The sequence below is a fragment of the Hoeflea sp. YIM 152468 genome (genome assembly GCF_029210485.1).
Taxonomy (GTDB): domain Bacteria; phylum Pseudomonadota; class Alphaproteobacteria; order Rhizobiales; family Rhizobiaceae; genus Hoeflea.
Window position 1 is genome coordinate 113,689 of record NZ_JARGET010000011.1, and the last position, 115,343, is coordinate 229,031.

The window sequence follows — 115,343 nt, forward strand, 5'->3', positions numbered from 1 at the left end:
GCGTCCATACCAGAGCCGCACAAGCGGTTGATGGTGGTGCCGGGGACCGTGACCGGCAATCCGGCCAGCAGCGCCGACATTCTGCCGACGTTGCGGTTGTCTTCGCCGGCCTGGTTGGCGCAGCCATAATAGAGCTCGTCAACGCTCTCCCAATCGACACCGGGATTGCGCTCGGTAAGCGCCCGGATCGGAATTGCCCCAAGGTCATCGGCACGGACAGTGGAGAGAGCACCGCCAAATCGACCAATCGGGGTACGGACGTAATCACAGATAAAAGCTTCGGCCATCAGGCGGCTTCTCCAGTTTTCCCGCCGGAATGGGCGGCTTTTGTACGGGCATTGAGATCGCGCAGCGTTGTCAGTTCGACACCGGATGGTCGCGATGTTTGGGCAAGGTCTTCAGCGAAACGGACGGTCCAGCCGCAATTGTCCTGAACCATTTCACGGGTCACACCGGGATGCAGAGACACCACCGTGAATTCCCGCGTTACCGGATCGGGCTTCCAGACTGCAAGGTCTGTGACCATCAGGGTCGGTCCCTTGGTGGAGATCCCGAGCCGCTGGCGATGGTCGCCGCCTTCGCCATGACCAAAGCTGGTGAAGAAATCGATCTTGTCGACCATCGCGCGCTTGGACTGCTTCAGGGTGATGAAAATCTCGCCGCAGGATGAGGCGATCTCCGGCGCACCGCCGCCGCCGGGCAGGCGGGTCTTGGGCGTGTCATAATCGCCGATGACGGTGGTGTTGATGTTGCCGAACCGGTCGATCTGGGCCGCGCCCAGAAAGCCGACGGTCACCCGGCCGCCCTGCAGCCAGTAGCGGAACATCTCCGGCACCGATACCGTGGTCACCGCAGTGTCGCACAGTTCGCCGTCGCCGATCGACAGCGGCAGAACCTGCGGTGCGGTGCCGATGGTCCCGCTCTCATAAATCAGGGTGACATCCGGCGCATGGGTCAGGCGGGCGACATTGCAGGCTGCCGAAGGCGCGCCAATGCCGACGAAGCAGACATCCGAATTCTTCAGCGCACGGGAGGCTGCAATGGTCATCATTTCGTCGGAGGTGAAATCAGGTTCGCTCATGCTGCGCTCCTCAAATGTTTGATCCTGTCGGCGAAATCCTCGGGCGTTGCGTCGAGAACATTGTCCTTCATCCAGGCAAGGAAGCGGTCGCGGTCAGCGGCAATCTTGTCCCAGGCGATATAGCTGGCATTGTCGCGCGGATAGTAGCCATGCGCATAGGAAGGGTGCGCGCCGCCCGGCACCAGTGAGATTGCGGTGACGGTCCAGCCCGGCAGGACACAGGCGTTGGGGTGGGTGTCGAGATCGTCCACGATCTCTTCGACGGTGACCACCGAGCGCTTAGCCGCCAGCACCGCCTCCTTCTGCACGCCGACGATGCCCTCGATCAGCACATTGCCCTTACGGTCGGCTTTCTGGGCGTGAATGAAGGTGACATCCGGCCGGATCGCCGGGACGGCGGCCAGTTCCTCGCCGGTAAACGGGCAGGTGACCGACTTGATGTTTGGGTTGACCCTGGCCAGCTCTGCGCCCTTGTAGCCGCGGAAGGTGGCGAAGGGGAGGCCGGCGGCACCGGCCTCATAGGCGTTTGCCATGGCGGCGTGGGAATGCTCCTCGATCTCGATCCGGTTGGGCCAGCCGTTTTCGACGGAATCACGCAGCCGCCGGAGCAGACCGACGCCCGGATTGCCGGCATAGGAGAAAATGAGCTTGCGCACAGCGCCCATGCCGATCAACTGGTCATAGACGACATCCGGGGTCATTCGCACAAGGGTCAGATCCTTGATGCCCTGACGGATTGCCTCATGGGCACTGGCATGCGGGATCAGATGGGTGAATCCCTCAAAGGCAACGGTGTCGCCCGCTTTGAGGTTCTGCGCCACCGCTTCGGGCAGCGTCATAAAATGAGCCATGGCTTGCTTCGCTCTCAGATATCGAAAAACACGGTTTCCTGCGGTCCTTGCAGATGGATGTCGTGGATGTAGCTGTTGCCGTCGCGCCTGGCGATCAGCGTGGTGACACGGTCACGGTGTTCAATGCGTCCCAGCACCGGGTCAGCGGCATTGGCTTCTGCCTCGTCGTCGAAATAAATCCGGGTGTTGAGCCCCAGATTGATGCCGCGGGCGGCGATCCAGACATTGATATGGGGGGCCTGCATCCGGCCATCGGGAAAGGCAACCCGGCCTGGCTTGACGGTTTCGAAACGGAAGATTCCGGTTTCGGCATGGGCGGGGGCCCGTCCCCAGCCTGAAAAATCCGATTCAGCAGTTTGATGGTAGATCCCGTCCGCGTCGGCCTGCCAGATTTCCACGAGCGCATCGGTGAGCAGATACCCGCCGCCATCGAAGACCCGGCCTTCAAGGGTAATACGTTCGCCCTTGGTCTGGTCGGTGACCATGGTTGCACCAAGGTCGGTATCGTAGACGCCTGTTATGCCGCAGAAGTTCGGTGTCAGGCCGATATGGACGTAGGGACCAGCGGTCTGCGATGCCGATTCCTTGACGGGATAAAGCGGCCTTTCGATCGGTGTCGCCATGTCAATTTCCCTCCATTCGGTTTTCGAACAGCGTCGAACGGCTACCGCGCAGAACGATATCGAAGCGGTAGGTCAGCGCATCCATCGGCGCGCTCGCCTCCATGTCGAGCCGGGCCGTCAACTGACCGACCGCGCGGTCGTCGTTGATGGTGCGCACAATCGGGCAGCGCGAAATCAGCGGGTCGCCCTCGAAGTACATCTGGGTGATCAGTCGCTGGGCAAAACCATGGCCGAATACCGAAAAATGGATATGGGCCGGGCGCCATTCATTCGGACCATTTGGCCAGGGGTAGGGGCCTGGGCGAACGGTGCGGAAGGCATAGGCGCCGTCATCGCCCGATAGGGTGCGGCCGCAGCCGCCGAAATTTGGATCCAGCGGCGCCAGATAACCGTCCTTCTTGTGCCGATACCGTCCGCCGGCATTGGCCTGCCAGAATTCGATCAGCACACCTGGGACCGGCTGGCCGCGTTCGTCGAGAACCCGACCCTGAACCATGATGCGCTCACCGATGGCACTCATGCCCGGCTGGGCGAAATTGAGGATCAGGTCATTGTCGAGCGGACCGATGATCTCGTGGCCGAATGCCGGGCCGGAGGTCTCCGACACCGAGTTGCCGAAGGCTACCAGCGCGCGTGACGGAGATCTCAGGATCGAGGTCTTGTAGTCAGGCGTATAGGCTTTGGGATGCCACGACCGGTCTCTGGGGAAAAAATTGGCGATGGGGGGCCGGTTGGACTTCATGATGTGATCTCTCCCCGCTCGGCCTTCATCTCGGCGAAGGTCTGTTTGGCGATGCGAAAGGCGGTGTTGGCGGCAGGCACACCGGCGTAGATCGCCACATGCAGGAGGGCCTCGCAAATGTCGTCCTCACTGGCGCCGGTGTTGGCCGTGGCGCGGACATGCATGGCCACTTCCTCGTCGTGTCCGAGTGCCGCGAGCAGCGCTATGGTGACGATGGAGCGGTCTCGCAGGCTCCAGTTCGGCCGTGCCCACAGGCCTTCCCAGGCGCTTGCGGTGATCATGTCCTGAAACGGAGCGTCAAAGGGCGACTTGGCGGCGATCGACCTGTCGACATGAGCATCACCCAGCACCGCTCGCCGTGTCTGTTCGCCGATGGATTTGGTCATTGCCATTCAGTCCCTGCTTTCTGTCTCATTGCGGAACTCACTTTACATATTGGAATGGAAATGAATAATGATTTTTTCTGGCATTACCAATACCGGAATGGGTATGGATATCTCACGGCGAATAAAAATCCGACATCTTGAAGCCTTTGTTGAAGTGGCGCGTCAGAAAAGTGTGGGCCGTGCAGCGATTACCTTGTCGCTGACCCAGCCGGCGGTGACGCGGACGATTCGCGAACTTGAGCAGATCGTAGGCGCGGCGCTGATCGAACGCGACGGCCGGGGCATCAGGCTATCACATCAGGGCGAGGTTTTCCTGTCGCATGCGGGGTCCGGCCTTGCGGCGGTGCGTGGCGGCATAGCGGCCCTGACCAACGTCACCACGATGACAGGACCCCCGGTGCGCGTTGGCGCCCTGCCTACGGTGTCGGTCACTGTCATGCCGAGCGCGGTGGTCGAGTTTCTTGATTCACGGCTGAAAAGCCCGCTGCGGGTTACCACCGGTGAAAACCGCGTGCTGCTTGATCAGCTGCGCAAGGGAGATCTGGACCTGGTCATGGGGCGGATGCCCGCGCCGGAGAACATGACAAGTCTCAGATTCGAACCGCTTTACCGCGACCGGGTGGTGTTCATCGTCTCCAGGTCCCACCCGCTTTCAGGCCAGCGGCAAGTGGCTGCCGACATTCTGGCGCACCATCCGGTGCTGGTGCCTCCGGAGGGATCGATCATCCACCCCTATGTCGAGCGGGTGATGCTGGAGCAGGGTATGGCGCGTCCCGTGCGGGCGGTCGAGACGGTGTCGGACAGTTTCGGCCGGGCGTTCCTGCGGGCTGCCGACGCGATCTGGATCATTTCCCGCGGCGTGGTGGCGGCGGAGCTCGAGTCCGGCGAATTCGTCGAACTCCCGATCGATACCGGATCGACCATGGGCGCGGTTGGTCTGATTACCCGGGATGTGGACCGCCCGCATGACGCAGCCCAGTTTTTTGCCGATATTCTCCGGCGGCGGACCGCCAGTGCCTAGAAAGGCAGGGCGGATGGTTAGGGTGCAGTCCCATCGGGGATCGTCGGGTCACTGCACAATGCGCATTGTGATTTTCGTTTCTTTCGTTTTAGACTGGGTGTGAACCCAACGCAGCCTGGATGACACCTGACCATGTACCTAGCACCTCGACATTCCGAGATTATCGAATTGGCCAAAACCGACGGCCGCGTTCTGGTCGAGGATCTGGCGTCGCGCTTTGAGGTGACGCCGCAGACCATTCGCAAGGATCTCAACGAGTTGTGCGAGCGGCAACTGCTGATGCGCATCCATGGCGGCGCGATCATTCCGTCTGGAACTCAGAATATGGAATATGCGCAACGCGGAAAGATTGCGGCCGAGGAGAAGCAGACCATCGGCACGGCAGCCGCGGCGCTGATCCCCGACAACGCTTCGCTGTTCATCAACATAGGCACGACAACCGAGGCTGTCAGTCAGGCCCTGCTGCGACATGGCCGCTTGATGATCATCACCAACAACATCAACGTCGCCAACCGGATGCGGACCTATCCGCAATTCGAAGTGGTGATCGCCGGTGGTGTGGTGCGCTCATCAGATGGCGGCATAGTTGGCGAAGCCGCAGTGGACTTTATCCGGCAGTTCAAAGTCGATTATGCGGTGATCGGAACGTCTGCGATCGACCATGACGGCGCCTTGCTGGATTACGATTTCCGGGAAGTCAAAGTGGCCCAAGCGATCATCGCCAATGCCCGGCATGTCATTCTGGTCGCCGATTCGACCAAATTCGAACGCACAGCGCCGGTCCGTATCGGCCATCTCGGTCAGGTCGACACCTTCGTGACGGAATATTGCCCGGATGAACGCATTCGTGAAATCTGCCTCGAGTCTGATGTCGAACTGATCGAGACTATGCGGATTCCCTAGGGGGCGTCAGCCGAGTTTGCGCGCTTTTGCGACGGCGGCGTCGAGCCCTTCGGCGATGGCATCTGCGATGGACGAATTCTTCATCACCAGAAGCCCTGCCGCGGTCGTGCCTGCATAATCAATCATCTCCTGAACCTGGTCTGATGGCGTGGCATTGCTGTGCGCCATCACCGCGCCAGCGGACAGGAAGAGCTGGCGCACAGCGCGGTCGGCCATGGTTGGTGAAATCCCTGCCTTGACAGCGTAATCAATCATGCACTCGGCATAGAATGCGACGAATCCGGGAACCGGTCCCGTCAGGGCGGTGAAGTGATCCAGGTGCGTCTCGTCTTCGATCTCGTCAGTCGAACCACAAGCCTGGAAAATCTCGGTCACGCGTGCACGGTCTGCGGAATCGATCTTGGGCGAGGCAATCCATGGACTGTAGGCCAGGCCGATTGCCGCAGCGGGACTGCTCATCGCCCGGACGACGCGATCAGAGCCGGTCAATTCCTCAACTATGTTGAGGGGAATCCCCGCCATCACCGAGACCACCAGGCGGCCCGGAACATGAATGGAGATTTCCGGGGCCAATGCGGGCGGAACACACAGAATGATCACCTCGCAGGCAGCGCCCAATTCGGTGTTGTCACGAGTTACCTTCATTTCGGGGTATTGCTCGAATCCGGCCCTGCTGCCGCTTCGGCTTGAAATCCAGAAATCGGAGGCCGGAACAATCTTGCGATCCAGCAAGGTGCGGGACATGGCGCCACCCAGCATTCCCGAGCCACCGATTATTCCAATTGAGCGCGCACTGGCCACCATTCAACTCCTCGAGATAGTAAGCACATGACTTGATGTCCGATCCCCCCGCTGTTTTCGCAGGTTCGAAATTGCCTTTGTCGTGTTGCCTGGGTCGCAGAGCTTCAAGGTGTGGCGGCCGTCAAGTTCAAGTGCATGAATAAAAACCAATAACTGGATCAAATACCGGCGGCCTGCGCGATTCCTATACAGGTGTCAGCCTGATTGTGGCCGAACTTATTGCAAAGAGTATATCTGTTGCTGCAATGCAACCGACCCAAGCTGGTTTATACTCGAAAGCATGAATTGCGGTCGTGGTACTTTTTTGGCCCAGGTGTTGCCTCTATATAGCCCGGGACGGAAATCCCAGCTAGACATCCGATCGTGCTCGTGCGGTCACTGGCGTGCACGGGTTTCGAGGTTGCCCGTTTGGGTCGGGATTCAGGTAAAAACATTATTGAGAGCAGATTGATTATGGCCATGCCAAGGTTTCATACCGTTGCCGCGTTTGTAGTGCTGGCTGTCTCCGCCGCCTGGGTGCTGACGGGTGAGTTCTCGTCAATTGGCAGTGCGGCTCCCGATGAAGCGGACCAGGCCCCGAAGACAGAGCAGGCGACGACGGAAGAGCCGCAGAAGATCTTGCGTACCGTTGCGGTGATCGAGCCGCCCTTCATCCAGCACAACCGCATCATCCGCGTATCAGGCGTCACCGCGCCGGACAAACGCACCACGCTTGCCACGAGAAGTGCGGGAATACTGGGTGAGCTGAAAGTCGAAAAAGGCGACCAGGTGCAGACCGGAGATGTGGTTCTGGTGCTTGATGGCGCCGAAAAACAATCGATGGTGGAGACCGCCGAAGCCTTGCTGGTTCAGCGCAGGAAGGAAGCCGAAAACGTCGAAAGGCTGGCCAAGACCGGCATTGTGCCGACAACTCAGATCGACACCGCCCGCTCGGCTCTGGCATCGGCCCGCTCGCAGCTGGAAGCCGCACAGGCCGATATCGACAGGCTGACGGTGGTCGCACCCTTTTCCGGAACTATCGACCAGGTGATGGTCGAAGAGGGCAGCTGGCTGCCCTCAGGCGAACCGGCTGCCGTGCTCCTGCAGCTTGATCCGGTTGTGGCGCTGGGCGAAGTCAGCGAGCGCGAAATCTCCCATGTCACCGTCGGGCGCGAAGCCGACGTCCGGTTGATCAGCGGGGAAATTGTCTCCGGCAGAGTTCGCCACGTCAGCCTGGAAGCCACGCCAGGGACCCGGACCTTCCCGATCGAGGTGGCGATCACCAATCCCGACAACAAGGTGCCGGCGGGCATGACGGCCGAAATCATGATCAAGGCGGAAGCCGTGATGGCCGTCAAGCTGCCGCGCTCGGTGGTGACGCTCGACAGCGCCGGCAATCTCGGGCTGCGTATCCTCAACGCCGACAATACGGTCGGATTCGTGCCGATTGACCTGATCGATGATTCGCCTGAAGGACTGGTGTTGAGCGGCGTTCCCCTGGACGCCAAGATCATCGTCGCCGGCCAGGATCTGGTCAGTGAAGGTGAAACCGTCAATGCAGTTCCGGCCAATGCGGATCTGGTGGCCGGAGCCAGCGCTGAAAGCCTGGAGCCGCTGCGATGAATTTTGTCGATGTCGCCATCCGCAATGCGCGGCTGACACTGGCGGTGCTGCTGTTCCTGGTCGTCGCCGGATCAATGGCCTATGTGTCGATCCCCAAGGAGGCCGAGCCGGACATCCAGATCCCGATTATTTATGTCAGTCTGGGCTACGCCGGAATTTCGCCTGAGGATTCGGAACGGTTGCTGTTGCGGCCTCTGGAGACACGGCTGAAGAACATCACCGGCGTCAAGGAAATGCGCTCCACCGCCTATCAGGGTGGCGGCAATGTGGTGATCGAATTTAACGCCGGGGCGGATCTGGCCAAGGCGCTCGAAGATGTGCGCAACAAGGTGTCCGACGCCAAACCGGATCTGCCGCAGGGTGCCGACGAACCGACGGTGAACGAGGTCAACATCTCGGAGTTCCCGGTGCTGGTGGTGACGCTGGCGGGCGATGTGCCCGAACGCGCCCTGACACGGGCAGCGCGCGAGTTGCGCGACCGGATCGAGGACGTCGGCGGTGTGCTTGATGCCTCGTTGCAGGGCGCGCGCGAGGATCTGGTCGAAGTGATCATCGACCCGGTAAAGCTGTCATCCTATGGCATGCAGCTCGATCAGTTGATTGCGGGGGTCAATGCCTCCAACTCGGTTGTGGCGGCCGGTGCGCTCGAGGGGGAGGAGGGCCGCTATGCGGTCAAGGTGCCGTTGCTGATCGAGACAGTGGAAGATGTTGCCAACCTGCCGATCATTGCCGGATCAAACGCGGTGGTGCGGGCGCGAGACCTGGCGACCATCCGCTCGACTTTCAAGGATGCCGAAACCGTGACCCGGCTCAATGGCAAGCCGGCCATCGCCATCGAAGTGTCCAAGCGCACAGGTGCAAACCTTGTCGAGACCGTCGATGCGGTCAAGGCCGTGGCGGTCGAGTTTGAATCGCTGTTGCCGGAAGGCGCGGCCATTGGTTTCAGCCAGGACAAATCGACCTCGATCCGGCAATTGCTCAGCGATTTGCAGAATTCGGTGCTGACCGCGGTGATCCTGGTGTTCATTGTGATCCTCTATGCGCTTTCGGGCCGGGCCTCCTTGCTGATCGGGTTTGCCATTCCGGCCTCCTTCCTGATGGGCATACTGGCGCTGTCGCTGGCCGGTCTGACCGTCAACATCGTGGTGCTGTTCAGCTTGATCCTCGCTGTCGGCATGCTGGTCGATGACGCCATCATTGTCACCGAGTTTGCCGAACGCCGGATGGCGGAGGGCATGGACCGGCGGGATGCGTTTTCGTTGGCGGCCAAACGCATGGCGGGGCCGGTGACGGCTGCGACATTGACCCGCGTGGCGGCGTTTTCGCCGCTGTTGTTCTGGCCCGGCGTGGTTGGCGAGTTCATGAAATACATGCCGATCACGCTGATCGCGACGCTGTCGGCGTCGTTGCTGTACGCGCTGGTGTTTACGCCGACCCTTGGCGCGATGTTCGCCAAGCCGACGGTCGAGGATGGCCCCAAGCGCGACGGGCTCTACATGAAGTTTGTCGCGCGGGCTGTCCGGCATCCGTTCATCGTTGTGGCGTTCACCCTGGCTGCGCTGATTGTGGTGCCGGTGGTCTATGGCAAATACGGCAAGGGGGTCGAGTTCTTTCCCAATGTCGAACCTGACTACGGACTTTTGTACGTGCATGCCCGCGGCAACCTTTCGCTGGATGAAAAGGATGCGGCTGTCCGCATGGTCGAAAAGCGGATTCTCGGCTGGCCCGGCCTGACAAGTGTTTACACCCGTGTCGGAAAGGTCGGAGGCGGCGGCAACAATGTCGCTGAAGATGTGGTCGGGGTGATCCAGTACGAATTCGTCGATTGGCGCGAACGCAAGCCGGCGGGTGCAATTCTGGATGATTTTCGCCGCGAACTCACCGGTTTCCCCGGGGTTGATATCGAGGTGCTGGTGCCGCAAGGCGGTCCGCCGACCGGCAAGGCAATCCAGATTCAGCTGTCGGCGGCGGATCCATCCGGTCTGGCCGCGGTGGCGCGCAAGGTGGCGGCGCAACTTGAGGCGACGCCGGGTGTCATCGACGTGTCAGATGGCCTTCCGCCGCCCGGCGTGGACTGGGAGATCAAGGTCGACCGGGCGGTTGCAGCCCGCTATGGCATAGGTCCTTCGGCGGTAGGAACCGTGGTGCAACTGGTGACGACCGGTCTCAAGCTGACCGATTACCGTCCAGCAGGGGCTGATGACGCGGTTGATATCAGGCTGAGACTGCCCCAAGACCGGCGGACGCTGTCGACCCTTGATGACCTCAGAATAGAGACCAGCCAGGGGTCGGTCCCGATTTCCAATTTTGTCACCCGCGAACCGGCGGCCAGCGTCGGAACGCTCACCCGGATTGACGGCGTGCGCACGATCACGGTTCAGGCAGGGCTGAATGAAGGGATTCAGGCAGATCCGGTGCGTCAGGGGATTGTCTCCGAGCTCGAGAAAGCCAATCTGGAAGATCTCGGCATCCGCTGGAAGCTCGCCGGCGAAGACGAGGAGCAGAAGGCCGCAGGCGAGTTCCTGAGCAAGGCGTTTGGCGCGGCGATCTTTTTGATTTTCGTCGTGCTTCTGGCCCAGTTCAACAAATTCCTGTCGGTGGCACTGGTGCTGTCTGCGGTGGTGATGTCGACTATTGGCGTGTTCCTCGGCCTGCTGATTATGGGTCAGCCGCTGGGCGTCGTGATGACCGGCATCGGCATCATCGCGCTGGCAGGCGTGGTGGTGAACAACAACATCGTGCTGATCGATACTTACGATCATTTGCGCCGTGAAGGCATGGACAAGCTCGAGGCCATTCTTGAAACCTGCCGCGAGCGCGCGCGCCCGGTGGTGCTGACGGCCGTAACCGCGATTCTGGGTGTGCTGCCGATTGCCTTCGGGTTCAACCTCGAGATCATGGCGCATGAGACCACCTATGGGGCTCCGTCGACGCAGTGGTGGATCTCGTTGTCGAGCGCCATCGTCTTCGGGCTGGCGTTTTCAACAATTCTCACGCTTGTGGTCACGCCGTCGCTGTTGATGATCGTCACGCGGTCGCACGACAGCAAGGTTGTGGCCTGGTGGCAGCGGATGAAGGCGCGGGTCGGACTTGGCCGCAAAGCGGCAGCGCCAGATGCGCGGGCTGAACCGGCGGAGTAAGGAAGGCCTCAGCATTCCGGCAGGCTTGAGAGGGCGTTCAGCGGGCGGCACCACTGCCAAACCGGGTTGGCGCAACGATGAACTGACCGGTTGATGTCGGCGCCTTGACACAGGTCGAGGCATAAAGCCCTCCGGCGACCTGCTGCTGGCAAGACCGACAGGGCTCAGACAGGGATCACCGGCAGCGATTCCGGGGCCTGACGGGTCAGCAAGGCCGAACCGTCGGCGGTCACAACCAGATTGTCTTCGTGGACCATCATCCGTCCATCCGTCAGCTCGACCGATGGCTCAAGTGTCAACACCATGCCCGGCTGCAGCACCGTTTCATCCCGCAGCGTGATCGACGGCCACTCGGTCAGTTGCATGCCGAGGCCATGCCCCATCCGGCCAACGCCGCTGCCGCCGGGGAAATCCTTGTCAAGAACACTTTGCATCGCACGATAAAGGTCGGCGCAAGTGGCGCCCGGGCGCGCGGATTGCAGGCCGGCGCCGGTGGCTTCGAGCAACGCTGCATAGGCCTTTTCAGCCTCTGCCGGGGCATGGCCGAAGGCGAAGTTGCGGTCAAAATCGCAGAAATAGCCGTCGAAGATGGCGCCCGTGTCGAGCATCAGGATGTCGCCGGCGCCGGCGCGGCGCGGCGAGGGCGGCGAGATGATATCGGTGTATCCGCCCGGCCCGGCGCCACCGACGAGGTAATCAACATCGTCAATGCCCCGCTCCAGGCAGACGATCTTGAAGCGCCGGAAAATCTCGATCTCACTCATGCCCGCGCTCAGCATGGCCGGCAACGCGTCGAACACATCGGAAACGATTGCGCAGGCATGGGCGATTTTCTTCACTTCGGCCGCCGACTTTACCATCCGCAGAGTCCTGATGACAGCGGTGGCATCGGTGAACTCAACGTTCGGCAAAGCCGCGCGCAGGCGGCGAAAATCGCCCAAAGGCATGCGCAAATGAGTCTCCGGTCCTTCCGGAATGCCAATGCGGGCATTGTCGCCGAGTACCTCCCGCATTGTGGCGGCCAGCAGGGAAACGCCTTCATCTTCCGGCTGCGGTGAGTCCCAACTGCGCACGTCATCAAGCCAGGTGTTGAGGAGACATTCGCGGCCGATTGCGGGTACGACCGCGACCGGCTTGCCGGTGGACGGGACCAGCAGGAACCAGGGACGCGTCGGGCTCAACCAGAAACGGGTCAGGAATCCGGTGAAATATCGGATTTCTGGCTCGGTGGTCAGAAACAGCCCATCCAGCCCTGCATCCGCGATCGCCGCTTGCGCCCGGGCGAGGCGGGCCTGGAATTCGGGTACCGCGAAGCCGCGCGCCGGACTGTTTTCGCCTGCAGGCAGTTGATCCAGTATTTTGCTCATGCGACTCGCCTTCAAACAGGGCATCGGGCTCCCGCCAAGCGCCCGCAAGGCACTTGGCTCAAACTCGCTGCGAGGTGGCATGGCGGATGCCCTTCAACCGGAGTACTTTTTCCTTCAGCCGCCCAAGATCAGAGTGTTGCCCGTTTCTGACTGACTTTCACAAGCTTTTCAAATTCTGATATGGCCAGAATGACGGGCTGAGGTAACCTATGACCATGAGATTTATCAATTCGAGATTGAACCCGAGCGGCGTCGAACGCCTTTTCCGAATCGAACCGGATCGCCCCCTGGCGATGCTGCGGCTGTGCCCGGCCTATGCGGCAACGCCATTGCAGCTGATGCCGGAATTTGCCGCCGGACTCGGCATTGGTGCGCTCATGGTCAAGGATGAGACCCAACGCATGAGGCTCGGCAGCTTCAAGGCGCTGGGCGGTGTGTTCGCGGTGGCTCAGATGATAGAGGACGCATCCGGTGCCTCGGACCTGAACAGCGAACACGCCCGGCAGACCGCCGCAAACATGACCTTCATCACCGCCAGCGCCGGCAATCACGGCCTGTCGGTGGCAGCGGGTGCGCATATTTTCGGTGCCCGCGGAATCATCGTCCTGAGCAGCGCTGTTCCTGAAGGGTTCGCCGAGCGGATTCGCAACACCGGAGCCGAAGTGGTTCGGGTCGACGGTTCCTATGAGGACAGCGTCCGGTATGCGGTTGATGCCGCCGACCGGAACGGGTGGCTGCTTCTCGCCGATGGGTCCTGGGAGGGGTACACCGAAAGACCCGCTCTGGTGATGGAAGGCTACAGCGTGATTGCCGACGAATGCCGGGCCAAATTTGTGAAGACCCGGGATTGGCCGACGCATGTCTTCGTGCAGGCCGGCGTCGGCGGACTGGCCGCCGCGATGGCCGCGCATATTCGCCAGCACTGGCCGGCTCAGCCGCAGATCATCGTGGTGGAGCCGGACGCAGCGCCATGTCTGTTGCAAAGTGCAAAGGCCGGAATACTCCTGCGCGCCGAAGGTCCGCAATCAAACATGGGGCGGCTTGACTGCAAGGACGCGTCGCTGATCGCCTTCGAGGCGCTGCGCCACGACGCGGATCTTTTCATGACCGTGAGTGACACTGACGCAAAGGCCGCGACACGGCAATTTGCGAGCCATGGCATTCAGACCACGCCCAGCGGTGCGGCGCCGCTGGCCGCCCTTCAGGAGCTGGATCCCGGACCGGAAGCACGCTGCCTGTTGATCGCGACCGAGGGGCCGGAGACAGCCTGATCTGATATGGCCATCGTGATGCCGGCGCTTGCGCACTGTCCTCGGCGAAGCTTGCCATGACAGGGCATCCCCGAGATCGTGCGCAGGATTAAGCCAGTCAGCCAGCTTCCCGCCAGATGGATTGCCACATTCGCACGATGACGGGCGGCGACGCCGGCATGGTCGAGTTCGATTGCGGGCATGGCGCGAACTTCGATCGCCATTCCTGAGCAACTGCCCTTGCCGGACTGCTTCGACACAATCGGGAGCCCCGATGTTTCGAAACATTGCGTCAGCTGCCATGAATAAGACAGGAATCGCGCTTGCATTGAAATCGCGATTGGCGTTTGATCTCCGGCAAGCTGGGGGGCGGTAACTAGGCTTTCCGGTGAACAAACAGATATCGCGTACAACCACAGGGGATACGCCATGAAAAAGCTGAACTCACTATTGGCAACGACCGCGCTCGCAGCAATGCTCGCATCGACTGCGCAGGCCAAGACGCTGGTCTATTGCTCGGAAGGGTCGCCGGAAGGTTTCGACCCCGCTCTTTACACATCGGGAACGACCTTCGACGCCTCGTCGAAGAACGTCTACAACCGCTTGGTTGAATTCAACATCGGCACCACTGAAACCAAGCCCGGTCTTGCCGAAAGCTATGAAGTGTCCGAGGACGGTCTGGAATACACCTTCAAGCTGCGCCCGGGTGTAAAGTTCCACACCACAGACTTTTTCACTCCGTCGCGTGACCTCAACGCCGACGATGTGATCTTCTCGTTCGAACGTCAGCTCAACGAAGACAACTCCTTCAACAAATATGTCGAAGGTGCGAGCTGGGAGTATTTCAACGGCATGTCGATGCCTGATCTTCTCAAGGGAATCGAGAAGGTTGACGACATGACGGTCAAGTTCGTGCTCAACCGTCCCGAAGCGCCGTTCATCGCCAACATGGCTATGGATTTCGCCTCGATCGTGTCGAAGGAATATGCCGACAAGCTGGAAGCTGACGGCAAGGCTTCCGATCTCAACCAAAAGCCGGTCGGTACCGGTCCGTTCCAGTTCGTCGCCTATCAGCCCGACGCCGTGATCCGCTTCAAGGCGCATCCCGACTACTGGGCTGGCAAGGAAAAGATCGACGATCTGGTGTTTGCCATCACCACCGACGCATCGGTGCGCCAGCAGAAGCTGATGGCCGGTGAATGCCACGTGGCGCCCTATCCGAATCCGGCCGATCTGGACGCACTCCGGGCAAATGACGACCTGCAGCTGATGGAGCAGGAAGGCCTGAATGTCGGCTATCTGGCCTACAATGCGCTGGTCGCTCCGTTCGACAACGCCAAGGTGCGCAAGGCGCTCAACATGGCGATCAACAAGCAGGCCATTCTGGATGCCGTGTTCCAGGGGTCAGGCCAGGCTGCCAAGAACCCGATCCCGCCAACCATGTGGTCTTATAACAAGGCCGTTGAAGACGATGCCTATGATCCCGAAGCTGCCAAGGCGATGCTTGCGGAAGAAGGTGTGACGGACCTTTCGATGAAGGTCTGGGCGATGCCTGTGCAGCGTCCCTACAACCCGAATGCCCGCCGTATGGCCGAGGTTATTCAGGAAGACTTCTCCAAGGTCGGCGTCAATGTCGAAATCGTTTCCTACGAGTGGGGCGAGTATCTCGACAAATCCAAGGCCAAGGACCGCGATGGTGCGGTGCTGCTCGGCTGGACCGGCGACAATGGCGATCCGGACAACTTCCTCGCCGTGCTGCTGGGCTGTGACGGTGTTGGCGGCTCCAACCGTGCACAATGGTGCAACGACGAGTTCGAAGCCCTGATCCAGAAGGCCAAGGTCGTGTCTGACAAGGCCGAGCGGACCGCGCTGTATGAAGAGGCCCAGGTCGTCTTCAAGCGCGAAGCACCGTGGGCAACCATTGCCCATTCGGTGGTCTTCATGCCGATGAGCAAGAAGGTCAGCGGCTACGTGATGGATCCTCTCGGTGGCCATTGGTTCACCGGTGTTGATATCGCCGAATAACCCGAACAGGAAAGGCGGGGGCGTTTTTCGGGCGCCCCCGCCGCCATTGATCACATGCTGCGATTTTTTCTTACCCGTGTAGGCCTTTTGATTCCGACCTTTATCGGCGTGTCGATCGTGGCTTTCGCTTTCATTCGCCTGCTGCCTGGCGATCCGATCATGCTGCTAGCCGGCGAGCGCGGGGTTGATCCCGCACGCTATGCCGAACTGCAGGCCTCGCTCGGGTTCGACAAGCCACTCCCGATCCAATACATCAATTACCTGAAAGATATCCTCACCGGCGACTTCGGGACGTCCATCGTCACCAAGCGCCCGGTGCTCGACGAGTTCATGACGCTGTTTCCGGCGACCATCGAACTGGCGCTGTGCGCCATCATCCTGGCAACGCTGGTGGGTATTCCGGCCGGTGTGCTGGCTGCGGTCAAACGCGGCACCTGGCTCGATCAGAGCGTCATGGGCACGGCGCTGGTCGGCTATTCGATGCCGATCTTCTGGTGGGGACTTCTGCTGATCATCCTGTTTTCGGGCATCTTGCAGTGGACCCCGGTCTCGGGGCGGATCTCGCTGATCTATTTCTTTCCGCCCGTGACCGGATTCATGCTGATCGACAGTCTGCTGTCGGGCCAATCCGGCGCCTTCAGATCGGCGCTGAGCCATCTCATCCTGCCGACCATCGTGCTGGCGACGATCCCGCTTGCGGTGATCGCCCGGCAGACGCGTTCGGCCATGCTCGAGGTTCTGGGCGAGGATTACGTTCGCACCGCGCGCGCCAAGGGCCTGCCGCCGCGGCGGGTGATCGGGCTGCATGCGCTGCGCAATGCGCTGATACCGGTGATCACCACCATCGGGCTGCAGGTCGGCGTGTTGCTGGCCGGCGCGATCCTGACCGAGACAATTTTCTCCTGGCCGGGCATCGGCAAGTGGATGGTCGATTCCGTTTTCAAGCGCGATTATTCGGTGGTGCAAGGTGGATTGCTGTTGATCGCCGGGGTCATCATGATCGTCAATCTCGTGGTTGATCTGCTGTATGGCCTGATCAATCCGCGTATCAGGCATTGAGGTTGCGCCATGACTGACACAACCACGACACCCCAAGCACACACGCCGCTGCGCCGAGGCCGGTTTGCCGAGTTCTGGTACTATTTCAGCCAGAACCGCGGCGCCGTGATCGGGCTGGTGGTTTTTTCCTCCATTGTGTTCATTGCCGTGTTCGCGCCGCTGATCGCGCCGCATTCGCCCAGCGTGCAGAACCGTGACGCGTTTCTGGTGCCGCCGTTCTGGCAGGAGGGTGGCAGCACGACCTACCTTCTGGGCACCGACGCCGTGGGCCGCGACATGCTGTCCCGGCTGATGTACGGATCCCAGTTTTCGCTGTTCATCGGCCTGTTCGTGGTGGTTCTATCGGTCTCCAGCGGAGTTCTGATCGGACTGCTCGCCGGCTACTTCCGGGGCTGGGTCGATACTGTGATCATGCGGATCATGGACGTCATCCTGGCATTCCCGTCGCTGCTGCTGGCTCTGGTTCTGGTCGCCATCCTCGGGCCTGGTCTGCTCAATGCGATGATTGCCATCGCGCTGATTTTGCAACCGCATTTCGTGCGGCTGACCCGGGCTTCGGTGTTGACCGAGCGTGATCGGGAATATGTTATTGCCTCGCGGGTGGCCGGCGCGCGGCCGGTACGGCTGATGTTCCTGACCATTCTTCCCAATTGTCTGGCGCCGCTGATCGTGCAGGCGACGCTGTCGTTTTCGACAGCCATCCTTGATGCCGCAGCCCTGGGCTTTCTGGGCATGGGCGCACAGCCTCCGACGCCTGAATGGGGCTCAATGCTGGCCGAAGCGCGTGAATTCATTCTGCGGGCCTGGTGGGTGGTTACCTTGCCCGGTCTGGCCATTCTGATCACTGTGCTGGCGATCAACCTGATGGGCGACGGTCTGCGCGACGCGCTCGATCCGAAACTGAAGAAAAGCTGATGTCCCTGCTCGAAATCAAGAACCTGACTGTCAGCTTCGACACCGTATCCGGTCCCTTCCGGGCCGTCGACGGGGTGGACCTGAATGTCGATGGTCGTGAAATCCTCTCCATTGTCGGCGAGTCCGGCTCCGGCAAATCGGTGGCCATGCTGGCGTTGATGGGCCTGTTGCCGGAGACAGCGTCGGTGACGGCCGATGTCATGCGCTTCGATGGCAAGGACCTGCTGACCATGTCGGACAAGGACAAGCGAAGCATCATTGGTCAGGACATCGCAATGATCTTCCAGGAGCCGATGTCGAGCCTCAATCCGTGTTTCACCGTGGGGTTCCAGATCGGCGAGATGCTCAAGCGCCACACACGGCTTGGCCGTTCCGAGCGCAAGGCTCGCGCCATCGAATTGATGCGCGCAGTCGGGATCCCCTCGCCAGAGCAGCGCTTGTCGGCCTATCCGCATCAATTGTCCGGCGGCATGAGCCAGCGGGTGATGATCGCCATGTCGGCGTCCTGCCGGCCGAAGCTGCTGATTGCCGATGAGCCGACAACGGCGCTGGATGTGACCATCCAGGCGCAGATTCTCGATCTGCTGCGCGATCTGTGCGACGAGTTCGACATGGCGCTGGTGCTGATCACCCACGATATGGGCGTGGTGGCGCAAATGGCGCACCGGGTCCAGGTGCAATATGCCGGCCAGAAGGTCGAGGAACAGTCAGTGGAAGATCTGTTTTCCGATCCGCATCACCCCTATACCGCAGCCCTGCTGTCGGCCTTGCCGGAGCGGGCCACCGGACGCGGCCATCTTCCCTCGATCCCCGGCGTGGTGCCGGGTCAGTTCGACCGGCCGCCAGGTTGCCTGTTCGAGCCGCGCTGCGCCTACGCCACTGCAAGCTGCCGCATCAACGCCACCCCTCAAGGCCCGGAGATGGGCTATGCCCTGTGCAATCATCCGCTCATCAACGGTGCGCCCGCCGATGGCACCAAGGCGCGGGAGATAACGGCATGAGCACGGTTCTTCAGGCCACCGATCTGACCCGGACCTACGAGGTCAAGCGCGGGTTGTTCGGCGCCCCGGCGCTGGTGCGCGCGCTCAATGGCGTCAGCTTCGATCTGACGCCAGGCAAGACGCTCGCTGTGGTGGGTGAATCGGGATGCGGCAAGTCGACACTGGCGCGTCTTGTCACCATGATCGAAGAGCCGAGTTCCGGCATTCTGACCATTGACGGCAAGCCCGCAGTCCACACCGACACGGATCTTCGCCGCACCGTCCAGATCGTGTTCCAGAACCCCTATGGCTCACTCAATCCGCGCCAGAAGGTGGGCGCGATCCTTGAGGAGCCGCTCAAGGTCAACACCCGCGACACGGCGGAAACGCGGCGCCAGAAGGCCCGCGCCATGATGGAGCGTGTCGGGCTTCGGCCGGAGCATTACGACCGTTATCCGCACATGTTCTCGGGCGGTCAGCGGCAGCGCATCGCCATCGCACGCGCGCTGATGCTCAATCCGAAGATCCTGGTGCTTGACGAACCGGTCTCGGCGCTTGACCTGTCGATCCAGGCACAGGTACTCAACCTGCTGATTGACCTGCAGGCGGAGTTCGGCCTTGCCTATCTGTTCATCAGCCACGACCTTTCCGTGGTCAAGCACATCGCCGACGAGGTGATGGTGATGTATCTCGGACGACCGGTGGAATCAGGGCCGGCGGAAACAGTGTTCGCGGCACCGAAACATCCCTACACCCAGGCACTGTTGTCGGCCACGCCCGTTGCCGACCCGACCAGGAAACGCGAGCGGGTGCAACTCGAAGGCGAACTGCCTTCGCCGCTCAACATTCCCAGCGGCTGCGCCTTCCATCCCCGCTGCCCGATCGCCATACCGCAATGCGCCGAAGCCATTCCGCCCGAGCGGCTCGTCGCCGGTCGCCAGGTGGCCTGTATCCTGGCTGAATAGGGCCGCTCCGTTCGAGCCGGGTCAGACTCCAATGACGTCGCCGGTCGCGGTGCAGCCGCAGACCGCCCAGACAATTTTGCGGGCTTGCGCCATCTGCCCGCCCGCGAACCTCTGCCTTAAAGCCTTCGTCCAATGGATGGAGACCGACACCGGCGTTTTCCGGCCCCGGGCAGCTTGACCGGCGCAACCGGTGCACAGTCACCGAATCATCCGGCAGGAGAAGCCTGGTGGTGAGGTGGACTGAGCTTTGCCGCAAAGCGCAGATCCGGTTTCTTCCAAGACGATCATGCTGGAGCCGATCGGGAATTTATTCCTGATGAGATCCGCGAGAATGGCGCGCGTTCTCCGCACAGGGACGTGTCTTCGCATGCGGCCGCGATTGCGCTGCGCCTCAATCAGGGAAGTCCGAAAAACACCGCGCCACCGCAGTAAAACCGGCTTGCAACAGTGGTCTTGCGCCATCGGACCGCCACAGTGGCGACCCTCGGCGCAGTCAATCCAATGACACTACAGAGCCGGACGTTACACGTCGCGCCACCAGGCAAAGATGACTGATTGCATGGATATACAATAGTCTAATGGTATCCGAGCCCCGGTCATGATCATCTTAAGATTGCTATTAACATAGCTATGGCGGCGAAGCTGGGAGGCTTTGTCGAAACCACACCAGGGAGGGTTTTATGTCAAAATTCAATTTGAATCGCCGCACGCTGATCAAGTCGGGCGCCGCGTTCGGCGCCGGACTCGCGATGCCGACAATCTTTACCAGTTCTGCCTTTGCCTACACCAACGAGCCCAAGGGCGGCACCGTCACGCTCGGCTTCAACGTGCCGCAGACCGGTCCATATGCCGACGAAGGCATGGACGAACTGCGCGCTCAGGAACTCGCTGTCCAGCACCTTAACGGTGAAGGTGATGGCGGCATGATGAACACCTTCTCGTCGAAGGCGCTCAAGGGCAACGGCATTCTGGGCAAGAAGGTGCAGTTCGTCACCGGCGACACCCAGACCAAGTCGGACGCGGCCCGCGCATCGGCCAAGTCGATGATCGAAAAGGACGGCGCTGTGATGATCAATGGCGGTTCGTCCTCGGGCGTCGCCGTGGCTGTGCAGGGTCTCTGCCAGGAGGCGGGCGTCATTTTCATGGCTGGCCTCACCCATTCCAACGACACCACCGGCAAGGACAAGAAGGCCAACGGCTTCCGCCACTTCTTCAACGCCTACATGTCTGCCGCGGCCCTGGCCCCGGTTCTCAAGGCCGCCTATGGCGACGATCGACGCGCCTATCACCTGACTGCGGATTACACTTGGGGCTGGACACAACAGGAATCGATTGCTGCTGCGACCGAGGCTGTGGGCTGGGAAACGGTCAACAACGTGCTGACACCGCTGGCTTCGACTGACTTCTCGTCCTATATCGCACCGGTTCTCAACTCCGGCGCGGATGTGCTGGTGCTGAACCACTACGGCGGCAACATGGTCAACTCGCTGACCAATGCCGTGCAGTTCGGCCTGCGCGACAAGATGGTCAACGGCAAGCAGTTCGAGATTGTCGTTCCGCTCTATTCCGAGCTGATGGCCGCCGGTGCCGGCGAAAACGTGCGCGGCGTGATCGGGTCGATGAACTGGAACTGGCAGTTGCAGGACGAGGGTTCCAAGGCCTTCGTCAAGTCGTTCGGCGAAAAATACGGTCGTCCGCCATCAAACTCGGCGCACACCTGCTACGTCCAGACCCTGCTCTATGCCGATGCCTGTGAACGGGCTGGTACATTCAACCCTTGCGGCGTCGTCGAGGCGCTCGAGGGCTTCGAGTTCGACGGTATGGGCAACGGTCCGACACTCTATCGCGCCGACGATCACCAGTGCTTCAAGGACGTGCTGGTCATGAAGGGCAAGGAAAACCCAACAAACGAGTACGACACACTGGAAATCGTCGAGGTGACTCCGCGGGCCCAGGTCGAATACGCACCCGACCATCCGATGTTCGCCGGTGGCGATCTGGGTCAGTGCAACTCGGGCGCTTGAACCTCCACAGGTCTGCCGCGTCGCCTCACGGGCGGCGCGGCTTGCTACTCGAATTAGAGACTTGAACCGCTGCACCCCTGCGCGCGGTTTTGTCGATGCGGGCTTCAAGATATGGACGCAATCATTCTCCAAATACTGAACGGTCTGGACAAAGGCAGCGCCTATGCCCTGATCGCACTCGGATTGACACTCATTTTCGGCACGCTCGGTGTCGTGAACTTCGCCCATGGCGCCTTGTTCATGCTCGGCTCGTTCTGTGCCGTGACCATGCAGCGTATTCTTACGCTGTCCTATACGATCGAGGACCCGACCCAGAAGGATTTCCTTGGCAATCCGCTGAAGGTCGATACCCCCTATCTCGTCAGCTGGTTCGGCGAGTCAACAGGTCAGGCGCTGATCGAATGGTCTGTGCCGCTGGCCATCCTGTTTGCGATTCCGGTCATGCTGCTGGTCGGCTATGTGATGGAGCGCGGACTGATCAAGCATTTCTACAAGCGTCCGCATGCCGATCAGATCCTGGTTACCTTCGGCCTTGCCATCGTCATTCAGGAAATCATCAAATATTTCTACGGCGCCAACCCGATTCCGACCCCGGCGCCCGACATGTTCAAGGGATCGCTCGATTTCGGCGTGCTGATCGGATACGCCCAAAATACAATCATCTATCCCTACTGGCGGCTGGTGTACTTCCTGTTTTCAGCGGTCATCATCAGCGCCGTCTTCGCCTTTCTGCGCTTCACCACGTTCGGCATGGTGGTTCGTGCCGGCATGGCCGATCGCGAGACGGTTGGGCTTCTCGGCATCAACATCGACAAGCGCTTCACCATCATGTTCGGCATCGCTGCCGCGGTCGCAGGCCTTGCAGGGGTGATGTATGCGCCCATCAATTCGCCCAACTATCACATGGGCATGGATTTCCTTGTGCTTTCCTTTGTTGTGGTCGTGGTTGGCGGCATGGGCTCATTGCCCGGCGCCGTTCTGGCCGGCTTCCTGCTCGGCATCCTCGAGAGCTTTGCCTCGATGAACGAAGTCAAGTCACTGATCCCGGGGATCGACCAAATCATCATTTATCTCGTTGCAATCATCATCCTTTTGACCCGCCCGCGCGGTCTTATGGGTCGTAGAGGCGTGATGGAGGAATAATCCATGCTGGGACTGAGTAAGAAAGACACGAGCTTTCTCATCGCCGTCATTTTTCTGACGTTGGCGACACCGATTTTGCTGCAACCGTTTCCCGAGGGGTCGGCGCTGGCCCAGTTCAACGCCGGCTATCCGGATCTGATGCAGCGTTTTGCCATCTACGGGATTTTCGCGATTGGCTTCAACATTCTCTTCGGCCTGACCGGCTACCTCTCGTTCGGTCATGCCGCCTTTCTGGGGGTCGGGTCCTACTCCGTCGTCTGGATGTACAAGCTGCTGAGCTACAATGTGGTGCCGGGCCTCATTCTTGCCATCATCATGTCGGGCTTGTTCGCCTTGTTGATCGGCTACATATCACTGCGCCGGTCGGGCATTTATTTCTCGATCCTGACGCTGGCCTTCGCCCAGATGTCCTTCAATCTCGCCTATTCGGTGCTGACGCCTTTGACCAACGGCGAGACCGGCCTCCAGGTCTACACTGACGATCCCCAGGTTCTGATGGATGCGGCCAGCCCCTCGTCGCCGCATTTCTTCGGCATTGTCATGAATGAAAGCAGCAAGATCGACGTCGGCGGCTGGCTGTTTACCTTCAACAACGGCTACTACTTCTGCGCCATCATTGCGATTGTGGTTTTCTATCTCTCGATGCGGATTTTCCGCTCGCCCTTCGGCATCATGCTGCGCGCGATCAAGACCAACCAGACCCGGATGAACTACACCGGTCTCAATCCGCGTCCCTACACGCTGGCAGCCTTCGTCATCTCCGGCATGTATGCCGGTCTTGCCGGCGGCTTGCTGGCCTCAATGGACCCGCTGGCCGGCGCCGAGCGCATGCAATGGACCGCGTCGGGCGAAGTCGTGCTGATGACCATTCTCGGCGGCGCCGGAACCTTGATGGGGCCGATTCTGGGTGCGGGTTTCATCAAATATTTCGAAAATATCTTCTCGAAGATCAATGACACCGTCCTGCACGGATGGTTTTCAGCCCTTCCCGACGGGCTTGAGGATGCGATCGTGTTCCTGTTCCATCCCTTCATCGGCAAGGGCTGGCACCTGACGCTTGGTCTTCTTTTCATGCTGGTGGTCATCTTCCTGCCCGGCGGCTTGATCGAAGGCGGAACCCGGATCTGGAATTCTGTCACCGGCAGGAACCGGAAAAAGAAGCAGGATCAGGGTGATCATCACCCGAAGCCTGCGGCCCACGTAAACTGAACTGCGGAGATACCGGATATGGGAATTCTTGAAGTCTCTAACGTCAACAAACGCTTCGGCGGGCTGCAGGCGCTCGGAGATGTCAATCTGGATATTGCCAGTGGCACGGTTCACGCCATCATCGGTCCGAACGGGGCCGGCAAGTCGACGCTGCTCAATGTGCTGGTCGGCAAGCTGATCCCGGACACTGGAACAGTCCTGTTCAACGGCATTTCGGTGCTTGGCCGCAATCCCTACCAGATCAACCAGATGGGCATTTCCCGCGTCTTCCAGACGCCGGAAATTTTCAGCGACCTTTCCGTGTTCGAGAACATGCTGATCCCGTGCTTTGCCAAGCGGGACGGGGCTTTCCGGCTGCATGCGCTTGAATCGATCGTCGCCGAAAAGCAGCTTATCGAGAAGGCCGAGCACATGCTGTCGGAGGTCAACATGGCCGACAAGCGGCACATGACCGCCAGTTCCCTGTCACGTGGCGACAAACGGCGCCTGGAGATGGCCATGTGCCTGGTGCAGGAGCCGAAACTGCTGCTGCTTGATGAGCCGACGGCGGGGATGGCACGCGCCGACACCAACAACACCATTGACCTGCTCAACCAGATTCATGAAAGCCGGGAGATCACCATGGTGATCATCGAGCACGACATGCATGTGGTTTTCTCGCTGGCCAAACGCATCACGGTGCTGGCGCAAGGCTCGCCACTCGTCGAGGACACCCCTGCCAACATCAAGGGTCATCCGAAAGTCAAAGAAGCCTATCTGGGAGAGGCCGCGGCATGAATCAGCTCGAACTCGACAGGGGCAGCGCCGCCACCGGCCGCCCGGATTTTTCGAAAAACGCCAACCATGCGGAGACTGCACCGGCATTTCTGTCCGTTCACGACATTCATGCCTATTACGGCGAAAGCTATATCGTCCAGGGTGTCAGCTTCAATGTGCATGAGGGCGAAATTCTGGCGCTGCTCGGCCGCAACGGCGCAGGCAAGACCTCGACGCTGCGCGCCATCGCGCAAATCGGCTCACCGGCCATGACCAGCGGCGAGGTCTGGCTCGATCATCAGCCGCTGCACCGGATGAGCTCGCACGACGCGTCCCGCGCCGGGCTGTCTCTGGTGCCGGAAGACCGGCGGATCATTGCCGGACTGACGGTTGAGGAAAACATCCAGCTGGCCCAGATCGCACCACCGATCGGCTGGTCGCTGGAACGGATCTACGAGTTGTTTCCGCGTCTGGGCGAGCGCCGCAAGCAGGAGGGCATCACCCTGTCGGGCGGTGAGCAGCAGATGCTGGCGATCGGCCGGGCGCTGGCGCGTGACATCAAGGTTCTGCTTCTCGATGAACCCTATGAAGGCCTGGCGCCGATCATTGTCGATGAAATCGAAAAGACACTCAACATCATCAAGCAACAGGGCATCACCACGATCCTTGTCGAACAGAATGCTGTGCGCGCCTTGAAACTGGCTGACCGCGCGGTGATTCTCGAATCCGGCGAAGTGGTGTTCGACGGCACTGCCAGGGAAGTGCTTGAGAACGAGCAGCTGCGCCACGATTACCTGGCGATCTGATCCGCAATCGGCGCCAATCGCGGTTCGCTCGCATTTTGTCTCACGCTGGATATCTCGCCGCCCGCCTCATCGCGCGTTGCCGGGCACAAAAGGCAGATGTCCGACAGTGAACTGACGGTGCTGCGTCTGTGTGCCATGCGCCTCCGTGTACGGCAGCGCGGTGCACGGTGGCGGGTGCGCTACGGACTTGCGCCAAGCAGGCAGAGAACTTCCGAGCAGTTCTCGATCCGGCCTTCGCAGCAATCGGCGAGAAGGAAGCGGACCAAATCGCTGATCGCGTTCAGGTTTGCCGCATAATGGATCTCGCGTTGGTGCCGTGTGGCGGTCAGAATCCGGGCGCGTCTGAGGATGGCCAGGTGGCCGGACAGGGTTGAGGGCACGATATTCAGCCGCCGCGAGATTTCCAGAGCCGGGAGACCGTCCGGCCCGTTTCGGATCAAAAGGCGAAATACCGCGATCCGCGACGGTTGGGCGAGCGCTGCAAGGGCCTCGATGGCGGTTTCCTGATCCATACATCGTCGATGCCCGAATTATCGAAGCTTGACAAGCCCCGAGCCGTGATTTACCCCGAACTCAATTCGGCATTTACCGAATTGAGTTGTTTGATGCCGAGTCCAAAGCCATGCGCGAGGGGTGCGGGAGACAGCCGGACAACCGGCGCCGTGGCCAGGCCGCATCAGATTGAAATTCGCCGTTTACGGTACCACCGGGAAAGCGAGCAGCGTCCTATGTCGGCCACGCAGATCACTGCAGAAATCGACCTTGAGCCGCGGGGCAGGCACGCCCTTTATCTGTGCCTGGCGGATTTGGTGCCCTGTTTGTCCGATGGCTCGTTTCCGCTGCGGAATGCGATGATCCAACGGCAAAGACCCGGTGGTGGTGATACTGGCAAGCGAATGAGCTGCGACACGATCCCGACCTCCGGCCGCGTGAGTTTTCCGATCAGCCATGCGCTGCGGACGGGTGGGCCGGTTGCTCCCGATGCCGGGATCCGCACCGCGCGGCGGCTCGCCAATTGCCGTGTCAAACAGGTGACCGGCCTGACTGCTGATCCCGCCGGCAAGGTGCCGAACGGGGACCCGCGCATTGGTCATCGCTGGCACCATCGGCCCGGCAGACTTTGCCAACCGCCTCAACGCATCCGACACACCGCATAAAAGGAACAGTCCAACATGACTGACACAACCACGACAGACAGCGGCGCCATCGATGCGTTCGAGCGGTTTTTAACCCTTTGGGTCGGTCTTGCCATGATCGTCGGGATCGGCATCGGAACTGTTGCGCCGGGGCTGATGGCCGCCATCGCAAGCGCCGAAATTTCCTCGATCAACCTTGTCGTCGCCGTGCTGATCTGGGCCATGGTCTATCCGATGATGGTCAGCGTCGATTTCGGTGCGGTCAAGGGCGTGGCGCGGCAACCCAAGGGGCTGATTGTGACGCTGGTGGTCAATTGGCTGATCAAGCCGTTCACCATGGCGTTCCTTGCGGTGCTGTTTTTTGAGCATGTCTTCGCGCCCTTCATCGCTCCCGAGGATGCCGCCCAATACATCGCCGGGTTGATTCTGCTGGGGGCCGCGCCCTGCACCGCGATGGTGTTCGTCTGGTCGCAGCTGACGCGTGGCGATGCGACCTACACGCTGGTGCAGGTTTCGGTCAACGACTTGATCATGGTTGTGGCCTTCGCGCCGATCGTGGCGCTTCTTCTGGGCGTCACCGACATTGTTGTGCCCTGGGAAACGCTGCTGCTTGCCACCGGGCTCTATGTCGTTCTCCCGCTCTTGGCCGGGCTGGCCACCCGTCGCGTTCTTCGCCGTCCGGACCGGATCGAGGCGTTTACCGCACGGATCAAGCCATGGTCGGTCGGCGGGCTGGTGGTGACGGTTGCGATCCTGTTCGGCCTGCAGGGCGAGGTCATCCTGCAGCGCCCGTTCCTCATCGCGCTGATCGCGGTGCCCATCCTGATCCAGTCCTACGGCATCTTCGCTCTGGCCTACGGTGCCGCCTGGATCATGCGCGTGCCGCACCGGATCGCCGCTCCCTGCGCGATGATCGGCACATCGAATTTCTTTGAACTGGCGGTCGCCGTGGCGATCAGCCTGTTCGGGCTGAACTCCGGTGCCGCGCTGGCGACGGTGGTCGGGGTTCTGGTGGAGGTGCCGGTGATGCTCTCGCTTGTGGCCTTTGCAAACCGCACCCGCGGCCGGTTCACGGAGACCTCGGCATGACCGCCGTCGACGATGGTGGCAGGGCCGATCGGCCAGGGGTGCGGGAGCTGAGGAGGCAGCCGGCGATGCCGGGGCAGGGCAGGGCAAAGCCGATGCATGCAGATGTGCCCCGACCCGGCGTGATCTGCGATGCCGCCAGCGTGCCGGCGTGGCGGGCGACCTCCGTAGCGCCCGCTTCTTTCCCGCTCACCGCTGCGCGGCCTCTGGCATCCGTGTCCGGTGCAGATGCCGCAGCTGCCGTCCCCTGTCTGCCGCCTGCCACATGTTTCAACATCGCCGCCCGCGGCTCGGCCAACGCCCAACATCGAAAGGACGCAACGACATGAGTACAGTCATTCACCATAACCCGGACTGCGGCACCTCGCGCAACGTGCTGGAGATCCTGCGCGCTGCCGGCGCCGAGCCGGTCATCATCGACTATCTCGAGACCGGCTGGACCCGGCCGCAACTGTTGGCCCTGTTTGCGGCTGCCGACCTGACCCCGCGCAGCGCCTTGAGAACGACGAAATCCCCGGCGGCGGAATTGGGTCTGCTGGATCCGGATGTCGACGACGCTGCGTTGCTCGAAGCGATGCTTGTCCATCCCGTGCTGGTCAACCGCCCGATTGTCTGCACGCCCAGGGGGGTGCGCCTGTGCCGCCCGTCCGAGGTCGTGCTCGAACTGCTGGACCGGCTGCCGCCCGGGCCGCTTTACAAGGAAGACGGCACCATGATCGTGAACGAGAAAGGAGAGCGGGTTGACTGACACACCAAATCTGGACGAGGCGCATTTCCGCCCGATGGATGCCGACCGGCTGGGGGTTGCCGATCCGGCACCGCATCCGCCGCGCATCCTGCTGCTTTATGGCTCGCTGCGGGCCCGGTCGTTCAGCCGCCTGATGACCGAGGAAGCCGCCCGGGTGCTGACGCGCTTCGGCGCAGACACAAGAACCTTCAATCCCTCGGGCCTTCCGCTGCCCGACGACACCGGGGCCAGCCACCCGAAAGTTGAAGAATTGCGCGATCTGGTCGCCTGGTCAGAGGGCATGGTCTGGTGTTCGCCTGAACGCCACGGCGCCATGACCGGCATCATGAAGGCGCAGATCGACTGGATTCCGCTGTCGCTGGGGGCGATGCGCCCGACGCAGGGCAAGACGCTGGCTGTCATGCAGGTCAATGGCGGTTCGCAAAGCTTCAACGCCGTCAACCAGTTACGGATTCTGGGGCGCTGGATGCGGCTGATCACGATCCCGAACCAGTCCTCGACGCCCAAGGCGTTCCTCGAATTCGGTGACGATGACCGCATGAAGCCCTCGCCCTATTACGACCGGATGGTGGATGTGATGGAAGAGCTGATGAAGTTCACTCTGCTCACGCGGGATCGCTCGGATCACCTCGTGGATCGCTATAGCGAACGCAAGGAAACCGGCGAGGCGCTGATGACGCGTGTCAATCAAAGGGCGATGTAACGCGAAGGCGAGTCGGAGCCGTGAGTTTGCTTGTTGCTCCATTCTCGCCCCGCGCGGGCTGCCAAGCCTCGAGGGAACAGAGCGGTCGACTGCTGGCACACCGGCACATCCGGCTGCGCTCAGCCCCACCCGCATACCCCTCGAAAACAACAGCAAAACCCGGCCGCAGCCGGATCGGGAGAACGCTTTCGCGAGGGCAAGTGGCGGAGAGGAAGTCCGAAGAACTCTGGTTTTGGCTCGTTCCTGATTGTTGTTGGTAGCGTTGAAATCAGTGGCTTTTTTGTTTGCGTGACATTGACTGTTCTCTAATTGTTCTCCATTGTTCATGATCATCCACAAACGGGAGTGCACACCAAAGTGCACACTGGCAATGGCGCGAACTCTCAACAAACTGACAGATGCCCGCATCAAATCCGCTGATTTGAAAGCGGGACGCCATAGCGATGGCGGAGGGCTCTATCTCAACGTGAAGCCTGGAGGGTCGAAGAGCTGGCTGTTCATGTTTCATCGTGACGGGAAACGAAGGGCCGTAGGAATTGGGCCCTATCCCGCGATGAAGCTCGCAGCTGCTCGTCAACGTGCCGCCGCGTTTCGTCAGATGATTGCCGAAGGTGGAGATCCTCAAGAGGCGCTGCGGCAAGAAAAAGTTCCGACGTTCGAAGAATGCACGCGCCAGTTTCTCGGCTCGATGGAGCGTCAGTGGAGGAACGACAAGCATCGGGCCCAATGGCGGTCGACACTTGGCGAAGCCTATTGCAGCAAGATCTTGAACAAGCCTGTTGATCGGATTTCGACCGATGACGTACTCTCCATTCTCAATCCTATCTGGAATGAGAAGAATGAAACGGCCTCGAGGATCCGTGGACGGATCGAGCGGGTTCTCGACTATGCGAAGGCGCGAGGATGGCGTGAGGGAGAAAACCCCGCGCTTTGGCGTGGTCATTTGAAGAGCCTTTTGCCGCCTCGTCAAAAGCTCCAGCGCGGGCATCACCCGGCGATGCCATATGATTCGGTTCCCGCCTTCTATACCGAGCTCTGCTCGAAGCAGGCCATGGCAGCCCTTAGTCTTCGGCTGGTTATTCTGACTGCGTGCCGATCAGGTGAAGCCCTCGGGGCTACCTGGAATGAAATGGATCTTGCGAATGCCGTCTGGACCATACCGGCCGAGCGGACAAAGGCGGGGCGGATACACCGTGTGCCGCTTACTGATGAGGTGCTTGTAATCCTCCAGCCACTTCATGAGTTGAGACGATCTGATCTGGTTTTTCCCGGAAACAAGAGCGATCGACCGCTCTCAGGGATGTCGATGGCGATGCTGATGCGCCGTATGAAGCTCGGCCACTATACCGTGCATGGCTTTCGCAGTTCATTCAGGGATTGGGCTGGAGATGAGACGAACCACGCCAGGGAAGTGGCGGAGGGCGCGCTTGCGCACGTCTCGGGGGATGCCACAGAGCGCGCCTACCGTCGCAGCGATGCCCTGGCAAAACGCCGATTACTGCTCGAGGACTGGGCAAATTTCGTATCGAGGTGATTAAACATGGCAGATGATAAAGACATAGTCAGAAAGTACTTCTACACGGAAATCCTAAAGAAATTGCCTGATCCCCCCATTTATTTCAAAAAACCGAATCTGGTGCTTGGTATGTTTAGTCCTACCGATCCACCTGAACCAAAAACCGCAGATTCGAATGATGAGATTAACGAAAAACTCCGTAGCCTTATCAAATATATGAAATCGAAAAGAGATGATTATGAAATTGAACATGAAAAGTATCATGATTATTTGAGTGAAAACTTAATAAATATCTATTTTTCTGAATTAGCATTTGATTTAAATGTAGATACCAAGAATGGATACTGGATCTTAGATTTATTGGTTGAGCTTGCCATCGATAACGATCGAATTTTTGAAACAAAGCGTGCCCGTGGGAAGCCTTCGCTGAAAGAGAACCACAATCTCCGGAAAGTCAGAGAATACCTGCTTCGTGCAAATCAACTCAGGGCTTATTTACAGGTCATTCGAAAAACGCACGATGTCGGCAATGGGCAACTTGCAAAGGAAATTGTCGCTCGTAGCCGTGACCCTTACCGCCGTGGATTCGCCTGTCAGCTTGAAGACCAGCGCTTGGTCAGAGAAGAATATTCCGCGGCTGAGCAGATGCTTCGTCGATATCACCGATTGCACGGCGAGGAATTTGGTAGCAGGAAAAGGCGCCCGAAGCGCTACGTTACACAAAATGCCCCATTAGATGTAACTTGCGAAGGAAACATCGCTGCGTACCCATGGCAGCTATCCGAAACAGAAATCGAAGGAGTTGACGGATGGCACGAGGAGTTCAGACGGGTGCGAAGGAAGTGGCTGCCATTGGGCCAAGAATGACTTTCACGATACGTGAGGCGTGCGAATACACCGGGCTTTCACGGACTTTCTTATACAGGGAGATGACCGGAGGAAGGCTCAAGCGTTTGAAGGCCGGCAAGCGGGTTCTCATCCTCAAGACTGATCTGGAGGACTATCTCTCGTCGATCCGGGAGGGCGCGTGATGGAGAGCTTTGGCTCAACCCAAACAGCACCGGCTGTGACGCATTGTAGGGTTCCTAACAGGAAGCCGCCCGACAAGAAAAATGAAAACGCCGGCCCTGTTGGCGCAGGGACCGGCGTCGAAAAGAAGTCACTGGGTAAGCGGCTTCACTCCCATGTAACTAGCAGCAATCGGTTCAACCGGCAAGCTGACCGCCGTCGAACCGTTACTTCGGAAAGTGACGCAAACCCCAGTCCCAAAGCTGAAAATCGGGACCATTTTCGTACCGCCGATGTGGTTTCCGTCCGTGAGCAAGCCCCGTACATCAATGACACCCATTGGCAATCGATTGGGAGTGTCATTAATCGCCTTCTCCTGAAGGGAGATGCGGCATGATCTACCGGCAAATCCTTTCTGCTTGCCTCGAACTTTCGAAGATTGCCGAAACCGCCATGTCCGAAACTTTCAGCTACCGGAAAGTCGAAGGGATCAGATCGACACCCACTATGTCGGATTGTACGGGCATCCTTACGTTGGCGCGTATCGCCGTCCACGGGAATGATCGTTTTGATTTCGATCCGGTGGGCATCGAGGCGGTCGTGTTCGAGGCGATGGGTGAAGATGGCGAAACACCCATCGACTTGGTTGCATGGCCAATCGATTGCCCGTGGCATGTACTGACGATGTTCGGGCGCTGTGGTCTGATTGGGGCGTTCTGTGCCTTCAATCCCGCTACCTACTGTGCTGGATCTGTCTTGCCCATCTATCGATCGCCACATGAATTGTTTCGGTGCGGCTTCAATGGATCAGCTATTGCGGTTCCGCATATCGCGGCCTGGCAGATCATCGATCTGCCAGGCCGCGTTGTTGCGCAGGACTTGCGGCACGGCATACAACTCCAACGCTTGATTGAGAGGAACTTCAGGGGACGTGTGACGGTCCCAGCAAATGCGAGGTGGGCGGCATGAACCACCATCATCATTGCTCCGAATTCATACCCGTTGAGGAGGCCATTAGGCCGCGGGGCAAGGCCGCGCCGCGGTTTGATCGCCTCAATACCAATGACCTGATGATGGCAGTTTTCCCGCCGATCCAGTGGGTTATTCCCGGATACCTGCCGGAGGGTTTCAGCGTTCTCGCGGGGCGCCAGAAGCTCGGGAAAACATGGCTGGCTATCGATTTCGCATTGGCCGTCGCCTCAGGTGGGTGCGCTCTCGGTTCCATCGCGTGCGAGCCAGGCAACGTTCTCTACATTGATTTGGAAAACGGGCTACGCCGGATCCAGGGTCGGATCGAGACAATGTACGCGGATGATGCTAACCGGCCGGATCTCTCCCGCTTGGAATGGGTAACGGAAGCGCCGGCGCTCAATGCAGGATTCATCCCGGCACTGGCGGATTGGTGTGATTCGGTCCGGAATCCCCGTTTTGTCATTATCGATGTTTTGCAGCGGGTCAAACCGGCCGGCAACGGCAAGCAGAATGCTTATGAGGCAGACTACAGCTGTTTCTCCGAATTGCAGACATGGGCCACCGAAAACCGGATTGCCGTTCTGGCACTGCATCATACCCGAAAGGGCGGCGCGGCTGATCCTCTTGAGGCGTTGACCGGCTCGAATGGGTTGAGTGCGGTCGCCGACACCACGCTTGTTCTCGATCGCGACGGAAACGGTACGACGCTCTATGTGCGGGGGCGCGATGTCGAGGAGAAAGAAACTGCGATCCGGTTTGATACTGGTATCTGGACCGTGTTGGGAGAGGCGGAGGACGTACGACGATCAACCGAGCGCGGAAAGATTCTGGAATTTCTTTCTGACGCAGACGAGCCTGAAAGAACGACTGCGATTATGGCGGCAACCGGAATGTCGCGGAGCGCAATCGATACCCTTTTGCACCGGATGGCTAAGGCCGGAGAGGTAATCAAGGCGGGTAGAGGCCTCTATGTCCATAAAAGCCGGGCTGATCTCCTTGATATCTGACCCCCTGAAAGAAAGAAAAGAATGAAAGAAACTGGCAAGGTGAGATGATCGGCACCCTCTGCATTTTCCTCAGAATCTTGCTATCTTTCCTTTCTTGCAGGGGTATCCTGCTCACCCGAAAAAAATTTCCCAAGCCGGTGACAGAGCGCCAACGTTCTACGTTTTCTTGGTGACTGATTCGTGCAAAGCGTGGAAGCGAGTTCCGAGACGCGGGGCACAGGTATTGATTGCAATACGAAATCAATTATCCGAAGGATTGAAATCATAATCCAAATGACTTCAAAGTGAATAATAATGGAGTAATCAATATGTTATACCAATCTACAATTTCGGCTAACCTGCTCACACAAAGTTGCGTCCTGCGATCAAAAAATGCCCTTTAACGTACGCGATGTTGTGCCCCCACGTTGCCCTTTCAGCGCTGATCTGTGATCGGCTTTCCATGGATTAGCAAAGGGAGTTTCTCCATGGGGACTACACTGGAGATACTCACGACTGGGAAGACGGGTCGTGAGCGACATCGCCGTTGGCCTGATGAGGTCAAGGCCAAGATCGTTTGGGAAAGCCTGCGCCCGGACGTGACGGTGAACGAGGTTGCGGGCCGCTATGGGCTGCAGCCGAACCACCTGTCGCCCTGGCGCACGATGGCACGGCAGGGCGACAGGTGTTGCCTGCGCCTGAAGATGCGATGGAATTCGCAGCGATGGTCGTCGAGACCCCTGCCGCCGAACCGCCGATCAGAGAGACCAACCGCCGCGAGATCATCGTGGGTCCTGTCACGATCCGTCTGGAAGAAGGAGCATCGGCTGCCCGGGTCGTGGCTGCTGCACGTGCGCTTGCGACCTCCGCATGATCTTTCCATCAAACCGCGTACGGATCATGGTGGCGACGAAGCCTGTGAACTTCCGCAAGGGCCATGACGGCTTGGCTGCGCTGGTGAAGAACGAGTTGCGCAAAGACCCGTTCACTGGAACGGTGTTCGTGTTCCGGTCACGCAGGGCGGATCGGTTGAAGCTGATCTACTGGGATGGCAGCGGTCTTGTGATGGCCTACAAGCGACTGGAAGATCACACCTTCACTTGGCCGGGTATCAGAGACGGCCTGATGACATTGGGCCATGCTCAGTTCGAAGCGCTGTTTGCGGGCCTCGACTGGCGACGCGTTCGTTCCGTGGAAACGAGAGCACCGGAGGTCATCGAATAGCTGCGGCACGATGACTCAGGGCTGTAAATACCAAAGGCAATTCGAAGCGGGCTTTGGTAGATTGCGGCCATGCTGAACGCCTCCGATCTTCCCGATGATGTTGCCGCCCTGAAGGCAATGCTGATTGCGGCGCAGGCACGCGAGGCAGGCAAGGACGCGCAGATTGTCCGCAAAGATGAGCGGATCGAACGGCTTGAGAAGCTGGTCGCGGCCTTCAAGCAAGCAGCCTTCGGACGCAAGTCCGAGAAGACCGACCCCGACCAATTCGATCTGGCACTTGAAGACCTGGAAACGGCAATGGCCGCGATGCATGCCGAGGATGAGGCGGACGCCCCTGCGGGGAACAGGATTAATAAGCCACGAGCAGCCAATCGCGGCTCTCTTCCAAAGCATCTTCATCGCGTCGAAGAGGTGATCAAGCCGAAAAGCCTGGTCTGCGCCTGCGGCGGTTGCCTGCATTGCATTGGTGAGGATGTGTCCGAGAGGCTGGACGTGATTCCGGCCCAGTTCCGCGTCATCGTCATCCGTCGCCCAAAATATGCCTGCCGCGCCTGCACCGACGGCGTCATCCAGGCCCAAGCTCCTGCACGTCTGATCCAGGCTGGGTTGCCGACGGAAGCAACAGTAGCTCACGTGCTGGTGTCCAAATATGCCGATCATCTTCCCTTGTATCGGCAGGCTCAGATTATGAGCCGTCAGGGCATTGATCTCGACAGGTCGACGGTTGCCGATTGGGTCGGCCGGGCTGCCTTCGAATTGCGTCCCGTCTTTGACGCCCTGATTACTCACCTAAAACGCTCGACCAAGCTGTTCATGGACGAGACCCGCGCCCCTGTTCTCGATCCCGGTTCCCGTAAAACAAAGACCGGATACTTCTGAGCGCTGGCGCGAGATGATCGCCCATGGGGTAGCGGTCCTCCGCCAGGTGTTGCCTTCACCTATGCGCCCGGTCGCGGCGGGCCCCATGCTGAGCGGATATTGCAGGGCTTCTCTGGCATCCTTCAGGTGGATGGCTATGCCGGATACAATAGGCTGATCGCACCAGAGCGCGTTGGCCCGGACCTTCGGCTTGCCTATTGCTGGGCCTACGCACGCCGCAAGCTGGTGGAGATCACCCGCAACGGAGCAGCGCCTATTGCCGAGGAAGGCGTGAAGCGGATCGGCGAACTCTACCGGATCGAGGCCGAACTACGAGGGTTTGATCCGGAAACGCGCCTGGCTGGAAGGCAGGAACGATCAGCCCCGATCGTCACTGACATGGAAACCTGGCTCGCCCATCACCGCGCTCGCGTTGCCGCCAAATCGCCGCTCGGCGAAGCCCTGAAATACATCGCCAAATATTGGGAGGGTCTGCAACTCTTCCTGACCGACGGCCGCATCGAGATCGACAACAACAGCGTGGAGCGAACCATCCGGCCGATAGCCCTCAATCGGAAGAATGCACTCTTCGCCGGCCATGACGCCGGAGCCGAAAACTGGGCCACCATCGCCTCGCTCGTTGAGGCCTGCAAACTCAACGCCATTGATCCGCAGGCCTACCTGGCCAGCACGCTCACCGCTATCGTCAACGGCCACAAACAGGGCCGGATCAATGAACTCTTACCTTGGAATTATCCTGCCAAGGTGTGATCGCAACACCGCTTACCCTTTAACGAAAACGCCACAAACTCAAAATGTAGACGAATGTAGATATTCGCTTCTCTCGCGCACCTGGTCGCGCGTGGGAGCGCGCGGATTGCGGCGGCGCGCGAAACTGAACAGTCCGAGTTCTCAGTTTTGACATTGACGATTTCAAAAAATCTGCATACCATCTAGAGAATTCAATAAACCTACATGTCTTCAGGTGATTTGGTGAGCGATCCGGAAACCCATAGAAAACCCTACTCGATTGGCCATGTGGCCAAGACAACGGGTGTTTCCGTTTCGACCTTGCGTTCCTGGGAAGGACTCGGGCTGCTGTCGCCACATAAGTCCAAGGGCGGACACCGGTCGTTTTCAGCCGCCGATGTCGAGCGTGTTTATCGAATTGACCTGTTGCGCCGCGTGGACGGACAAAGCCTCTCCAGTATTCGGCGGATGTTGGAAGGCAGCGATAATTCGGTTGCCGATCCGGTCGATAAGCCGGCCGTCGATCCCCACACTGTCGAGTTCAGGCAAATCGGTGGCCAGGTGCGCGCTATGCGTAAGGAAGCCGGACTCTCGCTGCGTGAACTGTCGGAGCTGACCAGCATCAACGCCTCGCACCTCAGCGTGTTCGAGCGCGGCACGGCTTTCCTGTCGCCGGCGCGGCTCAATGCGATTGCCGAGGTTTTCAAGCGGTCGCTCGGCGAGCTGCTTGGCGGCACCAGTACCGAACACATTCCTATCGTCCGCAAAGGCAGCGGCCGCATGGTTGGTACCTTCGGGCCCGGTGTTTCCATCGAGCAGATCACAGTCGCCGAGCGCCTGATGGATGTCGAAGTTTGGACCATCGGGCAGGGGCGTGAAAGCGACGGGTTCTATGCCCACGAGGGTGAGGAATTGATCTACCTGCTGGAAGGTGAGCTTGAGATCGCGCTGTCGGGCCGCGAACCTGTGATGTTGACGAGCGGCGACAGCGCCTATTTCAGCAGCCGTATTGATCACCGGTGGAAGAATGTTGGTAATGGAGACGCTGTGGCGCTATGGGTCAATACCGATACCGCGCGTCTTGCATCCATGCAGTTCGAGAAGAGTGGGCGCCGGCTTGAATTGGGCTCGTCCCAAGGCACCGGCCTCGGCGAGGGCGCGCTCAACATCGAGCTATCCACCGGCGCCCAGTCTTTTCGGGTGATCGAAACGCATACGGCCGGCCACCCGACACGCATTCTGGTGGAGCCGCTTGAAGGTTTGGACGGGGCCACGGTCAAGGAGAAGCAAAGTTCCTTTGAAGCGCGATACGACCATTTGCGTCCGCTGCTTTTGCAGGAGCCGCGTGGTCACGCGGGTTCCTTTGGCCTGGTGCCCGTCCCTTCCCAGACCGCCGATTTTGGCGCATTCTTCATCACCTCCTACGGCTATCCAGATTTGTGCGGCCATGCCGTGTTCGGCTATGCCAAGGCGCTTGCAGCCCTCGGGCGGCTCAAGTCGAAAACCAGTTTCAGCGTTGAAATGCCCGGAGCAACAGTCCAGGTCGAAATCAAGCCCGAAGATGGCCAGATTGATGTCATCCTGCCGCGGTCCTCGGTCGTCACGCCGGAATTTGCTGTCGCCGTGGATGGCCGGGATGCCCGTCTGCAGATTGTTGATAGCGGCATTTTGTATGCGATCGTCGAGGCGGCCGATCTCGGGCTCGATCTGCAGTCGAGCTCGGCTGATGAAATTCTCGTCACGGCCCGTCTGGTCCGCGACGCAATTACAGCGCTGAACCGGGCTGATGAGCTGGCATTTGACTCGGTGCTGGTCTGCCAACCGCTTGCTTCAGGCCAGGAGCGCATGTTTCTGGCGATCGATGCCCACCGGTTCGACCGATCTCCCGGTGTCACCGCGGTGGCTGCGCGGATGGCGCAATATGTGGCGCAGGGCCGGTTCGAGCCGGACACCGTTCTCCAGGCCGAGAGTATCTTTGGTGGCCGGCTGATGGGCCGGGTCACCTCAGTTGTCGAGACGTCGGACGGACGTCTTGCAGTCGTTCCGAAAATTTCGGGGCGGGCGCATCTCAACGGTATTTCCACGCTCATCGTCGAGCCGGATGATCCAATGAAGCGCGGTTTTCTTGTCTAAACTCGTCAGAAATCCAGAAGGGATAATAAATGAAATTTTCTTTCATGAACAAGCTGGCATCCGCCTTAGCGGCCGTCATGCTGATGACAGCCTCACTGGTTCAGCCCGCAGCCGCGACTGATCCCAATCTCGTTCTCGACCGCATCCGCGACAGTGGCGAACTGCGCGTTCCGGTGATGATCGGCGAGGAGCCCGGTTATATTCGCGACCGCGACAGCGGTGAATGGGGCGGCTTCTACATGGAGTGGGCCAACGATATCGCCAAACTTCTCGGCGTGAAGGCCGTACCGGTCGAAACCACCTGGGGCAATCTTGCCGCAGATTTCCAGGCCAAGAAGATCGACATTGCCTTTGGTCTCAACCCCAACCCCAAGCGTGGCCTGGTTGTCGATTACCTCTCCGTCCCGCTTTTCACGGATGCATGGGCAATTGTCGCCAAGCCCGGCTTCGATAAAAAGAACTGGGCTGATCTCAATGATGCCTCGGTCAGCCTTGTCGTGCAGAAGGGTGGCACCATGCAAGTTGTTGCCGAAGCTCTGACCCCGAAGGCCAACATCGTTGTTGTCGAAGACCGTCCGCTGGGCGTGCTCGAAATGCAGGCAGGCCGCGTCGACGCGATGGTTCTGGCTATCTTCGACGCAGTTCAGGTTGCCAAGCAGATTAATGGCGAGATCATTCTCCCAGCTCCAATGCTGCTCAATCCAGCGACTATCGGTTACGCTCGTGAAGAGGGCAACGAAGGATATGAAAACTGGCTGACCAACTGGGTCAACCAGCAGCGCGCACTCGGTCTGGCCCAGGGCAAGCTGCACAAGTCCTTTGAAGCGCACGGCATCGATCTCTCGATCCTGCCGCCAGAGTTCAGCTTCTGATCACGCTTTCCGCCGGGGGCATTGATTGTCCCCGGCGGCCCTCAAACAAACCATGCCAGGAGTCATCCCGTGTTTGACTGGTCGATTATAACCCAAAATGCAGATCTCATTCTGAAGGGGCTCTGGATCACGCTCTACTATACGGTGGTCACCACGGTTCTGGGCCTGGCGATGGGACTCCTCGTCGCACTGGCTCAACTGACGCGCATCACTGCGATAAGCTGGGCCGGGCGATTGTTTGTGGAATTCTTCCGCAACGTACCGCTTCTGGTATGGCTTCTGTGGAGCTACTACGCACTCCCGATATTCCTCGACATCAACATCTCCAAGCAACTGGCAGGAATCATGGCACTTAGCCTTTACGGTGCGGGCTATTACGCAGAAATCCTGCGTGCCGGGATTCAGACGCTTGATGCAGGGCAAACCGACGCTGCGCGGGCGCTAGGCATGTCGACCGGCCAAGCCATGCGCAGGATAATCCTGCCGCAGGCGTTCCGTCGAATGATCCCGCCGCTGGCTGGGCAGACCATCATTCAAATGAAAAATACCACTTTGCTATCCGTTCTGACGGTGCCGGACCTGCTTTATCAGGCAGGCTACATCGCCTCGTTCACCTATCGGCCGATGGAAGTTTACACCGCGATTGGGGTGGTCTTCCTCATCATCCTGATACCGTCGAACTATTTGGCTCGCAAGCTGGAGACACACAACCGATGAACACGCCAGATACCTCCCGCGAAAATCCGCTGGTCTCGATCCGCGGCCTGTCAAAAGCCTACGCCGCTCACACTGTCCTGCGTGAAATCGATCTTGATGTGCACGAGGGTGAAGTTGTGGCTCTTCTTGGCTCAAGCGGATCGGGCAAAACAACGCTGCTCCGCTGCGTGAACCTGCTTGAGAAGCCTGATCGCGGTCGCATCGAGATTTCCGGTCAGGCCATCTTCAACCAGTCCGCCGGCGGTGACGACAAGGCGGGCATCAAGCAAAAGCAGGTCAATACGCTGCGCAGCCGCGTTGGTATGGTGTTCCAGCACTTCAATCTGTTCCCGCACATGACTGTGCTGGGTAATGTGATGGAGGGGCCACGCATCGTGCTCAAGGAGGACGGTGCCATCAACCGCAAGCGGGCGATGGAATATCTCGAAAAGGTCGGCATGGCCGATTTTGCCGACCGCATGCCGCACCGCCTTTCCGGTGGTCAGAAACAGCGTGTCTCGATTGCCCGTGCACTTAACATGCGCCCCGAGGTGATGCTGTTTGATGAGCCGACATCGGCGCTCGACCCGGAGCTGGTCGGCGAAGTTCTCAGCACCATGATCACGCTTGCCAAGGAAGGCATGACGATGCTCGTGGTCACCCACGAACTCGGCTTCGCCCTCGAGGTGGCCGACCGCGTGGTGTTTCTCGACCAGGGCACCATCGAGGCGGAAGGTCCGCCCGCAGACGTGCTTCTGCACCCCACCAACGAACGGGTCCAATCGTTCGTAAATCGTTTCCATGCGACCGCGGAGCTCATGCGTCCGTTGCTGCAGGACTAACCCGAAATAACCAGCGAGTATCAAATGTCAAAGACTGATTGGAAGGGCATTCACAGTGTCCTCGTGACCCCGTTCGCCCAGGATGGAAGCATCGATTTCAAGCGTTTCGCCGAACTGTCGGAAGTCAATATCGCCAATGGCGCCAACGGCCTTGTGGTTTGCGGCAGCACCGGTGAATTCTACACAATGACGGTGCAGGAACGCATCGATCTGTTCGAGGCCACCGTCAAGGCGTCAAACGGCCGGGTGCCGGTGATTGCCGGTGTGTCGGATCTACGCACCAAGGTTGTTGAAGAACTCTGCGCAGCTGCCAAGGCCGCAGGCTGTGACGGTATCCTGGCGCTGCCGCCGATCTACGCCAAGCCCGACCTGCGCGAGACCGCCCAGTTCTACCGCCGCATCGCCGCGGTCACCGATCTGCCGCTGATGCTCTACAACAGCCCGGCGCGGATGGGCGTGAACCTGACCCCGGATTTCGTCGCCAGCCTTGCCGACATCCCCAATGTGGTGGCGATCAAGGATTCCTCGGCCGATATCCAGCAGATCACTGAGCTTTGCGCCAAGGTCAAGGACAAGCTCGCCGTCTTTGTTGGCTACGAAACCATGATCCGCTCGACGCTCCCAGTCGGCTGCTCCGGTGTTGTCGCCATGGCTCATCAGCTCTCCGGCAAACTGGTCCGCAGCTATTACGATGCCTGCCAGCACGGCGACACCGCCATGGCCGACAAGCTCGAACCTGCGCTGTTTGACATCTACCGCTGCTTCAAGGCCGGCAGCTTCTATGCTGGCATCAAGGCAGTGATGAACGAACTCGACCAGCCGGTCGGCATTCCGCGCGAACCGCTTCTGCCTTTCTCCGATCAGCAGCAGGCCACGGTCCGCTCGATCCTGGAAACCGGAAAAGTACGCGAAACCATCAAGCAGGCAGGATGAATCATGCAAAGCACACGCATTATCCAGGGTATTGATTCCCACACCGCAGGCTGCCCGCTGCGGCTGATCACCTCTGGTTTTGGCCCGATCCGTGGCAAGACCATGGTGGAAAAGCGGGCCGACCTGATGTCACGCGATTGGCTGCGCCAACTGGTGCTGTTCGAGCCCCGCGGCAGTTTCAACATGCCCGCAGCCGTCCTCACCGAAGCCTGTTCGGAAGACGCGGACATCGGCATGCTCATTCTCGAGCCCGACACCTATCCGCCGATGTGCGGCCACTGTGCAATGGCGGTTGCCACAATTGCGGTGGAAGCGGGTTACATTGATGCGGTCGAAGGCGAAACGCTTGTGCGGCTTGATACCCCCGCAGGCGTGGTGCCTGCCCGGGTCAAGGTCGAGGGCGGACGTGCCGTCTCGGTGACATTGGAAATGCCGTCGAGTTTTCTCTACCGCGAAAACATCCTCGTCGACACACCGAGCTTCGGCAAGGTGCGCGCTGACATCGCCTTTGGCGGCGATTTCTATCTGATCGTCAAGGCCAGCGATCTGGGCCTCAAGATCCACCCCGATCAGGCCTGGCAGATCGTCTCTGCTGCCGCCGAGCTGCGCGTCGGGCTCAAGGATCATCCGGTCCAGCATCCGACCATGGCCCATGTCAACGAGATCTACCAGATCGAGATCGTCCAGGACGGCGATGGCGAAACCACCGATGGCAAGAATGCCGTCGTCTGTCCGCCGACGGTGATCGACCGGTCGCCGTGCGGCACCGGCACTGCCTCGCGCATGGCGATGTTGGCGGCCAAGGGCGAACTCAAGCCGGGCGACAGCTTCCGCCACGCCGGCATTCTCGACACGGTCTTCACAGGCAATATCACCGGCGCCACGACGGTGGGCGACATTGCCGCTATCGCTTGCACGGTAACCGGTTCGGCCTACTTGACCGGGACTTTTAACTTCTTCCTCGATCCCAACGATCCGTTCCCTGCCGGGTTCCGGCTCACGGGCGTCTGATCGAGCAATCCGGAGACAATCATGACCAGCGATTTCAATCCCGACAGCATCACCCTCGTCGCCGCACATCTGATTGACGGCAAACGTGTGGAATTGGGCGAAGCCCTTGCGGTCTTCCGTCCCTCTGATGGCGCTGAAACGGCGCCGCTGCCGATGGCCGATGAAACCATCATCGATCGTGCCGTCACTTCGGCGCACCGGGCATTCACCGAAAGCGGATGGCGTCAGGCCGCGCCGCTCGAGCGTGCTGAAGTGCTCAAACGCTGGGCTGATCTGATTGACCGTGACCGCGAACGCATCGGCCGGATCGAATCCGTATCCTCGACCCGGCCGATCGAAGACGTGCTTGGCCGCGATCTGGTTCGCGCCACCGGAGCCCTGCGCTATTTCGCAGAATGGGCCGACAAGGTCGAAGGCCAGTTGCTGGCCGGCAAGGCCGGCACTACGTCGATGGCGCGGCCCGAGCCCTATGGCGTGGTCGCCTCCATCGCGCCGTTCAATTTCCCCGCCATCAACGCGATCTGGAAATCGGCGCCGGCGCTCGCCGTCGGCAATGCGGTGGTGCTCAAGCCTTCGGAAATGACGCCATATTCGGCGCTGGCGATTGCCGAACTCGCCATCGAGGCGGGTCTGCCGGAAGGCCTGTTCAACATTGTCCAGGGCGCAGGCATCACCGGCTCGCTGCTGGTGCGTCACCCGCTGGTGCGCATGATCACGTTCACCGGCTCTTCCGCCACCGGCGCCAAGGTGATGGCCGATGCGGCAATGACCGGCACCAAGCCGCTGACGCTGGAACTCGGCGGCAAGTCACCGCAACTGGTGATGAAGGATGTGCGCGATCTTGATGCGGTGGCGACCAATATCGCCAACGGCTTCCTCGCCAATTCCGGTCAGGTCTGCACTGCCGGCACACGGCTGATCACGCCGGTCGGCATGCGCGACGAACTGCTTGAAAAGGTCATCGCAATTGCTGCCGGGCGCAGGGCAGGGCCAACCTGGCAGAATGGTAACACCCTGCCGCCGATCGTCTCGGAAAAGCAGGCGCGTCGCATCGATTCCATGCTGGCCGAAACCCTGAGTGATGGCGCCGAAGTTGTCACTGGCGGCGGTCGTGTTGCTGCCCAGAATGCTGGCGCCTATTACCAGCCGACAATTCTGCGCAATGTGCCCGAAACCTCGGTTGGCTTCCGCGAGGAATTCTTTGGCCCGGTTCTCTCCGTCTTTGAATATGAGGACGAGGAGGAGGGCATCGCCATGACCAACCATCCCTCCTATGCGCTCGCCGCCAGCATCTACACTGACGATTTGCACAAGGCGATGACCTTGCCGGATTGCATCGAGGCGGGAACCGTTTGGGTCAACGCCCATGGCCGGCAGCCCGATTATTCAACACCGCAGGGCGGCTTCAACGGTTCCGGTTTCGGCAAGGAAATGGGCCGCAACGGTCTCGAAAGCTTCCTTCGTTTCAAGACTGTCTTTCTCAATCATGGCGAATAAGATGACCGCTGAGCATTTCGATTACATCGTTGTTGGCGGCGGTGCCGCCGGTGCCGTGCTCGCCAGCCGGCTGTCGGAAGAAACCCGCTTCAAGGTGGCGCTGATCGAGGCCGGCCCGGACATGGAGCCGGGAACCGAACCCGAAGACATTCTCGATGCCTACCCGATTGTTGCCTATTTCAACCGCTCCTATCACTGGCAGAATGTGAAGGTTCATCTCGATGATCCGAAAACCCCCGATGCCGAAGCCCGCCGTTACGAGCAGGCCAAGGTGATCGGTGGCGGCACCTCGATCAACGGACAGTTCGCGTTCCGCGGCCTGCCTTGGGATTATGAGGACTGGGCCGAGAACGGAGCGACAGGCTGGGACTGGAAGGGCGTTCTTCCCTACTTCAAGAAGCTTGAGACCGATCTCGATTACGGTGAAACCGAAGTCCATGGCGGTAGCGGACCCATGCCGATGCGGCGGGTACCGGAGAAGGACTGGTCGCCGCTCACCAAGGCCACCGCAAAAGTGCTCGACAAGCTCGGCGTCAAGAATATTCGCGACCACAATGGCTGCACCGATGACGGCTATTTCCCGATGACCGTCAACAACAATGTCGATGGCAAGCGGGTGTCGACAGCGCGGGCCTATCTGACCCGGGAAGTCCGCGATCGTCCGAACCTGACGATCATGGGTTCCACCGAAATGCGCAGGATCCTGTTTGACGGCAACCGCGCCTGTGGCGTCGAGATCGAAGGCCCGCAGGGCACGCGCACGCTGGGTGCCGGAGAGGTGATTATTTCTGCCGGTGCGCTGCAATCGCCGGCAATCCTGATGCGCGCCGGGATCGGCCCCGCCGATCATCTTTCCGAAATGGGCATCGAAGTGCGTGCCGACCGCCACGGTGTCGGTCAGAACCTGCAGGATCACCCGATGGTGGCGCTTGCCGCTTACCTGCCGAAGAAATCCCGCCTGCCCAAGAGCATGCGCCGCCACATCCAGATGGGCTACCGCTACAGCTCCAAGCTGGCCAAAACGACCGCCGGCGACATGTTCGTGCTGGCGTCCAACCGCGCCGCCTGGCACCCGCTCGGTCGCCGTCTCGGCTCCATACTGGTGTGCGTCAACCGGCCCTATTCGACCGGCTATGTCCGCCTTGTCGACCGCGATCCGTCGACCGGCCCGTTTGTCAATTTCAGGCAGTTGTCAGACGAGCGCGATCTCAAACGGCTTGAGGACGGCATGCATCGCCTGTTCGGCATCGTCTCCGAACCGGAAATGACGGATGTGGTTGGCGAAGTGTTCCCGGCAACCTTCTCCGACCGGGTGCGCAAGCTCGGCGCTGTCAGCAAGCTCAACTGGTTCCTGACGCTGATCGCGGCGGGCATGATGGGCAGCGGTTCGCTTGCCCGCAAACTTATGATCGAAAAGGTGATCGTGCCCGATGTCGATGTGCAGGGATTGCGCAATTCGCCCAATCAGCTGCGTTCGTGGATCATCGACAACACCTGCGGAAGCTGGCACGCCAGCGGCACTTGCCGGATGGGCGACCGCAACGATCCGAACGCGGTTGTTGATCCTGATGGCAAGGTCATCGGCGTTGAAGGTCTCCGGGTGGTCGATGCCTCGATCATGCCGTCAGTGATCAGTGGCAACACTATGCTGACAACGGTGATGGCCGGCGAAAAGATCGCTGACACCATCAAGGCCGGAGCCTGAACCACGCCATGGCACCAAGACGCGTCCTGACCACCATCGACAGCCACACGGCAGGCCACCCCACCAGGCTCATCACCAGTGGGTTGCCGCCGCTCAGGGGCCAATCGGTCGCGGAAAAATACGATTGGTTCCAGAAAAATCTGGATGACGTCCGCACCTTGCTGCTGCATGAACCGCGCGGCCATTCGGCCATGGTCGGCGCGGTGCTGACCGACAGCAAGGTCGCCGATCATGGCGCCTTCTTTCTCGGCAGCTACAACTACCTGCCGATGTGCGGTCATGCGACAATCGGCATTGCCGCAAGCCTGAACCACATGGGGCTGTTGCTTCCTGATGATCAGGGCCAGGCCGCCTTTAATCTCGAGGTTCCCGCCGGCCTGGTGCGGGTAACGGCGAATTACGAGGGCGGGCGGCTTTCCGCGGTTAGCTTCGACAACGTGGCTTCCTATGTTGCAGCCAGCGCGGTTGCGCTGGAAACGCTGCCCGGATCGGGCACCTGCGATATTACCTATGGCGGCAACTGGTATGCACTGGTCGAGGCACAGGCTGCCGGCGTCTCACTTGATCCGTCTGGTGTTCATCACGCGCTCGAAATCGGCGGCAGGATCAAGGCCGAGGTCAACGCCAGGATCGACACCGGTGCGGTACCGGGGGCGAACTCCCATATCCACAGCGTTCTTTTCCATCAGTCGAACCGCGACGTTGATGGTTTTGCCAGCCGCCAGTTGGTGGTTCTCGCCGCCAACAAATTTGACCGGTCGCCCTGCGGAACCGGCACCTCGGCGCGTCTGGCGCAATTGCTCGGCGCCAGCCTGATCGAGCCCGGCGAGCCGATCCGGGCAATCAATATTCTCGATGTCGAATTTACGGCCTCCGCCGTGCCGCTGTCGACCAATGGCGCAAGCCCGATCCGCTACCGGCCGACCATCGAAGGCCTCGCCCATATTACCGGCCTGCACAGCTTTATCCGCAGCGACGACGACCCGATTCCCAACGGGTTCCTGTGTCGCTGAATCCCGCCTCAAACCAACAAGAGAGTGCCCATGATGTATGATGAAAAGATCGAACTGCTGATCGACGGAAAATGGCGGCCGGCAGGCGATGGCAAGGTTCGCGATTTGGTCAATCCGGCAACGGAGGAAGTGCTTGGCACGGTGCCGCTGTGCAACGACGCTGACATGGCCGAAGCCACCGAAGCCGCTGCCCGTGGTTTTGCCGTGTGGAAGAAGATGACCGCCGTTCAGCGGTACGCCATCATGATGAAGGCCGCCGCGCTGATCGACGAGCGCAAGGACCGCATCGGTCGGCTGCTGACCATGGAAAACGGCAAGCCGCTCGCCGAAGCGGTGCCTGAAGTCCAGTTCGGTGCCGAAGTCACGCGCTGGTATGCCGAGGAAGGCAAGCGCGCCTATGGCCGCATCGTGCCTGCTCGCATACCCGGTGTTCGCCAGATGGTGTTCAAGGAACCGGTTGGTCCGATCGTAGCCTTTGCGGCCTGGAACTTCCCGTCCGGCAACGTCGTGCGCAAGATTGCTGGTGCGCTGGGCGCCGGCTGTTCGATTGTCGTCAAGCCGGCCGAGGAAACGCCCGGTACCGCGGTCGCCATCGCCCGTTGTTTCCAGGACGCAGGCCTTCCCGATGGTGTGCTCAATGTTGTCTTTGGCGACCCCGACCACGTCTCCTCAACCCTGCTCAAGTCGCCAGTGTTCAAGAAGGTGACGCTGACCGGTTCCACCGAGATCGGCAAGCTGTTGCAGAAGCGCTCCGCCGACACGCTCAAGCGAGCCACCATGGAACTGGGCGGCCACGCGCCAGTCATCGTCCACGCTGACGCCGATCTGGATCTCGCCATCAATACGCTTGTGGCCTTCAAGTTCCGCAATGCCGGCCAGGTCTGCACCTCTCCGACCCGGTTTTTCGTTCATGAGAGCATCTTCAGCGCCTTCGTCGAAGGCTTTGTCGCCAAAGCCAAGACCATTGTTGTCGGCAACGGGCTTGAGGCCGGTGTGCAGATGGGGCCGATGATCGCTGAAAGACGCCTTGGCGTGATGGAAGCCTTTGTCGAGGATGCCGTGAGCAAGGGCGCAACTGTTGCGCTTGGCGGAAAGCGCATGACCAATCAGGGCTATTTCTTCCAGCCCACGGTATTAACCGATGTTCCCGACGATGCCCGCATTCTCACCGAGGAGCCGTTCGGCCCGATCGCCCCCTTGATGCCGTTCTCGAGCTTCGATGAAGTGATCGAACGCGCCAATGCGCTGCCCTATGGCCTCGCATCGTTCTGCTTCACCCGCAGCGGTTCGCTGGCGGCCAGAACCGAGGAAGCGCTGGATGCCGGTCTGGTCGGCGTCAACCATATGGCGGTCTCGACACCGGAAACACCATTTGGCGGCGTGAATGAATCAGGATTCGGCTCGGAAAGCGGCATGGAAGGGCTGGAAGCGTTCCAGCGCACCAAATTCGTCACGGAATTTGGGCTTTGAAACAAGGCTCAAAATAGGCCGGCTACCTTTTGCTGAGACGAGCTGGGGGATCTTATCCCGGCTCTGCTTGAATAGATGGCGTGGGTGCCGCCTTCCTCGTTTCGTTACTTTCAAAAGCCCGATCTTGGCTTATTGTGATGCCGTCTGAAGAGGGCGGCAATCACCCCATCTATTCAAGGTGATCAAGACACGCAGAGGTCTCTATGACCATAAAAGCCGGGCTGATATCCTTGATATCTGACCCCCCGAGAGAAAGAAAAGAAGGATAGAAACTGGCAAGGCGAGGTGATCGGCACCCTCTGCATTTTCCTTAGATCTTTCTATCTTTCCTTTCTTGCAGGGGTATCGCGCTCACGCGAAAAAGACATTGTCACGGCCGGTATCGGAGCACCAAAAATCTACGCTTCCGGGTAATAAATTGGCGCAAAGCCTGCAGCCGCCTTCGAGGCGCCTGGAAATGGTATTGATTGCAATACGAAATCAATAGTCCGGGGTGCTGAGCTCGCAGAATCATTGATTTCAATCTGAATAATGTTAAATTAATCAGTGCGTTATTTCAGTTAGCATTCCGACGACCTGCTCGCACAATATTCCGGCCTGCTTTCATAAAGGCGTCCTAGAACGAAAACGTCACCAACTCAAAATGTAGACAAATGTAGACATTCGCTTCTCACGCGCGCGCGGGCGCGCGAGAAGGGCGCCAACGAGACCGTTGTGTACCGGCTTCGGTGAATGAAGTTGAATAAGCCGAGTGTGATAAAGGAAACGATGATCGAATCGTTTGAGTTTTATGGTGCATCGATAGTGGCCTCTACCCCGAAACCAAAATACCTGATGTCCTTTTCGACAGGCGGGCTTTTCATCAATGAGAGTGTCGAGCTGGCGGCCCTTCACCGGGAGAGCGAGGCTTGGAAGGTGACACTTGGCAGGGCGATTGAGTGCGGTCTGGCGACACTTCCGAAGGCCGCTTCGAAACGGAGAACCCTACGCGAGATAACAAACCGAATCTCGTGCCTGTCGGCTATCGAAAGGGAGTTTCTGATCTCGGAAGCTGACCGCCAGGAACAGCAAGCTGTGCTTTGGCTGGCGACATGCAGGGCCTATCGGTTCATTCATGAATTTGCCGTGGAGGTGGTCCGCGAAAGGCACCTGTCCTGGCGTCTGGAACTGGGTCCGGAAGCTTTCGATGTTTTCTTCGGTGCCAAGGCTGAATGGGATGGCGGCCTGGCAGCGATAAGCAAATCGACACAGCAAAAGCTCAGGCAGGTTCTCTATCGCATGATGCGGGAAGCCGGGCTCCTCAGCGAGGACGGACATATCCAAACCGTATATTTGTCGCCGAGACTTAAATCACTGATTGTACAAGCCGATCCGGACGGGCTAGAAGTCTTTCCGGGAGGGGATTCCGGATGAATCACACCATGAGTCGCCGTGAACGGGCCGAACACCTGTTCAAGGTTATCGGTAGCGAACGATTCTTGAACAAGGCAGGGCTCGGCAATGAAGTGCCGTTCTTCATTTGCCCGTTTCCCCCCGAGGACGGTCTGGCCATGAATGAGGATCGCCAGGATCTGGTCACCCGGCTGGAACATGCCGGGGTTCATGTGCTGGATCTGAGTCTTTATGATTTGGCCCTGGAAATACTCCGGGAGCGCGGCATTCTGGAGCAACTGATCGAACGGGAATCTGACACGGACAAGGCGCAGGTGAAGGAGCTTCTTCAGGGTATTCTTGATCCGGAAACCCATTTGATTCCGAAGATCGGTGATGCAATCGGTTCAATGCCGCACGATGTGATATTCCTGTCGGGTGTGGGTGAGGTGTACCCCTATATCCGTTCCCACAACGTCTTGAACAATTTGCAAAGCACGGCAAAGGATCGCCCTACGGTCCTCTTCTTCCCGGGCACCTATACGCACGCGCTGGCCACTGGAGCTTCGCTGGAGCTTTTCGGCCAGCGGCAGGAAGATCGATACTACCGCGCCTTCAACATCATGAACTACGAGGTCTGACCCATGGGCACCAAGCTACGCGAAATCTTTGCCAAGCCTGTGGACCGCTCTATCGATGGCGTCATCAAGGCCGACGACATGTCGAGCTTGCTCATTGAGTTGGACGAGTACGTGATCACCAAGGAGATCGGCCAGCGGCTTGAGCATTTCCTCGATGCCTACAACAATTATGACACGGCAAACGGTGTCTGGATTTCCGGCTTTTTCGGTTCGGGTAAATCCCACCTGTTGAAAATGCTCGCCCTCTTGCTGGAGAATGACGAAATCGGCGGAAGGCGCGCCCTCGAATTCTTCGAAGCGAAACTGGGGAACGAGCCGATGCTGGCCGGCGCGCTGCGCAAGGCGGTGTCGATCCCGTCGAAATCGATCCTTTTCAACATCGACCAGAAGGCCGACGTGATTTCCAAGACGGATGTCGACGCTCTGCTTTCCGTTTTCCAAAAGGTCTTTGACGAGATGTGCGGCTATTACGGCAAGCAGCCGCATATAGCGCAGTTCGAGCGGGACCTCGACAGCCGTGGCCAGTTAGGCACTTTCAAGCAGGCATTCGAGCGCATTTCCGGCAAGCCCTGGGAGCGCGGACGTGAGCAGGTCCTGTTCGAGGAGAAGAACATCGCGGCTGCCTTTGCGGAAGCGACCGGCGGGGAGGTCGCCGCGGATGTTCTTAACCGGTATCGCACCGATACCCGTGTGTCGATCGAGGATTTCGCCAACACCGTCAAAGCCTGGATTGACGCGCAGCGACCCAAGTTCCGATTGAACTTCTTCGTCGATGAGGTCGGCCAGTTCATTGCCAACAACGTCAAGCTGATGACCAATCTGCAGACGATCGCAGAAAGCCTGAACACCAAGTGCAAGGGGCAGGCCTGGATCATTGTTACCGCCCAGCAGGACATGGGCTCGGTCATTGGAGACATGACCCAGCAGCAGGAGAACGATTTCTCAAAGATCCAGGCCCGGTTTGCCAATCGCATGCCGCTGAATTCTCAGGATGTGGCCGAGGTGATCCAGCGGCGCTTGCTGGCCAAGACCGACGAGGGACTGATCACGCTGGGTAACATCTATGCCCGCGAGGAAAACAATCTCCGCACCCTTTTCGATTTCGGCGACGGCTCCTTCCGCTTCAAGAACTTCAGCAACAAGGAGCAGTTCGCCGCCAGTTACCCATTCCCCAACTATCAGTACGATCTCTTCCAGCGCGCGATCCAGGGGCTCTCGGTGCACAATGCTTTCGAGGGCAAGCACAGCTCCGTGGGTGAACGTTCGATGCTCGGGGTGTTTCAGGACGTGGCGAAGAAACTGGCTGACACCGAAGTCGGTAGCATTGCCACATTTGATCTGATGTTCGAGGGCATCCGCACGGCCTTGAAATCATCGGTCCAGCAGTCGATCCAGCTGGCCGAACGGAACCTCGGCGATGAGTTTGCCCTGCGCGTTCTCAAGTCGCTGTTCCTGGTCAAATACGTCAAGGAATTCAAACCCACCGTCCGCAATATCTCCATCCTTCTGCTGTCGGCGTTCGATGCGGATCAGACAGAACAGAAGCGTAAGATCGAAGAGGCGCTGTCACGGCTTGAGCGCGATACGCTGATCCAGCGCAATGGCGACGTCTATGAATTCCTCACGCTGGAGGAAAAGGATGTCGAGGCCGAGATCAAGAGTCTGACGGTTGACACGTCCGAGCTGACCAAGGTCATGGAAGATCTGGCGTTCGACGAAATCCTACGTCACCGCAAAATCAAGCACGTATCGACCGGCATCGAGTATCCGTTCGGGCGCAAGCTTGACGATCATCTCCAGGGGCGAGACTACGAGCTGGCGATCAACCTGATTTCGCCGTTCAACGATGATTCCGAAACGCCTGATGCCGTCCGCATGCGCAGCATGGGCCGCGACGAACTTGCCGTGGTCCTTGGCCGTGATGTCCGCTTCATGCAGGACCTGAGGCTCTTAAAACAGACCGACAAGTTTACGCGTCAGGCTCGAACCGGCCCTGAGCAATCTAATCGCGATCGTATCGTAGATGAAAAGAGGCATCAGAACGCGCGACGCTATAAGGACATCACCGTTCGCCTGCGCAAGCTGATCGGGGATGCGAAGCTGTTTGTCCGCGGTGTCGAGCTGGAGATCGCCGGCGATGACCCGCAGGAGCGTTTGACCAAGGGTTTCCAGCAGCTGGTCGATAAGGTCTACACCAATCTGCCGATGCTGCGGTCCACCTACAACGAGGCCGATCTCGTGCGGGCCTGTCAGCCGAATGGAGATTTGTTCGGGGCTGAAGGCAGTGGCTTGACCGAGCCGGAACAGGAAGTGCTGAATTTCGCGCAATCCCAGCGCAGCCTCGGCAGCAGGACGACTGCGAAACAGCTGACAGAGCGTTTCGGCTCCAAACCCTATGGCTGGCCAAGCCTCGCCATTCTCTGTCTGACCGGAAATCTGGTCACCCGCGGCAAGCTGGAGGCGCGGCTCGATGGCGACCTGCTTGAGGAGAAGCGCCTGGCCCAGGCGTTGAACAACAGCAACGCCCTGGCCAATATCCTGTTGTCCCCGCAGATCGAGTTTTCCGCGGCCCGGATCCGCGCCTCGCGACAGGTGTTCAATGATCTGTTCGGCGTGCCGGCCGAAAGCAATGATGCAAGGGCACTGGGGGGCGAATGGCTTGACGCCGTCCGCACGATGCTTGCTGACCTGGAAACATTTTCGCAGCAAACCTCGGACTATCCGTTCCTGACGGCGCTTGAGCCGCTGCGGCAGCGGATGTCTGACATGCGTGATCAGCAACCGGTGTGGTTCATCACCGGGCCGGTCGAGCAACAGGATGCGCTGATCGATGCCAAGGAGGATATCCTCGACAAGATCCGCAGCTTCATGAGCGGTCCGCAGCGGGCGATCTATGACGAGGTGCGGGCGTTCCTCGGCTCACAGGATGCCAACCTCTCCTACGCCGACCCGCAGACTGGTCAGAAGATCCGCGAGGCGCTGGCCGATCTCAATTGCTACAAGGGCAGTTCGATCCAGGAGCTGAAGACCGACTTCTACCGGCTCAAGGAGAGCATCGAGCAGAAGGTGCTGGCGGAGCGCAAAGATGTGGTGAAGGCGATTGATGCTGTGGCAGACAAGGTTTCGGCCACCAGCGAGTTCAAGGCCCTGACCCTGGAACAGCAAGCACAGATCCAGCGCAGCATTGAGGCGCACAAGGACGGGCTGGAAAACCAGACCATTATTGCGGTCCTGCGTGACCGGGCAAACGGAGTGCGCACCAACTCCTTGCCGGCGATCATGCGAGACGTCGTTTCACTGAGCTCGCCCCCGGCGCAACCGGTCCCACCAGGAGCACTGGATGGAATGGGAGAACGCGCTGCGGCACCCCGTCCGCGCCCGCCGGAATTCACCAATGCGCGCGAACTCTACATCCCGTTCTCGAAGACCTATCTGGAGAACGAGAGCGATGTGGACCAATACCTCGATGAAATGAAAAAGGCCCTGCTGACCTCAATCGGCAACGGCAAGAAAGTGTTGATCTGATGGACACCGGTGCCCTCAAGAAATTCGCGCAGTCCGCGCGCAATCTGCTGATCGATCAGGTCGCGGCCAAGCTTGATCTGGTGCTCGATCAGGCCTCGGCCGCAAGGCGTGAGCACCCCAAGGCCGTCAGGGAGCTGGAAAATGCGATCCGCTCCAGCGATCGCAAGCAGGTGGTCGAGCAGGTAGCCTATACCTGGTTCAACCGCTTCACGGCGCTGCGCTTCATGGATGCCTGCGGCTACACCAATCCGCGCGTCGTCTCGCCGGCCGACGGCCAGACCCGGCCGGAAATCCTGTCGGAAGCGATGAGCGGCAGTGTCCCGGATGGGGCATCGCCGCAGATCGCCGCTTTGCTCAACGGCCGGTCGCCTTCGAACGATCCCCAGGCCGAGGCCTACCGCCTGTTGCTGGTCCATGTATGCAACCAGTGGCACGGGCCGATGCCGTTCATGTTCGAGGAGATCGATGATTACACCGAACTCCTGATGCCCGAGGACCTGCTGTCCCAGACCTCTATCCTCGCCGAACTGCGCAAGGTCATGACCGAGGACGCCTGCCAGGATGTCGAGATCATCGGCTGGCTTTACCAATTCTATATCTCCGAGAAAAAGGATCAGGTCTTCGCCGGGCTGAAGAAGAACCAGAAGATCACGGCCGAGAACATCCCCGCCGCGACGCAGCTCTTCACCCCGCACTGGATCGTCCGCTACCTGGTGGAGAATTCGCTGGGGCGGCTGTGGCTGCTCAATCGCCCGCAGTCGAAGCTGGCTGAGCGGATGGACTACTACATCGCGCCCGAAGAGCCCGAGACGGACTTCCTGAAAATCACCAAGCCGGAAGAGATCCGCATCTGCGATCCCGCCGCCGGGTCGGGGCACATGCTGACCTATGCCTTTGACCTGCTCTACGCCATCTACGAGGAAGAGGGCTATGAGGCGACAGAAATTCCAGCGCTGATCCTGACGCACAACCTCACCGGCATTGAGATCGACGATCGCGCCGGTGCACTGGCGGCCTTTGCGTTGACGATGAAGGCGGCGGCGAAGCTCGGGCGGCGGCGGTTCCTTCGGATGGAGGCAAAGCCTAACATCTGCGTGTTGCAGAACGTGGCCTTTACCGAGGCCGAGATGCAGGACGTGGCTGCCGTGGTGGGGCGCGACATGTTCACGGATGAGCTGCGCGAGACGTGTGCGCAGTTCGAGCAGGCCAAGAACTTCGGCTCGCTGATCGTGCCGAAGCTGCGCGATCCGGCCGAGACGCTGCGCGTGGTGGAAGCGCGGGACTTCGGCGGTGACCTGCTGCTGAAGGAGGTGCAGGCGCGCGTCATGTCCGTTCTGCGCATGGCCGAGGCGCTGTCACCGAAGTATCACGTGGTGGTGGCCAACCCGCCGTATATGGGTTCCGGCGGTATGAATGATCGCCTCAACGCTTTCGGTAGAGAGCAATTCTGCGATTCTCGTTCTGATCTATTCGCTATGTTCATGGAGCGATCCCTGATGCTTAGCCGAGCATCGGGGATCATTGCCATGATCAACATGCAGTCTTGGATGTTCCTCTCTTCATTTGAAAAGCTTCGGACAAAATTGCTCTCCAACTGCAGCATTCTGAACATGGCCCATTTGGGTGAGCGTGGGTTCGACTCAATAGGTGGTGCAGTTGTTTCCACTACAGCTTTTTCAATTCTCAACTCTCGAAAACATCAACATGTTGGAGAGTACCTCCGGCTTGTAGATGGTCAGTCTGAAACCGAAAAGGCTCGACTTTTTTTTGAGGCCAAGAAGGGTGAGATATCCGAAAACCTTTTCCGCGTGCAGGATGAGCTGTTCAAACTCGTTCCAGGTCAAGCGATCGCTTATTGGCTCTCTCCTGAAATATTAAAGTTATTCAATAATGAAAAGCTTGGAGAGAAATTCGACGCCAAAGAGGGCGTTGGGACGCGAAATGACGAAGTTTTCATGAGGCTGCAATGGGAAGTTTCCCGATCAAATGTCGGCAGGCATGCTCGCTGGATTCAATCTGACAAAGCAGGCGATGCCCGTCGATGGTATATGGGCTTCAACTTCCTCATGGATTGGGAGGATGACGGCTTCAGTATTAAGAACTACCGGAACGAAGACGGCTCCCTTCGATCTCGACCGCAGAATACGCAATTCCTATTCCGGAGCGGCGTTACGTGGGCAAAAGTTAGTGCGGGAGCTCATGCATTCCGTTGGAGACCAGAAGGTTACGGCTTCAATGATGCAGCGCCAACTCTTTTTGGAGAGGAAGCGTTTTATGTTCTTGGGCAGCTTAACTCTGTGGTCATGAAGCCACTTCTTGCGGCAACAGGCAATACGATCAATATTTCTACTGGAACACTTGGGAGCCTGCCAATTCTTGACCAAAGCTTCCTAGACGAGCTGCTACAACGCAATTCCAAAAACCTTGTTAATTGTGCCAGATCCGACTGGGACGCCTACGAAACTTCCTGGGATTTCACCACGCTCCCGCTGCTCTCCCCCGCTCACCGGGCCGGGACGCTGGAGGCCACCTATGCCCGCCTGCGCGCCCACTGGCAGGGCATGACGGACGAGATGCAGCGGCTGGAGGAAGAGAACAACCGCATCTTTATCGACGCCTACGGCCTGCAAGACGAGCTGACCCCCGAGGTGCCGATCGAGGAGATTACGCTGACCTGCAACCCCGCCTATCGCTATGGCGTGAAGGGTTCCGAGGCCGACCGCGAGGCCCGTCTGCGCGCCGACACCATGGCCGAGTTCCTCTCCTATGCCGTGGGCTGCATGTTCGGGCGCTACAGCCTCGATGCGTCGGGCCTGATCCTCGCCAATCAGGGCGAGACGCTGGAGGACTACCTTGCCCGCATCCAAGTTGGAGATTCTGGGCCGACCTTCATGCCCGACGAAGACAACGTCATCCCCGTACTCGATGGCGACTGGTTCCCCGACGACATCACAGACCGCTTCCGCCTGTTCCTCGCCACCACGTTTGGCGCGGAGAAGCTGCAGGAAAACCTGCGCTTCATTGAGGAGGCGCTGGGCAAGGATGTCCGCAAATATTTCACCCGCGATTTCTACAATGACCATGTCAGGCGCTACAAGAAACGCCCGATCTACTGGATGTTTTCGAGCCCCAAGGGCTCGTTCAATGCGCTGATCTACATGCACCGCTACCGCCCGGACACGGTCTCGGTGGTGCTCAACGACTATCTGCGCGAATTCATCACCAAGCTCGAAACCGAGCGCGCGCGGCTCGAACAACTGGCGGACGATGCCAGCGCCAGCCAGAGCCAGCGGACCAAGGCGCTCAAGGATGTAACCGGCATCATCAAACAGATCGACGAGCTGACCGAATGGGAGCGCGAGGTGCTGTTTCCGCTCGCGCAGAAACAGCTTGAGATCGATCTCGATGACGGCGTGAAGGCCAATTATCCGCTGTTCGGCGATGCGCTGAAGCCGATCAAGGGGCTGGAGGCCAAGGATGAGTGACCGCATCACGGCGGGCCTCAAGCGCCTGTTCGAGGATCAAGGCCACCGCATTGTCTTCTGGTACGATGCCGACCGCGACCTACGCGGCGAATTCGACGCGGTCGAGCTCGCCGGTGTCGAGAAGCTCGAAATCGCCAACAATGAGTTCGGCCTGAAATACCGCCTGCTGCGGCAGGAGCCGAAAACCCGCTTTCTGCTCTACAAGGAAGGGGCCGAACCAACGCCGGCCGACAACTGGCTGCTGGACGTGCAGCTAGCCAGCGCCGTGTTCAAGGCCGACCAGGCGGCAATCTGGGTGGCCGAACTCGGCATCCCCGCCAAATACGAGGCGGCGGTGCGCGAGCACCCGGACTTCTATCGCTCGCAGAAGCGGCTGGAGCGGCTCCGCGCCTTCGAACAGGACAAGCCGTCACGCTCGGAAAAGGATGTCCGCCGCAAGATGTTGGCGGTCTGTGCCGGTGCCGATGGCGATCTCGATACCGTGATCGAGGCGCTGCTCGGAGAGCTGGCGGACGGCCGGGATGAAAGCCTGCGGCTGATCGCCCGATCCGGTCTGATGGCTTTCTTCTGGAAAGAGGTAGAAACGGCATATGGGTATTCCGATGATCAGCCGGACTTCCAGGATTACGCCATAGCGCTGTTCGAGTCCGCCTATCACCGCGCCCTTGGTGATGAGGGCCGGCTGAACGCCGAGGCATCGCTGATGTTCCGGCGCTGGGCCAACAACAGGCATTGGTCCGGAGCCTTCGAGACGCTGTCGCAGCAGTATCAGGAGCTGTTGAAGATCGAGGACGATCTGCAGAAACGCGATTTCCGCGTTCTGATGCCCCATGATCATTTCGATGCGATGGACAGGCAGATCATCCGCTCGCTGGTCGAGGCGATGGCCACCCAGACGGTCAATGCCGGCGATGTGCTGCGCTGGGTGCGCGAGCGCCGCCAGAGCCACTGGTACAAGAGCTACGAGGACATCTACCAGGCGATCGGATACGCCACCGAATTCCAGCAGGCGTTGGCGGAAGCCAACCTGACCATGAACAGCGTCAGCGAGGGCGTAAAGCGCTATGCCGCCAGCTGGTACAAGCTCGACCAGCTCTATCGCAAATTCATCCATCATATGCTCAAGAGCGGCCAAGCCGGACTTCTCAGGCCGCTCTACGAGTCGGTGGAGAAGCGCTACACGACGAACTTCGTCCTCGCCGTCAACGATGCCTGGCAGGATCAGGTCAACCGGCTGGAAGATTGGGAGATACCCGGCTATGTGCCGCAGCGAAGCTTCTATCGTGAGCACGCCTCCGAATTCCGCCGCAAGGACCAGAAGGTCGTCGTCATCATCTCGGATGCGCTGCGCTATGAAGTGGCCGAGGAATGCCTGCGCAAGATTCGCGAACTGAACCGCTTCGATGCGGACCTCAAGCCGATGATCGCGTCGCTGCCGAGCTACACCCAGCTCGGCATGGCTTCACTGCTGCCCAACAGCGATCTGTCGTTCAAGGCGGATGGCAGCGACGGCATTCTTTCGGGCGGCGAAAGCACCCAGGGTCTGCCCGCGCGGGAAAAAATTCTGGCCGCGGGACGGGCCGGCGACCGCGCCAAGGCGATGCGTGCGGAAGAGGCCATGAACATGGCTGTCTCGGAAGGCAAGGAGCTCTTTCGCGATCATGACATCATCTACATCTATCACAACCAGATCGATGCTGCCGGCGACAAGGTCGCCACCGAAGGCAATCTATGCCGAGCCGTCGAGGATGCGATCGACGATCTGGTCAAGCTGGTCCGCAAGCTGACCTCGGCCAATGTGACCAATATCCTGATCACCGCCGATCACGGCTTCCTCTACCAGCATCAGGCGCTGGACGAGAGCGACTTTGCGCTCGCCGATCCGCAGGGCGACGAAATCCTTTCACGCAACCGCCGTTTCGTTCTCGGACGTGGCCTGAAGCCAACGGCGGGCATGAAGAAGTTTACATCCGCCCAACTGGGTCTGAGCGGAGATGTCGAGGTGCTGATCCCCAACTCGATCAACCGGCTCAGGCGTCAGGGATCCGGCAGCCGCTATGTGCATGGCGGCGCGTCATTGCAGGAGATCGTCATCCCTGTTCTGCGTGTGGGCAAACAACGCACCGCTGACATCAGCCAGGTGAGTGTTCAGATCATCGCTCCAGGCAAAAACCTGATCACGTCGGGCCAGATTGCCGTTTCGCTCTATCAGGTCGAGCCCGTATCGGAGAAGATGCAGGGGCGGGTGCTTCTTGCCGGGTTATATGCGGAGGATGGCACCGCGATTTCGGACGAGCACGAGCTGACTTTCGATTTCCGCTCGGAGAATGCCCGCGAACGGGAAATGCCGCGCAGTTTCCTGCTGAACCGGGCCGCGGATGGGTATAATGGCAAGACGGTGTATCTGAAGCTGCGTGAGCGCGTTGGCAAAACGACCCGATTCCAGGACTATGCCAGCCACCCGTTCCAGCTGAAGCGGAACACGAGCATCGATTTGGATTTCTGAGGACCACATGAGCACACTGGACGCCAAGATCAACGAACACTTCGCCGGCTATGTCGTTCGCAAGGACCTCGTGAAAGCCGTCAAGGGCAATGCCATCGTGCCGACCTATGTGCTCGAATATCTCCTCGGTCAGTATTGCGCGACCGATGACGAGGCTTCTATTGCGACCGGCATCGAGACCGTCAAGGACATCCTTGGCAAGCATTATGTCCACCGCAGCGAAGCACGATTGGTGCAATCGAGGATCAGGGAGCAGGGGCGTTACAAGGTCATCGACCAGGTCAGCGTTGCGCTGAACGAGAAGACGGACAGCTATGAAGCCACGTTCGACAATCTCGGCATCAAGAAGGTTGCGGTCGACAGCGGTACGGTGAAGGCCCACCCGAAGCTTCTGGTGACCGGTGTCTGGTGCATCGCGGATGTCCAGTACGAGTTTACGGAAGATGCCCGGAACTCGCCCTGGATTCTCGAAAGCATCAAGCCGATCCAGGTCGCCCGGGTGGACTTCGACAGCTATCTCGCCGCTCGCGATGCCTTCACCACCGAAGAGTGGATTGATCTCCTGATGCAGAGTATCGGGTTTGAGCCCAGCGTGTTCGGCCGACGCAGCAAGCTCCTGCAACTCATGCGCCTCATCCCCTTTGTCGAGCGGAACTACAACATCATCGAGCTCGGCCCAAAGGGTACCGGGAAGTCGCACATCTATTCCGAATTCTCGCCCCACGGCCAGCTGATCTCGGGCGGTGAAGTCTCGGTGCCGAAACTGTTCGTAAACAATTCGAATGGGCGGATCGGCCTCGTCGGGTTCTGGGATGTTGTTGCCTTTGACGAGTTTGCCGGCCGCGAAAAGACCGCCAATAAGGCGCTCGTCGACATCATGAAAAACTACATGGCGAACAAGAGTTTTTCACGCGGCGTCAACCCGATGGGCGCGGAAGCCAGCTTTGCATTTGTCGGCAACACGGATCACAACGTTCCCTACATGCTGAAGAACAGCGATCTCTTCGAAGCGCTGCCATCGCAGTTCCATGACAGCGCCTTCATCGACCGGCTGCATGCCTATCTGCCGGGTTGGGAAATCGATGTCATCCGCAGCGAGATGTTCACATCCGGCTATGGCTTCATCGTCGACTACCTCGCCGAAATCCTCCGCCATCTTCGGTCACAGGACTTCTCCCATCGACCCGATCAATATTTCACAATCAGCAACAAGATATCCACGCGTGACCGCGACGCCGTTTACAAAACCATGTCCGGCTTGCTGAAGATCATTTTCCCGAATGGTGGCGAGACCGAGCAGGAAGTTGAAGAGCTACTCAAGATCGCAATGGAAAGCCGCAAGCGGGTCAAGGATCAGCTGTTTCGGATCGATAGCACCTATCCGCCGGTCGATTTCCATTTCGTGGCGGCCGACGGGCGGAAACTGTCCATCGCGACGGTCGAAGAAGAGGAATTCCCGCAATTTTACCATCAAGGGCGCGAGGCCGTGCCTGGTGAAGATAGTGGAAGCGATGAGACCACTGAGCAAACAGAGGATCAACCGGTTGCTACCCTACCGACCTTTCCCGAGCCCAAGGCCGCTCGTCCGAGGGAAGGCCATGTCGTCTTCGCTGAAAACCGAAAAGGGATTAGCTATGACAAGCTGTTCGGCCCCTATCTCGATGGCGCAAAACGGATCGTCGTAACCGATCCATACATCCGGATCTTCTATCAGATCAGAAACATGATGGAACTGGTGGAGATGGTCATCCGCCGCAAGCCGCCCGAGGATCAGGTATCGATCCATCTCGTCACCGGCCCGGATGATGGCAATATCGAGACCCAGCGTGAGCTACTGGATTCGATTGCCGAGGCCTGCACCGGGACCGGTGTTGACTTCACCTGGGCTTTTGATGCCTCAGGGGGAGCCCATGCTCGCGACATCACGGCAGACACAGGATGGAAAATCGTACTGGATCGGGGTCTCGATATTTTCCAGCCACCGATGCGCAAGGCCAACGGTTTCTCGCTTGGCGATCGTCTTCAAGAACACCGGATGATCAAGGGGTTTTATGTGACCTACATCCGGTCTTGAAAGTCGGGAAATATGGTCGAGCTTGACGGTTTCTGTCCCTCGTAGAGCTCCTCTCCGCTTGGCGAGCAAGTAATCGGTAGTTTGAGATGGTCGATGGCAGCGATTTCTATCGTCGCGCCGAACTTCGAGTATACGCAAAATATTATATTTCTTGGTGACCATTTCGGCCGCCCCTGACAGTTTTGCAACATATTGGTGCAACCGTCGCAGGGGAAATGACACCTATGAGCTATTCCATACATCGTGGTCTGTTGTGTGGTTGTCCTCGCTGCTGCGCGCCGGTCTGATGAGCAACTGGTCCCGCAGGCACCCTACGGGGGAAGGCCTCTGGCACAAGGCGCATGCCAATATGGTTGGGCCGAACCTGCTGCGGCAGGCCACGTTGTCCCCGAATGCCGGGACTGATGAGAAGCTGCCGAACCGGGATCCGCTGGCAGCACTTGGCCAGGTGCTGATCACTCGAGCCGGGGATCAGGTCAAGCGCATCGTCGGACCGCTTCCCGAACCGCTGGCCAGCACAGCACCTGACCCCGGCCCAGCAAGCGGTGTCTTGGGGCAGGACCTTGCGGGTGCGCTCGAATGGCGGGAACAGCTGGTCAAGAGACTACGGGACCGATTATTCTGATCGTGGACTAGGCCGAGCAGATCGAGGCGCTGGCCCGGAAGCAGGCGCGCGATCTGGCCGAGCGGAAGAACCTTCCCGATGTCCAACCAAGACTTACACATGAATGGTCACGGTTTACCGGTTTGCTGTGCTGCTGTCAGGCCAGCTTGATCCGGGACTGGTTCCGGATGAACTTCTCGCGCGCGCCGAGCTGTTGAACCAGCGCCATCCGGTTCGGTTGATCCTGGGAGTACACCGTAATAGCACACTCGATCTGTAGCCAGTGCGAACGGATCGACCAGCTTCGGTCACGATTGAGCCGATTGCCGATGAGGCACGGTTGTGGGATCGACCCCCTATGCTCAACCAGATGGTGACCGAGGCCGCGGAGATCGCGGATGAGAGCCAAAGCCTTCACAAAGTTGAGCGCGCGCCCAGACAAATCGTCTTGTGTCTTGCATCGGTGCTGCCGTAACTCGTGGTTGCCTTGCAACGCCTGCTGATGCGTTGGCGGAAACCTGCCATATAATCCAGATGATCAGAACGGCAATCCGACCCGATTCCGAGGCCTTCAAGCGCTATAGCTGTGAAATCCCAGTCGGCAGCGTGATAATCTCTATCGGCACGCTGAAGTGCACACAAAAGCACACACCGTCACAAGACAGGAAAAAATATCAATATCTATCAAATATTTGACAACGAAAGTGGCGGAGAGGAAGGGATTCGAACCCTCGATACCGTTCCCGGTATACTCCCTTAGCAGGGGAGCGCCTTCGACCACTCGGCCACCTCTCCGTTGGCAGTCTGTTACCTTAGCGCGGCGGTGTAATCAACCGGAAATACGGCCCGGGACGAACACTGCGGCCAGGTTCTGCAGGGTTGCTTATCCCGCAGCGCTGCCGGCCCGGCTGTCAACCGTCTTCTCTTCTGATCTTATGGTTGTTGCGGACGGTTTTCCGGGGCGCTCCTTCGCCGCGCCGGATCGTCCGGAGCGCGGGAGAGGCTGGCTAGGGCGCGGTTTCGGCGGGAGGGTGTGGGCAGAATTGACCGCATTGAGGGCGATGGCGCATTGGTCAAGATCGTTGGTTGCCAGGTGGGCGTAGCGCAGGGTCATCTGGATGGTCTGATGACCGAGAAACGTCTGCACACGCCGCAGATCAATACCGGCTTGCACCAGCCGCGACGCGCAGGTGTGACGCAGAATATGCGGAACCATATGCGGATCTCCGGCAAAGCGGTTGTCTTTGCGAGCCTGGTTCCAGTTGTATTTGAAGTTCGGATAGGAAATCGCCGCAAAGGGACCGCTGCCGCCAAAAGCACGAGCCGCATCAAGCGCCTGAGCTGCGCGATCGGTCAGGGGAACCGAGCGGCTCTTGCCGGACTTGGTGACCCAGAAGGTGGCAGTGTTGTTGTGAATATCGCCCCATTTGAGCGCCAGGGCTTCGCCGATGCGGGCTCCAGTGTCCACCAAAAACCGGCACAGCAATTCATGGTGAACATTGCGCGCACCGATCGCGCCGAACATGGCCGCCTCTTCTTCGGCGGTCAGAAAGCGCACGCGGGAGTTGCGTTCCCGCAGCCGAAGGTATGTCGGTAGCCGTGCTATCTGCCCGCTCCTTTCTGCTTTCCGCAAAAGGCGATAAAGTGCGGAAAGCTTGCGATTAATAGTCGAGTTCCGGTTGTCGATTTCCCGAAAATGGTTCACCAGCCTGTCGATCAAAATATCATCATAGGTTGCAATTTTCTGCAGCCGCATGAACGCGTCTATCTCGTGAATGAAGGCATAACAACTGTCTTTGTGACGGCCGTTTTCCCACAATGCACCGGCATGTTGGCGCCAAAGCTCTGTAAGGCGTGGTTCAGATTTAGCGCTCGCTGCACTCGAGTAGGTGGTATTTGGATCCGCATTAGGTGTTTTCGGGGCCATCCTCCGGGAATAGTTGAATTCAGTATTAATTTCAAATTTATTTGTTTCGTTTGCCAATTGTTGTAATTTTGTACCTCTAAATCAAACAACCGGCGACCTTGGCCGCCGGTTGAGTAATTCAAAATCAAACCAAAGGTTTGATTAGAACGAACGCTGTACGCGGAAGAAACCGCCGAAAGCATCGCCGTTCACCAGGCCGTTGTCGCGGTATGCGATTTCAGGTGTAAGTGTCAGGCCAGGTACCAGTTCATAGGCAACGTTGCCGACGAGGCTCCAAGCATCCGAAGCAGCAGTGTTGCTTTCGCGCCAGTTGCCCTGCACGTTGAAGGTGGCCTTGTCGTTGATCTTGTAAGATCCACCGGCAGTCACAGCGAATGTTTCGTCTGTGCGCAGGCCATTGGCCCAGGTTGTGTAGGCCGACGAGTTTTCACCGTAGTGCAGCATTGCGAAGACCGAAGCCTGGTCGTTCAGTGTCACGTCTGCGCGGATCTTTGCAGACCAGCCGCCGTACTGAACCAGACCGATGTCTTCACGTGTGTCGTAGCCGAGCACTGCGCTCAGGTCGACCATGCCTGCGGTGTAGCCGATACCAGCAACAACATGCGGCATGTAGTCGTCAATGCCCCAGCCAGTGCGAACGCCACCGACGAGTGTATCCGTTGCACCCTGCTCAAGCGCGAGAGCTGCGCGGAAAGCGCCGCCATTGTAGGTGTAGCTGATCAGGTTGGTGTCGAACGGGCCCGGATCGAAAAGAAGACCGTCGTTGATCACGCTACCGGCATAGCCGGTGAAGGTGGTGAACATGGATTCGTCTTTACCGATGCGAAGACCGCCGAGCTGGATCCATGCAAAGTTAACGGAGAATTCGTTGTCGTTTGTGTAGCCGCCAACAGCATTGTTGGTGTCCCACTGGAAACGCAGCTCTGTGTAGGTACGCAGGGTGCCGAGTTCGGTTTCCGAAGCAGTCGACGTACGGAACGAGAAGCGAGCGCGCTTGTTGTAGGTGCCGTCGCCAGTCGCCGAAGTACGCTCAAACAGGTCGCCGCCGCCGATGTCGTAACGGACATAACCGTGGATGCGCAGGCAGGTTTCGGTGCCCGGGATGTAGAAGAAGCCGGTGCCGAAGGCGTCGCAAACGCGGACGTATTCAACGGGCTCAGGCTCAGCTGCAACGATGGCGTCTGCAGCGCGAGCGCCGGATACAGCAACGAGAGCTGCTGCGGAGCCGAGGAGTAGGCTCTTGATGTTCATTTCTGACCTCCAGTCAAAAGTTAGTACGGTCTGGGTTGTCGCTGAAGGACAGTATTTCTGTCCCATCCCCACAATGGAAGAAGACAAGCGGATGTCCGTCATGGCTTCGAGAGTGACCATACTCACCAGCGCGGGGCGCGCAACGCTGATCATGCCGCTCGCGAGGTCCGGACCACGCCTTCCGCTTCCCCTGTTGCACAAATGACACGAAATCTGCGCCAGGCCGCCGTTTTGTTTACCGCTCGTTAGGGTTTTCAGGCTGGGGCGGGGCTCGCCCTGGACCCGGAAGGGCGGAATCAGCGCCGAATCCGGCGGTTTTCGTCACCAGCGGGTGATTCTCGGCCATTTCCGACGATATCCGCCAGATTCGGCTGCTGCTGATTTCTCCTGTCCTCTGTCCTGACCAGTGCAAAGCTCCTGTCGTCATCGTTCGTCTCTGCACAGCCCTTCAGGGCAGGGCTCCTCTTCAGAACCGGCTGAAAGACACCGTCGTCAAGATGGCGCACCGGTCTCTATATAGAGGAAAATGTTCACAACGCGCCGCTCCAGAATGTCTCATTGTACGCGTGCGACCTGGACCATTTAATTGCCGTTTGCCGTCCGGAACCGCAAGGCGGCGAGGATCTGGACTGGCCGCAATTTATCAAGAAGCCCAATCACTGACCCTGTGACCGGGACACGATCGACTTCCCATTATTTTGATAAGCATAATAAATACAAATGGATAGAGATTTAGCCGCAATCCGTGTTCGTCTTTTGACTGGAGGTCAGAAATGAACATCAAGAGCCTACTCCTCGGCTCCGCAGCAGCTCTCGTTGCTGTATCCGGCGCTCGCGCTGCAGACGCCATCGTTGCAGCTGAGCCTGAGCCCGTTGAATACGTCCGCGTTTGCGACGCCTTCGGCACCGGCTTCTTCTACATCCCGGGCACCGAAACCTGCCTGCGCATCCACGGTTATGTCCGTTACGACATCGGCGGCGGCGACCTGTTTGAGCGTACTTCGGCGACTGGCGACGGCACCTACAACAAGCGCGCTCGCTTCTCGTTCCGTACGTCGACTGCTTCGGAAACCGAGCTGGGCACCCTGCGTACCTACACCGAGCTGCGTTTCCAGTCGGACACCAACGGCACTGTTGGCGGCTACACAAACGACAACGAATTCTCCGTCAACTTTGCATGGATCCAGCTCGGCGGTCTTCGCGTCGGTAAAGACGAATCCATGTTCACCACCTTCACCGGCTATGCCGGCAGCGTGATCAACGACGGCAATTTCGGCCCGTTCGACACCAACCTGATCAGCTACACCTACAATGGCGGCGCTTTCCGCGCAGCACTTTCGCTTGAGCAGGGTTCAAGCGACGTGCTCGTCGGCGGCCTTCGCGGTGGCTGGGGCATTGACGACTACATGCCACATGTTGTTGTCGGCGCAGGCTACAATGCCGGCATGGTCGACCTCAGCGGTGTGTTCGCTTACGACACACGCGATGATATCGTCGGTACCATTCCTGCTGACGTTGGTGGTTGGGCTGCCAAGGTTCGCGCTGACGTGACCATCAACGAGCAGGCTTCGGTCTTCGCCATGGCTATGTACGGCGAAGGTTCTTCAGCTTACGCAACTTGGGTTCCTTACGGTGTTGACAAAGCATGGTCGATCATCGGTGGCGCTTCCTACCAGGCTTCCGAGAAGGTCAAGCTGAACACACAGGTTCAGTGGATCGAAAACAAGGTTGCTGGCCTGGACGATTACTGGTCGGTTGTTGCTAACATGAACTACACTCTGGTTCCCGGCCTCGTGCTGACCCCGGAAGTCGAATACCGTGATCGCGGTACGGCTGTTGGCGGCCAGTTCGGCGCCATGCTCCGCGTTCAGCGTTCATTCTAATCAAACCTTTGGTTTGTTCTGATAGAACCCGGCAGCTTCGGCTGCCGGGTTTTTCGTTTTCGGTTGCCAGAGAGGCTTGCAGACCGGCTTGAGCCCTGCTCGGGGGCGACGTCTGCTTTTGTCTTGGCCTGCTGCGGCCTGCGGTGCTAGGTTTGCCGACAGCAAGATTGCGGCGGAGACCACATGCGATACTGGAAACTTTGGATATGGCCTGGTCTCGCGGCTGCCGGGTGCCTGACGGCATTGGCGATCTGGTTCGAGGCCGCAGCGATCGAGGCGGAGCTGCAGTCCCGCGCCGTCTCGGCGCTGCGCCAGGATCACGGCTGGGCGAAGGTGATGCTCAAAGGCAGGGACTTGTCGGTGAGCGGCCTGGCGCCGGACCCTTTAAGCCAGCATCAGGCGCTGGACATCCTCCGCCAGATTGATGGGGTTCGCGTGGTCGCCGATACCACCGCCCTGTTGCCGGAAGAAAAGCCCTACCGCCTGACGATTGAAAAGACTGTCGATGGGGTGCAGCTGAGCGGCTTCGTTCCCAATGAATCGGCGCGCGCCAACCTTGTCTCGTCCTTGACCGGCATGCTTCCCGGGATTGCGCTTTCGGACCAGTTGAAGCTGGCACGCGGCGCGCCCGATGCTCTGCTTGCGCTCGCCGGTTACGGGATGTCGGCCCTGCCGCGCTTTACCACCGGCATGATCGCCATTACCGGCACTTCAGTCCGGATCAGCGGCCAGGCCCTCAATCCGGAAGATCACGAATTGGCGCTGAAGGAACTGTCGGTTTCACTGCCCGCAGGGACCGATGCCGAAGCCATCGATATCTCCCCCGCAGTCGTAACCGGCGACTATGTTTGGTCCGCCGTGCTGCAGGGTGGCGCGCTGTCGCTCACCGGTTACGTGCCGGATCCTGAAACCCGCAAGGCCATCGTGGCGCGTGCGAAGGATCTCGAACCGGCTGTGCGCATTGATGACCGGATGCGGTTTGCATCCGGGGTGCCCACGTCTGTCGACTGGCAAGAGGCTGCCATGGCGGGCGTGGCATGGCTGTCGAGCATGACCGGCGGGACGGTTTCCATCCGCGGCAATGTTGTCGATATCGTCGGCGAAGCGGCTGACGCCGTGGCCTTTCGCAGTCTTGAGGATGCACTGGCGGCGGAATTGCCGGGCGGGCTGGTGCTGGGCAGTACCGATCTCGGCGTGGCGCAAGCATCTTTGTCAGCCTGGTCGGCCAAGCTGACCGATCAGGGTCTTCGGTTGAGCGGGCCGGTTCCCAGTCAGGCTGTTCGCGCCTCGATTGTGGAGACAGCGCGATTGAAATTTGGCAACCTGCAGGTTGATGACACACAAACAGTTTCCAGTGACGCGCCAGCTGGGACCGATGTGGCATCGCAGGTTGCGCTGCAGATCCTGAGCCGGCTTTCCGGCGCCGAAGTGGTCATTGCGGGTGGCGCCATCTCGGTGCGGGGGACGGCGCTCAACCGCGCGGCCGCCAATGATGTGGCACGGCTGATCGCCGATGGTTTGCCGGAAGGATATACCGGTCAATCGTCAATAGATCTGGCAGCGGTCGCTACGGCGCAATTGCCGGACATGGCCTGCCAGGATGAGCTTGACCGGCTGTCAGGTCTCAACATCGTGCGATTTGAACCCGGCGAGACTGCTGTCCAGGACCATTCTTATGGGTTCCTCGACCGGATCGCCGATGCCGTGCGGCGATGTGGCGATATCCGGCTGGAAATATCCGGTCATACCGATTCCGATGGCGACGACATCGACAATCTGGCTTTGTCAGAGGCCCGGGCCCAGGCGGTGCTGGAGTTCATGATCAAAGCAGATGTTGCTCCCGACCGGTTGATAGCCAAGGGCTATGGCGAGAGTCGTCCGGTCAAGGACAATGATACGGACGCGGGCAAGGCGGCCAACCGCCGAATCGAGTTTCGCGTTCTCAACTGACGGGCGGCACGCCCGGGGAGGTCTTAATGTGGTACATGTTCTCGCATCTCTGGTTCTGGCTCTTGTGCGCATTCCTTATCGGTACGCTGGTGGGATGGAAGACATGCGGTCGCAAGCGCGCCTGAGGGCCGGTTCCGCGGGGTTGGAGGGAAAGAAATGATCATGTTTTATGTGCAGGCATTCATTTTCATCGCTGTGGCATTCGGATTGGGATGCCTGTTCGGGTGCCGGTTGAAAAGCCGGAAGGAGCGGACTCGCCATTCAGGTGCCGCTTCCGCCATAACGCATGCGGGTGCAGCGCGCACTGCGACCGCTTCTGAACTGGCTGCTCCGATTCCGCATTATGAGCCTGCGACGTCGCCACAGCCTGCATCCATCCAGACGAGCGATCGGGAAGCCGAAACCAAAGCACCTGATGTGACCGGTGCCTCGGAGGCCGGCGCGACTGCGGAGCCAGCCAAAAAGGCAACCAAGGCCAAGTCGACCGGTTCTGTTGGCAAAAAAACCTCGGCTGGCACGATTTCGACACCGGCGGTCGCGTCGAAACCGGCTGACTCGAAGCCGCACCGGGCAAAGGCCGCAGTGACAGCGGCTTCAAAGTCCAAAATCGGGACACCTGCCTCCGGTGAGGTTGCGACCGCGAAGCCAGCGGCTGCAAGGGCGCCGAAAGCCAAGCCAGCGGCTGCCGTCACGCGGGACAATCTCAAGCAGATCAAGGGTGTCGGCCCGCAGATCGAGGCCAAGCTGAATGCCGCCGGGATTACCAGCTTTGCCCAGATCGCGGCCTGGTCGAAAAAGCAGCAGGCGGAATTTGCCGAGCAGCTTTCCTTCAGCGGCCGGATCGAGCGGGAAGATTGGGTCAGCCAGGCCAAAATCCTGGCCAAGGGTGGGTCGACGGACTTCGCCACGCGCGTTGCCAAGGGAAAGGTGGAAAGTTCGCCCGCCCGCAAACCAAGGCCTGAGGCCAAGGCCTAGGCCCTGCGCCGCCGCCACCATAGGTGCGCGACGCCACCGTCAATTGGTGTTCAGTGACGCCGTTGCTTGTCTACGGATGCGAAAAACTTGCCGAGGATTTCGGGAATTCCCGACAAATGCAGGATCGGGGCGTGACCTTGGCCGGCAACCGTGACGGTTTGCAGCGAAGCCACGCGATTCTTCATCTCAATCAGGGTGTTGGACGAAAGCAAAGTCGAATGTTCGCCGCGCAACGCCAGCAATGACATGCCGCCAAGTCCTTCGAATTGCGGCCACAATGTCGGCAGCGGTGTATTCAGATCCACGCTCTTGAGGCCGTCCAGCAAGGCCGGATCGTAATCCGGAACCAGCTTTCCGTCCTTCTCAACATAAATGGCTCGGGCGAAGTCCGCCCAATCCCCATCGGTCAGAGCCGGAAAGCTCCTGGAATGCGCATCGGCGAGAATCCTTGCCGCCGCAGCCCAGTCTTTGGGTTTGGGTGTGCGCGAGAGATACGCCTTGATCTGGGCCAGGCCTGCGCCTTCGATAACGGGACCGATATCGTTGAGCACGCCTGCCGCCATCACCGCCGGCCGCATGGCTGCAAGAATATGCATGATCAGTCCGCCACGCGAGGTTCCTATAAAGATGGCATGCTGCAACCCAAGGGCTGCCATGCCACTCAGCACATCGCCGGCTTCCACAACAATGGAGTAGTTCGAGGGCGTCTTGTCCCAGGCAGACAGACCCCGGCCGCGATAATCGAAGCTGACGACGCGCCTGGGCGTTTTCGGCTCCTGGGACAGACGCAGCGCAAGATCGTGAAAATCGCGGGTGTTGCGGGTCAAGCCAGGCAGACAGACCACAGCCAGCCGGCCTCGGGTGGCAGGGTCATGGCGGCCGTAATCCGCAGCATGCAAGCGCAGTCCATCGCTGGCCGAGAAGAAGATGTCCTCGTGTGATTTGCCGGTCCCGGTCTCATCCGTGCCGGTTTTCCCGGCCGCATCAGCCTTTGCGTCCGCCATGGTCAGTTCCTGTTCATCCGGTTTTGATGACCAAGCCTATACCCCATTTTGTGTGCAGTGCGACAGGTTTCATCGGCGGCCAAATCTGAGATCGTTTTCGATGCTGACTGACTGGCCCAGGCGCGCTTTGTAGATCTGGTAATTCTCCATAATGCGCTGAACATAATGGCGGGTTTCGGTAAAGGGGATCATCTCGACCCAGTCGATCACTTCGTCCAACGGCAAGCCGCGCGGATCCCCGAATCGCTCGATCCATTGCGTCACCCGGCGCGGTCCGGCGTTGTAGGCAATGAAGGTCAGAATATAGGACCCGCCGAACTGGCGGATCTGTTCTGCGAGAAAATGGGCGCCGAGTGTGGCGTTGTATCCGGCATCCGTCGTCAGCCGTTCCTTGGAATAGGGCAGGCCGTGGCGTGCGGCGACGGCTCTGGCCGTTCCGGGCAGGAGTTGCAACAGCCCGCGGGCATTGGCCGGCGAGACCGCGGCCTTGTTGAAAGTGCTCTCCTGGCGGGCAATGGAATAGGCGAGGGCCTTGCCTGATCCAGCGATGTTGGCGTTCTGAGGAACGGCACCGAGCGGATAGGCCAATGCGGCCACGTCAACGCCGCGGTTCCAGGCCGTCTTGCCGATTTGCAGGGAAAGATGGTGATCACCGCGCTTTTCCGCCATCGTGGCAAGAATGGCCAGTTCGCCCGGACTGTCGAGTTCCGCGGCCAGTCCCCGATAAAGCCTGTCGGCGCGCCATCCGGCGCCCGCCTGCTCGAGGATGCCGATCGCCTGCACTGCCTCGCGATTTGCAAACCGGGTGCGGTCTTTCGCCGAAGGGGACGGATAGGTGATGGCGAGCGATTTCCGCTCCAGTTTGGCGCTGGCGAGTTGTCCGTAAAAGGTCGAGGGATAGTGTGCAGCCCGGGCATAATGCTCGGCAGGCGTCCCGCCGGTTCCCGCTTCCGCTGCGCGCCCCAGCCAATAATGCGCCCGGGCTTTGGAAATATGACCGGTTGCGACCTTCAGGATGGCTGCGAAATGCACGGCTGCGGTCTTGCTGTCCTTGAGCCCTCTGAGTGCGTACCAGCCGGCGTGGAATTCTGCTTCGGCAAATTCTTCCGGGCTTTGGGCCAGGTGAGCTGCCGCCAGGCGGTAGGCGCCCTTGATGTCACCGTCTTCATAGAGACCGCGGCTGACCACGCGGGCCTCGACCCACCATTCGTCCGGGTCAATCAGGGCAGTGATGTCGCGTGGCATCCTGTGCAGCAATGCGGCTGCTTCCTTGTTGCGCTCGAGTTCGCGCAATTGGCGCACGCGCAGATAGAGATAGGACGGCCTGTCGTGCCAGGACGGATCGACGGCCGCGATGGCGCTGGAGGCTTTCGCCGGACTGCGGATGACTGCTGCCCAGGCCCGGTAAAGGGATTGGGCCTCGGCTTTCCCCGTCAGGAGCTTGGCATCATTGATATGATCGCGGTACAGCAACATCTCCATCCGGTGCAGATGATCAGCTTTGTCCAGCAGGCTGTCGAACTCTTTGCTGAAAATGCCGGCATCCCGATTGTCCATGATGGCACTGCGCCAAAAGCCGGACGCAATCTCGCGTGCGCGCCCGGTCTTGCCGGTCGCCATCAATGCCCTGATCAAGATGATCGCCCCCTTGGCCGTTTCCGGGGGCGTGCTGCCAAACGCCGCGACAACTTTTGCTGCCGGCGGGTCCTCGAAGAACAGGGCGCGTTCCCACAAATGTTGCAGCGATGCGAGCCCGGGCCATCCATTCAGCGTCTTCGCCGTTTCGGTGATCTCCGCAGAGGGCACACCTTCCATGCCTGACAGAGCAATCGACCAGCTCAGGATGCGGTGATCGAGCGATTGGGCCGGCATTGCGTCACGAATCGACCGGGCCAGCCCGGCGTCCCCGCGGCCAAGGGCGTCCAATCCGGAATTGAGCAGTTGTCTTGCCGGGAGTGAGGCGCCGGATTGTGTTCTGGCAACCGGTGCTGCGGGGGTGCTGAGGTCGGGTCGAGGGGCGGGTAGGGGAATTTTGCCGTCGGGCATCGGTGCCGCAGCCGAGATGGTGGTCAGCATCGGTAAAATCACAAACAACGCTGCATTAACGGTTTTTGACATCATGGCCTTCCGGGCGAGCTGGAATCGGCGTCTGCTTGCAGTTGCGTCCTATCGCCAGTTCTAAGATCGATACCCCTTTGCCCTGTTAAAACACAGCGCCGTCAAGCATGGCTTAACAAAGGCTTATCAACTTCACTCAACTACAATATTCTGACCAAATTGCGGGCAATCGGGGGCTGGTGACACCGAATGAAGGCTGGAGGCTGTTTCCGCCGGCCAAAAAAGGACACTCTATGAGCGGAAGGCTTTTCCGTTGCGTCAATTTCCTGTATCGCCTGCGGTACAGGTATGTAACTGCGCCAATAGGCGTTGACCGGCAGTTTTGGAGATCATCATGTTCAAGGGTTCCTTTCCGGCCCTCATTACCCCTTTTACCGAGAATGGCGAGGTGGACGAGGATGGCTTTGCGAGACATGTCGAGCGGATGATCAAAGCCGGTAGCAGCGGGCTTGTGCCCGTCGGGACCACCGGAGAATCGCCAACACTCTCCCACGCCGAACACAACCGGGTGGTGGAACTGTGCGTGGAGGTTAGCGCAGGCCGTGTGCCGGTGATAGCGGGCGCGGGGTCCAACAGCACCGCAGAATCGATCGAGCTTGCGGTCCACGCCGAGCAGGCGGGTGCAGATGCCGTGCTGGTGGTGACGCCTTATTACAACAAGCCGACGCAGAAGGGGCTTTATCAGCACTTCAAGGCTGTCGCCGAAGCGATCAAGTTGCCAATCATCATTTACAACATCCCACCGCGCTCGGTTGTGGACATGTCGGTGGAAACAATGGCGGCGCTCAACCGTGATTTCCCCAATATCATCGGCGTCAAGGATGCCACGGGCAACCTTGCCCGGGTGCCGGAGCAGCGAATGGCCTGCGGCAAGGATTTCATACAGCTTTCGGGCGAAGATCCAACCGCACTCGGCTACAATGCCCATGGCGGTGTTGGCTGCATCTCGGTCACCGCCAATGTCGCACCCAAGCAATGTGCCGAGTTTCAGGAGGCGACGTTGCGGGGCGACTACGCCACCGCGCTGGAGATGCTCGACGCATTGATGCCGCTGCACAAGGCGATATTTGCGGAACCAGGCGTGGCGGGAACGAAATATTGCCTGGCCAGGATGGGCCTGATCAAGAATGTCGTCCGCTCGCCGTTGACCACGGTTGATCCGAACACGGCGGCCTTGCTTGACGCTGCGCTTGTCCACGCGGGCGTGATGGCCTGATCATGGCTCCGAAAAAAGAAGACAAATCGCAGTATGGCAAGGTCGTTGCCGAGAACCGCAAGGCGCGGTTCAACTATGAAATTGTCGAAACCTTCGAAACAGGCCTGGTGCTGACTGGCACTGAGGTGAAGTCACTTCGCGACGGCAAGGCGAATATTGCGGATTCCTACGCCAATGAAGAGGGCGGGGAGATGTGGCTGATCAATTCCTACGTGCCCGAATACCTGCAGGCCAATCAGTTCAATCATGAGCCCCGGCGGCGGCGCAAGATTCTGGTGAAGGCACGGGAAATCGGACGCCTGGGCCAGGCCGTGCAACGTGACGGTATGACATTGGTGCCGCTCAAGATCTACTTTAACGACAAGGGCATTGCAAAACTGCAACTGGCGCTGGCGAAGGGCAAGAAACTCCACGACAAGCGCGAGACCCAGAAAGAGCGGGACTGGAACAGACAGAAATCACGCCTGCTGCGCGACCGAGGTTAGCAGCCCGGTTGCAGATCCGCCGCTATGCGGAGGGGCTGCGCGCAGAGGTGCTTGGGTGCAAGCGGCAACCTCAAAGCCGACATTTTCCCTCCGCCAACTGGTCGAAGCCAGACGGACCGGCAGGTCAGATGGCGAGGGTTGGGCACGTACGGCGGCGACAGACCCTGATTGCACAGCCAAGAAGATTGCAGTGGGATGGGGAGTGCAGAGGAACACGCTTGCTCCTCGCCGCACGCCACGCAACCGGCGTCAATCGTCGAACTCGTCTTCGTCATCGTCTGCCGGACTGAAAGTCCGCTGCGGTCGTTCGGAGGGGTCGCGGCCAATTTCGGATTTCAGGCTGGTCAATTCGATGAAGTAGTCTGCCTGGCGGCGCAGATCATCAGCGATCATCGGCGGCTGGGACGAGAGCGACGAGACCACGGTCACCTTGCGCCCCTTGCGCTGCAGCGCCTCGACCAGCGAGGTGAAATCGCCATCGCCCGAAAAGATCACAAGATGGTCGACCACATCGGATTGTTCCATGGCGTCGATGGCCAGTTCGATGTCCATGTTGCCCTTGACCTTGCGGCGGCCCATGGAATCGGTGAATTCCTTTGCAGGCTTGGTTACTACTTTATAGCCATTGTAATCAAGCCAATCTATCAGCGGGCGGATTGAAGAATATTCCTGATCTTCAATCAAGGCAGTGTAATAATAGGCTCGGAGCAAATAGCCGCGCGATTGAAAAGCCTTCAACAACTTACGGTAGTCAATATCGAAATTCAGGCTTTTGGATGCGGCATAAAGATTGGCCCCGTCTATGAATAGAGCGATTTTTTCTCTTGGATCAAACACTTAGGCTATCCTTTTCATGGAGCCGTTGTTAATGAATTAAGGTAGAACGCAGTTTGTATCTGGAAATATAGCTCAGTTTAGAGCGTATACATAACCTTAAGGGGTCCGTTATCCTACTGCTTCCGACTCAAATTCTCGTGATTGGACACCACTTGCTTGCTTCGTCCCTGTTTTCAAGGGGCCGGGCAATGCTGATTGTGCATAGCTGCTAACCATTTGACGCAGTTTCGGCGGAAGATGGGGCAAGGCGGGGCATCAAACCGGGCGTTTGACGTAAAAGACTTGAAATAACCACAGAATGTGTTTATCGCAGGGGCTACTCCCCCCATAGCAGTTTGAAAAGGACAGGCAATGGCCCGCGTCACAGTCGAAGATTGCATCGACAAGGTTGATAACCGTTTTGAACTGGTTCTGCTCGCCAGCCATCGCGCACGCCAGATTTCGCAAGGTGCTTCGATCACGATCCCTCGCGACAACGATAAAAATCCGGTCGTCGCGTTGAGAGAAATTGCAGACGAGACGCTGTCTCCAGGCGACTTGAAGGAAGACCTCATCCACTCGCTGCAGAAGCATGTCGAAGTGGACGAGCCGGAGCCCGATCCGGAGCATTACATTCAGGCAGGCAGCGCTGCGGAAGAGGCGGTGGTTGAGGATGATCAACCGGAAGCTGCGTCCTTTGGTTCAATGTCGGAAGAAGAATTGCTTGCCGGTATTGAAGGGCTTGTGCCGCCGGAAAAAAGCGACGACTATTAAGTCTCTGGTGGGTGCCTGCTGATTTGTTTTAACCGGCAGGCGTCACCGGGAGACCGATAGACAACTGATGCTAGTTCATGCGCCGGTCGTTCGATTCGGCGCATTTTCTTGTTCTGGAGTGCCATTTCCATGATCCGACAGTACGAGCTCGTTGAGCGCGTGCAGAAATACAAACCGGACGTCAACGAAGCCCTGCTCAACAAGGCTTACGTTTACGCGATGCAGAAGCATGGCAAACAGACACGTGCCAGCGGCGACCCCTATATTTCGCATCCGCTTGAGGTGGCGGGGATCCTGGCTGAAATGCGGCTTACCGAATCGACCATTGCGGTCGCGCTGTTGCATGACACGATCGAAGACACCTCGGCGACGCGGGCGGAGATCGATGAACTGTTCGGCGAGGATATCGGTCGGCTGGTTGAGGGGCTGACCAAGATCAAGAAACTTGATCTTGTGTCCAAGCGGGCCAAGCAGGCGGAAAATCTGCGCAAATTGCTGCTGGCGATTTCCGACGATGTGCGGGTGCTGCTGGTCAAGCTGGCGGATCGCTTGCACAACATGCGGACGCTGGAACATGTGCCGGCCGAAAAACGTGCCCGGATTGCCACGGAAACCATGGAAATCTATGCCCCGCTGGCAGGGCGCATGGGTATGCAGGGGATGCGCGAAGAGCTCGAAGAGCTGGCGTTCAAGACCATCAACGGCGAAGCCTATGATACGATTTCCGGCAAGCTGGCGGAGCTTTCCACGGCAAACCGTGATCTGATCCATACCATCGAGGACGAGCTGTCGGCGTTGTTCAGGCAGGAGGGGCTGGAGGCCAAGGTCAAGGGTCGGCAGAAGAAAGCCTATTCGATATTCCGCAAGATGGAATCCAAATCTCTGTCATTCGAACAGCTCTCCGACGTCTTCGGCTTTCGCATCATCGTCAACACCGAGGCCGATTGTTATCGGGCGCTGGGAATCGTGCACATGCGCTGGTCGGTGGTGCCGGGCCGCTTCAAGGATTATATTTCCACACCGAAGCAAAATGACTATCGCTCGATCCACACAACCATTGTCGGCCCGTCGCGGCAGCGTGTCGAGCTGCAGGTCAGGACCGGCCAGATGCATGAAATCGCCGAGCACGGTGTCGCTGCCCATGCGCTCTACAAGGATGCCGGGTCGAGTGGTGAATCGGTCGCGTTGTCGAAGGATTCGCGGGCCTATTCCTGGCTGCGGCAAACCATTGAGGCGCTGTCGATTGGCGACAACCCGGAAGATTTCCTCGAGCACACCAAGCTGGAACTGTTTCAGGACCAGGTGTTCTGCTTCACCCCGAAAGGCCAGCTGATAGCGTTGCCACGCGGGGCAACACCAATCGATTTTGCCTATGCGGTGCATACCGACGTGGGCGACACCTGCGTTGGCGCCAAGATCAACGGCCGGATCATGCCGCTGGTGACGCGGCTCACCAATGGCGATGAGGTCGAGATTCTGCGGTCCGGCGTCCAGGTGCCGCCGCCGGCCTGGGAAGAGATCGTGGTGACCGGCAAAGCGCGGGCAGCGATTCGCCGGGCCACGAAGACCGCAGTGCGCAAGCAATATTCCGGCCTCGGGATGAGAATCCTGGAGCGAACCTTCAATCGCGCCGGAAAACCGCTGTCGCGAGACGGGCTCAAACCGATCATGCACCGGCTTGGCTACAAGGATGTCGAAGACCTGCTTGCCGCCGTCGGCCGCGGCGAGGTCAGCTCCGAAGACGTGTTTCGCGCGGTCTATCCCAACCATCAGGAAACACGCGTGTCGCCGGCCAAGCCGGCCGATGAAGGCTGGTTCAATCTGCGCAGCGCCGCCGGGCTGATCTTCAAGTTGCCGGGGCTCGGAAAATCGCAGAAATCGAGCAGGGCATCGCGTCTGATCGGACCGAGTCCGGACATGGATGCCATGCCGATCCGTGGCATGGATGACAATTCGGTGGTCCGGTTCGGACCCGGCGGTGCGGTTCCTGGAGACCGGATCGTCGGCATTCTGGAGAAGGGGGCAGGCATCACAGTCTATCCGATCCAGTCGCCGGAACTGACCAAATTCGATGACGAGCCAAACCGCTGGATCGATATCCGCTGGGACATTGATGAGAACAACAAGAACCGTTTTCCGGCGCAGATCCTGGTGACTGCGATCAACGCGCCTGGAACTCTCGCCGAGGTGGCGCAGGTTATCGCAACCAGCGACACGAATATCCAGAGCCTGTCCATGGTGCGCGTCGCGGCCGATTTTACCGAAATGCAGTTCGACCTGCAGGTGTGGGATCTCAAACACCTCATTCAGCTGGTGACCGAGTTGAAGCGACTTGATCCCGTTTCCACGGTAGAACGGGTGTACCAATAGCGGCCGGAATCCGGTTGCCGGACGGGAAGCTGAAGAAGCCGACGCATCCGCAATGTTTTCGCCATTTCAAGGCATGCGTCTTTACCAAGTCTTCGCTGTTGTCGGGCAAACTGGAGACCACACATGCATGGTCATGCTGGCCCGCACAATTTTTGCCGGGCTGACTTAGAGCTGACACAAACGGAGCGATATACGGACATCAAATGTTGTTTCGTCGCCGCAGACCAGAGGGATTTTGGGACCGGATGCGCACTGCGCTCTGGCCGCGGAGATCGTTTGGCCGTTCTTTCCAGTATTTCCTCAAGCGAGTGCTGCGACTGACGGCGACGCCGCATGCAATCGCCGCTGGCGTCGCGGCCGGGGTTTTTGCCTCCTGGACACCGCTTTTGGGGTTTCACTTCCTTCTGGCGTTCGCACTTGCCTATGTGCTGGCCGGCAACATGGCAGCTGCGGCGATCGGAACCGGTTTTGGCAATCCCCTGTCGTTTCCCTTCATCTGGGCGCTGACGATCAAGCTGGGCAATATGCTGATTGGTGTCGAGACCGGGGCTCATCAAAAGCAGGTCAATCTGGAAGCCTTGCTCAGGCACCTCGATATCAAGCAATTGTGGGATCCCGTGCTCAAGCCGATGCTGATCGGGGCAATTCCCCCAGGCCTGGTCAGCGGAATCACATTTTATATTTTGACCTACTGGACGGTTCGCGCATTCCAGTTGCGGCGAAAATCTGCCCTTGCGATGCGGGCCAAGGCCAGGCTCAAGGAAATGGCGGCGGCCCGGAGCGAACGGGTTGCCGACAGGACACCGCGCACATGATCCTCGGAATTGGCAGCGATCTTATCGACATCAGACGAATCGAGAAAACGCTCGAGCGCCACGGCGAGCGCTTTACCCATCGTTGTTTCACTGCCGTCGAGCGCGCCCGGTCGGATCGCAGGGCCCAGCGTGCGGCCTCCTACGCCAAGCGCTTTGCCGCCAAGGAAGCCTGCTCGAAGGCGCTCGGCACGGGGCTGTCAAACGGCGTGTTCTGGCGGGACATGGGGGTTGTCAACCTGCCGGGCGGCAAGCCGACCTTCAAACTGACCGGCGGTGCGGCCGAGCGGTTGGCGGGGATGACGCCGGATGGCATGGTCTGCGTTGTTCACCTGACCATAACCGATGATTACCCTTTGGCGCAGGCATTTGTGATCATCGAGGCACTGCCGCAGACTTGAGACCGATTCGGTGCGGCGAACCCGCCGGAATCCGGTTTGGCCGAGGGAAACCGTGGGGCAGAATGCCGGACACGGGTTAGTGGTGTTGCCGGAACCGATACAAAGGGCTAGAGAAAGCGCTTCCGCGCCACACCTGAGGAATTCAACGCGTGTCAGATACAAAAAAAGACCACTCCGGCGGACTATGGGAAAACGTCAAGGTTCTCGTCCAGGCGCTGCTGCTTGCGGTGATCATTCGTACCCTGTTTTTCCAGCCGTTCAGCATCCCGTCGGGATCGATGATGGAGACATTGCTGGTTGGCGATTATCTGTTCGTTTCGAAATATTCCTACGGCTACACCAAATACTCGTTGCCGTTTTCGCCGGACCTGTTTTCAGGACGGATCTGGAGCAGCGAGCCGGAGCGGGGCGACGTGGCTGTTTTTCGGCTGCCGAGCAACACCAAGATCGACTATATCAAGCGGGTTATCGGCCTTCCTGGCGACCGCATCCAGGTCTCCGACGGCGTGCTCTACATCAATGGTGAAGCCGTCAAGCGCGAACGCGAAGGCAGCTACAAGCCCGAGGGCCGGTACAATCAGGGGGCCGATGTTCCTGTCTACCGGGAAACCTTGCCCAACGGTGTCTCCTACACCACCCTCGATCTCACCCTCAATTCACCCGGCGACAACACCCGGGAGTTCGTGGTGCCCGAAGGCCACTACTTCATGATGGGCGACAACCGCGACAACTCGCAGGACAGCCGCTTTGAAGTCGGTTACGTGCCGCTGGAAAACTTCATCGGCAGGGCAACCATCATCTTCTTCTCGATCGGGGAAGACGCATCGCCGCTTGAAATCTGGAAATGGCCGTCGGATCTCCGGCTGAGCCGGTTCTTCAAATCAGCACAGCGATGAAGCGCGCCGCCAGAAAAACCTCCGAGATCATGAAGCGGGTGCAGGAGCGCATCGGGCATCAATTTTCCAATGTGGAGCGATTGGAGCGGGCCTTGACCCATTCCAGTATCCGCAACCCGGTCGGTGGCAACTACGAACGGCTGGAGTTTCTCGGCGACCGCGTGCTCGGCCTGTGCGTGGCCGAGTTGCTGTTTAATCATTTTCACGAGGCCAGCGAAGGCGAAATGTCAGTGCGTCTCAATCAACTTGTGAGTGCGCAGACATGCGGCGAAGTGGCCGACGGGCTGGGGCTGCACGAATTCATCCGCACCGGTGCGGATGTCAAGCGGGTGGCTGACCAGCGCATGGTCAACGTCCGCGCCGACGTGGTGGAATCGCTGATTGCCGCAATCTATCTCGATGCCGGGCTGGAAGCGGCCAGATCGTTCATTCACAAGCACTGGAAGACACGTGCCTTTGCCAATGACGCTGCGCGACGGGATGCCAAGACAGAATTGCAGGAATGGGCCCATGCGCGCTATGGTGTGACACCGGCCTATCGCGTAACCGACCGTTCCGGCCCCGATCACGAACCGGTGTTCAAAGTGGTCGTGCAGGTTGACGGATCCGAACCCGCCAGTGGTGAAAGCCGGTCCAAGCGTGCAGCCGAACAGGCCGCAGCGACGGCTCTCCTCGAACGTGAGGGCGTATGGCAGCCCAGCGCAGGACAAGATGATGACTGAGACACCCGACAGACCTGACGCCGATGCTACGCCGGCCGAACCGCAGACCCCGACGCGTTCGGGTTTCGTGGCTCTGATCGGCGCGCCCAATGCGGGCAAGTCGACGCTGGTCAACCAGCTGGTTGGCGCCAAGGTGTCGATCGTCTCGCACAAGGTGCAGACGACACGCGCGATCGTGCGCGGTATCGCCATTCACCACCGCACCCAGATTGTGTTCATCGATACGCCCGGCATTTTCACGCCCAAACGGCGGCTTGACCGGGCGATGGTGACAACCGCCTGGGGCGGCGCCAAGGATGGCGATCTGGTGCTGGTGCTGATCGACGCCGAACGCGGCATCAAGGGCGATGCGGAAGCGCTGCTGGATTCGCTTGCCACCCGGCATGGAAGCAAGATCCTGGTGATCAACAAGATCGACCAGGTCAAGCGCGATACCCTGCTGGCCCTGACTGCGGCCTGCCATGCCAAGGCCGAGTTTTCCGAGACCTTCATGATCTCGGCGCTCAACGGCTCGGGCTGCAAGGACCTGATGGATTACCTGGCCAGAACCCTGCCGGAAGGCCCCTGGTATTATCCCGAGGACCAGATTTCGGATTTGCCGATGCGGCAGCTGGCGGCAGAGATCACCCGTGAGAAACTCTATCTCCGCCTGCATCAGGAATTGCCCTATGCCTCGCATGTCGAGACGGAGCGCTGGGAAGAGAAGAAGGATGGCTCGGTTCGCATCGAGCAGGTCATCTATGTCGAGCGCGACAGCCAGAAGAAGATCGTGCTGGGCCACAAGGGCGAGACCATCAAGGCCATCGGCCAGGCGTCACGCATGGAAATCGCCGACATTCTTGAACAGAAGGTGCATCTGTTCCTGTTCGTCAAGGTTCGCGGCAACTGGGGCAATGATCCCGAGCGCTACCGCGAAATCGGACTTGAATTTCCCGACTGAGCGGTCAGAGTCAGCGGATGGAATGGCGCGATGAAGGAATCATACTGGGCCTGAGGAAACACGGCGAGACATCGGTTATTGCCGAGGTCATGACCAAGGCGCACGGCCGTCATCTCGGCATCGTCCGTGGCGGTCGCTCCAAGCGGCTGCAGCCGGTGCTGCAACCTGGCAATTCGCTTGATCTGGTCTGGCGCGCCCGGCTGGATGAGCATCTGGGGCAGTTTCAGGTCGAGTTGCTTGATGCCCGCGCCGGACGCTTGATGGAAAGTGCCATTGGCGTGCATGGGGTTCAGGCGATGGCGGCGCTGTTGCGGCTCTTGCCCGAACGCGATTCCCACGCCAGGCTGCATGACGCCTTCGCGGTCATTCTCGACAGTCTCGACACGCCTGAGCAAGCTGGCGCACTCTACGTCCGGTTCGAGCTCGCGGTGCTCGAGGATCTCGGTTTCGGGCTGGACCTGACAGCGTGCGCCGCCACCGGCGTCCGCTCCGGACTGATCTATGTGTCTCCGAAATCCGGACGTGCGGTGTCGGCGGAAGCTGGCGCGCCCTGGGCGGAGAAGCTGCTGGCGCTGCCGGCGTTCCTGCCTGACCGGGAGCAGGCCTGCGTGGATGCGGTGATGCTGGCCCAGGCCTTCAAACTGTCAGGCTATTTTCTCGGGCGGCATGTGTTTGAGCCGCGCGGTGTCGAGCCGCCGATCAGCCGCGAAAGTTTCTGTACTGCCGCCTTGCGGGCACTTCGGCAATCAGCCCCTGTCGCCAATTCCTGTCAGGAACCCGGATCATGACTGAAGAAACCAATCACCGCGCCACCGGCCAGTTCACCGGTGTTGTCCCGCTGGATCTGGTTGCCAGGGAAGGGGGGCTTTCGGTGATGCAGGGCATTCTCGACGGTCGCCTGCCGGGGGCGGCGATGGCCAAGACGCTGAATTTCTGGCTGACGGCGGTGGAGGAAGGGCGGATCGTGTTTTCCGGCACACCGACGGCGGATCACCTCAATCCTCTCGGCACCATTCATGGTGGATGGGCGGCAACGATCATGGATTCGGCTCTCGCCTGCGCGGTGATGACACTGCTTGCCCCCGGCGAGGGCTACACAACGGTGGAGTTCAAGCTCAACCTGACCCGCCCGATCATGCCGGATAGGGGAGAGTTGGCCTGTGAAGGACGCGTGGTCCACCGCGGCAAGACAATCGCCACCTCGGAGGCCTATCTGCGTGACGGGGCGGGCAAGTTGCTGGCGCACGGTACCGAGACTTGTGCCATTTTTCCGATTGGCAACCTGAAGCGCTGATCAGGCTAGCCCCTGCGTCAGCCAAGCAAGACCGTTCGAAACCGCGGCCCTATTCGGCCGCTACCGGCACCGGAACCTTGCGTTCGACAGCCCTTTCCTTGATCGGCCAATGCACGATGGCGGCGAACAGACCCAGAGCCACACCCAGCCACCAGACCGGATTGTAGGAGCCGAAAACATCATAGAGATAGCCGCCGAGCCAGACGCCAAGAAACGATCCGACCTGGTGGGAGAAGAAGACAAGGCCGCCGAGCATGCCGAGGTGGCGGGTGCCGAACATGATTGCCACCAGCGCGTTTGTCGGCGGCACGGTCGACAGCCACAACAGGCCCATGACAATGGCGAAGATCACCACTGACATGCCGGTCTGCGGCAACAGCAGGAAGGCAGTGACGGCGATCGAGCGGCTGACATAGATCCAGACCAGCGCCAACGGCTTGGAATAGTGCTGGCCGATATAGCCCGAGGCGAGCGAGCCGATGATGTTGAAAAAGCCAATGAGCGCCAGTGCCAGCACGGCAAACGAGCTGTCGATGCCGATGTCGCGCAAATAGGCCGGGAAATGCGCGGTGATGAAGGCCACCTGGAAGCCGCACACGAAAAACCCGGTCACCAGCAGCACGTAGCTCTTGTGAGCCAGCGCTTCACGCAGGGCTTCGCCGATTGACTGCTTGTAGTGGACGGCCTGCTGCGAACCGGAGTTGGAGTTGCCGCGCAGCGGTATGGCCAGAAACGGGACAATGAACATCATCGCCGCCATCCAGACCAGCGCTTCCTGCCAGCCATAGGCGTCAATCAAGCCCTGACTGAGCGGTGCGAAAACGAACATGCCGGCCGACCCGGCTGCGGTGCCGATGCCAAACGCCATGGAGCGGCGTTCAGGCGCGACATTGCGGGCAAATGCCGCCAGCACGATGCCGAACGAGGCCGCCGCGATGCCGAGACCGGTCAGCACACCGCCGCCGATGTAGAACCAGCCCTCGGTCGGCGCCACCGACATGATGAACAGGCCGCCGGCATAAAGCAGCGAGGACAGCGCCAGAACCTTCCAGGTGCCGTATTTGTCGGCAATGGCGCCGAAGATCGGTTGTCCCAATCCCCAGAACAGGTTCTGGATCGCCATCGCCAGACCGAAGGTGGTGCGGTCCCAGCCGGTGTCGGCGAGCATCGGCAACTGGAAAAACCCCATCGCCGAGCGCGGCCCGAACGACAGCAGCGCTATCAGGCAGCCGGCGATGATGATCAGCCACGGAAGCGGCGCAGGGGCTGCTGTGGGAGGGGTTTCGGACATGGAAAACTCCTGAAGTGTTCGGCGACATTAGGGATTTCCGCCCATCAGACAAGTGCATTTGTTTGAACCGATCAATCAACACAATTGATGTCTGCCCGTCGGGACCTGTGCTTTGCGGGCGGCCTCCTTCATCGGTCTGGGCGTGTCGTTGATGGGGATCGGCCGGTTCTATCAGCGGGTGCTGCTGCGCACCGGCAACCGGCCCGACACGAGTGCTTGAGCCAGGCCTTGGTTGACAGCTGGCCTGACGGCAGGAATGCTGTCAGCGGGGTGGCAACAGCCGGAGGCTAAGGGATGAAACAGGGACTTCTCGCGGGATTGATCGGGTTGGCGCTGGCTTTGGGCTCGTTGACCAGTGCCGGTGCAGACACTTTTGATCCTGATCGCGCCAGCTTTGATCCCGAAAGCAAGTTCGTCATCACGCCTTTCGGTGCCATCATCGGCGATCCGGCCCAGCTGACCGATCTGGCAAGCGGCCGTACCGGCTTTACCCATTGCTCCGCCTTTCCCGACAAGAACCGCGGCCTGCTGCTGATGGCGTCGATCGTCATCCCGGCGCAGGACGGGGCGGAAGGCGGCGGTCACGGAATGATGATGCAGGTCGATCAGGCACGCGCGTTCATTGCCTATCTGCGCAAGGGCCCGGAGTGGGCCACGGTGGCGCGCGAGAACAAGGTTGGGCTGTTTTCCAAACCGATCGGAGACGTGATCGGTACGGAAGGTGAGGCGGAGCACCTGTCGGTCAGGTTCGTCTCCGATGAGCAAAGCAACGGCTCGGTGCGGATCGAGCATGTCTTGGGCGGTGTGACCAAGGCTTTCGGGTTTGGCATCAACCCGGCCCTGAAATATGCCGCGCAGGCGGAATTCGTGCTGGAAAAAGCGCTTGCCGAAATGCCGGACTCAGCGCCTGCAGAAGATGCGGACAAGAGCAAGCTGTTTGAGTGAACTGTGTTTCGGGCACCGGCATTACCGAGGCCTGATCTGCTTGCAATCGGAAAAACAAAGTTTTATGTGGTGTTCTCAGGGGCATCACCGGTTTCTTGTTGAGACCGTTATGCTCACATTGAGCATAACTGGATTTACGGGAGGGTTGCCATGACCCGGTTGGAGACGAGTGTGAACGCCAGGCCTGCGATGCGGGCGCAAACTGCGGCGGATCGTTTCGGCGTTCTGGAGCGCCCGGAGTTGACGTACACGCCTGCCGTGGCGCGTGAAACTGCCCATCTTTACGAGCGAGTCCGCCATCATATCCCGGAAATCGAATGGCCGGTCTATGCGCCTTATGTGCACGCCATCAACCGGCTCAAGAAGGAGCGCGGCGCCGCGATTCTGGCGCATAACTACCAGACGCCGGAGATCTTTCATTGCATCGCCGACATTGCCGGTGATTCGCTGCAACTGGCGCGAGAGGCGACGCTGGTCGACGAACAGATCATCATCCAGTGCGGCGTGCATTTCATGGCCGAGACCTCGAAACTGTTGAATATGGACAAGACCGTGTTGATCCCCGACGTCAAGGCCGGGTGTTCGCTGTCGGATTCGATCACCGGCGCCGATGTGCGGCTGCTGAAGGAGCGCTATCCCGGCGTGCCGGTGGTGACCTATGTCAATACGTCAGCCGAGGTGAAGGCCGAGACCGATGTCTGCTGCACCTCGTCCAATGCCGTGGCGATTTGCGAAAGTTTTGAGTCCGACACGATCCTGTGCATCCCGGACGAATATCTGGCGATGAATGTCGCCAAGCAGACCAAGAAGAAGATCCTGACCTGGAAGGGCCATTGCGAAGTGCATGAGCGCTTCACGGCAGAGGAACTGCTGGCCTACAAGGAAGCCGATCCGACCATCGAGATCATCGGCCATCCCGAGTGCCACCCGGACGTGATTGCGGTGTGCGATTATTCCGGGTCAACCGCCGGCATGATCAACTATGTCAAGGACAGGCGGCCACCGCGGGTGCTGCTGGTCACCGAGTGCTCGATGGCCTCCAACATCGAAAGCGAAGTCGAAGGCGTCGAGTTCGTCAAGCCGTGCAATCTGTGCCCGCACATGAAGCGCATCACGCTGCCAAAGATCCTCGACAGTCTGCTGTTCATGACCGAGGAAGTTCTCATCGACCCGGCCATCGCCGATCGCGCCCGGCTTGCGGTCGAGCGCATGGTCAACATGAAGAACTGACGACTTTCTCCTCACTCTCTCACTCCTCGATCGCCTTTGGGGCTGGAGCAAACCATGACGTCTCTGGCGCTTTATTCACCGCCGCGCGCGCCCAAAGGTCCCGAGTCCGTGATCATCGTCGGCGGCGGGCTTGCCGGGCTGTTCTGCGCGCTCAAGCTGGCGCCGAAGGCCGTGACCGTGCTGGCAGCCGCACCGATCGGACGGGGCGCTTCGTCGGCCTGGGCGCAGGCAGGCATTGCCGCCGCAGTCGGTCCCGGCGACACCATTGAAAGCCACGTCACAGACACCATCATTGCCGGTGACGGCATTGTCGATGAAGCCATCATCCGCACCATGGCAAAGGAAGCCTCCGGCCGGATCCATGATCTGCTGGATTATGGCGTGCCGTTTGACCGCGATCTCGAGGGTCATCTGTCGGTCAGCCGTGAGGCGGCGCATTCGCAAAACCGCATCGTTCGCGTCAGGGGCGACATGGCCGGACGCGCGATCATGGAAGCGCTGGTGGCCGCCGTGCGGAAAACGCCATCGATCCGGGTGCTGGAAGGCTATGTGGTCGAGGATCTGATCGCCGAGAACGGCCAGGTCACCGGCGTGGTTGCACGTGACAAGGCCGGCAGCGGCGCGGAACCGCACAGGATCACCGGATCGAATGTGGTGATGGCCACCGGCGGTATCGGCCATCTCTACGAGGTGACGACCAATCCCACCGAGGCGCGCGGCGGCGGCATCGGCATGGCGGCGCGGGCCGGGGCGCGGATGGCGGATATGGAATTCGTGCAGTTTCACCCCACCGCGATCAATGTTGGCAAGGACCCGGCGCCGCTGGCCACCGAAGCGCTGCGCGGCCATGGCGCGACGCTGCACAACAAGGCCGGCGAGCGCTTCATGCTGCCGCTGCATCCGGATGCCGAACTTGCACCCCGCGATGTGGTGGCGCGCGGCATCTTTGCCGAGATCAGGGCGGGCCGGGGCGCGGGTCTGGATTGCCGCACCGCCGTTCATGACTTTGCGTCTGAGTTTCCCACCGTGTTTGGCTATTGCCAGGCGGCCGGCATCGATCCGGCCAGGGAGATGATTCCGGTGATTCCGGCGGCCCATTATTTCATGGGCGGCATCTGGACCGACGTGAATGGCCGGACCTCGCTTCCCGGTTTCTGGGCCTGCGGCGAATGCACCTCGACCGGTGCGCACGGCGCCAACCGGCTGGCCTCGAACTCGCTTCTGGAAGCAGTGGTGTTCTCGGCCCGCATTGCCGAGGCGCTGAAAGCAGAAATCGGCCCCGATGCACCGGCGACGTGGCAGGACGGTTCGGTGACGACCACCGAATATCTCACCGAGAACGATCACCCCAACATGGTCGCCCTGCGCCAGGTGATGAGCGCGCATCTGGGTGTGCTGCGCGATGGCGCGGGCATGCGTGAGGCGCTTGACACCATCCTGCAACTGGCTCGCGACAGCCATTCGGTCAGGTTTGACAATGTCATCACCACGGCCAAACTGATTGCGGTCTGCGCGCTCAACCGGATCGAAAGCCGCGGCGGACATTTCCGCACCGACTATCCGGAGGAGCAGGCGGAGTGGAAGCGGCGGACCCTGCTGACGCTGGAGCAGGCCGATGCCATCATTCCCGACCTCCTGGAGGACTGACACTTGACCGACACATTTCTTCCCCAACTGCCGCAGTTGATGGTCGAGGACCAGGTGCGTGCAGCGCTGCTTGAAGACCTCGGCCGCGCCGGCGACATCACCTCCAATGCCACGATCGGCCCGGACAAACAGGCGACAGCCGAGATAAACAGCCGCGAGCCGGGTATCCTTGCCGGATTGCCGCTGGCGGCAGCCGCGTTCCGGCTGATCAACCCGGCGATCCGCTTCGAGCCGCTGCTTGCCGATGGCGCACGGGTGCAGCCGGGGGCGGTGATCGCCCGCATCTCCGGCCCGGCGCGCGGGGTGCTGTCAGCCGAGCGGGTGGCTTTGAATTACCTCATGCACCTGTCGGGCATTGCCACCCATACGGCGCGGTTTGCCGACGCCATCGCCCACACCGGCGCCAAGGTCACCTGCACGCGCAAGACCATCCCAGGTCTGCGCGGCGTGGAGAAATACGCCGTGCGCTGTGGCGGTGGCTCTTCGCATCGCTATGGCCTCGATGATGCAATCCTGATCAAGGACAATCATATTGCGGTTGCCGGCGGGATCGTCGAAGCGCTGAAGGCTGCCAAGGCATTCGGCGGGCATCTGGTCAAGATCGAGATCGAGGTCGACACGCTCGACCAGTTCGAAACCGTGCTTGCCGAGGGCGCCGATGTCTGCCTGCTCGACAATATGGGTCCGGACCTGTTGCGTCAGGCCGTGGCGATGAACAGCTCCATGAGCGGGCGCCGGATGACGCTTGAAGCCTCGGGCAATGTCGATCTTGACACCATCAAGGCAATTGCCGAAACCGGTGTCGACTACATATCGACCTCCAGGATCACCATGGCCGCGCCGACGCTGGATATCGGGCTGGACATGACGATCGGCTGAGGCGGCGGGTGGTCGGGATTGCGATAGGTAGAGACCTGCATTGGCATATGATCGAGACCAATCCAAACAGACTGGGCCTTGCAACGATACGAACGGATGACACGGCGTTTGTCATCGCCGACGTGACAACCGGCATTGGAAAATGAGTGATACTTCACATTGCGACTGACCGCAGGTCCAACCTGCTTGGCAGTATCTGGATGATCGCGGCGATGGCGATTTTTGCCATTGAAGATTCGTTTCTCAAGGCAGCGTCCGAGATGCTGCCTGTCGGGCAGGTTCTCGTTATTCTGGGCTTGGGCGGAGCCGCGATCTTCGCCTTTATCGCGCTCGTCAACAAGGAACCGCTGTTCATTGCCGATGTCGTCTCACGGCCGATGTGTATTCGCGTGATCTTCGAGATTTTTGGCCGGTTGTTCTACGTGCTTGCCCTGTCGCTGATCCCGCTGTCGGCGGCAACCGTGATTCTGCAGGCCACGCCTCTGGTCGTGGTCGCTGGTGCGGCCCTGATATTCGGTGAAAAGGTGGGATGGCGCAGATGGACCGCCATTTGTGTCGGCCTGGCCGGGGTTGTGGTCATTGTCCAGCCGGGGACGGATGGTTTTTCCGTGCTGTCTTTGCTGGCCGTGATCGGGATGCTTGGATTTGCCGGACGGGATCTGGCCAGCCGCGCCGCACCCGCCGCTCTGAGCACGACCCTGCTCGGATTGTACGGATTTCTGTCGATTGTCGTTGCCGGCGGATTGTTCTCGGTCTGGGAGGCGGTGCCTTTCGTGCAGCCGAGCATCGAGACTTCCCTCTACGTGCTGGCCGCTGTCGTGGCAGGCGCGACGGCCTATGCCTGCCTGATGAAGGCCATGCGGACCGGAGAGGTGTCTGCCGTGACCCCGTTCAGATATTCACGGCTTCTGTTCGGCACAGCGATCGGGCTCGTGGTGTTCGGCGAGCAACTGGACCTTGCGATGTTGGTTGGGTCCGGGTTGATTGTTGTTTCCGGACTGTTCATTTTCTGGCGAGGCCGGCAGCTGGGCGAGGCATAACGGGTTTTGCAATCTGGAGGATTGCCGTTCAAAACAGCCGCTGCGCAGGCATGCAGGCGGCAAGGGAGGCAAAAGCGATATGAATCTTTTTTCACTGTTGGGCAAACGCGCCGAGAGCGGCGAGCCGATCCGGGTCGGGATGATCGGCGCCGGAAAGTTCGGCACGATGTTCCTGTCGCAGGTGCGCAAGCTTCCGGGCATCCATCTGATCGGCGTGGCGGACCTGTCGCCGGCAAATGCCCGGTCGAACATGGAGTTTGTCGGCTGGGAGCCGGAGCGGTTCTCCGCCCCATCGCTCGACCAGGCGGCAGCCAAGGGCAGCACCCATGTCGGTGATGACTGGCAGGCGCTTGTTGCCCATCCGGCAATCGACATCATCATCGAATGCACCGGCGCGCCGGTTGCGGCGATCGATCATATCCTGGACGCCTTTGGACACGGCAAGCATGTCATCAATGTCACCGTTGAGGCGGATGCATTTTGCGGCTATGCGCTGACGCGGAAAGCCGAGGAGGCCGGGGTGATCTATTCGATGGCCTATGGCGACCAGCCGGCGCTGACCTGTGATCTCATCGACTGGGCGCGGACCTGCGGCTTCACCGTGGTGGCTGCGGGACGTGGGCACAAATGGCTGCCCGAATTCCGCAAATCGACGCCGGAGACGGTATGGGACCATTGGGGTGTCAGCCGCCAAGCCGCCGAGCGCGGACGGCTCAATCCAAAGATGTTCAACTCGTTTCTGGACGGCTCCAAGCCGGCGATTGAATCGGCGGCGATCGCCAATGCCGCCGGTCTGCTGGTGCCGACCAACGGCTTGCAGTTTCCGGTCGGCGGCGCCGAGGATCTGGCCAATATCATGCGGCCGAAATCCGAAGGCGGGTTCCTGGAACAGAAGGGAATGGTCGAGGTCGCGTCTTCGCTGACGCGCGAGGGACAGCCGGTGCCTTACGACATCAGGCAGGGCGTCTGGGTGGTCTTCGAAGGCGAGACAGACTATTTGCGCAACTGCTTTCAGGAATACACGGTCAAGACCGATGACAGCGGCCGCTACTCGTCGCTGTACAAGCGCTGGCATCTGATCGGGCTTGAACTGCCGGTCTCGGTCGCCTCTGTCGGCTTGCGCGGCGAGCCGACCGGCGTCGCCAGAACTCTCAACGGCGATGTTGCCGCCATCGCCAAACGCGATCTGGCCGCCGGCGAGATTCTTGACGGGGAGGGTGGCTACACGGTGACCGGCGGCCTGCGCCCGGCAAAGGTCTCGGTCGCGGCGGGCTATTTGCCGCTTGGGCTGGCGCACGACGTCACGCTCAAACGCGCCATCGCCGATGGGGAGCCGATCCGCTTTGATGATGTCGAGATCGACCAGACAACAACGGCCTACAAACTGCGAAAGTGGATGGAAGGGCTGCTGTAAGCCTGTTTCCGGGCGCATCAACTGAGCCCCGCCTGCGTCAGAAGTTCCTCGCGGATTTCGCGCGGACGGGGCTCAGAGCGTCTATTTCGCCATGGTGATGTCGAGCCTGACGCTGCCGTACCAGTCGGCAGCGGCGCGGATCTCCGCATCGCTCATCTCGGCCGCCACCGCATTCATCACCTCGTGGCTGCGTTTGCCGAGACGGAAGGCCTTGAGTTGGGTGTCGATGTAGATGTTGGTTTCGCCAGCCAGGTTGGGTGCATCCTCGACCACGGCAATGCCGTCTACCCCATGACAGGCTGTGCAGGCCTCTGGCGCGCCGGACGGATCGGCTGTCAGCGTCGCTGTCGCCTGATGGGATGAATACCAGGCCGCGAGATCGGCGATTTGCTGATCGGTCAGCATCTTTGCCACCACCGACATCATTTCGTGCACCCTGGTGCCGTCGCGAAACGCGGTCAACTGATTGCGGATATAGGAGCCCGGTTCGCCGCCGATATGCGGCGCGATCGGAATTTTCGCATAGCCATCCAGGCCGTGGCAGGTTCTGCATTGGCCGGCGATTGTCTTGCCGGCGACGGGGTCGCCGCCCACTGTGTCCTGGGCAAGGGAAGTCCCGGCGAGCAGAAGCCCGCCGAGACCCAAAAGCATCGCCGTTCTCATTTGTCGTAACTGATCCGGTAGAGTGCGCCGGCCAAATCGTCCGACACCAGGATAGAGCCATCGTGCAGTTGCGCCACGTCGACGGGGCGGCCGAGATACTCGCCGTTCTCGTCGATCCAGCCTTCGGCGAAAGGCTCCATCGTCGCATTGCCCTCGTCATCGATGGTGGTGACCATGACGCGGGCGCCAACCGGCGTTGTCCGGTTCCAGGAGCCGTGCTGTGCGGAGAAGATGGCGTTCTTGTACTTGGCGGGGAATTGATTGCCGGTGTAGAAGGTCATGCCAAGATCAGCCGCATGCGCAACCGTTGCAACAGCCGGCATGACGACCTCCACCGGCACCTCCTGACCGGCGTACTCGGTGGTGCGCGTGTCGCCGCCGCCAAACCACGGGTGTCCAAAATGCTGGCCCATGGCGGTCTGGTGGTTGAGTTCACCAGGGGGGATGTCATCTCCCATGCCGTCGACCTGGTTGTCGGTGAACCACAGGTCACCCGTGGTCGGGTGGAAGTCGTGGCCGACAGAGTTGCGGATGCCATAGGTGTAGACTTCACGGCCGGTGCCATCGGTGTTCATGCGGATGATGCCGCCAATGCCCCACTTGGTGTTGGTTTCCAGGTTTTCTGGCGGGGCGACGTTGAACGGCTGTCCAAGCGAGATGTAGATCTTGCCATCCGGTCCGATCTTGCAGACCCGGGCGGTGTGGTTGAAGCTTTCCTGATCGGCCGGGATCAGATCGCCTTGCGCCACCAGGTTGAAGGCTGCGACATCCGGGCTTTCATAGAAGAACTCGGCAGCCGGAAACAGCAGCACCCGGTTCTGCTCGGCGATGTAGAGAAATCCGTCCTTGGAGAAACACGGACCGTTCGGAATCGAAAATGTCAGTGACGGGGCAAAGTCCTTTACCTCGTCGGCAACACGGTCCTTGTTGCGGTCGGTGACAGACCAGACCTTGTCCTTGCGGGTTCCGACGATGGTGACGATGCCCTGCGGGCCGACGGCCATGTGGCGGGCGTCGGGTACGACTGCGTACAATTCGATCTTGAAACCATCGGGCAGGGTGATGCGTTCAAGGGTCCGCTTGATGCCATCGGCATAATCGCCGGTTTGTTCAATGAAGGTGAAATCGGTGACACCGGTGGTCTTGAAGCCCGAGAGCTTTTCAAGGTTGCTGGGCACGTTTGCGGTTTGGGCCAGGGCAGTTGAAGCCATCATCGCGCCAACTGCCGTAAAGAGAAACAGCTTTGTCATACTCTACTCCTCCAGTTTCGTGAGCCTCTCCCTCCCAGAAGCGGCTGCCGGCACTCATGCCGACGGGGCCATGTTAACATTGGTGCACTCTATTGGAAGCTATTTGTTTCAGCACTCTTTTTACGGCTATTTGTGATTTGAAGATAATCGTCTTGGCGTTGCTTCTGCGTCATTATCGGGCGCTTGGGGTTGAGCAATTCAGGCTCGCCAATACAGCGACCAAATGGTTGTGCGCCAGCCTTGCCGGCCGGGTCCGAAGCCAGCGTTTTGCAAGGCGGCGCGCAGCAGATCCCGCAGGCGGTGTGGCCGGTGCGGGCTGGCTACGCCCGCCCGCCCAATCTCAATCCGGGCGCCGGTCGTTCCTCGAGGATCTTGGCGCGAAAGCGATAAAGGGCTGCGGGGCGGCCGCCGGTGGCGGAGCTGGATGCGCCGGTGGGCTCGACCAGTTCGGCGCCTTCCACCAGCCGGCGGAAATTCTGCTTGTGCAGATGGCGGCCGGAGATGGCTTCCACTGTTGTCTGCAATTCCGTCAAAGTGAATGCGGGCGGCATCAGTTCGAAAATCACCGGGCGGTACTTGATCTTGGCGCGCAGCCGCTGCACGGCGGTGGCGGCGATGCGGCGGTGGTCAAAGCGCATGGCGCGCCCGAGCGGCACCGCAAGCCCGGTGGAGAAGACCCGCTTGTCGGCGACCGCTTCGGCCACCAGCCCGGCCTCATAGAGAAGTTCATAGCGGTCGACAACGCGTTCCTCGTCCCAGGGGAAATCATTGAGACCGAAGGCGAGGCGGATTCGCGCCTGACGACTGGGGGGGTGAGCCTGGCCGGCAGTCTCACCGGCCCAGTGCATCAGTCTGGGCAGGATCGCCGCATCGAGCATGTCCGGGCGGCCGTCGCGCCAGTCCTCCCAAGGGAACAGCTGATACCAGTCGTGCCAGCGGGCGCCGGTTGCGTGCAGCGCTTCGGGATTTTCGGCGTCGGCCCGGGTCAGCGCCAGATAGCCCACGGACACCAGGTGCGGGCTGCCGCCGTCGCGCGCCTCGTCGGAGCGCATGTGCCGGCCCCGGTCGCCGAAGGTGTAGAGCTGCTCGACATAGCCCAGATTGAGCGCCGTCTGGCTTTCGACGCTGGCGCGCAGGCTGGCCTCGAATGTCCGGTGCCGCGCCGGATCGAAGGGACCGAACGGAAGGCCGTCGGCTGCGGCCTCGCCGGGGGTGGGCGGCACGGCGAGAATGCGCGGCGTCTGGTTGGCAACCGCCACGATTGCCGCGTCGAGCCCGATGCGCAGCGGCGGGATGTCGTCGGGTGCGGTGACGTGAGACTCCATGACGATGTCAGTCTCTTCCGGCTGGTCCGGTTCGCAGCCGGAGCGCGCCCGTTTCGGGAAGCAGGTCGCCGGTGCGAACCGCGAACGGGAACTCGCCACCTTCGAACGTGTCGGCGCCACGGCCAATGGCCTTGATGGCGCGGACCAGGTTTCCACCGCGATTGAGCATACAATCGCCGATTTCGATCAGCCGGGCGTTCGGCGTGACGAAGGGCGATGCGGCTCTGAGCCGCTCGGCCAGCGCCATGTCGTCCTGGTCGGGCTCGACGGTCAGCGCTGTGATCGCTGCCGCGGCCGGAGATCGCGAGATCCCGAGCCAGCAATGGACCACCAGCGGCGCACGCTGATCCCAGGTTCTGGCAAAGTTGATCAGCCGCTCGACGTGAGCCTCGCCCGGTGCGGTGAGACCCGGCCGGCTTTCGGCAATGTCGTTGAGCGCGAGCTTGAGATGCCGATTCTCATCGATGACACCGGGGCGGTCGAAACTCTGATTTTGCGCCAGCAGGCTGACCATTTCGCGGGCGCCGTGAAAAGCCGCGGTTTCGGCGATCTGGTTGAGGCGGCAGACGACAATGTAGGACATGGTTCAGCTCGCCTTGGCACTGCGCAGCTGTTCGATCATCTCGAAGCGCTGCAGGAAGATGGCTTCAACTTCCGCGGCGGGGCGGGGAATGACATCGAGCATATCATGGCTGATGCCGCGTGGCGGGCCGAAAAAGGCCCGCGCCTCGGCATCACTGAAGCCCGCCAGTTCGGTCGCCTCGAAATAGGCAGCGATCCGGTCAGCCCGCTTGATCAGCGCCACGAGGGTTTTCGGCACGACAGGAGGAAGGCCGAAACGGATATGGATGGCTGCTTCCAGACGGGCTTCGACGGTCTTGTAGCCACCGCCGACAACCGCCTTGAAGGGTGAGATCATGTCGCCGATGACATATTCGGGTGCGTCGTGCAAAAGCGCCAGTTGCAGCGTCTGTGGCGGTGCGTTGGTCAGACGACGGACAATCTGCTCGACCATCAAGGAATGCTGCGCCACCGAGAAGGCATGATCGCCGCGGGTCTGTCCGTTCCAGCGGGCGACCCGCGCCAGCCCCTGGGCGATGTCGGAAATCTCGACGTCGAGCGGCGACGGATCGAGCAGGTCGAGCCGGCGGCCGGAGAGCATGCGCTGCCAGGCGCGCGGAGCGGTGTCCGACGAGGCCACCGGTCAGGCGTCCGCTGGGGTTTCGTCGTCCGTGCCGAAGGACAAGCCGGTCCATTGGGGAAATGTCAGGGTGACCGGCGCGCCCGCAACCGTCAATGCAACGTCGCCTGCGAGGGCATCGGCAACCCGGTCGGTGCGCACGATCGCCAGGCCAACCTTGCCTGCCACCGAGGCAAGCGTGCCGACCGGCCTGTCGCCGGCCATGATGCTGATCGCAGCGTCGGCCGAGGCGGGAAGCGCGGTCTGGCTGGTGACGGTGACGGTTCTCCGCCGGGCGGTGCCGCGATGCTGCATGCGCGAGACAACCTCCTGGCCGACATAACAGCCCTTGCGAAAATCCACGCCGCCATTCTTGTCGAGCAGGATATCATGGGGAAAGACGTCTGACGCGGCAAAATCATGCCCCAATTCAGCGACGCTGTTTTCGATGCGAACGGTGTCCCAGGCAGATCGCTCCGCATCAAGCACTGCGCCGCTGCCGTAGAGCCGCCAGGCGCCGGCGTCGTCGGGAAACCGCTTGTCCTGCAAAGCATCGACCGGCGCCGCACCGTCCCAGCCGGCGATGACCGGGAGATCGTCACGCTCGTCAAAGGTCACGGCGGCGCGCAGCTTGTAAAGGGTCAGCCTGCGGATGAAATCATCGACGCAATCGGCGGCGATATCGCAGTGATAACCGGTCTCTCCGGCCCGTGATATCAGGAAGTCGAACAGGACCTTGCCCTGCGGGGTCAGCAGGGCTGTAGGCCAGGCATCCTTTGCCGTGATCGTTTCGATGTTCGCGGTGATGAGGTTTTGCAGAAAATGTTCGGCTTCCGCGCCATCGACATGCACGATTTTCCGGTCGTTGAGAACGAGAGCTGGCACAGGATTTACTCCGGATGGATCTGACAATGACAGAACGATAGGTAGGCGCTTGCGGAGCGGCGGGCAAGGGCCGCTGCCAGGTTTGCCGGTCGTCCCGCGTCAGTCTCCGGCCATGAAGAAGCGCCAATCGCCTTCGGGGGAAATGCCGACACGGAAAAAATTATAGGCGCCGTACGCCTTCATGTCCTCGACATCGCCGGCAGTCACCAGCCGCAGTAACTCGACCTTTTGTGGTGGAGACAGGCCGGCAAGCGGCAGGGCGGCAAAATAGGGCCAGACATAGGTCTCGGTCGGCTTACCGGCGTCGATGCGGACAAAACCGGTGTTGAGCAGGTCAATGAGAATGGCCAGGATTTCGTGGCCCTCGCCATCGCCGGAGGTCGAGCGCAGATAATCCACCGCATCGGCGTCGAGTTCGGCAAACGCCAATTGTGTGGCGCCCGGACCCGTGCCGAGCAACGGGCGGAGCTTTTCGAGATCGCCGGTGGCCGCGGCTGCAAGTATCAGCTCACGCATGCGTTGCGCCGGCTCGGGCAATTGCGCCGGATCCGTGAGAATTTCTACCGCGCCGGCAGCTTGGCTGTCCAGGAGGTCGGGGGAGGTTGTTTCATCGGCGCTGTCGGGTGTCGTCCGGATCATCGGATCGGGTGCGGGCAGGCCGCCGTCGGTGCCAAGCAGTGGCCCTTCAAGCGGTGGCAGGGCGGGGCCTTGCTCGACGTCGGAGGCCGGCGTTTCGACCGGCTTGAGCTCGCTCAGGGCCGACGCTTGCGGGAGGGGGAGAAGGCCAGTCAGCGCCAGGGCCGATGCGACAATCCTATCGCCGGTTCGAAATCTGCGTTTGCATCTGTCGCCCACGTGTCTCCCCGTGCAATCCTATTGCAGAATGCGCTCGGGCGAAAACTCACCCGCGAGAATGCGCCCTCTAAGCGATTCGACCAAAGCTTCTGCCTGATGCTCGCCCAGAGCGCGGACCGTCTCGCGAATCGCGGTGATCATCGCAGCGTCGGCGATAATCTCCGGCTCGATGCCGTCAGCAGCGCTTTCAGCCCAGGCATCATGCTGCAGCTCAAGCGCCACCTGGAGCTTTTCCTGGATGATCAGGTCATCAAGTTCGTCGGGCGTGTGGGGAGTGAAATGTGTCATGCGAACCAACTTTTACTTACCATATCATTAACACCCTAGCACGGCTTGAGCCGTTTCGGCACGGGGCTGCGACGATATCGGTTAACAAACCTTCAATTTCCATAGCGGGCAACAATTTCAGTGATGAGTGTTGCAGCTTCGCGACGGTATCGCTCCTCCGCCACCAGAGCGGCGGCGGTGCAATCGGTGTATACCGAGGCGAAGGTGCGAAAGCCGCGGTTGTATCCAGCGGTGAGCTGCTCGCGCCTTCGTTCTTCGCCTGCGGTTTCGCTGTCGAGCAGAGCCTGCATGCTCTCGCGCCAGCCGGTTTCGCCGTCGGGGTTGCACAGATTGCGCAGATACTGGATCGAGCCGATAATCTCGGCAAGACGCAACAGGCGCTCCTCATAGGGCGGCGGCGGCAGGTCCGGCGCAACTGCCAGGACATCCTCCACAGCAGTCTGCGCCGCGGCAGGTTGCTGTGCGCTGACCAGGATCAGCGGCACGAGGAGGGTCAGGAACAGGACAAGGCAGCGCGACATGAAAGTTCCCTTACACCAAGACCTTGCCTGATGAAATCCCGCATCGCGGTGCGTGCACTGTTTCAGGATCATCGCGTTGGGCAGGAAGCGCTGACGCCAGCACCAATCAAGCTGCTTCACATTTGCTTGAGGCCCAGATGCTGCCCCACAGCTAGCTGGCGCTGGTGTCTGCCTTGGGCAGGCCGGTCCCGAGCATTTCCATACAGGTGGTCATGCTGTCGGGCGCATTGAGGCGGCGAATCTCGTCGGGGGTGAACCAGCCGACTTCCAGGGCGTCATCAAGCGCCTGCGGCTCTCCGCCTGCGTCGTCGGCGAGGAAGACCGTCAGCAGGAAGTGCGAAGACAAGGAGCCATCGGGCTCTCTCACCGGCAGATCGAACGTGGCGAAGACCCTTGGATTGAGCGCTTTCAACCCGGTTTCCTCTTCCAGTTCACGCAAGGCGGCGGCTTCCAGTGTCTCACCGGGATCGACGCGCCCGCCGGGGAAGGCATACATGTTCTGGGCAGGCGGATTGGCGCGCAGCACCAGCAGATATTTGCCGTCGCGCTCAAGCGCGACCGAGACCGCCAGTGCCGGTCCACTCTCGACGATGTCCTGTTGACTGCTCATTGCCTGCCACCTGCGATGCTGTGTGTCACGAATCGGTACTGTGCGGAGTTTCCATCTGGCAGCAACCCCGTAAAGGCCTGGTGTACGCGCAAGCGTCCGGACATCCAGCCGGCATGGCCCGGCCGGTCCTTGCTTGACCGCTCCACCATCCTGCGGCATGGATTGGCGATGTGTGGACGGTTTTCACTGACAGCGACGCCTGATGAGGTGCAGGAACTGTTCGGTCTCGAGGAGATCGAGGATTTCCCGCCGCGCTACAATATTGCGCCGACGCAGCCGATCCTGATCATTGCCGGCGATCGCCGCCGCCCTGAGGGCGACAACCGCACCGACCGCCGGGCGCTGCTGGCGCGCTGGGGGTTCTTGCCGGGCTGGGTCAAGGACCCGACGGAGTTTCCACTGCTGATCAATGCGCGCTCTGAAACAGCGGCCGAGAAAGCCTCGTTTCGCGCCGCCATGCGGCACCGGCGGGTGCTGATCGCGGCGTCGGGATTTTACGAATGGCAGCGCCCGCCCAAAGGCTCGAAGGAAAAATCCGCAGCCTACTGGATTACCCCGAAGCAGGGCGGCATCGTCGCCTTCGGCGGGTTGATGGAAACCTATATGAGCGCCGACGGGGCCGAGATCGACACCACGGCCATTCTGACCGTCTCGGCGAATGCGATGATAGCGCGGGTGCATGACCGGATGCCGGTGGTGATCCAGCCGCAGGATTTCTCCCGCTGGCTTGATTGCCTCAACCAGGAGCCGCGCCATGTGAGCGACCTGATGGCGCCGGCGCCAGATGATTTTTTCGAGGCTGTCCGGGTCTCCGATCTGGTCAACAAGGTTGCAAACAGCGGTCCCGAGGTGCAGGAGCCTGCCTCCGGTGACACCGAGCCGGCCAAGCCGGCTGGCAAAGCCAAAGCGCCGCCGCCTGCCTCTGGCCAGTTGAAGTTGTTCTGACCCGATGACACCATTTTTCGCTCCCGCCATCGCCGGCCTGCTGCTCGGCGGCTCGCTGATCATCGCCATCGGCGCGCAGAACGCCTTCATTCTGCGCCAGGGGTTGCTCCGGCAGCATGTGTTCATCCTGTGCCTGATCTGCGCGCTGTCGGATGCGGTGCTGATCGGGCTGGGTGTCGCCGGGCTTGGCGCGATCATTTCCGGATCGCGGATCCTGATTGCTGTGGTGACGTTGGGCGGCGCCGCATTCCTGGCGGTCTATGCGGTTCTGGCGTTCAGACGGGCGATCTCGCCGTCGGGGCTTGAGGCGGCGCAATCCGGACCGGGATCACTCAAGGCAGCGGTGCTGACCTGTCTCGCCTTCACCTTCCTCAACCCGCATGTCTATCTCGACACCGTGCTCCTGGTTGGCGGATTGAGCGGGCGTTATCAGGGCACCGCACGACTGGCCTTTGCCATCGGAGCGATGTCGGCGTCGTTCCTGTGGTTTTTCGGGCTGGGCTATGGCGCGCGGGTGCTGGAGCCGCTGTTTGCCCGGCCTTCCGCCTGGCGGGTGCTCGACGGGCTGATCGCTTGGGTGATGGCGGCGCTGTCTCTGTCGCTGCTCTACCGGTTCTTCACAGGTTGAAAGCAGTGGTTCCTGTCTTGACCGGGCGGGTTCAATCAGGGATAAGACCAGCATGAAAACGGCACACGGCGCGCGCGCCACCTGCATTTGCGGCATCATTATTCGCTAGCGCTTCGCTGGCTCGGCCGTTTTCGTCTTCTTCTCCCAAACAGGACAAACGACCCGGGCCAGGGTGCCGGCATCGGGGAGCTCACATGACCGAACTCAAATTCTGGAACACGCTGACGCGGGCCAAGGAAGAGTTTACGCCGATCGATCCGGACAATGTGCGGATGTATGTCTGCGGCCCGACGGTCTATGATTTCGCCCATATCGGCAATGCCCGGCCAGTGATCGTGTTTGATGTGCTGTTTCGGCTGCTCCGCCATGTCTATGGCGAGGATCACGTCACCTATGTGCGCAACATCACCGACGTGGACGACAAGATCAACGCCCGGGCGCTGCGCGATTATCCCGATCTGCCGCTCAACGAGGCGATCGCCAGGGTCACCGAAAAGACCGCCGAACGGTTCCACAAGGACGCTGCCGCACTCGGCTGCCTTGAGCCGACGCACGAGCCGCGCGCCACCGCCCATATCGACGGCATGATCAAAATGATCCAGACGCTGATCGACAAGGGCAACGCCTATGTCACCTCCGGCCGCGAGGGGCGCGAAGTGCTGTTTGCGGTCACCTCGATGCCGGACTACGGCAAACTGTCCAACCGCAAGCTTGAAGACCAGCAGGCCGGCGCCCGCATCGCGGTGGAGGATCACAAGCGCAATCCGGCGGATTTCGTGCTGTGGAAGGAATCGGCCGCCGACGAGCCGGGCTGGGACGGCGTCTTCACCGAGGCCGGCGAAACTGTCGCCATCCACGGCCGGCCCGGCTGGCACATCGAATGCTCGGTGATGAGCGAGCATCATCTGGGCGAGACGTTCGACATCCACGGCGGCGGGCTCGACCTGATCTTCCCGCACCACGAGAACGAAATCGCCCAGTCCTGCTGCGCCCACGGCACCAAGCGGATGGCCAATCTGTGGATGCACAACGGCTTCCTGCAGGTCGAAGGCAGGAAGATGTCGAAATCCGAGGGCAACTTCGTCACCATCGCCGAATTGCTCGATACCGACAAATTCGGCGGCCGCAGATGGCGCGGCGAGGTGCTGCGGCTGGCGATGCTGATGACGCATTACCGCGAGCCGATCGATTTCAGTGTGAATAGGCTGAAGGAGGCGGAGGCAATCTTCGAAAAATGGCTTCGAGAAATTCCCGGACGTGCAGGATTTGAGACGCAAGAATGGCAGAGGAAAGAATGGGAACGTGAATTCCCGCCACAGCATCTGATCGAAGTTCTGGGGGATGATCTCAACACACCGAATGCTATCGGGAAGGTCAACCAGATGCTGAATTCAGGAGGCCCTAATATTGGTCGAGAGGTCTTCGCCTTCCTTCGACTGCTGGGACTGATATCCTTCGAACATATTCGTATGGGTAATATTGACAGCGAGAAGGTAAAGACCGCTGTTAATCATCGCCTCGCCTTTATCGCCGCCAAGAACTGGGCCGAGGCCGACAGGATTCGTGACGAGCTGCTTGCCCAGGGCATTCAGCTCAAGGACGGCAAGGATCCCGAGACCGGCGAGCGGGTGACAACCTGGGAGGTCAAGCGGTGAGGGATGCGTTTGGAAACAGACCCCTCCCCAACCCCTCCCCACAAGGGGGAGGGGCTCGACGCAGCGAGAGTCTGCCCAGTCCCGAGCCCGTATGTGGGGGTGGACCGGAGTATGGATTCCAGCTCAGATCTCGCCCCAGGTGGTTTCAAGCCTTTGCTGCCGCCTCTTGTTTGGAAGATTTGTGGCTGGCTCGGATGGCCAGGCTGGCTAGCCCCTCCCCCTTGTGGGGAGGGGTTGGGGAGGGGCCTTTTTCCGACCCGATTTCGGTTCAGCGGGGAACTTGAGCCATGCCCCATTCCAACATCACGCCGAAAACCCGCGAGAGGGCCAAGAAACTCCGCACGGAACTGACAACCGCTGAGGCAAGAATGTGGAATCTGCTGCGTGATTTCCGTCCTCGCGGCGCGCGCTTTAGACGTGAGACGCCGATCGGGCCCTATATCGTCGATTTCGCGTGGCTGTCGAAAAAAATCGTTATCGAAGTGGATGGCGACAGCCACGAGACCGACCGGGGCCGTGCCCATGACAGGGTACGTGATGCGTGGATGACGGATCAGGGCTACACAGTGCTCAGATTCGACAATGCGGACTTGATTGATGCCGAAGACCACGTGTTTCTCGAAGTTGAAAAAGCCATCAGCAGGTATCTCGATGACTAAGCGGCAAGTGCAAACTTCCACCCTTTCCGGCGGCTGCCAATGTGGTGCGGTTCGGTTCCGGCTCACCGGAGCGCCCGGCACCTCGTCGGTGTGCTATTGCCGGATGTGCCAGAAGGCGGCGGCAAGCCCTGCGCTGGCGCTGGTGTCTGTGGGCGGCGCGAGCCTTGAATGGACCCGTGGCGCGCCCTCCTGGTTTCACAGCTCCAGCGCGGTGCGGCGCGGGTTTTGCAACCAGTGCGGAACGCCGCTGGCCTATGATGCGCCCGACGGGCTGGCGCTGACGGTGCTGGCGTTTGACGATCCCGACTGCGTGCCGCCGGTGATTGCCTATGGCGTCGAGGCCAAGCGGATCTGGTGCGACGGCATTCCGGCGCTGCCCGAGCGGAAGACGCTGGAAGATCCGGAGGCGGTCAGTTTTCTCAAAACGCTGGTCAGTTATCAGCACCCCGACCATGACACCGAAACCTGGCCGCCGGAGCGCAAGCCATGAGTGAGCGCAAGCCCGGAACCGAAATGCCGAAATGGCTGCTTTACGGGCTGATCGGCAAGGGCGTCGTGGTGGCGGCAGTCATCATCGGGGTTGGCGTCTGGGTCAATTGGAGCTGAAAACATGAGCAGGTTGCGTACACTTTACCCGGAAATCGAGCCGTTCGAGAGCGGATTTCTCGATACCGGCGACGGGCATCAGGTCTATTGGGAGCGGGTCGGCACCCGGGGCGCCAAACCTGCGGTGTTCCTGCATGGCGGGCCGGGCGGTGGCTTTGCTCCGGTGCACCGGCGGCTGTTCGATCCGGCGCTTTATGACGTGATCCTGTTTGACCAGCGCGGCTGCGGCCGCTCGACGCCGTTTGCCTCGCTTGAGACCAACACCACCTGGGATCTGGTCGCCGACATCGAGCGATTGCGCAAAATGGCCGGGTTCGAGCAATGGCTGGTGTTCGGCGGTTCCTGGGGCTCGACCCTGGCGCTGGCCTATGCCGAGACCCATCCGGCGCAGGTCTCCGAACTGGTGCTGCGCGGCATCTACACGCTGACCAGGGCCGAACTCGACTGGTATTATCAGTTTGGTGTCTCGGAAATGTTTCCCGACAAATGGGAGCGGTTTCTGGCGCCGATCCCTCAAGCCGAACGCGGCGACCTGATGGGGGCCTATCGCAAGCGGCTGATCGGCGACGACTCCGACCAGCAGATGGCTGCTGCCAGGGCCTGGAGCGGCTGGGAGGGCGAGACCATCACGCTGTTGCCGGAGCCTTCGACCAGCGACAAGTTTCACGAGGACCGGTTCGCGCTGGCTTTTGCCCGGATCGAGAACCATTTCTTCGTCCATGGCGGCTGGCTGGAAGAGGGGCAATTGCTGCGCGACGCGCACAGGCTCTCGGGCATTGACGGCGTGATCGTCCACGGCCGCTACGACATGCCGTGCCCGGCGCGGATCGCCTGGCAATTGCACAAGGCCTGGCCGCGCGCCGACTTTCATCTGATCGAAGGGGCCGGGCACGCCTTTTCAGAGCCGGCCATCCTCGACCAGCTGATCCGCGCGACGGACAGGTTTGCGGAGAAACGGGATGCGTGAGGGCCTGGGCCGCAGCCGCTATTGTCACTTCGTGACCTCTCCCCCGCAAGCGGGAAGATCAATTTCAGCAAATGCCGCGGGCGTAATCTCTCCCTTTGCGGGGGAGATGCCGGCGGCGACGACAAAGGGGGGGAAGCCTCCCGTCAACTCCGGAATGACCTTATGACCAGAGAGCGCATCTACCTGTTCGACACCACGCTGAGAGACGGTCAGCAGACGCCGGGCATCGATTTTTCCGTCGAGGACAAGATTGCGATTGCCAGAATGCTGGATGATCTGGGCCTCGATTATGTCGAGGGCGGCTATCCCGGCGCCAACCCGACCGATACCGGCTTCTTTTCGCAAGCGCGGACGAAGCGGGCCTCCTTCGTTGCCTTCGGCATGGTCAAGCGGGCCGGTGTCTCGGTTTCGAATGATCCCGGGCTTGCCGGCCTGATCCAGGCGTCGGGCGATGCTGTCTGCCTGGTCGCCAAGAGCTGGGATTACCATGTGAAGGTGGCGCTCGGCTGTACCAACGAGGAAAATCTGGCTTCGATCTCGGAGTCGGTAGAGGCCGTCATCGGTGCGGGCAAGGAGGCGCTGGTCGACTGCGAGCATTTCTTCGATGGCTACAAGGCCAACCGCGCCTATGCTGTCGCCTGCGCAAGGGTTGCCTTCGAGGCAGGGGCGCGCTGGATCGTGCTGTGCGATACCAATGGCGGCACCCAGCCGGCAGAAATTCGCGCCATCGTGACGTCGCTGATTGCCGAAGGTATCCCGGGCGACCGGCTCGGCATTCATGCCCACAATGACACAGGTCAGGCGGTGGCCAATTCCCTGGCGGCGGTGGAAGCCGGCGTGCGCCAGATCCAGGGCACGCTCAACGGGATCGGCGAGCGTTGCGGCAACGCCAATCTGGTCACGCTGATTCCGACACTCATGCTCAAACCCGTGTTTTCGGAGCGGTTTGCAACCGGCATCCCGCCGGAAAGCCTCGAAACCCTGACCGGCCTCAGCCATGCGTTTGACGAACTGCTCAACCGCTCGCCGCCGACGCAGTCGCCGTATGTCGGTGCCTCGGCCTTCGCCACCAAGGCGGGCATTCACGCCTCGGCGCTGCTGAAGGACCCGCGCACCTATGAGCACGTGCCGCCCGAAAGCGTCGGCAATTTCCGCAAGGTGATGGTGTCCGATCAAGGCGGCAAGTCCAACTTCATCAACGCGCTCAAACGGCGCGGCATCGAGGTGGCAAAGGATGATCCGAAACTCGATCGCCTGATCGGCATCGTCAAGGAGCGCGAGGCCACCGGCTACGCCTATGAGGGCGCCGACGCGAGCTTCGAGCTTCTGGCGCACCGCACGCTTGGGCGGGTGCCGGAGTTCTTTTCAGTGACCAGTTTCCGGGTCATGGTCGAGCGCCGGTTCAATGCGATGGGACAGATCACGACCGTCTCGGAAGCCGTGGTCAAGCTGGTGGTCGATGGCCAGGACATGATGTCCGTGGCCGAAGGCCATGGTCCGGTCAACGCGCTCGACATCGCGCTGCGCAAGGATCTCGGCGTGTATCAGCTCGAGATCAGCGATCTGGAACTGGTCGACTACAAGGTGCGTATCCTCAATGGCGGCACCGAGGCGATCACCCGGGTGCTGATTGAATCGGCTGACGGTGACGGCGCCCGCTGGTGGACGGTTGGCGTTTCGGACAATATCATCGACGCCTCGTTCCAGGCGCTGATGGATTCGATTGTCTTCAAGCTGATGAAAAACCGCGATCTGGCGGGCAGGGTTGCAGCGGAATGATCCGGGCGAAGGCTCGCACAAGACGCGATGCATCAAGCTTTGTGATGGATTGATCGTGTCCGCGCCGTTGCGTTGCCGGAGCGGCAAAGCTAATGCATGTCGGGTTCGAATGGATTCATTTGAACGACACCGCACATGCCTTGATTCAAGGGGATAGAGCGTTCTTTGCGCATCCTGTTGGATACGCGGCGCTGTGGTCGTGAAGCAACCTCCCGCACCGGGGAGGCCACCGGGTTGCACCCGGATTGCAGGAGTTTCCATGTCCAAGCTACCCCTTGTTGCCAATGAAGACACGCCGCGTGGCTTCGCCTTTGCCATGGCCGCCTACCTGCTGTGGGGTTTCCTGCCGTTCTACATGAAGGCGGTGGCGCATATTCCGGCGATCGAGGTGGTGGCTCACCGGGTGATCTGGTCGGTGCCGATTGCCGCCGTGGTGCTGCTTCTTCTCGGCCGGACGCAGGACATCCGTGCAGCCTTCAGGTCGCCACGGACAATGGGCATGGCGCTGATTACAGCGGCCCTGATCACGGTCAACTGGAGCATTTATGTCTGGTCGATCGGAGCGGGCAGGGCGATCGAGACAGCGCTCGGCTATTACATCAACCCGCTGTTTTCGGTCCTGCTCGCCGCCGTTCTGCTCAAGGAAAGCCTTGACGGACGGCAAAAGATTGCCATTGCGCTGGCGGTTGTCGCCGTTGCGCTGCTCGCATGGGAATCGGGTGGCATCCCCTGGGTGTCGGTCGGGCTGGCCTTGTCCTGGGGGTTTTACGCCTTCTTCAAAAAGTCGCTGCCGGTCGGTCCCAATCAGGGCTTTTTTCTTGAAGTCCTGGTGTTGACCATCCCGGCGATTGGTTACATCGCCTATACCGAGATCAACGGAACCGGTCATTTTGGCGGCACCGGAATGGCCGATGTCCTGCTCTTGCTCGGCTGTGGCGTGGTGACGGCGGTGCCTTTGATGCTCTACGCCAATGGCGCCAAGCTGCTGCGGCTGTCGACCATCGGCATCATGCAGTACAGCGCTCCGACAATGATCTTCCTGATCGCGGTGTTTGTCTTCAGGGAGCCGTTCGGACCCTACAAGCTGACCGCCTTCGTGTTGATCTGGATTGCGCTGGCAATCTACACATCCTCGCTGTTGCGCAGCCTCAAGGCGCGGCGCGCGGCAGCGCTCACATCCGTTTGATCAGATCCGGGTCACCCTTGCCGTTGACGGCGCTGGCAATGATCGCCGGCACGATTTCCTCGACCCGGTCAATCACCATCGGGCCGACGAGATGAGCGGTGTGGATGAAACCCTGACCGCCCATGTGCCCCAATAGGACATTGAGCGGGTCCCAGAAGCCGTTGATATTGGCAAGCACCATCGGCTTGGTGTGACGGCCGAGCTGGGCCCAGGTCATGATTTCGATGATTTCCTCGAGCGTTCCGATGCCGCCAGGCAGCGTGACAAAGGCATCGGCGCGTTCAAACATCATATGTTTGCGTTCGTGCATGTTCTGGGTGACGTGCAACTCGCTCAAATGCGTCAGGGCCTCCCGCGAGGCTTCCTGGTCCATCAGGAATTCAGGAATGATGCCGATGACCTTGCCACCATGTGACATCACCGCTTCAGCCACGGCCCCCATGATGCCCTTGGTGCCGCCGCCATAGACCAGATCGATGCCGTTTTCAGCCATGGTTCGACCCAAAAAAGACGCAGCATTGCGATAGGCCGGATCGTGGCCCGGATGGGAGCCGCAATAGACGCAGATGGATGTGATGCTTTTTGAGGTTTTGTTCATGGCGCGAGTGAACATGGGGTCAGCCATCTGGTCAAGCACGGGCATTTGGCGTAACTCGCTTTTTCCTGTACCAAGTCTGCAAAGCATATAGATCTTCGGCCAATCAGGGCAGTTTTTACGGCCCACGGAGTGTGAAATGAACAAAACCAATGCCGGTTTTCTGGTGTTCCTTGGAATGTCGATTGTCGTGGCGATCGGCGCCTTCTTTTTTGCGCCCGATCTGTTCAAGCCGGATCAGGAAATTGCATCGCTGACCCCGCCGGGGGCGGAGACTTCCGATGCGCCCTCGCCGTCGCCTGTTGCGCCTGTCGCTGAGCAGCCCGACACGACGGAGGTTGACCCCGACACGACGGAGGCTGAAGTCGAGCCAACTGCCTCGGCATTCGACCAGGTGGCTCCGAGTTTTGACGTGCTGCGGGTCGAGCCCGACGGCTCCACGGTGATTGCCGGCAAGGCCGCGCCCAATACCACACTCGACATCATGAATGGCGAAACGGTGATTGCATCGACCCGGGTCGGCCCGAATGGCGATTTTGCCGCCGTTCTTGATCAACCTCTCGCTGCCGGCGACTATCAGTTGACATTGCGCAGTTCCGCAGAGGATGGAAGCGTGCTGATGTCTGAAGAAGTTGCCACCGTTTCGGTTCCGGAGACGGCGTCAGGTGAATTGCTGGCGATGGTCAGCAAGCCGGGGAAGGCCAGCCGCATCATCGCGCAGCCGGCGGCTCCCGCCGAGGCGCAGACGGCAGCGGATGCGGCGGTGACGCCGGATGCCGACGTTGCCGGCGATCCGGCATCAGTCGAGACTGCAGACGTCTCGCCACCCACGGATGAACCGGTGACAGCAGGCGAAGACCAGACTGCCGCCGATGGGGGCGCGGCAAACGAGGCTGCGGACGCCGGTGAAACGGCGGCGCTTGCTGAAAAAACCACGCGTCCGACGCCTTCGGCTCCAGAGACTGCCACGGATACGCCGGACACACCTGCTGCGGCTGATCCGGTTGCTGTCGCCACCGGCGAAGAAGAGGTGGCGATGGTTTCGCCGGAAACCGTTGCCGAGCCGGCGCAAAACGAGCTGCCTGCAGGGGCAAGCGTGCATGTCGATGCGGTTGAAATCGAGGGCGACAAGATCTTCATCGCCGGATCGGCAACGCCGGGATTTGAGGTCCGGGTTACTGCCGACGGGATCCTGATCGGCACCAGCAAGGCCGACGAGACCGGGCGCTTCATCGTGGAAGCTGTCAGTGCGCTGTCGGTTGGCGATCACATGATCCATGCTGACTTGATGGACAAGTCGGGGAAAAGTGTGTTGCGCGCCACAGTGCCCTTCAACCGGCCGGCGGGCGATTCGCTGGCTGCAGTGGCGCTGGTCGATCCGGCCGCGTCCAGGCCGGAAAGCCAAGCCGGGGAATTGATCCTGCCCGATATCGCAAGTCTGTCGGAACTGCGTGAAGAGGCGTTTGAAGCTGTGACTGCGCTCAAGGACATGGTGTCGGCGGCGGAGGCGCCAGAGGACGCTGACGTGTCGTCAGCGCTCGAGGATACGGTTGCCAAGCTGAAAGCCGCAGCCACGGCTGATCTGCCGGCCGACAGCAGCGACGCGGCAAAGGCGGTGGCCCGATCGATGCGGGACCAGGCGCAATCCGCCTTGGCGTCGCTTTCGCCGGATCAGTCCAAGGTGACATCGGCGACGGATGATCCCGCCCGTGATTCGCAGAGCGCATCCATGACCGGTGATCTCGCAGGGATGAGTGAAACGCTCGAACGGGCCGCCACGGCGCTATCCGAACCTGCTGAGATGGCTCCCGCTGCACCCGCCATGGAGCCCCAATCGGCGAGTACGGACCAACCCGGCGAACCCAAGACCATCGTGCAGGCGCCGCTGGCCTCGACGCCCGGCGCGGTGATCATCCGTCGCGGTGACACGCTGTGGCAGATCTCGCGCCGGACCTATGGCGAGGGGGTTCGCTACACCACCATCTACGTGGCCAACCGCTCGCAGATCCAGAACCCGGACCGGATCAGACCGGGTCAGGTTTTCTCGGTTCCCGAGACTCCGCTCGACAATGCCGAGGAAATACACCAGCGGCTTCTGGGCGTGGGAAAAAGCAACTAAATCAGTTGACCGGATATTATTCATCGTATATCGCCGATATACGATGAAAGTGTCTGATCCGAACAATACCTCCAGCGATGAGGCGGTGGCCCGCAAGCTTGCGGCGCTGGCGCATCCGGCGCGGCTTCGTTTGCTGCGCTATCTCGGCTCTGCCGACTATTGCTGCGTGAAGGAACTGGTCGACAGCGTCGGACTGGCGCAGTCGACGGTGTCGCAACACCTCAAGGTTCTGGCCGAGGCTGGGCTGGTCAGTTTCCGGGCCGAGCGGCAAAGATCCAGATACACAGTCAATGCCGACGCCTTGCGCGAACTGGCCTGCGTCATCGTCCAGACTCTTGATCATTGCTGTGGCAGCGCCTGTTCCGCCGAGCGCAATGAGACCCATACAAATCATGCACGGCAGAGCGACCCGACGGTGCTCTGACCGAAGACAAGGATATCTGAATTGAATTCCAAGACCGTATCCGCCGATCAGGGAAATCCGTTCGGTACCTTGAAAAACCTCTGGCCCTACATGTGGCCAGCAGAACGTCCCGACCTGAAGATGCGGGTGCTGTGGGCGACCGTGTTTCTGCTGCTGTCCAAACTGGTGCTGATCTCGGTTCCCTATTTCTTCAAATGGGCGACGGACGCCCTCAATGGCCAGCCTGATGGGATTGCCTGGATGCCGGCGCTGATGGCCACGCCGGTGATGCTGGTGATCGCCTACAATGTCGTGCGGATCGTGCAGTGGGGGTTCAATCAGCTGCGCGACGCGCTGTTTGCCCGGGTGGGTCAGTATGCGGTGCGGCAACTGGCGTTCAAGACCTTTGTGCACATGCATGAATTGTCGCTGCGGTTTCATCTGGAGAGACGCACCGGCGGGTTGTCACGGGTCATCGAGCGCGGCACCAAGGGCATCGAGACGATTGTCCGCTTCACCATTCTCAACACGGCGCCAACGTTGATCGAGTTTGCCTTGACGGCTGTCATTTTCGGGCTGGCCTACGGCTGGAGCTACGTGCTGGTCACCGCCATTACCGTCTGGCTCTACATCTGGTTTACCGTGCGCGCCTCCGACTGGCGCATTGCGATCCGGCGCTCGATGAACGAGTCGGACACCGACGCCAACACCAAATCGGTGGATTCGCTGCTCAATTACGAGACCGTCAAGTATTTTGGCAATGAAGAGATGGAGTCGCACCGGTTCGACGAGTCGATGGCCTCCTACGAGAAGTCGGCGACACAGGTCTGGACCTCGCTGGGCTGGCTCAACATGGGGCAGGGCTTCATTTTCGGGGTCGGAATGGCGGTGATGATGGTGATGTCGGCGCGCGCAGTGCAGGCCGGCACCCAGACCATCGGCGATTTCGTCTTCATCAATGCCATGCTGATGCAACTGTCGATTCCGCTCAATTTCATCGGATTCGTCTATCGCGAAATCCGGCAGGGGCTGACAGATATCGAACAGATGTTCGGACTGCTTGACGTCAAGCCCGAGGTGCGCGACGCACCTGACGCCAAGCCGCTGGCTGTCGATCAGGGAGGCATCCGCTTCGACGACGTCAACTTCAGCTACGATCCGGCGCGGCCGATCCTCAAGGGGATCAGCTTCGAGGTGCCTGCGGGCAAGACGGTCGCCATCGTCGGGCCATCGGGCGCGGGCAAATCGACGATCTCCCGGCTGCTGTACCGCTTCTATGACATCCAGTCCGGCAGCATCACCATTGACGGGCAGAATGTGCGCGACGTGACCCAGAAGAGTTTGCGCGCCGCCATCGGCATGGTGCCGCAGGATACGGTCCTGTTCAACGACACGATTGCCTACAACATTCGCTATGGGCGGATCGACGCCAGCGACGAGGAAGTTGATCAGGCGGCGGATCTGGCGCAGATCGGCGACTTCATTCGCCGTCTGCCCGAGGGTTTCCAGGCTATGGTCGGCGAGCGTGGTCTGAAACTCTCCGGCGGCGAGAAGCAGCGCGTCGCCATCGCCCGCACCATTCTCAAGGCACCGCCAATCCTGATTCTCGACGAGGCGACGTCGGCGCTGGATACGGCAACCGAACAGGAGATCCAGGCGGCGCTGGATTTCGTGTCAAAAGACCGCACCACCGTCGTCATCGCGCACCGGTTGTCGACAGTGGTCAGCGCCGACGAGATCATCGTGCTCAAGGAAGGCACGATCGCCGAACGCGGCCGCCATTCCGAGCTGCTGGCGCAGAACGGGCTTTACGCGTCGATGTGGGATCGCCAGCGCGAAGCGACCGAGGCGGAGGAGCAGCTCAAGCGTATGCGCGAAAACGACGAGATGGGCATTGTCACGCGGCGGCGCACGTCGGAAATCGGTCAAGACTGACGCTGAAGTGACGGCTGCACGGGTTGGCTGTTGCAGCCGGCCAACCTATATGAGTTTACGACCGCGCTTTTGGTGCGGTGCCGGATTTGACTTGCTGCGGGCTCAGTGACCGGAAATCGGTTTCCCCTTTGGAGCAAATTGCTGTAGTCACAGCCTTCAACTCATTCAGGAAACACGTCATGAGTATTATCGATAGCGTTCGCAACGTGCTGGTTCCGGTTCACCGGGAAGGCTACAAGTTTGTTGCCGCGTTCTTCGGGGCATCGGTGCTGCTTGGCTTTATTGCAGATCCGCTGTTCTGGATCGGCCTGGTGCTGACGCTCTGGTGCGCCTATTTCTTCCGTGATCCCGAACGGGTGACCGCGCTTGACGATGATCTCGTCATCACCCCCGCCGATGGCCGGGTGTCGTCGGTGGTGCGGATGACGCCGCCTGCGGAGCTGGAGCTCGGGACAGACGAGATGCTGCGCATTTCGGTGTTCATGAACGTGTTCGATTGCCATGTGAACCGCGCTCCGATGAAGGGCCGTGTGGTGCGCAAGATCCATTCCCAGGGCTCCTTTCTCAATGCCGAACTCGACAAGGCCAGCACCGAGAACGAGCGCAGCGGCCTTGTTCTCGACACCGCACATGGTCCGATCGGCGTGGTTCAGATTGCCGGCCTGGTGGCGCGGCGCATCCTGTGCTGGGCTGAGGAAAACGAACATCTGGATGCGGGCGAACGGTTCGGCTTGATACGCTTCGGTTCGCGCCTGGATGTGTTCCTGCCGGCCTCGGCGCGACCGCTGGTCAGCGTCGGCCAAACCGCGATTGCAGGTGAAACCATGCTTGCCGAATTCGGATCTGCCAAGGGTCCCGTGGTCAGCCGCCGCGATTGAACCGGCCGCGTCAGCAAGCAAAGGGAGTCATGCATGAAAACGCCGTTTCCACCTTTTGACCCTCATGGTCTTGATGACGCAGTGCGGGATGAAGGGCGGGGACCGCGGTTGCGGGAA

General features: G+C 60.0%; 103 protein-coding genes, 1 tRNA gene and 2 pseudogenes (2 of these 106 only partly in view). 79 read left to right on the forward strand and 27 right to left on the reverse strand.

The window, feature by feature from the left end; translation table 11 throughout:
- The 6 genes in view from pcaF to pcaC are tightly spaced (at most 14 nt apart) and all read right to left on the reverse strand, a layout consistent with a single transcriptional unit that may run on beyond the window.
- Window positions 1–287 carry the start of a 3-oxoadipyl-CoA thiolase gene (pcaF, locus tag PZ897_RS05710; protein ID WP_275750700.1) on the reverse strand. It extends 919 nt beyond the left edge of the window, so 287 of the gene's 1,206 nt are visible here — the first part of the coding sequence; it begins with the start codon at window positions 285–287; the stop codon falls past the left edge of the window.
- The gene (locus tag PZ897_RS05715; RefSeq protein ID WP_275750702.1) at window positions 287–1,081 is read right to left on the reverse strand and encodes a CoA-transferase subunit beta; all 795 of its coding nucleotides are present in this window, start codon (window positions 1,079–1,081) and stop codon (window positions 287–289) included. Before PZ897_RS05715 ends, pcaF begins: the two co-directional genes overlap by 1 nt.
- Complete coding sequence (locus tag PZ897_RS05720) at window positions 1,078–1,932, reverse strand: CoA transferase subunit A (protein WP_275750704.1); 855 nt, start codon at window positions 1,930–1,932, stop codon at window positions 1,078–1,080. Before PZ897_RS05720 ends, PZ897_RS05715 begins: the two co-directional genes overlap by 4 nt.
- Window positions 1,933–1,946: 14 nt before the next feature.
- Window positions 1,947–2,555, reverse strand: coding sequence for a protocatechuate 3,4-dioxygenase subunit alpha (gene pcaG, locus PZ897_RS05725; protein ID WP_275750705.1), 609 nt, complete (start codon window positions 2,553–2,555; stop codon window positions 1,947–1,949).
- A gap of 1 nt (window position 2,556) precedes the next feature.
- Window positions 2,557–3,297: a protocatechuate 3,4-dioxygenase subunit beta gene (pcaH, locus tag PZ897_RS05730; protein WP_275750707.1), complete on the reverse strand. Its 741-nt coding sequence runs from the start codon at window positions 3,295–3,297 to the stop codon at window positions 2,557–2,559.
- Complete coding sequence (gene pcaC, locus PZ897_RS05735) at window positions 3,294–3,689, reverse strand: 4-carboxymuconolactone decarboxylase (protein ID WP_275750709.1); 396 nt, start codon at window positions 3,687–3,689, stop codon at window positions 3,294–3,296. The genes pcaH and pcaC overlap by 4 nt, the downstream gene beginning before the upstream one ends.
- 61 nt (window positions 3,690–3,750) lie before the next feature.
- Here pcaC and pcaQ point away from each other — a divergent pair, with 61 nt between their 5' ends.
- Complete coding sequence (pcaQ, locus tag PZ897_RS05740; RefSeq protein WP_275750710.1) at window positions 3,751–4,704, forward strand: pca operon transcription factor PcaQ; 954 nt, start codon at window positions 3,751–3,753, stop codon at window positions 4,702–4,704.
- A gap of 132 nt (window positions 4,705–4,836) precedes the next feature.
- A complete protein-coding gene (locus PZ897_RS05745) occupies window positions 4,837–5,607 on the forward strand; it encodes a DeoR/GlpR family DNA-binding transcription regulator (RefSeq protein WP_275750711.1) in 771 nt (256 codons plus the stop codon).
- Between the two features lie 6 nt (window positions 5,608–5,613).
- Here the strand turns inward: PZ897_RS05745 and PZ897_RS05750 are convergent, their stop codons facing one another.
- Entirely contained in the window at window positions 5,614–6,411 is a 798-nt protein-coding gene (locus PZ897_RS05750; protein WP_275750713.1) for a pyrroline-5-carboxylate reductase dimerization domain-containing protein, read from the reverse strand.
- A 456-nt stretch (window positions 6,412–6,867) separates the two neighbouring features.
- Here PZ897_RS05750 and PZ897_RS05755 point away from each other — a divergent pair, with 456 nt between their 5' ends.
- Together PZ897_RS05755 and PZ897_RS05760 are read left to right on the forward strand one after the other, a co-directional pair.
- On the forward strand, window positions 6,868–8,010 hold the full coding sequence (locus PZ897_RS05755; RefSeq protein WP_343217443.1) for an efflux RND transporter periplasmic adaptor subunit: 1,143 nt from the start codon (window positions 6,868–6,870) through the stop codon (window positions 8,008–8,010).
- Window positions 8,007–11,150 carry an efflux RND transporter permease subunit gene (locus PZ897_RS05760; protein ID WP_275750717.1) on the forward strand — a complete coding sequence of 1,048 codons (3,144 nt, stop codon included), beginning with the start codon at window positions 8,007–8,009 and terminating at the stop codon, window positions 11,148–11,150. Before PZ897_RS05755 ends, PZ897_RS05760 begins: the two co-directional genes overlap by 4 nt.
- A gap of 164 nt (window positions 11,151–11,314) precedes the next feature.
- Here the strand turns inward: PZ897_RS05760 and PZ897_RS05765 are convergent, their stop codons facing one another.
- A complete protein-coding gene (locus PZ897_RS05765) occupies window positions 11,315–12,517 on the reverse strand; it encodes a Xaa-Pro peptidase family protein (protein WP_275750718.1) in 1,203 nt (400 codons plus the stop codon).
- 209 nt (window positions 12,518–12,726) lie between these two features.
- On the opposite strand from PZ897_RS05765, the gene PZ897_RS05770 reads away from it, so the two are divergent.
- From PZ897_RS05770 to PZ897_RS05820, 11 genes are all read left to right on the forward strand, one after another.
- On the forward strand, window positions 12,727–13,788 hold the full coding sequence (locus tag PZ897_RS05770) for a diaminopropionate ammonia-lyase (protein WP_275750720.1): 1,062 nt from the start codon (window positions 12,727–12,729) through the stop codon (window positions 13,786–13,788).
- A 408-nt stretch (window positions 13,789–14,196) separates the two neighbouring features.
- Window positions 14,197–15,792 carry an ABC transporter substrate-binding protein gene (locus PZ897_RS05775; protein ID WP_275750722.1) on the forward strand — a complete coding sequence of 532 codons (1,596 nt, stop codon included), beginning with the start codon at window positions 14,197–14,199 and terminating at the stop codon, window positions 15,790–15,792.
- Between the two features lie 54 nt (window positions 15,793–15,846).
- A complete protein-coding gene (locus PZ897_RS05780; RefSeq protein ID WP_275750724.1) occupies window positions 15,847–16,851 on the forward strand; it encodes an ABC transporter permease subunit in 1,005 nt (334 codons plus the stop codon).
- A 9-nt stretch (window positions 16,852–16,860) separates the two neighbouring features.
- Window positions 16,861–17,766, forward strand: a complete 906-nt coding sequence (locus PZ897_RS05785) for an ABC transporter permease subunit (protein WP_275750726.1) — start codon at window positions 16,861–16,863, stop codon at window positions 17,764–17,766.
- Complete coding sequence (locus PZ897_RS05790) at window positions 17,766–18,767, forward strand: ABC transporter ATP-binding protein (protein WP_275750728.1); 1,002 nt, start codon at window positions 17,766–17,768, stop codon at window positions 18,765–18,767. The genes PZ897_RS05785 and PZ897_RS05790 overlap by 1 nt, the downstream gene beginning before the upstream one ends.
- Complete coding sequence (locus PZ897_RS05795) at window positions 18,764–19,711, forward strand: peptide ABC transporter ATP-binding protein (RefSeq protein WP_275750730.1); 948 nt, start codon at window positions 18,764–18,766, stop codon at window positions 19,709–19,711. The genes PZ897_RS05790 and PZ897_RS05795 overlap by 4 nt, the downstream gene beginning before the upstream one ends.
- Before the next feature lie 680 nt (window positions 19,712–20,391).
- Window positions 20,392–21,735 carry a substrate-binding protein gene (locus PZ897_RS05800; protein ID WP_275750732.1) on the forward strand — a complete coding sequence of 448 codons (1,344 nt, stop codon included), beginning with the start codon at window positions 20,392–20,394 and terminating at the stop codon, window positions 21,733–21,735.
- 111 nt (window positions 21,736–21,846) lie between these two features.
- Window positions 21,847–22,878 carry a branched-chain amino acid ABC transporter permease gene (locus PZ897_RS05805; protein WP_275750733.1) on the forward strand — a complete coding sequence of 344 codons (1,032 nt, stop codon included), beginning with the start codon at window positions 21,847–21,849 and terminating at the stop codon, window positions 22,876–22,878.
- A 3-nt stretch (window positions 22,879–22,881) separates the two neighbouring features.
- Complete coding sequence (locus PZ897_RS05810) at window positions 22,882–24,087, forward strand: branched-chain amino acid ABC transporter permease (RefSeq protein ID WP_275750735.1); 1,206 nt, start codon at window positions 22,882–22,884, stop codon at window positions 24,085–24,087.
- Window positions 24,088–24,105: 18 nt separating this feature from the next.
- The gene (locus PZ897_RS05815; protein ID WP_275750737.1) at window positions 24,106–24,864 is read left to right on the forward strand and encodes an ABC transporter ATP-binding protein; all 759 of its coding nucleotides are present in this window, start codon (window positions 24,106–24,108) and stop codon (window positions 24,862–24,864) included.
- Window positions 24,861–25,649, forward strand: a complete 789-nt coding sequence (locus tag PZ897_RS05820) for an ABC transporter ATP-binding protein (protein WP_275750739.1) — start codon at window positions 24,861–24,863, stop codon at window positions 25,647–25,649. Before PZ897_RS05815 ends, PZ897_RS05820 begins: the two co-directional genes overlap by 4 nt.
- 179 nt (window positions 25,650–25,828) lie before the next feature.
- Here PZ897_RS05820 and PZ897_RS05825 read toward each other — a convergent pair whose 3' ends face one another.
- Complete coding sequence (locus PZ897_RS05825; RefSeq protein WP_275750741.1) at window positions 25,829–26,161, reverse strand: helix-turn-helix domain-containing protein; 333 nt, start codon at window positions 26,159–26,161, stop codon at window positions 25,829–25,831.
- A gap of 216 nt (window positions 26,162–26,377) precedes the next feature.
- Here PZ897_RS05825 and PZ897_RS05830 point away from each other — a divergent pair, with 216 nt between their 5' ends.
- The 31 genes and pseudogenes from PZ897_RS05830 to PZ897_RS05980 all read left to right on the forward strand — a co-directional run bounded on the left by PZ897_RS05830 (window position 26,378) and on the right by PZ897_RS05980 (window position 63,294).
- Window positions 26,378–26,806, forward strand: a complete 429-nt coding sequence (locus tag PZ897_RS05830) for a hypothetical protein (protein ID WP_275750743.1) — start codon at window positions 26,378–26,380, stop codon at window positions 26,804–26,806.
- 15 nt (window positions 26,807–26,821) lie between these two features.
- Window positions 26,822–27,874 (forward strand): ACR3 family arsenite efflux transporter, encoded by a 1,053-nt coding sequence (arsB, locus tag PZ897_RS05835; RefSeq protein WP_275750745.1) that lies wholly within the window; start codon window positions 26,822–26,824, stop codon window positions 27,872–27,874.
- Between the two features lie 322 nt (window positions 27,875–28,196).
- A complete protein-coding gene (gene arsC, locus PZ897_RS05840; protein ID WP_275750747.1) occupies window positions 28,197–28,619 on the forward strand; it encodes an arsenate reductase (glutaredoxin) in 423 nt (140 codons plus the stop codon).
- Window positions 28,612–29,322: an arsenical resistance protein ArsH gene (gene arsH / locus PZ897_RS05845; protein WP_275750749.1), complete on the forward strand. Its 711-nt coding sequence runs from the start codon at window positions 28,612–28,614 to the stop codon at window positions 29,320–29,322. Before arsC ends, arsH begins: the two co-directional genes overlap by 8 nt.
- Window positions 29,323–29,692: 370 nt before the next feature.
- On the forward strand, window positions 29,693–30,856 hold the full coding sequence (locus PZ897_RS05850) for an integrase arm-type DNA-binding domain-containing protein (protein WP_275750751.1): 1,164 nt from the start codon (window positions 29,693–29,695) through the stop codon (window positions 30,854–30,856).
- A gap of 6 nt (window positions 30,857–30,862) precedes the next feature.
- Entirely contained in the window at window positions 30,863–31,705 is an 843-nt protein-coding gene (locus PZ897_RS05855) for a hypothetical protein (protein WP_275750753.1), read from the forward strand.
- Window positions 31,702–31,869 (forward strand): helix-turn-helix domain-containing protein, encoded by a 168-nt coding sequence (locus PZ897_RS05860; protein ID WP_275750755.1) that lies wholly within the window; start codon window positions 31,702–31,704, stop codon window positions 31,867–31,869. Before PZ897_RS05855 ends, PZ897_RS05860 begins: the two co-directional genes overlap by 4 nt.
- Window positions 31,870–32,239: 370 nt before the next feature.
- The gene (locus PZ897_RS05865; RefSeq protein ID WP_275750757.1) at window positions 32,240–32,815 is read left to right on the forward strand and encodes a hypothetical protein; all 576 of its coding nucleotides are present in this window, start codon (window positions 32,240–32,242) and stop codon (window positions 32,813–32,815) included.
- On the forward strand, window positions 32,812–33,825 hold the full coding sequence (locus PZ897_RS05870) for an AAA family ATPase (RefSeq protein WP_275750758.1): 1,014 nt from the start codon (window positions 32,812–32,814) through the stop codon (window positions 33,823–33,825). Before PZ897_RS05865 ends, PZ897_RS05870 begins: the two co-directional genes overlap by 4 nt.
- A gap of 467 nt (window positions 33,826–34,292) precedes the next feature.
- Window positions 34,293–34,472 (forward strand): annotated as a pseudogene (locus PZ897_RS05875) (transposase); the annotation flags it as partial.
- Between the two features lie 20 nt (window positions 34,473–34,492).
- Window positions 34,493–34,678, forward strand: a complete 186-nt coding sequence (locus PZ897_RS05880) for a hypothetical protein (RefSeq protein ID WP_275751035.1) — start codon at window positions 34,493–34,495, stop codon at window positions 34,676–34,678.
- Entirely contained in the window at window positions 34,675–35,028 is a 354-nt protein-coding gene (gene tnpB, locus PZ897_RS05885) for an IS66 family insertion sequence element accessory protein TnpB (RefSeq protein WP_275750759.1), read from the forward strand. Before PZ897_RS05880 ends, tnpB begins: the two co-directional genes overlap by 4 nt.
- A gap of 69 nt (window positions 35,029–35,097) precedes the next feature.
- Window positions 35,098–36,657: pseudogene (locus PZ897_RS05890) on the forward strand (IS66 family transposase).
- A 222-nt stretch (window positions 36,658–36,879) separates the two neighbouring features.
- Window positions 36,880–38,769: a proline racemase family protein gene (locus PZ897_RS05895; protein WP_275750761.1), complete on the forward strand. Its 1,890-nt coding sequence runs from the start codon at window positions 36,880–36,882 to the stop codon at window positions 38,767–38,769.
- Window positions 38,770–38,798: 29 nt separating this feature from the next.
- Window positions 38,799–39,641 carry a transporter substrate-binding domain-containing protein gene (locus tag PZ897_RS05900; RefSeq protein ID WP_275750763.1) on the forward strand — a complete coding sequence of 281 codons (843 nt, stop codon included), beginning with the start codon at window positions 38,799–38,801 and terminating at the stop codon, window positions 39,639–39,641.
- Between the two features lie 69 nt (window positions 39,642–39,710).
- The gene (locus tag PZ897_RS05905) at window positions 39,711–40,358 is read left to right on the forward strand and encodes an amino acid ABC transporter permease (RefSeq protein ID WP_275750765.1); all 648 of its coding nucleotides are present in this window, start codon (window positions 39,711–39,713) and stop codon (window positions 40,356–40,358) included.
- Window positions 40,355–41,179 carry an amino acid ABC transporter ATP-binding protein gene (locus PZ897_RS05910; RefSeq protein WP_275750767.1) on the forward strand — a complete coding sequence of 275 codons (825 nt, stop codon included), beginning with the start codon at window positions 40,355–40,357 and terminating at the stop codon, window positions 41,177–41,179. Before PZ897_RS05905 ends, PZ897_RS05910 begins: the two co-directional genes overlap by 4 nt.
- Window positions 41,180–41,203: 24 nt before the next feature.
- Complete coding sequence (dapA, locus tag PZ897_RS05915) at window positions 41,204–42,112, forward strand: 4-hydroxy-tetrahydrodipicolinate synthase (protein ID WP_275750769.1); 909 nt, start codon at window positions 41,204–41,206, stop codon at window positions 42,110–42,112.
- 3 nt (window positions 42,113–42,115) lie between these two features.
- Complete coding sequence (locus PZ897_RS05920) at window positions 42,116–43,123, forward strand: proline racemase family protein (RefSeq protein ID WP_275750771.1); 1,008 nt, start codon at window positions 42,116–42,118, stop codon at window positions 43,121–43,123.
- A 21-nt stretch (window positions 43,124–43,144) separates the two neighbouring features.
- Window positions 43,145–44,620 carry an aldehyde dehydrogenase family protein gene (locus tag PZ897_RS05925; protein ID WP_275750773.1) on the forward strand — a complete coding sequence of 492 codons (1,476 nt, stop codon included), beginning with the start codon at window positions 43,145–43,147 and terminating at the stop codon, window positions 44,618–44,620.
- A 1-nt stretch (window position 44,621) separates the two neighbouring features.
- Complete coding sequence (locus tag PZ897_RS05930; RefSeq protein ID WP_275750775.1) at window positions 44,622–46,325, forward strand: GMC family oxidoreductase N-terminal domain-containing protein; 1,704 nt, start codon at window positions 44,622–44,624, stop codon at window positions 46,323–46,325.
- Window positions 46,326–46,333: 8 nt separating this feature from the next.
- On the forward strand, window positions 46,334–47,338 hold the full coding sequence (locus PZ897_RS05935) for a proline racemase family protein (protein ID WP_275750777.1): 1,005 nt from the start codon (window positions 46,334–46,336) through the stop codon (window positions 47,336–47,338).
- 33 nt (window positions 47,339–47,371) lie between these two features.
- Window positions 47,372–48,808, forward strand: a complete 1,437-nt coding sequence (locus PZ897_RS05940; RefSeq protein WP_275751026.1) for an NAD-dependent succinate-semialdehyde dehydrogenase — start codon at window positions 47,372–47,374, stop codon at window positions 48,806–48,808.
- Window positions 48,809–49,540: 732 nt separating this feature from the next.
- Entirely contained in the window at window positions 49,541–50,221 is a 681-nt protein-coding gene (locus PZ897_RS05945; protein WP_275750779.1) for a DUF1819 family protein, read from the forward strand.
- Window positions 50,218–50,820: a DUF1788 domain-containing protein gene (locus PZ897_RS05950; RefSeq protein WP_275750780.1), complete on the forward strand. Its 603-nt coding sequence runs from the start codon at window positions 50,218–50,220 to the stop codon at window positions 50,818–50,820. Before PZ897_RS05945 ends, PZ897_RS05950 begins: the two co-directional genes overlap by 4 nt.
- Window positions 50,821–50,823: 3 nt before the next feature.
- Window positions 50,824–54,345 (forward strand): BREX system P-loop protein BrxC, encoded by a 3,522-nt coding sequence (gene brxC, locus PZ897_RS05955; RefSeq protein ID WP_275750782.1) that lies wholly within the window; start codon window positions 50,824–50,826, stop codon window positions 54,343–54,345.
- Entirely contained in the window at window positions 54,345–57,830 is a 3,486-nt protein-coding gene (gene pglX, locus PZ897_RS05960; protein WP_275750784.1) for a BREX-1 system adenine-specific DNA-methyltransferase PglX, read from the forward strand. The genes brxC and pglX overlap by 1 nt, the downstream gene beginning before the upstream one ends.
- Window positions 57,823–60,336: a BREX-1 system phosphatase PglZ type A gene (pglZ, locus tag PZ897_RS05965; protein WP_275750786.1), complete on the forward strand. Its 2,514-nt coding sequence runs from the start codon at window positions 57,823–57,825 to the stop codon at window positions 60,334–60,336. The genes pglX and pglZ overlap by 8 nt, the downstream gene beginning before the upstream one ends.
- Window positions 60,337–60,343: 7 nt before the next feature.
- Window positions 60,344–62,410 (forward strand): BREX system Lon protease-like protein BrxL, encoded by a 2,067-nt coding sequence (gene brxL, locus PZ897_RS05970; protein WP_275750788.1) that lies wholly within the window; start codon window positions 60,344–60,346, stop codon window positions 62,408–62,410.
- A 286-nt stretch (window positions 62,411–62,696) separates the two neighbouring features.
- A complete protein-coding gene (locus PZ897_RS05975) occupies window positions 62,697–63,035 on the forward strand; it encodes a hypothetical protein (protein WP_275750790.1) in 339 nt (112 codons plus the stop codon).
- A gap of 103 nt (window positions 63,036–63,138) precedes the next feature.
- A complete protein-coding gene (locus tag PZ897_RS05980; RefSeq protein ID WP_275750792.1) occupies window positions 63,139–63,294 on the forward strand; it encodes a hypothetical protein in 156 nt (51 codons plus the stop codon).
- Window positions 63,295–63,719: 425 nt separating this feature from the next.
- On the opposite strand, the gene PZ897_RS05985 is transcribed toward PZ897_RS05980, so the two are convergent.
- The 3 genes from PZ897_RS05985 to PZ897_RS05995 form a co-directional block, all read right to left on the reverse strand.
- Window positions 63,720–63,809 (reverse strand) — tRNA-Ser (locus PZ897_RS05985).
- 88 nt (window positions 63,810–63,897) lie between these two features.
- Window positions 63,898–64,998 carry a tyrosine-type recombinase/integrase gene (locus PZ897_RS05990; RefSeq protein ID WP_275750794.1) on the reverse strand — a complete coding sequence of 367 codons (1,101 nt, stop codon included), beginning with the start codon at window positions 64,996–64,998 and terminating at the stop codon, window positions 63,898–63,900.
- A gap of 84 nt (window positions 64,999–65,082) precedes the next feature.
- On the reverse strand, window positions 65,083–66,192 hold the full coding sequence (locus tag PZ897_RS05995) for a porin (RefSeq protein ID WP_275750796.1): 1,110 nt from the start codon (window positions 66,190–66,192) through the stop codon (window positions 65,083–65,085).
- 773 nt (window positions 66,193–66,965) lie between these two features.
- On the opposite strand from PZ897_RS05995, the gene PZ897_RS06000 reads away from it, so the two are divergent.
- From PZ897_RS06000 to PZ897_RS06010, 3 genes are all read left to right on the forward strand, one after another.
- Window positions 66,966–68,075: a porin gene (locus tag PZ897_RS06000; RefSeq protein ID WP_275750798.1), complete on the forward strand. Its 1,110-nt coding sequence runs from the start codon at window positions 66,966–66,968 to the stop codon at window positions 68,073–68,075.
- A gap of 183 nt (window positions 68,076–68,258) precedes the next feature.
- Window positions 68,259–70,025, forward strand: a complete 1,767-nt coding sequence (locus PZ897_RS06005) for an OmpA family protein (protein WP_275750800.1) — start codon at window positions 68,259–68,261, stop codon at window positions 70,023–70,025.
- A 156-nt stretch (window positions 70,026–70,181) separates the two neighbouring features.
- Complete coding sequence (locus tag PZ897_RS06010) at window positions 70,182–71,000, forward strand: hypothetical protein (RefSeq protein WP_275750801.1); 819 nt, start codon at window positions 70,182–70,184, stop codon at window positions 70,998–71,000.
- A 50-nt stretch (window positions 71,001–71,050) separates the two neighbouring features.
- Here the strand turns inward: PZ897_RS06010 and PZ897_RS06015 are convergent, their stop codons facing one another.
- Together PZ897_RS06015 and PZ897_RS06020 are read right to left on the reverse strand one after the other, a co-directional pair.
- Window positions 71,051–72,004, reverse strand: a complete 954-nt coding sequence (locus PZ897_RS06015) for an alpha/beta hydrolase (RefSeq protein WP_275750802.1) — start codon at window positions 72,002–72,004, stop codon at window positions 71,051–71,053.
- A gap of 69 nt (window positions 72,005–72,073) precedes the next feature.
- A complete protein-coding gene (locus PZ897_RS06020; protein WP_275750804.1) occupies window positions 72,074–74,080 on the reverse strand; it encodes a lytic transglycosylase domain-containing protein in 2,007 nt (668 codons plus the stop codon).
- A 376-nt stretch (window positions 74,081–74,456) separates the two neighbouring features.
- Here PZ897_RS06020 and dapA (PZ897_RS06025) point away from each other — a divergent pair, with 376 nt between their 5' ends.
- Both dapA (PZ897_RS06025) and smpB read left to right on the forward strand, forming a co-directional pair.
- On the forward strand, window positions 74,457–75,338 hold the full coding sequence (gene dapA / locus PZ897_RS06025) for a 4-hydroxy-tetrahydrodipicolinate synthase (RefSeq protein ID WP_275750805.1): 882 nt from the start codon (window positions 74,457–74,459) through the stop codon (window positions 75,336–75,338).
- Between the two features lie 2 nt (window positions 75,339–75,340).
- Window positions 75,341–75,823 carry an SsrA-binding protein SmpB gene (gene smpB, locus PZ897_RS06030; protein WP_275750807.1) on the forward strand — a complete coding sequence of 161 codons (483 nt, stop codon included), beginning with the start codon at window positions 75,341–75,343 and terminating at the stop codon, window positions 75,821–75,823.
- 249 nt (window positions 75,824–76,072) lie between these two features.
- Here smpB and PZ897_RS06035 read toward each other — a convergent pair whose 3' ends face one another.
- Window positions 76,073–76,660 (reverse strand): NYN domain-containing protein, encoded by a 588-nt coding sequence (locus PZ897_RS06035; protein WP_275750809.1) that lies wholly within the window; start codon window positions 76,658–76,660, stop codon window positions 76,073–76,075.
- Between the two features lie 351 nt (window positions 76,661–77,011).
- On the opposite strand from PZ897_RS06035, the gene rpoZ reads away from it, so the two are divergent.
- From rpoZ to PZ897_RS06080, 9 genes are all read left to right on the forward strand, one after another.
- Window positions 77,012–77,413 carry a DNA-directed RNA polymerase subunit omega gene (gene rpoZ, locus PZ897_RS06040; protein WP_275750810.1) on the forward strand — a complete coding sequence of 134 codons (402 nt, stop codon included), beginning with the start codon at window positions 77,012–77,014 and terminating at the stop codon, window positions 77,411–77,413.
- 129 nt (window positions 77,414–77,542) lie between these two features.
- Window positions 77,543–79,783, forward strand: a complete 2,241-nt coding sequence (locus PZ897_RS06045; protein WP_275750812.1) for a bifunctional (p)ppGpp synthetase/guanosine-3',5'-bis(diphosphate) 3'-pyrophosphohydrolase — start codon at window positions 77,543–77,545, stop codon at window positions 79,781–79,783.
- A gap of 203 nt (window positions 79,784–79,986) precedes the next feature.
- Window positions 79,987–80,598 carry a DUF2062 domain-containing protein gene (locus PZ897_RS06050; protein WP_275750814.1) on the forward strand — a complete coding sequence of 204 codons (612 nt, stop codon included), beginning with the start codon at window positions 79,987–79,989 and terminating at the stop codon, window positions 80,596–80,598.
- A complete protein-coding gene (gene acpS, locus PZ897_RS06055; RefSeq protein WP_275750816.1) occupies window positions 80,595–80,996 on the forward strand; it encodes a holo-ACP synthase in 402 nt (133 codons plus the stop codon). The genes PZ897_RS06050 and acpS overlap by 4 nt, the downstream gene beginning before the upstream one ends.
- Window positions 80,997–81,145: 149 nt before the next feature.
- The gene (gene lepB / locus PZ897_RS06060; RefSeq protein ID WP_275750818.1) at window positions 81,146–81,892 is read left to right on the forward strand and encodes a signal peptidase I; all 747 of its coding nucleotides are present in this window, start codon (window positions 81,146–81,148) and stop codon (window positions 81,890–81,892) included.
- A complete protein-coding gene (rnc, locus tag PZ897_RS06065) occupies window positions 81,889–82,614 on the forward strand; it encodes a ribonuclease III (RefSeq protein ID WP_275751028.1) in 726 nt (241 codons plus the stop codon). The genes lepB and rnc overlap by 4 nt, the downstream gene beginning before the upstream one ends.
- Complete coding sequence (gene era / locus PZ897_RS06070; RefSeq protein ID WP_275750819.1) at window positions 82,607–83,554, forward strand: GTPase Era; 948 nt, start codon at window positions 82,607–82,609, stop codon at window positions 83,552–83,554. Before rnc ends, era begins: the two co-directional genes overlap by 8 nt.
- Before the next feature lie 17 nt (window positions 83,555–83,571).
- On the forward strand, window positions 83,572–84,342 hold the full coding sequence (recO, locus tag PZ897_RS06075) for a DNA repair protein RecO (RefSeq protein WP_275750821.1): 771 nt from the start codon (window positions 83,572–83,574) through the stop codon (window positions 84,340–84,342).
- Entirely contained in the window at window positions 84,339–84,848 is a 510-nt protein-coding gene (locus PZ897_RS06080; RefSeq protein WP_275750823.1) for a PaaI family thioesterase, read from the forward strand. The genes recO and PZ897_RS06080 overlap by 4 nt, the downstream gene beginning before the upstream one ends.
- A gap of 49 nt (window positions 84,849–84,897) precedes the next feature.
- Here the strand turns inward: PZ897_RS06080 and PZ897_RS06085 are convergent, their stop codons facing one another.
- Window positions 84,898–86,139, reverse strand: a complete 1,242-nt coding sequence (locus PZ897_RS06085; protein WP_275750825.1) for an MFS transporter — start codon at window positions 86,137–86,139, stop codon at window positions 84,898–84,900.
- 294 nt (window positions 86,140–86,433) lie between these two features.
- Here PZ897_RS06085 and PZ897_RS06090 point away from each other — a divergent pair, with 294 nt between their 5' ends.
- From PZ897_RS06090 to PZ897_RS06115, 6 genes are all read left to right on the forward strand, one after another.
- Entirely contained in the window at window positions 86,434–87,084 is a 651-nt protein-coding gene (locus tag PZ897_RS06090) for a hypothetical protein (protein ID WP_275750826.1), read from the forward strand.
- 150 nt (window positions 87,085–87,234) lie between these two features.
- On the forward strand, window positions 87,235–88,314 hold the full coding sequence (nadA, locus tag PZ897_RS06095; protein ID WP_275750827.1) for a quinolinate synthase NadA: 1,080 nt from the start codon (window positions 87,235–87,237) through the stop codon (window positions 88,312–88,314).
- 54 nt (window positions 88,315–88,368) lie between these two features.
- Window positions 88,369–89,961, forward strand: a complete 1,593-nt coding sequence (locus tag PZ897_RS06100; protein ID WP_275750829.1) for an L-aspartate oxidase — start codon at window positions 88,369–88,371, stop codon at window positions 89,959–89,961.
- Window positions 89,962–90,000: 39 nt separating this feature from the next.
- Entirely contained in the window at window positions 90,001–90,840 is an 840-nt protein-coding gene (nadC, locus tag PZ897_RS06105; RefSeq protein WP_275751029.1) for a carboxylating nicotinate-nucleotide diphosphorylase, read from the forward strand.
- A gap of 146 nt (window positions 90,841–90,986) precedes the next feature.
- On the forward strand, window positions 90,987–91,880 hold the full coding sequence (locus tag PZ897_RS06110) for a DMT family transporter (protein ID WP_275750831.1): 894 nt from the start codon (window positions 90,987–90,989) through the stop codon (window positions 91,878–91,880).
- Between the two features lie 79 nt (window positions 91,881–91,959).
- On the forward strand, window positions 91,960–93,294 hold the full coding sequence (locus PZ897_RS06115; RefSeq protein ID WP_275750833.1) for a Gfo/Idh/MocA family oxidoreductase: 1,335 nt from the start codon (window positions 91,960–91,962) through the stop codon (window positions 93,292–93,294).
- A gap of 81 nt (window positions 93,295–93,375) precedes the next feature.
- On the opposite strand, the gene PZ897_RS06120 is transcribed toward PZ897_RS06115, so the two are convergent.
- From PZ897_RS06120 to PZ897_RS06165, 10 genes are all read right to left on the reverse strand, one after another.
- Window positions 93,376–93,945, reverse strand: coding sequence for a c-type cytochrome (locus tag PZ897_RS06120; protein ID WP_275750835.1), 570 nt, complete (start codon window positions 93,943–93,945; stop codon window positions 93,376–93,378).
- Window positions 93,946–93,953: 8 nt separating this feature from the next.
- Window positions 93,954–95,207, reverse strand: coding sequence for a PQQ-dependent sugar dehydrogenase (locus PZ897_RS06125; RefSeq protein ID WP_275750836.1), 1,254 nt, complete (start codon window positions 95,205–95,207; stop codon window positions 93,954–93,956).
- 320 nt (window positions 95,208–95,527) lie between these two features.
- Window positions 95,528–96,532, reverse strand: coding sequence for an NAD regulator (locus PZ897_RS06130; RefSeq protein ID WP_275750838.1), 1,005 nt, complete (start codon window positions 96,530–96,532; stop codon window positions 95,528–95,530).
- A 7-nt stretch (window positions 96,533–96,539) separates the two neighbouring features.
- Window positions 96,540–97,115, reverse strand: a complete 576-nt coding sequence (locus tag PZ897_RS06135) for a tyrosine phosphatase family protein (protein WP_275750840.1) — start codon at window positions 97,113–97,115, stop codon at window positions 96,540–96,542.
- A gap of 3 nt (window positions 97,116–97,118) precedes the next feature.
- Window positions 97,119–97,694, reverse strand: coding sequence for an HD family hydrolase (locus PZ897_RS06140; protein WP_275751031.1), 576 nt, complete (start codon window positions 97,692–97,694; stop codon window positions 97,119–97,121).
- 42 nt (window positions 97,695–97,736) lie between these two features.
- Entirely contained in the window at window positions 97,737–98,597 is an 861-nt protein-coding gene (locus tag PZ897_RS06145) for a folate-binding protein (protein ID WP_275750842.1), read from the reverse strand.
- Window positions 98,598–98,696: 99 nt separating this feature from the next.
- Window positions 98,697–99,452, reverse strand: coding sequence for a hypothetical protein (locus PZ897_RS06150; RefSeq protein ID WP_275750844.1), 756 nt, complete (start codon window positions 99,450–99,452; stop codon window positions 98,697–98,699).
- 18 nt (window positions 99,453–99,470) lie between these two features.
- Window positions 99,471–99,740, reverse strand: coding sequence for a hypothetical protein (locus PZ897_RS06155; RefSeq protein ID WP_275750845.1), 270 nt, complete (start codon window positions 99,738–99,740; stop codon window positions 99,471–99,473).
- 92 nt (window positions 99,741–99,832) lie between these two features.
- The gene (locus PZ897_RS06160; protein ID WP_343217444.1) at window positions 99,833–100,381 is read right to left on the reverse strand and encodes a TIGR02301 family protein; all 549 of its coding nucleotides are present in this window, start codon (window positions 100,379–100,381) and stop codon (window positions 99,833–99,835) included.
- Between the two features lie 31 nt (window positions 100,382–100,412).
- Window positions 100,413–100,871, reverse strand: coding sequence for an NUDIX hydrolase (locus PZ897_RS06165; protein ID WP_275750847.1), 459 nt, complete (start codon window positions 100,869–100,871; stop codon window positions 100,413–100,415).
- Between the two features lie 168 nt (window positions 100,872–101,039).
- Between PZ897_RS06165 and PZ897_RS06170 the strand changes: the two genes are divergently transcribed.
- From PZ897_RS06170 to rarD, 8 genes are all read left to right on the forward strand, one after another.
- A complete protein-coding gene (locus PZ897_RS06170) occupies window positions 101,040–101,816 on the forward strand; it encodes an SOS response-associated peptidase (RefSeq protein WP_275750848.1) in 777 nt (258 codons plus the stop codon).
- 4 nt (window positions 101,817–101,820) lie between these two features.
- Window positions 101,821–102,444, forward strand: coding sequence for a LysE/ArgO family amino acid transporter (locus PZ897_RS06175; RefSeq protein ID WP_275750850.1), 624 nt, complete (start codon window positions 101,821–101,823; stop codon window positions 102,442–102,444).
- Window positions 102,445–102,638: 194 nt separating this feature from the next.
- On the forward strand, window positions 102,639–104,099 hold the full coding sequence (gene cysS / locus PZ897_RS06180) for a cysteine--tRNA ligase (RefSeq protein ID WP_275750852.1): 1,461 nt from the start codon (window positions 102,639–102,641) through the stop codon (window positions 104,097–104,099).
- A 287-nt stretch (window positions 104,100–104,386) separates the two neighbouring features.
- Entirely contained in the window at window positions 104,387–104,758 is a 372-nt protein-coding gene (locus tag PZ897_RS06185) for an endonuclease domain-containing protein (RefSeq protein WP_275750854.1), read from the forward strand.
- Complete coding sequence (locus PZ897_RS06190; protein WP_275750855.1) at window positions 104,751–105,248, forward strand: GFA family protein; 498 nt, start codon at window positions 104,751–104,753, stop codon at window positions 105,246–105,248. The genes PZ897_RS06185 and PZ897_RS06190 overlap by 8 nt, the downstream gene beginning before the upstream one ends.
- 120 nt (window positions 105,249–105,368) lie before the next feature.
- Window positions 105,369–106,331 (forward strand): prolyl aminopeptidase, encoded by a 963-nt coding sequence (gene pip / locus PZ897_RS06195; RefSeq protein ID WP_275750857.1) that lies wholly within the window; start codon window positions 105,369–105,371, stop codon window positions 106,329–106,331.
- A 162-nt stretch (window positions 106,332–106,493) separates the two neighbouring features.
- Complete coding sequence (cimA, locus tag PZ897_RS06200) at window positions 106,494–108,110, forward strand: citramalate synthase (RefSeq protein ID WP_275750859.1); 1,617 nt, start codon at window positions 106,494–106,496, stop codon at window positions 108,108–108,110.
- 259 nt (window positions 108,111–108,369) lie between these two features.
- Window positions 108,370–109,296 carry an EamA family transporter RarD gene (gene rarD, locus PZ897_RS06205; RefSeq protein ID WP_275750860.1) on the forward strand — a complete coding sequence of 309 codons (927 nt, stop codon included), beginning with the start codon at window positions 108,370–108,372 and terminating at the stop codon, window positions 109,294–109,296.
- On the opposite strand, the gene PZ897_RS06210 is transcribed toward rarD, so the two are convergent.
- Entirely contained in the window at window positions 109,283–109,894 is a 612-nt protein-coding gene (locus tag PZ897_RS06210; RefSeq protein ID WP_275750862.1) for a TIGR00730 family Rossman fold protein, read from the reverse strand. The two genes, rarD and PZ897_RS06210, sit on opposite strands and share 14 nt — an antisense overlap.
- A gap of 136 nt (window positions 109,895–110,030) precedes the next feature.
- Between PZ897_RS06210 and PZ897_RS06215 the strand changes: the two genes are divergently transcribed.
- The 5 genes from PZ897_RS06215 to pssA all read left to right on the forward strand — a co-directional run.
- Window positions 110,031–112,010, forward strand: coding sequence for a LysM peptidoglycan-binding domain-containing protein (locus tag PZ897_RS06215; RefSeq protein WP_275750863.1), 1,980 nt, complete (start codon window positions 110,031–110,033; stop codon window positions 112,008–112,010).
- 43 nt (window positions 112,011–112,053) lie between these two features.
- Window positions 112,054–112,434, forward strand: coding sequence for a metalloregulator ArsR/SmtB family transcription factor (locus tag PZ897_RS06220; protein WP_275750865.1), 381 nt, complete (start codon window positions 112,054–112,056; stop codon window positions 112,432–112,434).
- A 21-nt stretch (window positions 112,435–112,455) separates the two neighbouring features.
- Window positions 112,456–114,348 carry an ABC transporter ATP-binding protein/permease gene (locus PZ897_RS06225; RefSeq protein ID WP_275750867.1) on the forward strand — a complete coding sequence of 631 codons (1,893 nt, stop codon included), beginning with the start codon at window positions 112,456–112,458 and terminating at the stop codon, window positions 114,346–114,348.
- Window positions 114,349–114,527: 179 nt separating this feature from the next.
- Window positions 114,528–115,226, forward strand: a complete 699-nt coding sequence (locus PZ897_RS06230) for a phosphatidylserine decarboxylase (RefSeq protein WP_275750869.1) — start codon at window positions 114,528–114,530, stop codon at window positions 115,224–115,226.
- Between the two features lie 33 nt (window positions 115,227–115,259).
- Window positions 115,260–115,343, forward strand: partial view of a CDP-diacylglycerol--serine O-phosphatidyltransferase gene (pssA, locus tag PZ897_RS06235; RefSeq protein ID WP_275750871.1) — the beginning only. Its footprint extends 804 nt past the window's final position; only the first 84 of its 888 coding nucleotides appear in the window; the start codon lies at window positions 115,260–115,262; its stop codon lies beyond the right edge, outside the window.

Excerpts from the sequence above, each read along its gene's own strand:
- PZ897_RS05720 (WP_275750704.1), bottom strand. The coding sequence starts at position 1,932 with ATGGCTCATTTTATGACGCTGCCCGAAGCGGTGGCGCAGAACCTCAAA.
- PZ897_RS05935 (WP_275750777.1), top strand. The coding sequence starts at position 46,334 with ATGGCACCAAGACGCGTCCTGACCACCATCGACAGCCACACGGCAGGC.
- PZ897_RS05715 (WP_275750702.1), bottom strand. The coding sequence starts at position 1,081 with ATGAGCGAACCTGATTTCACCTCCGACGAAATGATGACCATTGCAGCC.
- acpS (WP_275750816.1), top strand. The coding sequence starts at position 80,595 with ATGATCCTCGGAATTGGCAGCGATCTTATCGACATCAGACGAATCGAG.
- PZ897_RS05785 (WP_275750726.1), top strand. The coding sequence starts at position 16,861 with ATGACTGACACAACCACGACACCCCAAGCACACACGCCGCTGCGCCGA.
- PZ897_RS05755 (WP_343217443.1), top strand. The coding sequence starts at position 6,868 with ATGCCAAGGTTTCATACCGTTGCCGCGTTTGTAGTGCTGGCTGTCTCC.
- pcaH (WP_275750707.1), bottom strand. The coding sequence starts at position 3,297 with ATGAAGTCCAACCGGCCCCCCATCGCCAATTTTTTCCCCAGAGACCGG.
- rpoZ (WP_275750810.1), top strand. The coding sequence starts at position 77,012 with ATGGCCCGCGTCACAGTCGAAGATTGCATCGACAAGGTTGATAACCGT.
- PZ897_RS06215 (WP_275750863.1), top strand. The coding sequence starts at position 110,031 with ATGAACAAAACCAATGCCGGTTTTCTGGTGTTCCTTGGAATGTCGATT.
- PZ897_RS05920 (WP_275750771.1), top strand. The coding sequence starts at position 42,116 with ATGCAAAGCACACGCATTATCCAGGGTATTGATTCCCACACCGCAGGC.
- PZ897_RS06120 (WP_275750835.1), bottom strand. The coding sequence starts at position 93,945 with ATGCTTTTGGGTCTCGGCGGGCTTCTGCTCGCCGGGACTTCCCTTGCC.
- PZ897_RS06210 (WP_275750862.1), bottom strand. The coding sequence starts at position 109,894 with ATGAACAAAACCTCAAAAAGCATCACATCCATCTGCGTCTATTGCGGC.
- PZ897_RS05805 (WP_275750733.1), top strand. The coding sequence starts at position 21,847 with ATGGACGCAATCATTCTCCAAATACTGAACGGTCTGGACAAAGGCAGC.
- PZ897_RS05940 (WP_275751026.1), top strand. The coding sequence starts at position 47,372 with ATGTATGATGAAAAGATCGAACTGCTGATCGACGGAAAATGGCGGCCG.
- PZ897_RS05750 (WP_275750713.1), bottom strand. The coding sequence starts at position 6,411 with ATGGTGGCCAGTGCGCGCTCAATTGGAATAATCGGTGGCTCGGGAATG.
- PZ897_RS06000 (WP_275750798.1), top strand. The coding sequence starts at position 66,966 with ATGAACATCAAGAGCCTACTCCTCGGCTCCGCAGCAGCTCTCGTTGCT.
- PZ897_RS05945 (WP_275750779.1), top strand. The coding sequence starts at position 49,541 with ATGAAGTTGAATAAGCCGAGTGTGATAAAGGAAACGATGATCGAATCG.
- brxC (WP_275750782.1), top strand. The coding sequence starts at position 50,824 with ATGGGCACCAAGCTACGCGAAATCTTTGCCAAGCCTGTGGACCGCTCT.
- dapA (WP_275750769.1), top strand. The coding sequence starts at position 41,204 with ATGTCAAAGACTGATTGGAAGGGCATTCACAGTGTCCTCGTGACCCCG.
- PZ897_RS05765 (WP_275750718.1), bottom strand. The coding sequence starts at position 12,517 with ATGAGCAAAATACTGGATCAACTGCCTGCAGGCGAAAACAGTCCGGCG.
- PZ897_RS05860 (WP_275750755.1), top strand. The coding sequence starts at position 31,702 with ATGACTTTCACGATACGTGAGGCGTGCGAATACACCGGGCTTTCACGG.
- PZ897_RS06130 (WP_275750838.1), bottom strand. The coding sequence starts at position 96,532 with ATGGAGTCTCACGTCACCGCACCCGACGACATCCCGCCGCTGCGCATC.
- PZ897_RS05815 (WP_275750737.1), top strand. The coding sequence starts at position 24,106 with ATGGGAATTCTTGAAGTCTCTAACGTCAACAAACGCTTCGGCGGGCTG.
- PZ897_RS05995 (WP_275750796.1), bottom strand. The coding sequence starts at position 66,192 with ATGAACATCAAGAGCCTACTCCTCGGCTCCGCAGCAGCTCTCGTTGCT.
- pcaG (WP_275750705.1), bottom strand. The coding sequence starts at position 2,555 with ATGGCGACACCGATCGAAAGGCCGCTTTATCCCGTCAAGGAATCGGCA.
- PZ897_RS05830 (WP_275750743.1), top strand. The coding sequence starts at position 26,378 with ATGTCGGCCACGCAGATCACTGCAGAAATCGACCTTGAGCCGCGGGGC.
- PZ897_RS05820 (WP_275750739.1), top strand. The coding sequence starts at position 24,861 with ATGAATCAGCTCGAACTCGACAGGGGCAGCGCCGCCACCGGCCGCCCG.
- PZ897_RS05930 (WP_275750775.1), top strand. The coding sequence starts at position 44,622 with ATGACCGCTGAGCATTTCGATTACATCGTTGTTGGCGGCGGTGCCGCC.
- PZ897_RS06080 (WP_275750823.1), top strand. The coding sequence starts at position 84,339 with ATGACTGAAGAAACCAATCACCGCGCCACCGGCCAGTTCACCGGTGTT.
- PZ897_RS05865 (WP_275750757.1), top strand. The coding sequence starts at position 32,240 with ATGATCTACCGGCAAATCCTTTCTGCTTGCCTCGAACTTTCGAAGATT.
- PZ897_RS05855 (WP_275750753.1), top strand. The coding sequence starts at position 30,863 with ATGGCAGATGATAAAGACATAGTCAGAAAGTACTTCTACACGGAAATC.
- PZ897_RS05810 (WP_275750735.1), top strand. The coding sequence starts at position 22,882 with ATGCTGGGACTGAGTAAGAAAGACACGAGCTTTCTCATCGCCGTCATT.
- PZ897_RS06045 (WP_275750812.1), top strand. The coding sequence starts at position 77,543 with ATGATCCGACAGTACGAGCTCGTTGAGCGCGTGCAGAAATACAAACCG.
- PZ897_RS06005 (WP_275750800.1), top strand. The coding sequence starts at position 68,259 with ATGCGATACTGGAAACTTTGGATATGGCCTGGTCTCGCGGCTGCCGGG.
- PZ897_RS06155 (WP_275750845.1), bottom strand. The coding sequence starts at position 99,740 with ATGACACATTTCACTCCCCACACGCCCGACGAACTTGATGACCTGATC.
- PZ897_RS05775 (WP_275750722.1), top strand. The coding sequence starts at position 14,197 with ATGAAAAAGCTGAACTCACTATTGGCAACGACCGCGCTCGCAGCAATG.
- PZ897_RS06015 (WP_275750802.1), bottom strand. The coding sequence starts at position 72,004 with ATGGCGGACGCAAAGGCTGATGCGGCCGGGAAAACCGGCACGGATGAG.
- PZ897_RS06020 (WP_275750804.1), bottom strand. The coding sequence starts at position 74,080 with ATGCTGACCACCATCTCGGCTGCGGCACCGATGCCCGACGGCAAAATT.
- rarD (WP_275750860.1), top strand. The coding sequence starts at position 108,370 with ATGTCCAAGCTACCCCTTGTTGCCAATGAAGACACGCCGCGTGGCTTC.
- pip (WP_275750857.1), top strand. The coding sequence starts at position 105,369 with ATGAGCAGGTTGCGTACACTTTACCCGGAAATCGAGCCGTTCGAGAGC.
- PZ897_RS06125 (WP_275750836.1), bottom strand. The coding sequence starts at position 95,207 with ATGACAAAGCTGTTTCTCTTTACGGCAGTTGGCGCGATGATGGCTTCA.
- era (WP_275750819.1), top strand. The coding sequence starts at position 82,607 with ATGACTGAGACACCCGACAGACCTGACGCCGATGCTACGCCGGCCGAA.
- PZ897_RS05925 (WP_275750773.1), top strand. The coding sequence starts at position 43,145 with ATGACCAGCGATTTCAATCCCGACAGCATCACCCTCGTCGCCGCACAT.
- PZ897_RS05870 (WP_275750758.1), top strand. The coding sequence starts at position 32,812 with ATGAACCACCATCATCATTGCTCCGAATTCATACCCGTTGAGGAGGCC.
- PZ897_RS05800 (WP_275750732.1), top strand. The coding sequence starts at position 20,392 with ATGTCAAAATTCAATTTGAATCGCCGCACGCTGATCAAGTCGGGCGCC.
- PZ897_RS05790 (WP_275750728.1), top strand. The coding sequence starts at position 17,766 with ATGTCCCTGCTCGAAATCAAGAACCTGACTGTCAGCTTCGACACCGTA.
- PZ897_RS05745 (WP_275750711.1), top strand. The coding sequence starts at position 4,837 with ATGTACCTAGCACCTCGACATTCCGAGATTATCGAATTGGCCAAAACC.
- PZ897_RS05780 (WP_275750724.1), top strand. The coding sequence starts at position 15,847 with ATGCTGCGATTTTTTCTTACCCGTGTAGGCCTTTTGATTCCGACCTTT.
- smpB (WP_275750807.1), top strand. The coding sequence starts at position 75,341 with ATGGCTCCGAAAAAAGAAGACAAATCGCAGTATGGCAAGGTCGTTGCC.
- nadC (WP_275751029.1), top strand. The coding sequence starts at position 90,001 with ATGGTCGAGGACCAGGTGCGTGCAGCGCTGCTTGAAGACCTCGGCCGC.
- cysS (WP_275750852.1), top strand. The coding sequence starts at position 102,639 with ATGACCGAACTCAAATTCTGGAACACGCTGACGCGGGCCAAGGAAGAG.
- PZ897_RS06230 (WP_275750869.1), top strand. The coding sequence starts at position 114,528 with ATGAGTATTATCGATAGCGTTCGCAACGTGCTGGTTCCGGTTCACCGG.
- PZ897_RS06010 (WP_275750801.1), top strand. The coding sequence starts at position 70,182 with ATGATCATGTTTTATGTGCAGGCATTCATTTTCATCGCTGTGGCATTC.
- rnc (WP_275751028.1), top strand. The coding sequence starts at position 81,889 with ATGAAGCGCGCCGCCAGAAAAACCTCCGAGATCATGAAGCGGGTGCAG.
- brxL (WP_275750788.1), top strand. The coding sequence starts at position 60,344 with ATGAGCACACTGGACGCCAAGATCAACGAACACTTCGCCGGCTATGTC.
- PZ897_RS05950 (WP_275750780.1), top strand. The coding sequence starts at position 50,218 with ATGAATCACACCATGAGTCGCCGTGAACGGGCCGAACACCTGTTCAAG.
- PZ897_RS05975 (WP_275750790.1), top strand. The coding sequence starts at position 62,697 with ATGAGCAACTGGTCCCGCAGGCACCCTACGGGGGAAGGCCTCTGGCAC.
- PZ897_RS05980 (WP_275750792.1), top strand. The coding sequence starts at position 63,139 with ATGGTCACGGTTTACCGGTTTGCTGTGCTGCTGTCAGGCCAGCTTGAT.
- PZ897_RS05900 (WP_275750763.1), top strand. The coding sequence starts at position 38,799 with ATGAAATTTTCTTTCATGAACAAGCTGGCATCCGCCTTAGCGGCCGTC.
- PZ897_RS06135 (WP_275750840.1), bottom strand. The coding sequence starts at position 97,115 with ATGTCCTACATTGTCGTCTGCCGCCTCAACCAGATCGCCGAAACCGCG.
- PZ897_RS06190 (WP_275750855.1), top strand. The coding sequence starts at position 104,751 with ATGACTAAGCGGCAAGTGCAAACTTCCACCCTTTCCGGCGGCTGCCAA.
- arsB (WP_275750745.1), top strand. The coding sequence starts at position 26,822 with ATGACTGACACAACCACGACAGACAGCGGCGCCATCGATGCGTTCGAG.
- recO (WP_275750821.1), top strand. The coding sequence starts at position 83,572 with ATGGAATGGCGCGATGAAGGAATCATACTGGGCCTGAGGAAACACGGC.
- PZ897_RS06140 (WP_275751031.1), bottom strand. The coding sequence starts at position 97,694 with ATGCTCTCCGGCCGCCGGCTCGACCTGCTCGATCCGTCGCCGCTCGAC.
- PZ897_RS06170 (WP_275750848.1), top strand. The coding sequence starts at position 101,040 with ATGTGTGGACGGTTTTCACTGACAGCGACGCCTGATGAGGTGCAGGAA.
- pcaQ (WP_275750710.1), top strand. The coding sequence starts at position 3,751 with ATGATTTTTTCTGGCATTACCAATACCGGAATGGGTATGGATATCTCA.
- PZ897_RS06185 (WP_275750854.1), top strand. The coding sequence starts at position 104,387 with ATGCCCCATTCCAACATCACGCCGAAAACCCGCGAGAGGGCCAAGAAA.
- PZ897_RS06085 (WP_275750825.1), bottom strand. The coding sequence starts at position 86,139 with ATGTCCGAAACCCCTCCCACAGCAGCCCCTGCGCCGCTTCCGTGGCTG.
- PZ897_RS06100 (WP_275750829.1), top strand. The coding sequence starts at position 88,369 with ATGACGTCTCTGGCGCTTTATTCACCGCCGCGCGCGCCCAAAGGTCCC.
- pglZ (WP_275750786.1), top strand. The coding sequence starts at position 57,823 with ATGAGTGACCGCATCACGGCGGGCCTCAAGCGCCTGTTCGAGGATCAA.
- pglX (WP_275750784.1), top strand. The coding sequence starts at position 54,345 with ATGGACACCGGTGCCCTCAAGAAATTCGCGCAGTCCGCGCGCAATCTG.
- PZ897_RS05760 (WP_275750717.1), top strand. The coding sequence starts at position 8,007 with ATGAATTTTGTCGATGTCGCCATCCGCAATGCGCGGCTGACACTGGCG.
- PZ897_RS05910 (WP_275750767.1), top strand. The coding sequence starts at position 40,355 with ATGAACACGCCAGATACCTCCCGCGAAAATCCGCTGGTCTCGATCCGC.
- PZ897_RS05850 (WP_275750751.1), top strand. The coding sequence starts at position 29,693 with ATGGCGCGAACTCTCAACAAACTGACAGATGCCCGCATCAAATCCGCT.
- PZ897_RS05795 (WP_275750730.1), top strand. The coding sequence starts at position 18,764 with ATGAGCACGGTTCTTCAGGCCACCGATCTGACCCGGACCTACGAGGTC.
- PZ897_RS05770 (WP_275750720.1), top strand. The coding sequence starts at position 12,727 with ATGACCATGAGATTTATCAATTCGAGATTGAACCCGAGCGGCGTCGAA.
- PZ897_RS06090 (WP_275750826.1), top strand. The coding sequence starts at position 86,434 with ATGAAACAGGGACTTCTCGCGGGATTGATCGGGTTGGCGCTGGCTTTG.
- PZ897_RS06175 (WP_275750850.1), top strand. The coding sequence starts at position 101,821 with ATGACACCATTTTTCGCTCCCGCCATCGCCGGCCTGCTGCTCGGCGGC.
- PZ897_RS06220 (WP_275750865.1), top strand. The coding sequence starts at position 112,054 with ATGAAAGTGTCTGATCCGAACAATACCTCCAGCGATGAGGCGGTGGCC.
- tnpB (WP_275750759.1), top strand. The coding sequence starts at position 34,675 with ATGATCTTTCCATCAAACCGCGTACGGATCATGGTGGCGACGAAGCCT.
- nadA (WP_275750827.1), top strand. The coding sequence starts at position 87,235 with ATGACCCGGTTGGAGACGAGTGTGAACGCCAGGCCTGCGATGCGGGCG.
- cimA (WP_275750859.1), top strand. The coding sequence starts at position 106,494 with ATGACCAGAGAGCGCATCTACCTGTTCGACACCACGCTGAGAGACGGT.
- PZ897_RS05825 (WP_275750741.1), bottom strand. The coding sequence starts at position 26,161 with ATGGATCAGGAAACCGCCATCGAGGCCCTTGCAGCGCTCGCCCAACCG.
- pcaC (WP_275750709.1), bottom strand. The coding sequence starts at position 3,689 with ATGGCAATGACCAAATCCATCGGCGAACAGACACGGCGAGCGGTGCTG.
- PZ897_RS06165 (WP_275750847.1), bottom strand. The coding sequence starts at position 100,871 with ATGAGCAGTCAACAGGACATCGTCGAGAGTGGACCGGCACTGGCGGTC.
- arsC (WP_275750747.1), top strand. The coding sequence starts at position 28,197 with ATGAGTACAGTCATTCACCATAACCCGGACTGCGGCACCTCGCGCAAC.
- PZ897_RS06115 (WP_275750833.1), top strand. The coding sequence starts at position 91,960 with ATGAATCTTTTTTCACTGTTGGGCAAACGCGCCGAGAGCGGCGAGCCG.
- dapA (WP_275750805.1), top strand. The coding sequence starts at position 74,457 with ATGTTCAAGGGTTCCTTTCCGGCCCTCATTACCCCTTTTACCGAGAAT.
- PZ897_RS06050 (WP_275750814.1), top strand. The coding sequence starts at position 79,987 with ATGTTGTTTCGTCGCCGCAGACCAGAGGGATTTTGGGACCGGATGCGC.